The sequence below is a fragment of the Microbulbifer sp. ABF4_143 genome, from assembly GCF_056160225.1.
On sequence record NZ_JBSWWT010000001.1, the window covers coordinates 56,564 to 171,550 of the forward strand.

Consider the following 114,987-nt stretch of genomic DNA (forward strand, 5'->3'; position numbering starts at 1 on the left):
AAAGGAGCTAACGGCGAAGCTACAGCAAGCCGTATTTCGCCAAGGGACAGATATTAAAAATAAGTCCTTTAGAAAATAATTTTCTATCTTGCGGGGCCACAACGGCCCCTATATTAAATTTCCAAATTTTTTGACGAAATGAATATTAGATTCAGAATAATACTCTCTATATTGATCACAATTTCTGCCTGCACGCCTAAGAACGATCGAGTCGCAGGCCACGATAATAGAAATTTCGAACTATTTTGTGAACAATTCACAAATCTCGTAAAAACGGAAAGCTACCCCACAATGACTGCACAGGAGCGTGCAGAGAAACTGGACTCCCTGCTCATCGAAAGGATTCCAGTTTCAAGCGACGCCTATCAGGCGTGGGCCGCTATTCGCAATGCTGCACCGTCGCAGCGCTCCAGCCTTTATAAAAGTGCGGCCCGCAGTGCCGGCATCAAAGACTGGCACTGCCCGGCGGTAGGGGAGTTTGGCAGCCAAGTTGGCTCGAATTGAGCACCGCTCACTGGTTGCGCGCCTCGGCGATAAACCTCTCCATCTGCGCCTCCAGCATCTCCATCGGCAGAGCCCCATTCGCCAACACCGAATCGTGAAATTCCCGCAGATCAAACTGATCCCCAAGCGCCTTCTCGGCCCTCGCCCTGAGCTCGCGAATCTTGATCTCCCCCATCTTGTAAGACAGCGCCTGCCCCGGCCAGGAGATATAGCGGTCCACTTCGGCGCGCACGTTGGCCTGAGACAGGGAGGTGTTGTCGGCGAGGAAATCCAGCGCCTGCTGGCGGGTCCAGCCCTGGGAGTGGATGCCGGTGTCGATCACCAGGCGCGCGGCGCGCCACATTTCGTAGCTGAGGCGGCCGAAGTGTTCGTAGGGGGTGGTGTAGATATCGTCCATCTCTTTGCCCAGGCGCTCCGAATAGAGGGCCCAGCCCTCGCCGAAGGCGCTGAGGTAGAGGTTGCGGCGGAAGTCGGGGACGTTTTCCAGTTCCAGGCTCAGGGCGCCCTGCAAATGGTGACCGGGGACGGCTTCGTGCAGGGTCAGGGCCGGCAGTTCGTACAGCGGGCGCTGGTCCAGGGCGTGGGTGTTGAGCCAGTAGGCGCCGCCGCGGGTACCGCCGACGGCGGCCGGGTTGTAGGAAGCCGTCGTGTAGTTGGGGGCGATTTCATCCGGCACCGGCACCACGCCGTAGGGCAGGCGCGGCAGCAGGCCGAAGAATTCCGGCAGCTGGTAGTCGATTTTCTTGGCGATATAGGACGCTTCCTTGAGCAGCTCCTGCGGGGTCTTTGCGTAAAACTGGGGGTCGGTGCGCAGGAATTCGGTGAACGCCTCGAGGCTGCCGTCGAAGCCGGATTCCCGCACCAGCGATTCCATTTCCGCGCGAATGCGCTTCACTTCGGCCAGGCCTATCCGGTGGATTTCGGCCGGGTCCATATCCAGTGTGACGTAGGTTTTTATTCCGTGGCGGTAGTAGTCCTTGCCACCGGGCAGGTCTTCGGCGGCGATGGTGTCGGTGGCGGCCTGCATATAGTCGCCTTCTAGGAAGTCGGCCACGCGCGCGAAGGCGGGAATGGCGGCGTCCTCAATGGCCTGCTGACCTTCGGCACGCAACCGCTGCTGCTCCTTCTTCGAAATGGTCGCGGGCATATTTTCGAAGGGTTCGTAGAGGCTGCTCTGCTTCGGATCGTCTTTGACCTGGGCGCGCACGGTCGGCGCCACGCCCTCGACGACGATTTTCGACTGCACGAAGCCGTCCTTTATGCCCTGGCGCATATTGGCGATGTTTTCGTCGAAGTAGCGGCCGAAATCCCGGATGCGCGCTATATAGTCCTCGTAGTCCTCCACGCCGGGCATGGCCAGGCCGTTATTGGCCTCCAGGGCAGAGCTCCAGAAGCTGTAGAAGGTGTTGAACGGGATGCGGTCGAGGAAGAGCTGGTTGCCCTCGACGGAGTTCTGCAGCACCCAGGTGAGCAGTTCCAGGTTGACGCGGTCGGATTCGTTCAGCTGTTCCGCGTCTATCTTGTTCAGGCGGGCGAGGAATTCCTGTTCCGCCTTCAGGCGGCGGGCGCGGTCTGCGGGGGCGACGCCGGGGAGGCGGTCGTTGTAGTCGGGCACGCCCATGCGGCCGGCGGTGATGGGGTCTTCTTTGAGGCTGTATTGCCAGTGGTCGTCGATGATGGATTGCAGCTGTTCGGTGGCGGTGGTGGCCCAGGTGCTGGGGGCGACCAGCCAGGTGACCATATACACAATAAACAGGAACTTCGGGGGCCGCGATAGCATTATTCTGCTCTCCAGGTTGTTTGCGCGTCCGGGGCTTCGGGTGATGGGCACGTCGCTGCGCTCCTTTGCCCATCCTACCAGGCCTGGCACTCCGGATATTGGGTCACTTTACCGTTTGTGGTGGGTCTGTTCAGACGGGATCGGTGGGGGGGGAAGCTTTTGGCGGGGTGAGTTCCCGGATTCCGCTTCGCTGCATCCGGGCTACCGGTGTGGTTTTTCGGGTACAAAAAAGGCCACCGCAACGGATGGCCTTTTTCGTTGGGGGAATCGCCTGCAGGGCAGGCTCCCACAGTTGGGGCAGTTGCCCCTGGGCGTGTTTACGCCTGTTCGACCGTCTGCTCTATGCGCCCGAAGATGGACTGGCCGTTGTCGTCCAGCATCTCGATCGCGATCTTGTCGCCGAACTGCATAAACGGCGTGCTCGGCTGGCCCTGCTGGATCGTCTCGATCATGCGGATCTCGGCGATGCAGCTGTAGCCGACGCCGCCCTCGGCCACCGGCTTGCCGGGGCCGCCGTCCAGCTTGTTGGACACGGTACCGGAGCCGATGATGGTGCCGGCGCACAGCGGGCGGGTCCTGGCGGCGTGGGCGATCAGCTGGCCGAAGTGGAAGGTCATATCCACGCCGGCATTGGGCTCGCCGAACTTCTCGCCGTTGAGGAAGGACTGCAGCGGCAGGTGCAGCTTGCCGTCTTTCCACTTGTCGCCCAGCTGTTCCGGGGTCACGCAGACAGGAGAAAAGGCGCTGCTCGGTTTGGACTGGTAGAAGCCGAAGCCCTTGGCCAGTTCACCCGGGATCAGGCCGCGCAGGGAGACGTCGTTGACCAGCATCACCAGCTTGATGTGCCCGAGCGCCTGCTCCGGGGTCACCCCCATCGGCACGTCGTCGGTGATGACTGCTATCTCGGCCTCGAAGTCGATACCGAAACCCTCGGCCTGGGGCATCAGGATCGGCTCGCGCGGGGCCAGGAAGCTGTCGGAGCCGCCCTGGTACATCAGCGGATCTGTCCAGAAGCTCTCCGGCATCTCGGCGCCGCGCGCCTTGCGCACCAGCTCCACGTGGTTGACGTAGGCGCTGCCGTCGGCCCAGTGGTAGGCGCGCGGCAGCGGCGAGTGGCATTGGGTCTGATCGAAGGGCTCGCCCTCGACTTCGCCGCTTTCGAGCTGCGCGTGCAGCCGCTCCAGCCTGGGGGCGATCTCGGCCCAGTTGTCCAGCGCGCTCTGCAGGGTCGGCGCGATTTCGGCGGCCGGGGCCATGCGTGTCAGGTCGTCGCTGACGACAACCAGCTGGCCGTCGCGGCCGGATTTGAGACTGGCTAGCTTCACTGTGCCTCCGTTTCAACAGTCGGTTTGAACTCTTCCTCGCCGTGCATCCAGGCGGCGTGCCTGGGCGCCTTCTTGGTGCGCGACCACTCCTCGAGCATATCCTCGGCCACCCGCTTCAGCTCTTCGTGCATGCCGGGCTTGGCGGTATTCGCGGCCAGCTCGATGCGGTGGCCGTTGGGGTCGAAGAAGTAGATGGATTGGAAAATGGTGTGGTTCGTCGGACCCAGCACCTCGACGCCGGCGGCTTCCAGCCTGGCCTTGGCCGCCAGCAGTTCGTCCATGCTCTCCACTTCCAGCGCGATGTGCTGCACCCACTTGGGGGTATTCTCGTCGCGGCCCATATCCGGGGAGTTGGGCAGTTCGAAGAAGGCCAGCACATTGCCCATGCCCGCATCGAGGAAGACATGCATATAGGGGTCCGGCTCGCCGGTGGAGGGCACCTTGTCCTCGGCGATGGCCAGTTGGAACTCCATGCCGAGCAGGTCGCGGTAGAACGCCACCGTCTCCTTGGCATCGCGGCAGCGGTAGGCGACGTGGTGAATGCGTTTGATCGCCATATCAGGCCTCTTTCTTTTCGTCCTGCTTGATGACGCCGCGCTTGAGCTGATCGCGCTCGATGGACTCGAACAGGGCCTTGAAGTTGCCCTCGCCAAAGCCCTCGTCCTGCTTGCGCTGGATAAACTCGAAGAACACCGGGCCGAGCATATTGGCGGAGAAGATCTGCAGCAGCAGGCGCGGCTGGCCGCCCTCGGTGGTGCCGTCGAGCAGTATGCCGCGCTTCTTCAGCTCGTCGGTGGGCTCGCCGTGGCCGGGCAGGCGCTCTTCCAGCATCTCGTAGTAGGTGTCCGGCGGCGGGGTCATAAACTCCATGCCGCGCTCCTTGAGGCGGTCCCAGCAGGCGATCAGGTCGTCGCAGGCGAAGGCGATGTGCTGGATACCCTCGCCGTTGTACTTCATCAGGAATTCTTCGATCTGGCCGCCGCCACCGGCCGCCTCCTCGTTCAGCGGGATGCGGATCTTGCCATCCGGCGCGGTCATGGCCTTGGACAGCAGGCCGGTGTACTCGCCCTTGATATCGAAGTAGCGGATCTCGCGGAAGTTGAACAGGTCTTCGTAGTACTTGGCCCAGTACTCCATGCGGCCGCGATAGACGTTGTGGGTCAGGTGGTCCAGGGTGTGGAAACCGCAGCCTTTCGGGTGGCGGTCGACGCCCTCGAACCAGTTGAAGTCGATATCGTAGATGGAGGAACCGTCTTCATAGCGGTCGATCAGGTACAGGGTGGCGCCGCCGATACCCTTGATGGCCGGCAGGCGCAGCTCCATCGGGCCAGTCTGCACTTCCACCGGCTGGGCGCCCTTCTTCAGCGCCTCTTCGTAGGCGAACTTGGCGTCCTTGACGCGGAAGGCCAGGCCGCAGGCGGAGGGGCCGTGCTCGCGGGCGTAGTAGTCGGCGTGGCTGCCCGGCTCGTAGTTGGTGATGAAGTTGATATCGCCCTGGCGCCACAGCTCGACGTCTTTGGAGCGGTGGCGGGCCACCTTCTCGAAGCCCATGGCCGCGAAGACGTTCTCGAGGATGCCTTTCTCCGGCGCGGTGAATTCGACGAACTCAAAGCCATCGAGGCCCATCGGGTTTTCAAACAAATCGGCCATATGGTCCTCCGTTATCTGTGTCTTTGCGCCGCCGCGTGGAGGGCGGTGGCGACTTGTTAGTTTCAAGCGCAACGAAGTTAGTTGCAGGTGTAACTAATGTCAAGTGGGGGCCGCAGGCGGAAACCCGATAGCGGCACCCGGTCACACACGGCCGTGCGCATCGCCGGGCGACGGCAGGCACTCCCCGATCAGCAGCCTTCACTGTAGTCGGGCGCGGCGCCAAACCCCACCGGCCGGAGGGCTCGACGCGCGCCCGCCGGCGCCCTGTTCACCCCGCCCTTTCTGTCTGCGCCAGAGCCGGTACAATCGCCCCCCAACCTGCCGGGCTATTGCCCCAACCTGGATGCCAGATAAGGACCACCTATGCTTCTCGCCGCCCTCGCCATCATCGCCGGATTCGCCCTGCTGGTCTGGAGCGCCGACCGCTTCGTCGAGGGCGCCGCCGCCACCGCCAAGCACGCCGGTATGCCGTCGCTGCTGATCGGCATGGTGATCGTCGGCTTCGGCACCTCGGCGCCGGAGATGGTGGTGTCCGCCATGGCCGCGCTGGACGGCAGTCCGGGCCTGGCGCTCGGCAATGCCTACGGCTCCAACATCACCAACACCGGCCTGATTCTCGGTTTTACCGCGCTGCTGATCCCGCTGACGGTGCACTCGAAGATAGTGCGCAAGGAGCTGCCGCTGCTGCTCGCGATCAGTTGCCTGACCGGCGCCTTCCTGTGGAACGACCAGTTGGCGCGCTGGGAGGCGCTGGTGCTGCTGGCGGGCTTCTTCGGCCTGATCGGCTGGTCCGTGGTCTCGGCGCTGCGCGGCAAGGGCGACATTCTGGAGAGCAATATGGAGAGCGAGCTGGAGATTCATTCGATGTCGCTCGGGCGCGCGCTCTTCTGGGTCGCGGCCGGCCTGGCGCTGTTGATCGTCAGCTCGCGCATCCTGGTCTGGGGCGCGGTGACCATCGCCGAGTCCCTGGGGGTCAGCGACCTGGTGATCGGCCTGACGATAGTCGCGCTCGGCACCTCCCTGCCGGAACTGGCGGCCACGGTGATCGCCGCGCGCAAGGGCGAGCACGATATCGCGATCGGCAATGTGGTGGGTTCGAATATGTTCAACCTGCTGGCGGTGGTGGGTATCGCCGGCGCCATAGCGCCCATGTCCGACGTGCCGCCGGAGGTGATGACGCGCGACTGGCCGATGGTTGTCGGCCTGACGGTGGCGCTGTTCATCTTCGGCTACGGCTTTCGCGGCCAGGGCCGCATCAACCGCTGGGAAGGCGCGGCGCTGCTCGCAGCCTATATCGCCTACACCGCCTACCTGGTGGTGACCATTACCCGCGCGGCCACCGCCTGACGCTTTTTGGGGCGGCCAGCGGCCGCCCCTACCGCTCCTCGAAGCGCCGCAGCTGCGCCTGCAGGCGCTCTATCTCCTCAAGAAGCTCTATCGCCAGCGCGGCGCCGGCCCGGTTGACGCCCAGGTCCCGCTCGAGGGTGTAGACCCTGCGCACGCGGCGCACGCAGATGCCACTGAAACGCCACTGGGCGTGGGCGCCGCCGCGCGGCTCTATAACGCCCTCCTCCACCAGCGCGATGATCTCCTCCGCCGGCAGCCCGCAGGCGCGGCAGAGTTCGCTCAGGGTCAGCTCGACCTCTTCGTCCAGCAGAGCGGCGCTGATTTCTTTTTCCGTGTCGCTTGCCATGGCGCTACCTCAGAAGCCCTTGCGGGGGTTGTAGTGGAAGGCGCGGCTTAGCTGGCGATAGGCCTCCTTCTCCGCCTCGCTGTGCGCCGGCGGCGCGACCACCTTGAGCACCGCAAACAGATCCCCCGGCTCCCGCGCCGGGATGCCGCGCCCCTTGAGGCGCAGCTTGCGCCCGCTCTGGCTGTTCGGCGGTATCGTCAGCTTGACCGGCCCCTGCGGCGTCGGCACCTCGATGGCGGCGCCCAGGGCCGCCTCCCAGGGCGCCAGGGGCAGATCCAGGAACACATCCTTGCCCTCCGGGCGGAACAGCCGGTGCGGGTTGAAGTGGATTTCCAGGTAGAGATCGCCGGCCGCGCCGCAGCCCGTGCCCGGTTCGCCCTGCCCGGCCAGGCGTATCTGCTGACCCTCGGTCACGCCCTTCGGGATCTTCACGTTGAGCTTGCGCTCGCGGATCTGCGCGCGGCCGTCGGCGCCCGGCTCCCGGTGGCTGAGAGTGATCTGCCGCGTCGCGCCGCGGTAGCTGTCCTCCAGGTCGATATGGATTCTGGCGTAGGTGTTCTCCCCCTGGGCGCGGTACTGGCGCCAGCGCGTGTTGCCCCTGTCGCCGAAGTGGCCGCGGGCGAAGCCGCCGCCGAAGAGACTCTCGAAGAAGTCGCTGAACATGCCCGGATCCGCCTCGGTGAAGCCGCCGCCGCGAAACTCAAAACCCCGGTCCCAGTCCGGCGGCGGGCGGAACTCCTGGCCCGCCTGCCAGCCGCTGCCGAGCTGGTCGTAGGCGGCGCGCTTCTCCGGATCCTTGAGCACCTCATAGGCCTCGCTGATTTCCTTGAAGCGATCCTCGGCGCCGGCCTCCGCACTGACATCCGGGTGGTATTTGCGCGCCAGCTTGCGGTAGGCCCGCTTGATCTCCGCCTGATCTGCGTCGCGTTGCAGGCCGAGAATCTTGTAGTAGTCCTTGTATTCCATGGCTTTAATAAAAGCCGAAGATCGCCGGCTCCGCCATGGCCGCAGGGAGCGACAGCGGGATGGGCAGAGGGCGGCGGGGCCGTCACCTGCCATCGATGGGCACGCTGCGCTTTGCCCATCCTACAAAAAAGCCGCCCGGAGGGCGGCTTGGTGAAGGGTCAGCTCTCGGTTTCCGGCACCCGGCTCAGGTCGCCGACGCCCGCCTCCTTCAGCAGCGAGTCGACCAGCGGCGCCATGGCGCGGTGTTTCAGGGCGCTGCCGACCAGGGCTTCCGGCAGGCTCTGGCCCTTGGCATCGCCCTCGCTGTCGAGGATGCCGCCGCTGGCGCGGCCGTCGATACCGTTCAGGCCCTCGACGGAGATGATCTTCATGCCCTCGATGCTCTCCAGCGGCTTGACGCTCTCGCGGATGATATGCGGCAGGTTCTCGTGCAGGCTGAGGACCTTCTTCAGCGCTATCTGCGCGTCGTTGAGGCTGTTGAAGGCCTCGTTCATCAGGCGCTGGCCCTCGGCGTCCACCGCGTACTTCTCGCGGTCCGCCTCCACCTTGATGCGCACAGCCTCCGCCTCGGCGGCGGCCTGCAGGCGCAGGGCCTCGGCCTTGTCTTCCGCGGCGGCCTTCTCCGCTTCCGCGGCCACCTTGATCGCGGTGGCCTGGCGCTCGGCCTCTTTCTGCGCCTCGATGATTTCGATGCGCTTGTCCCGCTCGGCGACCTCCACATCCTTGGCGGTGCGCACCTGCTCCTCGGCTTTCACCGCATCGGCCAGGGCCACGTTGGCCTGCTGGTCGGCAACCGACTGCTCTTTGGATTTCTCCGCAACCGCGATGGCGCGCTCCTGCTCGGCGATCTCGACGGACTTCTGCTTGGAGATACGCTGCTCCTCTAGGATGCGCTCGCGCTCTATCTCCTGCTCCTGCAGGCGTTTCTCCTTTTCAATTTCCAGCAGTTTGGTGGCCTGTTCGGCGGCGATACGCGCCTGGTCCACCTCGCGCTGGGCCTCGATCTCCGCCTGGCGCGCGGCGCGCTCCTGGGCGGCCTGCTCGCGCGCGATATCGGCCTTCTGCGCCGCCTCGCGGTTTTCCAGTTCGCGCTGCTGTTCCAGATAGGCGTAGCGCTTCTCCTTTTCGATCTCCAGCTTCTGGCGCTCCGCCTCGAGATTTTTCTTCTCGATCTGCACCATGGTTTCCTGTTCGACGTCGTTCACTTCCTTGCGCCGCGCCTCGATGGAGCGGGTCATGCTGGCCAGACCCTCGGCGTCAAACACATTGTCCTGGTTGAAGAATTCCTTGTGGGTCTGGTCGAGGCCGGTCAGTGAAACCGACTCGAGTTCCAGGCCGTTTTTCAGCAGGTCCTCGGACACCACCTGCTGCACCTTCTGTACGAACTGGCTGCGCTGCTCGTGCAGCTCTGCCATCTCCATTTCCGCGGCCACAGAGCGCAGCGCGTCGACGAACTTGCCCTCGATCATTTCCTTCAGCGCGTCGGGGTCCAGCGTGCGCAGGCCCAGGGTCTGGGCCGCGTTGGCGATGGCGTCGGTATCCGGCTTGACGCGCAGATAGAACTCCGCGAGTACGTCCACACGCATGCGGTCCTTGGTGATCAGCGCCTGGTGCTCTTTGCGCGACACCGCCAGGCGCAGGGTATTCATGTTTACCGGGATGATTTCGTGCAGCACCGGCAGCACCAGTGCACCGCCGTTCATGATCACCTTCTGTCCGCCCATGCCGGTGCGCACAAAGGAGCGCTCCTTGGAGGCGCGGGTGTAGAGGCGCGCGAAGATGGTGCCTATCACGATCAGGCCGACCAGCACGGCACCGGCCATAAATAAAATCGTGGAAACGTTTTCGATCATATTCACTTGGTTTTCTCCTTATTAGTGATTTACCAGGTGCTGGCTGGTGGGGCGGATTGCGCGGAAATTGCTCCCGCGCTCTTCCACCAGCAGCACCTGCTCTCCCTGGGAAAAGGTCTCATCTCCGTCCGGCTCCACCATCACATAGTGGGTGGTGCCATACTCGTCGCTGAAGCGCGCCTCCGCCGGTGAGCCGGCCGCGGCCTCGCCGATGGTGATCACGGCCACGCGGCCGATAAAGGATTTGCGCGCGACCGCCTCCGTCTCGTCGCCGACCGCAAAGCGACGCAGCAGGTTGCCGACGAGGCGCACCTGCGGCAGCGCCAGCAGGAACACCGGCACCGCGAGCAGCCAGCCCGGCAGCAAAAAGCCAAGCAGGGATTCGGCGAACATCTGTAACATCAGGCCGCAGATACCGAAGCTGACCAGGAAGGCGACCAGCAGGATCAGCGCCGGCACCTCGCCGAAACGCAGCCAGCCGAGAAATTTTGTCAACACACCGCCGGGCTCGGTGTCCGGCGCGTCCAGGTCGAAATCCGGCAGCAGGTTGTCGAGCAGGTCGGAGATGCCGGCGCCGATCAGGGTCATAACCCCCTCGAGCACCGCGATCATCAGCATCAGCACCAGGGCGCCGGTGAACAGCAGGTTGCCGTCTTGAAGCAGGAAAGCCATCAAGCCTCCGATTTGATTTTTGCCAGCCGCTCCTTGATGCGGTTGTTGCGCGCCAGCTCCTCGAGCTCGGCCAGCTTGCTCGCGTCTGCGCTGCTTTTCGATGTGGGCACGCCGGCGCGCTCGAGCACGCGGTTGAAGGCGTCGGTGGCCTGATCGATCCTGTCCGCGGTGGCGCGGCTGCTGCCGCGCTGCTCAGCGCTGGCGCCGTTGCTGACATGCTCGCTGGCTTTGGCAAATTCGCGCAGCTGCTCGCGCATCTCGCGCTTCTTGCCCTGTAGCGCACCGATATAGGCGTTCAGCTCCTTGATCTCCGCATCGGCGTCACCGATGGCCTTTTCCAGTACCGGCAGCTGCGCCTCGATATCCATCTGCTTGGCGATGGCCGCCTCGGCCAGATCGTCGCGGCCCTCTTTCACCGCTATATCGATCTGCTCCGCCAGCGCGCTGTGGCGGCTGTTTTCGTCGTTCAGGGTCTTGCTGCTCAGGTACTTGGCCGCTTCGGCCTTGCCCAGTTGGTCGCGCACCTCGGCGATGGCGTCGTCAATCTCGCGGATCGCCTGTTCCATCACCAGTTGCGGAGTTGCGTTTTCCACCGAGTCCACCAGGGCGTTGGCGGAGGCGGATATCAGCCGGGAAATACGTTTTACCAGTCCCTCTTTCATTGTTATCTCCTTCCAGTCGATTGATTGAACTATTGGTTCAACAGGCCGTGAACCCGTTTTCTGATGCGCTCGGCACTGTGCGGATCGGCGGCGCGCGGCGCCTCCTGCAGCGCGAACAGCAAAAGCTTTTCCAGGAATGCCTCCACTGCCGGCAGCGCCCTGCGCTCCAGCGCCGGTGTGAGCGCCTCCTCGTCCGCGCAGGCCTGCACCGCTGCCGCGCCTTCGGCGAGCAGCTCCAGCAGTGCTTCCACCAGCAGGCTTCGGTGGCTTTCCTCGGCGTAGCGGGCCTTGATCGGGAGGATGGATTCGGTGGAGGCGATATAGGCGCGAGCGAAGCTCTGCAAGCCGACGGATTCCCGCGCCATTGCGATCAGCTCGCGCACCTTCTCGCTCTGGGTGACGGCGCCGTTGCGGTCGATGGACATCAGGTAGGCGTAGTCGTCCGCTGACAGGCGCGCCGATATGGATTGCGATTTATTCAGCATCGTCGTCCCTTCCGTATGCGTATACAAACGTACACATGCCGGCTCGAGCGGTCAACGCATAATTTGTGCATTTTCCACCGGGGACGATTTGGGCGCCGCGCGGACAGGCCGGTGCCACTGTGCTTTGCTTACTGGATGAACAGCATGTCCGCGCACAACCTAATTCTCAACGTCGACAGCTACAAGGCCAGCCACTACCTGCAGTACCCGCCGGGCGCCGAGTATGTGAGCAGTTACATCGAGTGCCGCGGCGGCGAGTTTCCCGAGGCGCTGTTCTTCGGTCTGCAGGCGTTTATCAAGCAGTATCTTCTGGCGCCTATCTCCTCCGCGGATATCGACGAGGCGGAGGCGATGCTGCACGCCCACGGCCTGCCCTGCCACCGCGCCGGCTGGGAGCACATTCTCGAGGCCCACGGCGGCCTGCTGCCACTGGAGATCTCCGCGGTGCCCGAGGGCACACTGGTGCCGCTGCACAATGTGATGCTGCAGCTGGTGAACACCTGTCCCGCCTGCTTCTGGCTGACCAGCTATATCGAGACGGCGCTGGTGCGCGCCATCTGGTATCCGGTCACCGTCGCGACCCAGAGCCGCGAGATCAAGAAGGTCATCGCCGGCTACCTGAAGGAAACCGCGGACACCCTCGACAACCTGCCGTTCAAGCTGCACGACTTCGGCGCCCGCGGCGCCAGCAGCCTGGAGACGGCGATGCTCGGCGGCATGGCGCACCTGGTGAACTTCCAGGGCACGGACACGGTGTCCGGGCTGGTGGCGGCGCGCGAATTCTACGCTGCGGACATGGCCGGCTACTCGATACCGGCCGCCGAGCACAGCACCATCACCGCCTGGGGCAAGGAGCGGGAGGCGGATGCCTACGCGAATATGCTCGACCGGTTCGCCGGGCCGGACAAAATGGTGGCGGTGGTCAGCGACAGCTACGACCTGTGGAACGCGATCGAAAATATCTGGGGCGGTGTGCTCAGGCAGCGGGTGATCGACAATGGCGGCACAGTAGTGATCCGGCCCGACTCCGGCGAGCCGGTGCCCATAGTCACCGAGACTATCGAGCGGCTGATGCGCATCTTCGGCTCCAGGGCAAACAGCAGGGGCTACCGGGTGCTGCCGGACTTTATCCGCGTGATTCAGGGGGACGGCGTGTCCCGGCGCTCGATCCCCAAAATCCTGCAGGCGATGAAGGCGCGCAAGCAGAGCGCGGACAATGTGACCTTCGGCATGGGTGGCGAGTTACTGCAGAAGCTGGACCGGGACCTGCTCAGCTTCGCGATGAAGGCCAGCGCGATACGCATCGACGGCCGCTGGCACGATGTATACAAGAACCCGGTCACAGGCCCGGCGAAGAAATCCAAACGCGGGCGCCTGGCGCTGGTGCGAGATTCGCACAATAAATTCCGCACGGTGGCGCTGGAAAAGCTGGGGAACAGGGACAACCTGCTGCGGCCTGTCTATCGCGACGGGCGGCTGCTGCTGGAAACGACTTTCGATGAGGTGCGCGCGCGGGCGGAGATCTGAACTGCGGCAAGGCACCTGTAGGAGCGGCCCATGGCCGCGATCGACCTATCCGATTTCTCTGGAATCCGATCGCGGCCATGGGCCGCTCCTACACGGAATAGTAAAGATCCGGAAGAATTTATTTCTCGACGAAGGCCCGCTCGATCACATACTCGTGCGGCACGCCGGCGCGGGTCTCGCGGAAGCCCCAGTCGTCGAGAATCGCGGTCAGATCCTTCAGCATCGCCGGGCTGCCGCAGAGCATAAAGCGGTCCTCCTCGACATTCGGCCTGGGCACACCCAAATCCTTGAAGATCTTGCCGGACAGCATCAGATCGGTCAGGCGGCCGTTGTTGCGGTACGGCTCGCGGGTCACGGTCGGGTAGTAGAGCAACTGTTCGCGCACCATCTCGCCGAAATACTCGTGGTTCGGCAGCTCCTGCTCGATATGCTGCTGATAGGCCAGTTCGGATACATAGCGCACACCGTGGGTCAGAATCACCTGGTCGAAGCGCTCGTAGACATCCGGATCCTTGATGATACTGAGGAAGGGCGCCAGGCCGGTGCCGGTGGACAGCAACCACAGGCGCTTGCCCGGCAGCAGGTGATCCGCCACCAGGGTGCCGGTGGGCTTGCGGCTGACGAAGATCTCATCGCCGGGTTTGATTTTCTGCAGCTGCGAGGTCAGCGGGCCGTTCGGCACCTTGATGCTGAAGAATTCCAGCTCGTCCTCGTAGTTGGCGCTGGCAATCGAATAGGCGCGCAGCAGCGGGCGGCCGTTCTCCTGCGGCAGGCCGATCATCGTGAAGTGGCCGTTCTCGAAGCGGAAACTCGGATCGCGGCTGGTCTTGAAGCTGAACAAAGTGTCGTTCCAGTGGTGGACTGCCAACACCTTCTCAATATTCAGATTGCTCATAACTTCCCATTCAACTCTATACAGTGGCGCATATTCAATTTTAATCTAAAATTAGAACCAGTTATTCCTGAATTCTCTTAATGGTTGAATTCTAGCCCTGGAATATCTATTGGCAAAATGGGATATTTCAATACTTGTTATCGGTTTTACAGATAAAGATCTGGGGGCCATTTTGCGCTACTCCCTGCGCCAGCTGGAAGTCTTCCTCGCCTGCGCCCACTACCAGAATGTGAGCCGCGCGGCGGAGAGCCTGAACATGTCCCAGTCCGCCGCCTCCACCGCGCTGAAGGAGTTCGAACAGCAGTTCGAACTGCGCCTGTTCGAGCGCACCGGCAAGCGGCTGCGCCTGAACGAGTTGGGGCGCCAGCTGTGGCCGCGGGCGGAGGCGCTGCTGGAGCGGGCGCGGGAACTGGAGCAGGCGCTGGCCGCACACCGCGACCTGGGGCGACTGAAGATAGGCGCGACCCTGACCATCGGCAACTATCTGGCCGCCGGGGTCATGGCCCGCTATATGGAGGAACAGCCGGGGGCGCGGGTGCAGCTGGAGGTGGACAATACCTCCGCCATCGCCGAGGGGGTGCTGAACTTCGAGCTGGATCTGGGCCTGATCGAGGGGGAGCTGAATCACCCGGATCTGGAGATGATCCCCTGGCGCGACGACGAACTGGTGGTCTTCTGCGCGCCGGAGCACCCGCTGGCCGGGCGCAGGCGCCTGTCGGACCGGGACCTGGTCGCCGCCACCTGGATCACCCGCGAACCCGGCTCCGGCACCCGCCAGACCTTCGAACGCGCGATGACCGGCCTGTTGCCGCAGCTGCATATACGCTTGGAGCTGCAGCACACGGAGGCAATCAAGCGCGCGGTGGAGGCGGGGCTCGGCATCAGCTGTCTGTCTCGCGTGTCGCTGACCGATGCACTGAAGCGCGGTTCTCTGGTGGAACTGCCGGTGCCGCAGCGGGACTTCTCGCGCGAGTTCTACTTCGCGCTGCACCGGCAGAAATACAGGAGTGCGGGTATCGAGCGCTGGCTGGAACTGTGTCGGCAGGTGGCCTAACGACCGGATCTGCCACCGCCTGCTATCAGACCAGTGGAGATTGCCTGTAAGACCAATCGTGTTAATATCTTAACCAGTATCGTCCGTGTCCCACCGATCAAGGCCGCGGATCCCAGCCGCCCGGCGCATCTAACAAGATAGCCACCCACCCCGGCGGCCTAACTTCACGGCAATTGCTGATGCTTCCGGAAAGAGACCATGAAAACTGAATCAATCGGTACCGGCCGCCGAATCTACCAGCAGGTGGTCGAGAAGATGCTCGCCCTGCTCGACAGTGGCGAATACCCGCCCGGCGTGCGCCTGCCCTCCGAGCGCGAACTTTCGGAAATGTTCAACGTCAGCCGCCCCAGCATTCGGGAGGCGATCATCGCCCTGGAAGTTATGGGGCGGGTGGCTGTGCGCACCGGGGCCGGGGTTTACGTGCTCGAGCCGGTCAGCACCTTCGACGACGCCAAGGATTTCAGCCCGTTTGAACTGACCGAGGCCCGGGTGCTCGTGGAGGGCGAGGCGGCGGCCCTGGCCGCGACCATGATCACCGAAGAGCAGCTCGAAGAGCTGCGCGAAGCCTACCGGGACATGGTGCGCGAAAACGAAGCGGGCAACCTCACTTCAGAACGCGCCGACCGCAAATTCCACGAGGCCATCTCCAAAGCCACTAACAACCGGGTGCTGATGAGCACCATCGACAAGCTGTGGGATATCCAGGAACACTCCCCGGATATACTCGCGGTACACAAGTCCGTTTGTAAAAAAGACGGGCAGAAACGCCTGGCGGAACACAGGGATATACTTCAGGCGCTGGAAAACCGCGACCCGCAAGCCGCCCGCCAGGCCATGCGCCGACACTTCTCCCGCACCATCGATGCACTGCACGACGCCACCGAAGCCCGGGCCGTCGAAGTGGTGCGCCGCGAGGTCTCCGAGCGCCGCAAACGCTTTTCCATCGCCCGCCTGGGCGAATAGTTCCTCCGCCGCACTTTTCCTTCCGGATATCCGCTGCGCTTTTCCCTCCGAGCACAAATAAAAAAGCCCGCGTTAAGCGGGCAAGCATTTATCCGGCGGAAGAGATAACGCCGGTGGAGAAGGGACAACAGAGCAACGACTCAGAATTTCGCCTTCAGTCCCAGGAATACCCGAGGTCCGTAGCTGTTGACCTCGCCCAGGTAGTCACGGGTGTAGAAGTACTGCTTCTTGGGCTCATCAAACAGGTTGATGGCCTCCAGGCTCAACTTCACATTGTCATTGATGCGGTAGGAAGCGCGCGCCTCCCAGACACCCACATCACCCACATAGCGCAGCCGTGTGCCGTTGCTGGTGTACGGCTGGAAATACTCGCTGCGGTACTTGTAGATCAGGCTCGTATCCAGATCACCGATCTGATAGTAGAGCTGACCGGAGAAGACACTTTCAGAGAAGCCCGGTACATTGCCCGGTGCGACTATACCCTGAGTCTGGGAATAGACGGAGCCATCGTCAGCCAGGATGGTGACACTGCCGTAGTTGCTGTCTTCGAACTCGAAGTCAGAGTCGGCGTAGTTGTAGCTGGCTTTGACCCCCAGACCGCTGAGATAGCCCGGCAGATAGGAGAAGCGGTGTGCCGCGGTAACCTCGAAGCCATTCAGATCATTGGTATCCTCGTTGGTCCGGGTGATGGTGAAGTCGGCCTCGACAGCCTGGCCGTCAATCATAAAGCTTTCTGTGATCCGCGCCTGCTCGAACCCGCCCTGGAACTTCTTGTGATATACGCCGAAGGCAAGCATGGTGTCTTCGTTCGGATACCACTCGATGGCGGCGTCGAAGTTCCAGGATGTCAGCGGCTTCATATTCGGGTTGCCGTCACCTTCGACATCTTCAATCAGATCGTTGACGTCGGTGACCTCCTCAGAGGAGTTGTTGGTGTTGAAGGTGCGCTTATAGCCCATATCGCTGGGATCCGGGCGCGACAGGCCGCGGTAGACGGCGCCGCGCAAGAGCACATCCTCGGTGATGTCGGCCACGATATTGAAGCTCGGCAGAACCTCTACATAGTCGCCACCCGAGGTTACACGCTCCAGATCGGCCCCCTCTACCGCCTGTATAGACAGGGCGCCGGTATCGCTGGTTTCAATCCGATAAGGGGTCCGGTAGCCGACAGACTCCACTTCGGTCTGCACGATGCGCACGCCAAAATTACCGTGGACCGGCTTGTTCATCAGCATGCTTTCGAAGTTCGCCATCGCGTAGGCCGCCGTTGTGGTTTCGGTCACATCAGTAACACCAGCGCTCCGGTCCTCCAGCTCCGGATAGGCGAAGTCCACACCTTCGGCGTCGAGAATCATATTCGTCACGCACATGGTGTCGAAGGTGGCCCAGCTGTTGCCGGTTCCGGAAGTCGCCGCGCCGGTAGAGGAATCGATATTGGTGACCAGATTGCCGTCGCGCTCGGCTTCCATGAAGTCACTTTCCGGGAAGTCGATCGCACAGGCCTCATTGATAGCGGCGATCGTCGCGGCGCCCTCTTCCGAACCCCGGCTTATGCTGTACTCGAGCCGGTCGCCACCGAGATCGAGATACTCCAGCTCGGAGAAACGCAGGCCACCTTGCAGGCTTGTGATGAAGCCGCCATCCAGCCTCCACTCCAGGTCGGTGCGGAAGGCGCTCACGGTATTGCGGCGGTCCACGTCGTTGTCGATGCGGGTGCGGTAGGCATCGGAGAAGAGCGTGTGATCGGTAACATCAAAGTCATTGACCACATACTGGCGGATGCCGGAATCCATATTCCAGGTCACCAATGGCCGATAACCTCCGGGTGTACTTTCACCGGCGATGTTCTGGCTGTCGGACTGGGTGCGCACGGAAACCTGCAGTTCCTCCCGGGTGGTTTCGGAGAAGGACAGGTCGGCAGACACCGTCAGATTATCAGTGAAATCATAGGAGACATTGAGGCCGTACCCCAGGTACTCCTCGGTGCGGGAGTAGACTTCGCTGTTGGACTCGATGGCCGTCTCGCCCGACCACTGCAATACCGCGCCATTCTCGCTGGTAACCAGGGCGGGCCCGGTTACTCCCGGAGTAACGCGCTTCATATTGGCGAAGTTCAGGTCGTGACGCTGCTCGGCCTGTACCCGCTCGGAATGCTGCAGATCAAAATTGATATCGGTCTTATCGTTCGGCTGGAATTGCAGGGCCACAAAAACCGCGTCGCGCTCATCCGAAGTATCGTTCTGGCGGTAGCCGTTGGAACTGGGTGCGAAGGCGAAATCCAGTCCGTCGCTATACGCCTTGCCCGTCTCCGGATTAACCTCGGTGTTGTAGCCCTGGTTGCTGCTGCCATCTACCTGGTCTTCACAGTCTCCTGCGCCACTGCGGTAGAAGCCCTCGTTGGTAACGCCGGGATCGTTGATACAGGCCCACAGGGAAGTGCCGGAAGGACTGGAAGAGCGCATTTCCGACTCGGGTTGGGAAATATCGCTCTTCTGATAGCCGAGCGAAACGCCAAAGGCCATCCCGTTGTCGAATTCGAATTGATCGACATAACTGGCGGTGCCGCGGAAACCGTAGTCACCGGCCATCGGGTCGTCAATGTTGGCCTGATTCGCGTTGTAGTTGGCCTTGGTATCGAACTGGATACGCCGCTCGCCATACTCAAGCGGTTTCAGTGTTTCCAGCGCAATCAACCCCGCTACACCACCTTCAATAAGGCTGGCATCCTGGGTTTTGTAAATGGCCACCTTGCTCATCAGCTCAGACGGAAACTGAGAGAAGTTCACAGAGCGATCGCCGCTACCATTGGTGGCTTCGCGGCCGTTGAAAGTGGAGGCACTGAGATAGGGTCCGAGGCCGCGGATGGAGATCTCCGTGGCACCACCATTTTCACGGTGCGATGCGGCACCGGTTACGGACTCCAGCGCCTCACCAATGGAAAGTGCGGGAAGTTCGCCGATTTCATTGGCCGACAGGCCATCGACGATGGTGGTGGAGTTACGTTTTATATCGATCGTAGTCTGGATAGTCGCCCGCGAACCGGTCACGACCACTTCTTCCAGGCTACTTTGTGCGGTGTCCTGCGCATAAGCCGCACTCATATAGGGCACGGCAGCCATTGCGCTCACGAGAACTGATTTCTTGAATCTTCTCTCTACCGCGATCGAATCTTTTACATCTTTATTATTATGACGCATTGAAACCCCCGGGGAAGTTTGCGTTTAAAGTTATTAATAGTACCAAGCGCAGCAATAAGGCGCCCTTTTCATCGCCGCAAGCGCGCACTTATTTGGCCAGCCGGTCGACCAGTTGGTACCGACCATCCACAAAGTACGCACTTCACAAGCGCAAAATCGCATCCACAAACCATGCAGTCAACCAATTCCTTGCAAAAATTCCATTATTGGACTTACCCCTGATTATATTTTCGACGATTTCGCCGAAAAGTGCGCCTTTTCCGAGCAAAATCGTGCAGAGGCTGCCCGATACTGGTTCGTAAAATTGGTTGACAATGTATTTTAGCCAATTTAGGCTGCCCCATGATTGGTGCAGCGGGCGGATTCTCGACAAATTCCGCACAGGCCCAGTGCACACCGCCCCTCCACGGCATTCAGAGAGAGAAAAAATAATAATCAGGTGATGAATGAAGATTCCCGGAACTAAGAAGCTTCTCGCCTCGGCAGTATTCATGTGCAGCCACACTCTGCTGTTCAGCCAGCTGGCGTCCGCAGATGAATTCCTGGTCAAATCCCAGCAGGAGTACGCCAGGGCCGCGCGAAACCTCGAGCCGGGCGACACAATCATTCTCGCCAACGGCGTCTGGCGCGACTTTGAAATTCTGTTCACCGGAAAAGGCACTAAGGAGGAACCAATCACCCTCAGGGCCGAGCAAAAGGGCAAGGTGGTCCTGTCTGGGCAGTCAAACTTGCGCCTAGCCGGAGAGTATCTGCTGGTTTCCGGCCTGGTGTTCAAGAATGGTTACTCACCCAGCAGCGAAGTCATTTCCTTCCGGCAAAACCGCCACAATCTGGCTAACCACTCCCGCGTCACCGAAGTAGTGATCGAGGAGTTCAACAAGCCGGACCGAATGGAGTCAGATTACTGGGTATCAATCTACGGCAAGAACAATCGTTTTGATCACAACAACCTGGTTGGAAAACGCAACAAGGGGGTCACCCTGGCAGTGCGCCTCGACAGCCCGGAGAGCCGCGAAAACCGTCACCGCATCGACCACAACTACTTCGGGCCGCGCCCGACTCTGGGTTCCAACGGCGGAGAAACGCTGCGCATCGGCACCAGCCACTACTCGCTTTCAGACTCGCTGACCCTCGTAGAGAACAATTTCTTTGACCGCTGCGACGGTGAGGTTGAAATCATTTCGGTCAAATCTGGCAAGAACCAGATTCTCAACAACACATTCTACGAATCGCGCGGCACCCTGACACTGCGCCACGGTCACGGCAATCTGGTGGAAGGCAATGTGTTCTTCGGCAACGGAGTTGATCACACCGGGGGAATCCGGGTTATCAACCGCGATCAGGTTGTGCGAAACAATTATCTCGAAGGTCTCACAGGCTATCGATTCGGGAGCGGGTTCACCATTATGAATGGTGTTCCCGACTCTCCCATTAACCGCTATCACCAGGTGGTGAACGCAGATATTGAAAACAACAGTTTTATCAATGTCGATCACATTCACCTGGCAGCCGGCAGTGATGCCGAGCGCAGTGCAGTTCCAGTGAACTCGCGTATTGCCGGCAATATATTCTACACGGAGGACCAGAGCTCTCCTTTCTCCGTATTTGACGATATTTCCGGCATTCGCTTTACCGCGAACATTTCCAACGGATTTACCAATGAAACTATTCGCGAGGGGATTCAACGTAAATCTATAGAGTTGCGTCGCGCCGACAACGGGCTTCTCTATCCCATCGAAAAATCACTGGCGGATAAGGGTGTAAGTCGCAATCTCCAGCCAGTAACCCGCGAGCAAACCGGCGTGGGCTGGTACCCGAAAACCGACCTGGAGGTGGCCTTTGGTAGTGGAAAGCGCATTCAGGTTCACCCAGGTGAGGATGCCCTTTTCGATGCCATTCAACATGCGCACGACGGCGATACGCTGGTACTGAAACCCGGCGTCTATACCGCGCGCAAGCAACTCACCATCACAAAGGTTCTGCGTATAGAAGGCCCCGGCGCCGATAAGGTGACTATACAGGGTGAGCGTCCGGTACTTTTTGAGATAGGTGACGGCGGCAGCCTGCAACTGGAGGGGCTTACGCTATCCGGAAATTCCAGCCCGGACTCGGCCGGCAATACGCTGATCCGCACTGCCCAGTGGGGCATGCTCAAGAACTACCGTTTTGCGCTCAAAAACAGCACGGTAGAGAATCTCGATGTAAATCACTCCTATAAATTTTTCGAATCAGGAATCCGAGCTTTCGCCAGCGAGTTTGTGGTGGAGGACAGCCTGTTTAGGAATATTAGCGGTGATCTGATCAAACTTGACAAGGAAACTGACGATCTGGGTGTTTACAACGCAGAGTATGTCCGTATTTTCGGAAATCGCTTCGAGAACGTGAACGGCGCGCTACTAAGCCTATATCGCGGCGGCACCGATGAGAGCACCTTTGGGCCACACCTTAATTTCACCAGCAATACCGTGGTTGATTCCGGAAACGGCAAACGTAACAAAGCCGGTGCGCTGCTTTATCTGCATGGGGTACAGGTTGCCAAGATAGAGAACAACCGCTTTGTCGATAGCGAAGGTATCCGCGTCGAGCACACTGTAGGCGAGCCGATTACCCGAATCGCCAGCAATCAGTTTGATCGCACTCCTATGCCGGTTGTCAAAGAAATGGTGGTCGAAGGGCCCCATACCGCCATTCTTGCCAACAACCAAGTTTCCCGATGATGCCCAGTTACAACCGCATATCCGCGTACAAGCCGATGAGTAGTTTTCCCACTGTAAAACGCCTGCTATCTGCGGGTATCTGTGCCGCGTGTATGGCTTTCTGGACGCCGGGCGTCACGGCTGCTTCACCAAACTTGGTAATAAATGCCGGCGATGTGGACGCTATGCGAGGTGCTGTCGACCAGCCGGGTCGCTTTCGTGACGCCTTTCTGGGGGTCAAAGCCGATGTGGATCAGGCTTTGGCGCAACCCTTCGACGTCCCAATCCCGGTCGATGCCGCCGGCGGCTATACCCACGAGCAGCACAAGAAAAACTACAAGTTGATGTATAACGCCGGGGTACTGTACCAGATCACGGAAGATGGGCGTTACGCAGAGTGGGTACGCGACATGCTGCTCGCCTACGCTGACATGTACCCCGGCCTGCCGCTCCACCCGCAGCGGCGCCCCGGCGCCAAAAATCCTGGCAAGCTATTCTGGCAAAGCCTGAATGAGGCAGTGTGGCTGGTTCACACTATTCAGGCTTACGATCTGGTCCGCCCGGCACTCGACGACGAAGCGGTACAAAAAATTGAACAGGGTATTCTTCGCCCCGTCGCCAGATTCCTGTCAGAGGAGTCTCCCGAAACCTTCAACAAGGTTCATAACCACGGCACCTGGCTGACCGCCGCAGTGGGTATGACCGGTTATGTCCTCAACGAGCAGGACTGGGTGGAGAAGGCACTTCTGGATCTGGAAAAATCCGGCAAGGGTGGATTCCTGCGCCAGTTGAACACCCTATTTTCACCGGACGGTTACTACACAGAGGGTCCCTATTACCAGCGCTACGCACTGATGCCTTTTGTGACCTTTGCCAAGGCCATCGACAACAACGAGCCCGATCGGGATATCTTCGGCTATCGCGATGGCATAGTGCTTAAGGCTGTGGATACCACCATTCAGCTCAGCTACAACAAGCTGTTTTTCCCGATCAACGATGCCATCAAAGATAAGGGAATAGATACGCCTGAACTTGTTCTCGGCGTGGCCATCACCTATGGAAAGACCGGAAACAGAGAGTTGCTGGATATCGCCCGGCAACAGGATCAGATCCTGCTGACTGGTGACGGCCTGAAAGTCGCTCGCGGGCTGGATGACCAAATACAGCAGCCCTATTCGTTCCGGTCCCGGGCCTTCCGCGACGGCAAGGACGGGGATCAGGGCGCATTGGTAGTGATGCGCCAGCAGCTCGATGGCGATCAGGCCCTGGTGTTTAAGCCCACCGCCCAGGGTATGGGGCATGGTCACTTCGACAAGCTCAGTTGGCAGTTTTACGACAGTGGCGCCGAGATAGTGACCGACTATGGTGCGGCACGCTTTCTCAATGTCGAAGCAAAGAACGGCGGCCGCTACCTTGCGGAAAACGAAAGCTATGCAAAGCAGACTATTGCCCACAATACCCTTGTGGTGGATCAGGCTTCGCACTTCAACGGCGACCTGAAAACCGGTAATGCAAACCATCCGGAACTGTTGTTTTTCCATGCCGACGACCGCGTCAATATCAGTTCCGCACAGATAGATACGGCCTATCCGGGTGTTTTCCTCAAACGCACCATGGCGCTGGTCAACACCGGCGGAGATCAGAAATCCTTCGCCATAGATCTATTCGAAATGCAATCCAGTAAAGCGCATCAGGTAGACCTGCCGCTACATTACAACGGCCAGCTGGTAGACACCAGCTTCGATCTGCATGCTTTCACCGACAGCATGTCCGCTTTGGGCCGGAATAACGGCTACCAGCATCTTTGGCTACAGGCGCGCGGCAAACCGGAAAGCGGAGTAGCGCAGGTAACCTGGCTCAATGACAACGGCCGCTTCTATACCTATTCCAGCCTGACCGACGGCGATACGGAGATACTGTTCACCCAGCTCGGCGCCAATGACCCGAACTTTAACCTGCGTCCAGAGCGGGCGTTTATCACAAGGCGTGAAAACACCAAGGCGCACGTCTTTGTCGGCGTGCTCGAGCCCCACGGTGAATACAACCCGGCCAAGGAATATACGCTACAAGCCGAAAGCCAGATTGCGGATATCGAACATCAGAAAGTTGGCGATATAGAGCTGGTTGCCATATCACTGCGCAACGGCACAGCGCACCTACTGGCATTCACTAATGGCGATGTGCAGTCAGTAAATACCAACAAAGAGTTTGAATTCCGCGGCAATCAATATGCGTTCCGCGGCCGCGCAACGCTTTTCACGATTGAAAATCAGAAAATATAGGCGGGGGTCATTATGCCTGCGACAGATGCTTTTGTTTTTTCCACAGATGTCGAGATCGAGGATCTTGGTGGCGGCATACGCCGCCAAATACTCGGCCATGACGACAACCTGATGGTGGTCCGGGTCTGGTTCGAGGAAGGCAGTATTGGCTATGTGCACAAGCATCCACACACCCAGGTTACCTATGTGGAAAGCGGTGAGTTTGAGGTACAGGTGGACGGTCGCAAGCAGATTCTTAAAGCGGGCGACAGCTTCTACATTGCGCCGAACCTTGAACACGGCGCCGTATGCAAAAAAGCCGGCGTGCTGATCGATACCTTTAGCCCCTACCGGGAAGATTTTCTGAAAGCCTAAACAGGAATAAAAATAATGAAGAATCTGCGTTGGACCATAGTGTCCCTGGTAGCCATTGCCACCATCATCAACTATATCGACCGCACGGCGCTTTCGGTGATGTGGCCCGGTATTGCCGACGATCTCGGCATGGACAGCCGCGATTACGCCAACATTATGAGCGTCTTCCTGGTCGCCTATGCCGTGGGCCAGGCGGTGTTCGGGCGCATATTCGATGCCATCGGCACCCGCATTGGCTTTATGCTCTCCATCGTCGTCTGGTCCATATCTATTGCCATGCACGCGCTGGCCACATCGGTGGCTTCTTTCAGCGTGTTCCGCGCGCTACTCGGTTTAGGGGAAGCCGGCAACTGGCCCGGCGCCACCAAGGCCAATGCCGAGTGGTTTCCGGCCAAGGAGCGCGCACTTGCCCAGGGCATCTTCGGCGCCGGCGCTTCCGCGGGCAGCATCATCGCCCCGCCGCTGGTGGCATTTCTGTACGCGTTCCTCGGCTGGCAGGCGACTTTCGTCGTGGTAGCCCTGCTGGGCTTCATTTGGCTGGTCCCCTGGCTGATTATCTACAAGAGTGGCCCCGATTCGCACCCGTGGATCACGCCGGAAGAAAGGGAGTTGATCCTGTCGGGCCAGATAGCGCCGAGGAAGGAGGATGGCGAAGAGGAGTATGTGCCCTCGCTGATGGAGTTGTTGTCTCATCGACAGAGCTGGAGCGTGATTTTTGCCCGCTTTTTCATCGAGCCCATCTGGTGGTTGTTCGTTGCCTGGCTGCCGTTGTACCTCAATGACAAATTCGGTTTTGACGTAAAGGCGATTGGCGCGTCCGCCTGGATACCCTATGTCGGTGCCGCGCTGGGTGCGCTCTTCGGCGGCTGGCTCTCCGGCCGCCTGATCAGCAGCGGTTGGAGCGTAAACAAATCGCGTAAATTCGCTGTGACCGTCGGTGGCGCCCTGATGCTCCCTGCTCTGCTGGCGACTACCGTTGCCGCCACGCCGGCTATCGCACTTGGTCTGATCACAATCATCCTGTTTGGATTTCAGGCTGCGATCAACAATATCCAGACACTGCCAAGTGATTATTTCTCCGGCAAAAGTGTCGCCACACTGGCAGGCATTAGTGGCGCCGTAGGCGTAGCCAGCGTGATTACGGCTATTCAATTGGTACCCATCATCACCAATGACGGCACCTACTACCCGCCATTCTTTGTGCTCGGCGCTTCGCTGGTACCGCTAATGCTTATTTCAGTGCTCTTTGTCGGCGGCCGTATTGCGCCGGTAAAAAGAAAACCTAGAAAGGACCTCTTTTTGAAACAGGCCGGCTAAGCCCAGCTGACAGCCCCTCTCTAAAACCTAAACGATTTTGCAGATATATCAGGAGTAGATATGAAACTTAAAAACAAGGTAGCTATCGTCAGCGGCGGCGCGCGGGACATCGGCAAGGCAGTATCCCTGAAGCTGGCGGCGGAAGGCGCAAAGGTTGTTGTTAATTATTTCAGCAATAGCCAGACCGCAGAGGAAACGCTGAATGAAATTCGCAGCAACGGCGGCGAGGCCATTATCGTGCAGGGAGACATGACCAAACAGGCCGACGTGACGCGCCTGGTCGAGACCGCGCGACAGCAGTACGGTCCGGCCATAGATATCCTCGTCAATGTCGCGGGCGGACTGGTGGCCCGAAAAACTCTTGAGGAGATGGATGAGGAATTCTTCCATCACGTTATGGATCTCAATCTGACCAGCACCTTCCTGCTGACCAAGGCGGTGGTCCCCCATATGGATGGCGGCAGCATCGTCAACCTCGCCTCCCAGGCCGGGCGTGACGGCGGCGGCCCCGGTGCTTCTATCTACGCTACGGCCAAAGGCGCCGTTATGACCTTTACGCGCGCCATGGCCAAGGAGCTGGGCCCGCGGAATATTCGCGTGAACGCGCTGTGCCCGGGCATGATCAGCACCACTTTCCACGATACCTTCACGAAGGACGAAGTCCGGGCCAATGTCGCCAATGCCACGCCATTGAAGCGGGAGGGCAAGGCCTCGGAAGTGGCGGATGCGGTGGCCTACCTGGCATCCTCGGAGGCCTCCTTCCTGACTGGTGTCAACCTGGATACCAATGGAGGCCTGCTGTTCTCCTGAACAGGCAGGACCATCGGAAGCAAGTCATGGCCGCTATTAATACATTAAATCGTATCGCCGTTATCGGTGAGTGTATGCTGGAACTCAATCTGCCATCCCATGCGGCGGGTGTTGAACGCCTGTCCGCACAGGTCGGCTATGGGGGCGATACGCTCAATACGGCCCTCTATCTGGCGCGCCTCGGCGTGCCGGTAGATTATGTTACCGCGCTGGGAGATGACTACCTGAGCCAGTGGCTGCTCAACCAGTGGCGCGCCGAAAATATCGGTTGTGATCTAGTTGCGCGCTTCTCCGGCTATCTGCCGGGGCTTTACGCCATAGAAACGGATGTCTATGGCGAGCGCAGATTCCACTATTGGCGCGAACAGTCAGCCGCTCGGCAACTGCTGAACGAACCTGCGAGTGCCGAGGCCCTGTTTGCAAGACTCAAGGCGTTTCCCCACATCTACCTTTCCGGTATCACACTCGCCATTTTTTCCGCTAGCTCCCGCGCGCGCCTGTTCGCTTTCCTGCGTGATTTCCGCAGTGGCGGTGGAAAGGTAATTTTCGATGGCAATTACCGGCCCAAACTCTGGGGATCGCCGGGGATCGCACTGGATGTATATCGAGCAGTATACCAATTAACGGATGTTGCATTGCCGACACTGGAGGACGAGCAGGCTCTGTTTGGTGACAGAGATGCTAATGGAGTTATCGAGCGTCTTACCGCGCTTGGTGTAGGGGAAGTAGTCCTGAAACAGGGGGCGAATGGATGCGAAGTTATCGTCGGAAACATTAGGGAGCGCGTTCAGGCAAAGAAAGTAGTTCCGGTAGACACCACCGCTGCCGGAGATTCATTCAATGCGGGCTATCTCTCTCACCGCCTGAACGGGGGATCCGCGACAGATGCTGCCAGGCGAGGTCACAGCCTCGCGTCACTGGTGATACAGCATCGGGGGGCAATTATCCCGAAAAACGCAATGCGTGATGCCATAGAGCCGAAAACTCACAACGATAGTAGCGGTTTGCATTCTCAAGCACCCAGTACTGCCTGACAGTTTTTTGGATAAAGGCCATTCGACCTTTTTTCATTCCGGATTTGCAGTATATGTCCGCAAACCCTCTGCGAAAAATCAAGCGTTTACGCGCTTGATTTGCGACCGGACCGGGAATTCCCGGCCCGGATTTCAGGCTGATTTTCAACAGCCTGCTAACACCTTTTTAAGGTCGCGTAGCATCAGCGGCCTGAATGCTTTTTCAAACTTCACAATGCTGTCGCCAGCATTTGGGTGGGTGGTTCAACTCCCATTGGTGGAAGCTAATAAGAATAACTTTTTACCAAGAGAGGAAGCGATCCAATGAGAAAACAAAAAAGAATATGCAAGCACAGCGCGATGCGGGATATCAGCATGTTGATGCTGTCTGCATCCAGCCTCGCATTTTCAACCGCGCTCATAGCCCAGGAACAGGGCGAAATGGAGGAAGTGGTAGCGGTGGGTATCCGCCACAGCCTCGAGGCCGCAGTTGACGCCAAGCGCAACGAAGACCGCATCGTTGACGCGGTGGTTGCAGAAGACATCGGAAAACTCCCCGACAACAATATTGCCGAAGCCTTGCAGCGCGTAACCGGTGTGTCTATCAACCGCGATTTTGGGGTGGGTTCCGAGGTCTCCATCCGCGGCCTGAAGCAGAACCGTGTCGAGATCAACGGACGCTCCGCACTCGGCGACGGTCGAAACGGCGTAAACTTCCAGGACTTCCCCGCCGACTTCCTTTCCAAAGTGGAGGTCATCAAGTCGCCGACACCCGAAATGATAGAGGGGGCCCTGGGCGGCACCATCAGCCTGGTAACCGCGCGGCCACTGGATCTGAATGCGCCCCTGGCCGCCGTCTCTTTCCAGGGGGAGTATGCCGACAAGGCTGAGCACTGGGCACCTATATTCAACACCTCGGTAGGCGACAGTTGGGATCTGGGCGATGCGGGTACTTTCGGTGTTATGGCCTCGATTTCCTATCAGGACCGCACCCTGCGCCGGGACGAATCGCTGCTTCAGCTGCAGGTTGGCCCGGTTGACTTCAACGGCGACGGTGAAATCACCGCAGCCGATGCCGCAAAGAACACGCCGAGCGGCAACTACATCTATGGCCGCGAGCACACATACAACCCGCGCACCGAGCGCCGCGAGCGCACTGCTTACAATGTGTCACTGCAGTGGGCACCGGCATCGGAACAGGGCATGGTGTATCTGGACCTGAACGCCACCGAGCGCACGGGTAACCAGGAGGCGTTTTCTATCCTCCATGTGGGCGGTACGCCGGTAGCCATTCCCGGGGAAACCTATGAAGACGGCAACGGCCAGTTGCAGAACTTCCGCTATGATGAGGTGCTGCCGATCCAGACATCGGCCGCCAACTTCCGCAACACGGAATCCTACAGTCACGCCCTGGGGGGGGAGTGGCATTTCACCGATCAGCTGAAGGTTTCCGCTGAGTACTCTACCGCGAAATCGGACAGCTACATACCGCTATCCGAGTTCCGTTTCCGCGGTATCAACCGCGCACTGGAGGGTGATGGCCACCCGGATGCGAACGAATGGTATGTCCCGGTTACCTTCGAAAACAGCCAGAATGGCGCACCGATGGTGAGCTTTGCGGAAGGCCATGTATTTGCCGACCAGCGGAATCAGGCCTTCCGTCGCTACGAGGATACGCGCACCTATATCGTCAACCAGGAAGATGCTTTCCGCCTGGACCTGTCGTATGCCGAGCCTTTCGGCCTGGATTGGGTGTCTGCGGTCAAGACCGGGGTACGTTTTACGGAACGGGATTTCGAGCAGAACCAGCGCCAGTTCCGCCTGGCCAATATCTACAAGAACCTGACAGACAGTGAAGGCAATCCCGACATTATCTGGATGGAGGATATCGCTGCGCAGTTTCCGTCGGCAATCACCACCTACGATTTCGACGACGCGTTCGAACATACCGGTACCAACGGCAGCTACGACCTGGCAACCATCGCCGCTTTCGACGTGGGCCTGCTACAGGATCAGGAGGCCACGTTCAACATCGTGAAGCAGCTTCTGGCCGGCACCAACTACCAGGTCGACGGCACCCTGGACGACAATCTCGCCTATTTGGAGAGCGGCTTCTCGGAAGTCAGCGAAGAGACATCGGCGTTTTACCTGCAGGCGAACCTGGACTTAGGCAACCTGCGGGCAGTCGTCGGTGGCCGTTATGTGGAGACCGAAATCGCCTCCAGCGCCTATCAAAGCACCGGCGGATTCTCCGAGATTGTCACCGATGGCACCAGCTACGACGACTTTCTGCCCAGCCTGAACGTAACCTGGGATATGACCGATGACACGCTGCTGCGTTTTGCTGCTGGCAAGGTCATGCGCCGCGCGGATTTCACTGAGTTGAGCCCCGCCTTTCAGTTCCGGGAAGCCTATATCGCCGCGGATCGCGGCAACCCAGCCCTCGAACCCTACCGCGCGACACAGTATGACATTTCCGCCGAGCACTATTGGGGCAGCGGCAATATGCTGTCCGCCGCCATCTTCTACAAAGATGTCGCCTCCTTCCTGAAGAGCACCTCGGAATGCATCAATATGCCGGAAGTCGTCCGCACGCTCAGCAATACGGATGATTACGAGAAGATCTGCCTTTGGAATGTCGACGGTCCCATTCAGTACGCGAACGCAAACACGCCGATTGAAGACATGGGTATTGAAACGGACTTTGTGACCAACGGTGAACAGGGCAAGGTACAGGGCTTCGAGCTGGGCTATCAACAGGCCTTCGATTTCCTGCCCGGCCTCTGGTCCGGCCTGGGCGTGAGCGCCAACTACACCTACTCCGACAGCGAAGACCCGAATGGTGTGCCGCTGGAAGATATTTCCAAGAATACTTTCAACACCCAGCTCTACTACGAGTACGGCGGTCTTGGTCTGCGGCTGGCCTACACCTTCCGCGATCGGTTTTTGGACAACCACGACACCAAGCGGGTGCGCCCCCTCGGTGAGACCGTCGGTGCCGATCCGGACGACCCGACCCTCGGCAACGACTACCGGGAAGATCTGCAGCAACTGGATCTGTCTGCCAGCTATGAGTTTAACGACCAGATCACACTGGTGGCGCACGTGAACAATCTCACTGCGGAGCCGACCGTCAACACCGGCGCCAACGGCACGGTATTCCAGCTGATGGAAACGGATCGCCGCTACGTACTGGGCCTGCGCGCCAGGTTCTAAAGCCAGCAACTGGGCTGGCCCGCCGGAACCTGGCATTCCCGGTGGGCCTGCTTTCCCCTTGTTTCAATATTGCAGTAACGGCTACGGGTCGAGCACCTGTCTTGCCCGGATGTCCTGTAGCCCCGTAGGCCCTGCCGCTATGCCGTATCCGCGGCAGATTCACTTCACCCTGGAAAACAACAAAAAGAGGGTTCCATGAAACGTCTAAAAGTAACGCCAGCGATGACGATCGGGTGCGCCGCCATACTGAGCATTTGTATGGCCGGCGCCAATGCTTCGATTCAAAACCCGGGTTTTGAAAACGACTGGGACGGCTGGCTGGATACAGACCCGTCCGCGATCTCCGGCGTCGCCCACACCGGCAGCAAGTCGGCAAAAATCAGCGGCAGCGGCGGCCGCTTCGAACAGCAGGTCGCGGTCCAGTCCGGCACCAATTACCGGCTCAGCGCCTACGTAAACGGTAGCGCGGCCATTGGTGTAGAAGTCAATGGCAGCACCTACGACGCACAAGCTTCCTCCTCCGACTGGCAGGCGCTGGATGTGGAGTTCAACAGTGGCAGCGCGCAGAGTGTCACCGTTTTCGGCGCATACAACGGCGGTGAGGGGCGCTTTGACACCTTTGCGCTCGAAGCGCTTGGCGGCTCCGGCAGTTCTTCCGGTGGCTCCTCCGGCGGGTCGTCCGGGACCTGTACGTCAGGCAGCAACCTGCCGGTGATCGCAGCTTACGATGACGGCTCACACGACGGCCACGGCCCGGAAAATGTACTGGACGGCAGTCTGGCCGACGAATCCCGCTGGTCATCCCAGGGCGTCAAGTGGATCACCCTGGACCTGGGCAGCGTAAAAACAGTAGAAAGTGTGAATATCGCCTGGTACAAGGGCGATCAGCGCACCAGCTTTTTCTCTATCGAGACCTCCTCTGACAACAGCAACTGGACAACCGTGCTCAGCGGTGGCCAGTCCAGCGGCACCAGTGCCGATATGGAGCCTTACGACCTCGCCGACACCGACGCCCGCTATGTGCGCCTCACCGGCAGCGGCAATTCCGTCAACAACTGGAACAGCATCCTCGAGTTCGACGTGACCGGTTGCGGCGACGGTTCAGGCGGCAGCTCCAGTTCCGGCGGCGGCTCCAGTTCCGGCGGCGGCTCCAGTTCCGGTGGCGGCTCCAGTTCCGGGGGCGGTTCCAGTTCCGGTGGCAGTTCCGGCGGCGGCCTCGATCCGTCCCTGCCGCCGTCGGGCAATTTCGAACTGGTCGACTGGTACCTGAGTATTCCCACCGACAACGACGGCGACGGCAAGGCCGACTCCATCAAGGAAGGCGAGCTGAGTAGCGGTTACGAAAACAGCAGCTTTTTCTATACCGCCAGTGATGGCGGCATGGTGTTCCGCTGCCCGATCGACGGCTACAAGACGTCCACCAACACCTCGTATACCCGCACCGAACTGCGGGAGATGCTGCGCAGGGGGGACACCAGCATCGGCACCCAGGGTGTGAACAAGAACAACTGGGTGTTCGGCAGCGCACCTTCGTCCGCGCGCAATGCCGCCGGCGGCGTCGACGGCGTACTGCGAGCCACACTGGCGGTGAATCATGTCACCACCACAGGCAGCAGCAGTCAGGTGGGTCGCGTCATTATCGGCCAGATCCACGCCAACGACGACGAGCCCCTGCGCCTCTACTACCGCAAGCTGCCCGGTAACAGCAAGGGATCCATCTATATCGCCCACGAGCCGAAGGGTGGCAGCGACATCTATTACGAGATGATCGGCAGCCGTTCCAGCAGTGCTTCAGATCCCGCCGACGGCATAGCGCTGAATGAGGTATTCAGCTACGAAATAGTGGTGGTTGGCAACACGCTCACCGTCACCATTTCCCGGCCCGGCAAGGCCGATGTGGTGCAGAGCGTCGACATGAGTGGCAGCGGCTACGATACCTCGGACCAGTACCACTACTTCAAGGCGGGTGTGTACAACCAGAACAATACGGGCGACGGCAGCGACTATGTACAGGCCACTTTCTACGCCCTGGAGAACAGCCATGATGGCTATGCCTACTGAGATAGTGGACGAAGCCGTTATTTAGGAGCTGGGCTCCTATTCGCCGTTGGCGGCAACGAATACCAAACCAATGTATAGACATGGACATTGGTATTCGTGGCGCCAGCGAATCCCGGGGCGAGCACAGGCTTCGCTCCTAGGGAACCTCTGAATAACTCCATAGCCCCGCAGAGAGGCTATGGAGTTATCAGGGGTTCCCTAGATGTCCTGCCCCGCGCGGCGCGCGTCCAGCCGCCGCGCAAATTCCTGCAGTATCAGCCGGTAGAGCTCCCGCCCCAGGTAATTGTCCTCGACGCCGCTGTCGATAGATGGGTTGTCGTTCACCTCGATCACATAGCCCTTTCCGGCCGACTCCTTGACATCCACGCCGTAGAAGCCGTTGCCGATCGGCCTGGTGGCCTTGAGTGCGGCCTGCAGCACGGCCCTCGGCACCTCGAAGGTGGGCAGGGTCGTGAAGCCGCCGCTGCTGTTCTTGCCGCTGCCGTGGTTGTAGATCTGCCAGTGATTCTTGGCCATATAGTAGCGGCAGGCGTAGAGCGGTTTGTTGTTCAGCACACCGATGCGCCAGTCAAACTCGGTGTACAAATATTCCTGTGCGAGCAGCAGGCTCGATTCGGCGAACAGCTCGCCTAGCTGGTCCCGCAGTTCCCCCTCGGTTTTCACCTTGACCACGCCGCGAGAAAAGGCGCCGTCGGGAATCTTGATCACCATCGGCAGGCCCAGATCCTCCAGTGCCTTCAGCAGGCCGGCCTCGTCGCCGCGGCGCAGGATGCAGGTCCTGGGCGCCGGCACCTTGTGGGTCGCGAATAGGTCGGCCAGGTAGATCTTGTTGGTGCAGCGCAGAATACTGGCCGGATCATCCAGCACGACCAGCCCCTCGGCCTCAGCCTTTTTCGCGAAACGATAGGTGTGGTGATCGATGGCGGTGGTCTCGCGGATAAACAGCGCATCGAACTCCGGCAGGCGCATATAGTCCGAGGGGCCGATCAGCTCCACCGAAAAACCCAACTCGCGTCCGGCGCTGACAAACTTTTTCAGGGCCGCCCCATCCGAGGGCGGCAATGCCTCCTCCGGGTTGACCAGTATCGCCAGGTCATAGCGGGTACTGGCACTCTTCCTGCGCGGCCGCCACACCTGCTTGCTGAAGCTGTCCAGCGCCTCGGCGAACTGGGTTTCCTCCTCGTCATTCAGCTCGCGGTGGGAACAGACACGCAGGTCGGCGATCTCCCAGCTCTGGCCGCAAGCCAGGTGTATCTCCAGTGCCGGGCAGGCAAAGCGGTCGAACAGCAGCCTGGCCAGTGGCTGCAATGCCGGCTCGGCGCACTGACCGAAGAAGGATTTCACCACCAGATGACCGCCTGGCTGCTCCGGCGCTCGCAGCCTGGTCAGCGCCGGCAGTACCTGGCCCAGTTGCAGCTTATACAGCTGCGGCAGCGACAGGTCGTTCAGCGTGCGCACGCTGGGCAGCACATGGTGGCTGCGCGCCTCGGCCAGCAGCGAACAGTAGTAGCCCTCGGCGCGGTAGTCGTAGTCGGCGCAAAGGTTGATGACCCGCACGCGCTGCTGGCGGGGCGGGAGCTGCAGATAGTCGGCAAAGGTGATCACGCGCTCGCTGGGGTAGTAGGGGGCCCAGTCGTCGAGCTGGTCTATCACGATTAGCACCTGGGACATGGAGATAGGCGCCTCGATAAGGGAAGGTTAACAGCGCGAAAGATAGAAGATTATTTGCCTAGCGCCTAACTTTTTTTGATGCTTTTTGTACGCCTTTTGCTAATGTAGCCAGGCCGCAACTTCGCGGTATTCCGAGCCGCCGCCAGGCGGGTTTGCCGATGCCCTCTTCCGATCACTCCACCTTCCAGATACGCCCCGCCGTGCCCGCCGATGTACCCGCACTGCACGCGCTGGAGCAGGCCAGCTTCGACGGCGACCACCTCAGCCGCCGGCGCCTGCGCCACTGGGTGGGCGCGGAGAACCGCGTATTCCTGGTGGCCGAACGGGGCGGGCAGCTGCTCGGCTATGTGCTGGTTCTGCTGCGCCGCGGCACTCGCCTGGCGAGGCTCTACTCCCTGGCCGTGGGCCCGGCGGGGCGCGGCCAGGGCATAGGCCAGGCGCTGCTGTCGGCGGCCGAGGAGGCCAGCAGCCAAAGCGGGCGCCTGTTTATGCGTCTGGAGGTGGCGGAGGGGAACCACGCCGCCATCGCCCTCTACCAGCGCGCAGGCTACCGCACCTTTGGCAGCTATCCGAATTACTACGAGGACGACGGCGATGCGCTTAGGATGCAGAAGCGCATCCGCTACCGCCCGGAGAACCTGCACCGCCTGGAGGTGCCCTGGTACGGCCAGACCACCGAATTCACCTGCGGGCCCGCCGCGGCGATGATGGCGATGGCGGCACTCAACCCGAATTATCGGCCCTCGATCAGCGAGGAGCTGGCCCTGTGGCGCGAGGCCACCACCATCTTTATGACCTCCGGCCACGGCGGCTGCCACCCGATCGGCCTGGCGCTGGCGATGCGCGCGCGCGGCTTCGATACGGCCGTGTACCTGAACCTGAGCACGCCGCTGTTCGCCGGCGGCGTGCGCGCGGAAAGCAAGAAGGCGGTGATCCGGCGGGTGGATGCGGATTTCCGCCGCGCGGCGCAGGCACAGAAGATTCCGCTGGAGGAACAGGAGTTCACCCAGGAACAGCTGCAGCAGTGGCTGGAGGAAGGGGCGCTGGCGCTGCTGCTGATCAGCACCTACCGCCTGGACGGCAAGAAGGTGCCCCACTGGGTCACGCTGACCGGCATCGACGAGGAGTGCCTCTATGTGCACGACCCGGACTGCGACGACGAGGACAATCCGCTCGACAGCCAGTACCTACCGATAGCGCGGGAGGACTTTGCGAGGATGTCGCTGTTCGGCAGGGAGAAGTTGCGCACCGCGGTGGTGGTGCGTAGAAAGTAAAGAGCCACCTGACAGGGAACTGCAACAGGAATTTAAGGCAAAGTACCGGGGGGGGGGGGGGGGGGGGGGGTGGGGTGGGAGGGGTGAAAGGGAGTCTCTCAACCCGCCCCAAACCCCCCCCCCCCCGGTACTTTGACGCCACAGCGCCCGCTTAGGACCTCTCCCCGACCAAGCCCGTAGGCTGCGCAGTACGCACCCTACTTCGACAGCAATCAATAAATTTACTTCTTGCTGAACAGCTCGCCGAAGAAATTCCCTTCGTACCAGCGCGGCTTCCTGTCCGCATCGGCCACCTCGCGCGCGATCGCGTAATTCACCTCGGTAAACTGCTTCGCAGCCGGGTAGCTGATCTGCGCGTCGGCCTCGTCTGCGGGGCGGTGGTAGCGCTCCTGGAAGAACTTGCCCTGCACCGCGGTGCCGTCGATCTTCGGGTCCAGCGCCTCGCGCCCAGTGATCAGGTAGATGGCCGGTACCCCCTGACGCACGAAGTTGTAGTGGTCGCTGCGCACGAAGATCACCTGCTCCGGCATCGGATCCGGACTCAGCTTGAGGCCGGTGCGCCCGGCGGCGCGCTCGGCGGTCTTGCCCAGGGTGGAGTGCTCGGCGCCGAAGGCGATGATGTCCCTGAACGGATACAGCAGCATCGGCATATCCAGGTTGATGTTGGCCACGATCGAGCGCGGCGGCACCGGCGGATGCTGGGCGAAGTAATCGGAGCCGAGCAGCCCCTTCTCCTCCGCGGTCACGGCCACGAACAGCAGCGAACGGCGCGGCGCCTGGCCGGACTCGATAAACAGGCGCGCCGTCTCCAGCATCACCGCGACGCCGGCGGCATTGTCCTGGGCGCCGTTGTTGACCTGGCCGTCCTCTTCGACGCCGATATGGTCCAGGTGTGCGGAGAAGACCACATATTCGTCTTTCAGTTTCGGGTCGCTACCGGGCAGCATCGCAACCACGTTGGGGCTGGTGATCTTCTCGTGCGCGGCGCCGCTGGTCAGCTCGGCCCGGTAGGGCAGCGGGAAGCCGCGCGGCGCTAGGCCGTTTTCCATCTCGGTGAAGATGGTTTCGAGGCTGCGCTCGGCGCCCATAAACAGCTGGCGCGCGGCGGGCATATCCAGCATCACACCCGGGTGCAGGCCGGGTATCGCATTGCCGGGCACGTCGTCCGCGTCTATCCAGTCGAAGTTGTCGTCGTGCAGGTGTTCGAGCGCGCGCTTGAAGGACCAGCGTTTCTCCCGCTGCGGCGTGTTCAGGGTGATGTAACCGACGGCGCCGTGGCGCGCGGCCGTCTCGCGCTTGGTGCGGCCGGAGGCGTAGTGGGCACCCACTTCGCTGGGCATATTTTTCGGGCGCCCGGACAGTATCACCGCTATCTTGCCGCGCACGTCCAGCCCCTTGTAGTCGTCCACGCCGTATTCCGGCGCCTCTATGCCGAAACCGACGAACACCAGGTCGGCGGTGGTGGCGGTGTCCTCGCTGACTGTGGGCGGCGAGGCGACGAAGTCCTCGCCGAACTCGAAGGTGATATCGCCGTCGCGCCCCTGCAGCACCAGGGTCGGCTCGCGCCCACCCCAGCTTGCGCGCACGAAGGGCACCTGCTGCAGATAGCCGTGGCTGCCGGCGGGCTGCAGGCCCAGCTGCTCGAACTGCCTGGCCACATAGTCGGCGGCCTGGCGGTAGCCGGCGCTGCCGGTCTCGCGCCCGGCCAGTTCGTCCGCGGCCAGGTACTCCACATGCCTGCGGATATTGTCGCTGTCGGCGCTGGGGATCGGCGTCGGGGAGTTGGTGGCGCAGGCCACGAGGGCGCCCGCAAGCAGGGCGCCGAGCAGGATTCTTGTTCTCATCGGGACTATCTGTTCGTGCTGTTCGTGTTATCGCTTGTGCGGTAGCCGCGCGCGCTGCGCCCGGCGGGCAAGCTTATCACGATCGGGGGGCGGCGGCCGCCGCTTCAGGCGGCGCGGCCCAGATCCGGGAAGGCCCTGGCCACCGCGGCGGCGACCTGTTCGTGGGCATTGTCCGGGAGAAACTCTCCGTGCGCCGCCATAAAGTGCAAAAACGGCAGCTGCAGCAGGCGCTGGAAATCCTCCTGCAGCCAGTGGTGCGGGTCGCAGCCGGGCGGTGTTGCGCGCGCGCGCCACAGGGGCGCCACCTGCATGCCGCGGCGAAAGCCGGCCAGGCGCAGCAGGTTGCGCCCGAGCCAGTTGCAACCGCGCCACGAGCGCCAGTACTGCAGCGCGTCGCAGCAGAGCAGCAGGCCGCCGTTGTGGGGCAGCCACAGCGCCGCTTCCGGGTAGCGGCTCCTGGAAAATTCGATAAAGCGGCCACCGCGCACCGGGCAGTCGCCGCCCTCGCGCAGCGGCCGGTCCGCCGCCGGCGGGTAGTAGTCCGATTGCGCCTGACACCAGAAGGTGAGATTGAATTTGTCGCGGTAGTAGAGGTCGTCGCAGCCGTGGTAGTAGCCCAGGCGCACCGCGTGGCACACCCTGCCCAGATCCTGCAGCTTCTCCTCCTGTTGCGGGCGCAGGCGCAGCGGGTTCACCAGCGTCAGTTCGTCGCCGCTGCGCACTATGCCCATATTGCGGTTGATGACGGTGGCGGCGGCGGGCCTGTAGGTGCCCGGCACATAGAAGAAATCCGGTAGCAGCCGGCGAATCTCTCCGTGGGGTTGGGGCGGGGGGTAGTCAATCCGCACGGCGGTTTCGGCTTCAGCTGTACTGCGCGCGGTTGCTGATCCCTCGCAGCAGTTGCAGCGCCTGTTGCGCTTTTTCCTGTGGCACGAATACATGGTCGTGGCGCAGCGCGGCCACCACATTGGCGCTGATGCCGCTGTCGGCGAGTTCGCTTGCGACCGCGGCGGTGAGGCCCACCGCGTCGAGACTGGAATGCACCTGCAGCGTGATCTGGCGGAAGCCGCCGCTGGTCTCGATGCCGTACCGCTCGGCCAGCGGCTGCGGCAGTATCGCGCTGAGCCCCTCACCTTCGCGAAACAGACACAGGCAACCGTCGAGCAGATTGTGCAGTTGTGACTCCTGGATCGGGCAGAAGACGAACACTTCGTCCTGCAGCTTCGGTTCCAGATTCTGCAGTAGCTTCTCCAGACATATTTCCGCTTTCATAGGGGTTTGTCGCCGCCGGATTGATTTTTCAATTGCCGTTGTTGCGCGCTGTATCGCGGCCCGCACCACCGGTGAAGTTTCCACCGAACTCCTCGCCTTCGAATTCCGGCTCACCCTCCACCGGTGTCGTGTCCACCTCCATTTCCGGCTGCGCCTCCCGCTCCCAGCGGTCGAGAGCCAGGTCGATATCTTTTTCCAGATCCAGGCTGGGGAAATCCGGGCAGGGGGCGTCTTTTTCCGGGTCGTGCCAGGCGGACAGCGGCGCCACGAATACTACCAGGGATTTGTGCAGCAGGTTCTGGCCGATACTGGCCTCGGTCCAGGTGGTCTGCCAGGCGAATTTTCCCTTTACCGCGTAGTCGCTCTCGTAGGATTTGAGGGTCAGAAAATAGGGATAGACCCTGCCCCCGCGGCAGACGATGCGCCGCTCGGTTTTTATATTCGCCATCTGCGTGAAGGGATCGAAATACCAGTGGATATCGTAGCCGTAGGCGAAGCGCATCTCCCCGTTTCGCTCCAAAAAGGCGTAGGAGCGGCCGGTGCCATCCGCCCTCAGGCTCCATACATGACGCGCTTCGCCGTCGCGGGAAATCAACCAGGATCCGACCCACTGATCGGCTTCGAGTCGCGACTCCGTCTGCCAGCCCACAGTCTCTTCTCGTTGCCGCCCGGATTCGGCGGCCACTGCTGCGCAGCACAGGCAGGCAAGTGCCAGCGTGAGAATAAAGCGTCGCTGTATCACAGCTTTACTCCAGTTCCGCTTTACTCTTCCGTGAAATTTTTTCCGTTTGTCTTCGCCTGTTCTTTCAGTCGGGACATTCGCGCTAGCTCGCCAGATCCGGGCAGGCGCTGCCGGCCCTGGGCGTATCCCAACGGCTCAGTCGGCGCTGGAAACTGAGCAGACCGCCGCCGTCCTGAAGCCAGTGACGGCCGTCCACTATGGAAAAGTTTAAGGTGACCGGACTCCAACCGGTAAAGGCCACCGCCACCACGCCGCCGCTGCAACGCACCGAGGCGCCGGTGCGTACGCGCACCCGGTCGCCAACCAGTTTCCAGTTGATGGCAAAACCGTGGGACAGGCGGCCGCCGGGATGGAAGCCGTAGGCGAAGCCGGTACCATCCGCGTGCAGCTGCCACACCAGCTGTTCGTCGCGCTCGCCGACAACCAGCCAGTTGCCGGCCCACTGGCGCTGGGGCGACTCGGCCGCGGCGGCCAGCGGCAGCAGCAAAAACAGCAGCAGTATCAAAACCTGGGTCTGCAGGAAGGAGACAACGAGGCCGAGGAACGAGGGGTGACGCAAATACTTCATGCGCGGCTCACTGATTCTGAGTTACTGCGGCAGGCGGCCCACAAGTGCCGCCGATTTTCCTGTCCGGCGCGCTGGAATCTGTTTCGCACTCCGGCATGAAAAATCGCCTAGGCGCTCTTTTTCACGTCCCTTGTTTCTTAAGGCTAGACGCAAAATCCCACAGTGGCAGCAGAAGCATCAAAAATCTTTATTGACGCGCCAACAGGGCATAGGTGATGGGGGGAGATGTGCCGCGCGGCTATTCCGCGCGGGCATCGGAGAGGGTTTTGTCCGCCCGCCAGACGCGGTATTTCAGCTGCAGGCCGTCCGGCAGATAAACCACCAGCGGCAGGCGGCTGTTGTAGGGCAGCAGCAGGCCCTCGCCGCGCACGCGCACGAAGCGCCGGCTCTCGGAACCCGGCGGGCACGCCTTGCGTGTGGTCGGGCCGGGTTTCGGTTCGGACAGCACATAGTAGGGGTAGCCCCAACCGTCCAGCTGCTCGCGCCGAATCGACGCGCGGTAGCTGCGCTGGTTGCAGTCGACCAGCTCGCTCTTGCCGGGCACCAGCTCCACCATAAAGCGGCTCTCGTCCGCGGCCTTGGGCAGGTGGATCACCTGGCGTTTTTTGCCGTCCACCAGCCGCGGGAAGACAGACAGGTCGGCCGCTTGCGCGGCGGCGCAGGTCAGGGCGGCAAGCACTAACCCGGCCACAGCCAATTGCCGGTGCAACAATGCGCGGCGCGGTGCCATGCGACCTCCTTACCTCTCGACCGCCCTGCTGGCGATCGTCTTGCTGGCGCACGAATTCCTTTACAGTCTAGACAGGTTTCTGCGCCGCAGGCCGAACCAGAGCAGCAGACCCAGCGCCACCGCGGCGGCGAACAGCAGTGCCGCCCAGAAGTGGTAGTGCCCGCCCTCGGCGGGCTCGAGGCGCGTCCGCGCCTGGCCGAGGGACGTGCGCAGCCGCTGGAAGGCGGCGATCACCTCGGCATTGGGGGCGCCGCCGAGTATCGCGCTGCGCAGTGCCTGCCAGTGCGCCGACAGCTGGGTTGCCAGGGGCGGATCGCGCTCCTGCAGCCGCTCCCGCAGCGGTGCATAGCCCTGGCGGAAGGCGAGCATCAGCTTGTGATAGGCGCCGGCGTTGTCGCCGGCGCGGTAGGCGGTCTCCGCCAGCCGCAGCAGCCCGTCGGCGCGGGCCAGCGGGTGTTCCAGCGCGCGCACCCGCTCCGGGTGGCCGCGCCACCACATCAGCGCGCCGGCGGCCTCGGCGGGCAACTCCACCGGGCGCGCGGTGGCCATGCCGGGCAGGCCGATCAGCGCCGGGTAGCGCTGTGCCAGCTCCGCCGCCGGTGGCGCCCTGCCGGCTACGGCGAAATTGGCCACGGTCACCGCCAGCGCCCAGCGCTCGCGGCTACTCAGGTCGCCGTCGATGCGCTCACCGTGCACCGAATCCACGGTCGGGTCCAGGGTGTTGTAGAAGTCGTAGAGGCTGAAGCTGGCTGCGCGCTCGGGATCGCGAAGATCCGGCACGCCCGCCCTGCCCCGCCCTTCGGCGCCGTGACAGCTGGCGCAGCGCTCGTTGTAGAGCGCCCGGGCGAAGGACGCCGAAGGCAGCATCTCCGCCGGCGAGCGCTGCAGCTGGTACAGGGCCGCGAGGCGATCCGCGGCGGCGTTGGCGCGCCGGCGCACCTGTTCGCCGGCGCGCTTTTCGGCGATGGCCTTGTCCAGCTCCAGCACGCTGTTCTCCAGCGCGGCGCGGCCCGGCTTGTCCGGCAGCTGGCGCACCAGCTGCAGCGCCCGCGCCAACTGGCGGCGCTGCTGCTGGTAGAGGGATTCGTCCTGAATTTCGCCCTCCCGCACCGATTCGCCGTAATCCACCGCGATATACGAAAGCAGATTGCTGGCCTGAGCCGCCAGCGGTTCCGCCTCCGGGGCCTCCTGCGCCAACGGGCCGGTGGAGCACAGGAGTAGCAGTAGAGAGAGGGCGGACCAGTAGCGTCGCATCGGGAATTCTTTTTCCGGTTTTGGCACAAGATTAGCATTCGCGGCGGTCGGGGCAGCCCGTGCTCACCTGGGGGGCGGCACGCTAAGAGCGGTGCGCGCTTCTTTGGCAACGGGCCCTTCATCCCGTCCTCCCCCTGGCCTCTGGCGCGAGCAGACTCCGGCGCCGGATACGAAAAACCCCGCGCGCGGCGGGGTTTCGTGAAGCGGAGCCGGACTCAACCGCGCTCGGCGCGCTCCTTGGCGATCAGATAGTCGGCCACCTGCAGCATCATTTCCTGGCCGTTGCTCTTGCCTTTCAGGCCCGGCAGGGCGGTGCTGATGCGGTACTTGCCGGCCACGATCACTTCCGGGGTGCCGGCCATCTGGTAAGCGCGCTGGTTGGCCATGCCCTGCTTGACCTTGCTGTTGATGGCGAAGGAGTTCATCAGCTTGACGGCCTTGGCGCCGTCGGCGCCGTGCTGGTTGAACAGCTCCTCGATGGCCTTCAGGTCCGGTTTCCAGTTGCGATCGTCACGGGTGGCGAACATCTTGCGCTGGTTGTTGATCGCGTTAAAGATGGGTCCGTGCAGCTTGTCCAGTACGCCCATGGTATCGGCCACATAGAACATGCGCGCGTGCACTTCCATCACCGGCTGCCAGATCGCCGGGATCTTCAGCAGCGCCACGTCTTCCGGCATTTCCTGCTTCCAGCGGTTCAGGGCCGGCTCGAAGTGGTAGCAGTGGCCGCAGCCGTACCAGAAGAGTTCGGTCACCTCGATCTTGCTATCGTCTTTCTGCGGCACCGCCTGCGGCAGCACCTGGTAGTGCTGGCCGGCTTTGAACTGGCCGCTGTCCTGGGCACAGGCAACCAGGCTGAACAGCATAGCCAAAACCATGGCGATTACCTTGGACAGGGGGGCGACGACGGCTCTCATAGGGTTTCTCCAACGTTATTCTTGCGGCGCAGGCGCCGTGGGTACTCAATAGACAGCGCAGATTATTTAAGTTCCCGCCCGCGTTCGCAAGGAAAACGGACAAAAATCGCGCAATTTGGCAGGAGTGTGCAGCCGCAGCGCATTTGAGAGAACGCCGCGCACAAAAAGGCCGGTCGGAGACCGGCCTTCTCGTGTCACTTGTCGCGCAGTATCAGTCGGTCAGGCCGGCGACATAGTTGGCCAGCGCCTTAATCTCGGCGTCGGACAGCTGCTTGGCCACGCTCCGCATCACGCGGGTGTCACCGTCATTGGCACGGGAGCCCTCGCGGAAGGCCTTCAGCTGCGCCTCCACATACTGCGCGTACTGGCCGGACAGGCGCGGGTAGCCGGCGGGGGCGTTGCCCTTACCGGTCGGGGAGTGGCAGCCCATGCAGGCCGGCACGCCGGTTTCCGGGTTGCCGGCGCGGTACAGGTCGCGGCCGAAGATCAGGCCGTCGACGCTCTCGCCGCTGTTCAGCGTCACCGAGATGGCCTCGGACCCGGCCAGCTGCATCGGCTGGGAGGCGAAGTAGGCGGCGATATCCTGCAGGTCCTGCTCGTTGAAGTTGTCCAGCTGGCCGATCATCTGCGGCACATTGCGCGCACCGCTCTTGATATCCATCAGCTGCTTGGCCAGGTACTTCTCGCCCAGACCGGCGATCTTCGGGAAGGTGGGTGCCGGGCTGTTGCCATCGACGCCGTGGCAGGCGGCACAGGCGGCGGCCTTGGCCTTGCCGGCGGCGGCGTCCCCGGCCGCCATGGCTAAGGGCGCGGCCAGGCCAAGGGTCAGGCCGAGAGCCAGAGCGGTGTTCTTTATAATGCTGTTCATACGTCGTCCCATTGCGCGCTGAATTTTGCAACTCGCGTCGCCCCCAATAGTCCTGCGACGCAAAAACCGCGGCATTATATACTTGCGCGCCAATCGAGTGTACCGAATCAGCAGAAGCAGCCATGTCCGACCCCCATCCCGAAAAACTCAACTACCGCGCGGTGCAATTCCTCACCAGCGCGCCGACCCTGGCGGAGTGCCCAGAAGACAGCGGCGCCGAGGTGGCCTTCGCCGGGCGCTCCAACGCCGGCAAGTCCAGCGCCATCAACGCCCTGACCGGCAACAACAAGCTGGCGCGCACCTCCAAGACCCCCGGGCGCACCCAGTTGATCAACTTCTTCCGCGTCGGCGAAGAGCAGCGCCTGGTGGACCTGCCCGGTTACGGCTACGCCAAGGTGGCGCGCTCGATGAAGGACGAGTGGCAGCGCCACCTGGCCTTCTACCTGGAACAGCGCAAGTGCCTGCGGGGGCTGGTGCTGCTGATGGATATCCGCCAGCCACTGAAGGAGTTCGACCTGCATATGCTGACCTGGGCGGTGCAGTCGGGACTGCCGGCGCACATCCTGCTGACCAAGGCGGACAAGCTGAAAAACGGCCCGGCCAACAATACCCGCTTCGCGGTGGAGAAGGCGCTGAAGGAACAGGGGCTGGACACCGGGGTGAGCGTGCAGATCTTCTCCTCGACCAAGAAAACCGGGCTGGACAAGCTGGAACGCAAGCTGAACGAGTGGCTGGCGCTGGATTAAGAGTAGGGTTCACCGCTACGGCTCGCGATCCACTCCCCCGCACAGCAGCGACTGCAACAGTGCGCGCCGCAACTGCCGCCGCGCCCGCGGCGTCAGGCAGCGCAGGTCCTCCGCGCGCAGCCGCCCCTGGGCCAGCAGGGCGAGCAGCGCCTCCTCGCGTATTTTGATCTCCAGGAACCGCGGCGACTGTGCGCTGCCCATGGCCACTGCGCTCAGTGCAGGCTGTCGCCGGCGAGGCCGCACCTGTGGAGCCCGGGCGCCGCGGCGCGCCCCTGGTAGAGAGCGCGCAGGCAGTCGGCGGTGATCCTATAGTGGCGGCGCTCGCGCAGCTCCCGCGCCAGCCGCGAGCTGGCGCCCACCAGTATGTAATGGCTGTGGCGCCGCTGGCCGCGGCTGCGGTAGGCCTCCATCAGCGCCAGTGCGCTGTCGCCGAAACGGGCGGCCGCGACGGCATAGCCGGGCCAGCGCGCCCCGAGCAGGAAGTCGGCCAGCTCGAAGGCGCACCCCAGGTACGGAATGGCCCCATCGTAGTCGCCGTCTTCACTGAGGCCGAGGCCCCGCTCCATCCAGTCCCGCCACGCCTGTTCGGCGCGGGCGGTGTCGGCGGTCAGCCACTGGCGGTGGTTGGCACAGAGATAGCGGTGATACACGGTCTGCTCCTCGATTGAATCGCCTTCATGCTAATGCGAATCATTATCGTTTGCAATGTGTATATAGTGAACGCGGCGCCAGTTTGCGTGCGCGGCATTGGGAGCTAACCGGGCGCTAAAAGGGGGAGATAAAAAAAGCCGGCAGATGGGGACTGCCGGCCAGGGGTCAGTGCCCTTGGGGATGGGCACTTGACAGACGCACCCAGGGGGACGGGTACGCCTGTGGGTTCACACCCAATACTTTCTACTTCCAGCCAATTGAAGCTTAGGCTCGCCGGGCGACAGCCCCCAACCGCTTCCCGACCGGATTGATTGGGTTGATGCAAATTCTATTGCGCTTTCGGACAAATTTCCGGGAACGGGTTCCAATTGTGGCGCAGTTGCAAAAAAAAGCCCCGACGTTGGGGAGGTATCGGGGCGGGGTCAAGCGGTCTGTGTTGGGGTTTAAGGAGCAACAATGATTTGTCTTTTTAGAGGGGGCCGCTGTGGCTTGGTTCCGCCCGCTCGGTAAAGAAGCGTTAAGGAACCTCTGTTCTGTATAGCTCCGCAATCACTCGCCCTCGCGCTCTATATCGCAGCAGTGGCCCGCGGGCGGCTCGCCGGCGCCGGTCAGCACCGAGTCGGTGACCGGGTTGGGGCGGAAGGTGGTGCAGCCCTTCAGTCCCAGTTCGAAGGCCTCGCGGTAGAGGGATTCGAATTGGTCGAACGGGTAGTCCGCCGGCACATTGACCGTCTTCGAGATGGCGTTGTCCACATAGGGCTGCAGCGCCGCCTCCATCGACAGGTGGGCGCGCGGCGACAGGCGGCGCGCGGACACGAACACCTCCGGCAGCGCGTCCGGGTTGCCGCCGCGCGCGCACCAGAGGCGGTAGGCGGGATCCCGGATCTCGAACTGGCGGTAGTCGCCGGCGGCGGTCAGCACGCGGCGGCGGTGGCGGAAGTCGAATACCGGCTCCACGCCGCTGGACACGCAGTTGGCCAGCAGGCTGATGGTGCCGGTCGGCGCTATCGCGATCAGGTGGCTGTTGCGGATCCCCTGCGCCTCGATGCCGCGGCGCAGCGCTTCCGGCAGCGCGCGGATATCGGCACCGGCCAGGTATTCGGCGCGGCGGAAAAACGGGAAGCTGCCCTTCTCCGTCGCCAGCGCGATCGACGTCTTATAGGCGCTGTCGCGCAGTGCGCCCATGACCCGCGCCGCCAGCTCGCGCGCCGCATCGCTGTCGTAGTGCAGCCCCAGTGCAATCAGCGCGTCGGCGAGGCCGGTGATACCGATACCGACGCGGCGGCTGCCGCGCGCCTGCTGCGCCTGGGCCGGCAGCGGGTATTGGGAGAGATCAATCACATTGTCGAGCATGCGCACCCCCAGGGCGGCGCAGTCGCGGATACCGTCCCAGTCCAGGCGCGCGCGCTCGCCAAAGGGTTCCAGCACGAAGCGGGTCAGGTTCACAGAACCCAGGTTGCAGGCGCCGTAGGGCGGCAGGGGTATCTCGCCGCAGGGATTGGTGGCGCTGATCTGCTCGCGGTAGTGGAGATTGTTGTGGCGGTTGATCCGGTCGGCGAACAGCACGCCGGGTTCGGCGCAGTCGTAGGTGGCGCGCATGATCTTGCGCCACAGGTCCCGCGCCGGGATCCGCCGCAGCACCCGGCAGGGCTCGGCCCCGGCGGCGCCGCTCCAGCGGCGCCGCACCCGTTCGCGGCCCTGCCCCTCGAGCTGCCGCTCCGGGAACACCAGCGGCCAGTCGTCCCCCTTTTCCACCGCCTGCATAAAGTCGTCGCCGACCAGCACCGACAGGTTGAAGTGGCGCAGTTCGCGCGGATCCCGTTTGGCCTCGACGAAGTGCTCTATATCCGGGTGATCGCAGCGCAGTGTGGCCATCATGGCGCCGCGGCGGCTGCCGGTGGACAGCAGGGTCGCGCACATGGCGTCCCAGATACGCATAAACGACACTGGCCCGGAGGCGATGGTGCCGGCGTGCCGCGCGCGGCTGCCCGCCGGGCGCAGGGTGGAGAAATCGACGCCGATACCGCCGCCGCGCTGCATCGTCAGCGCCCCCTCCTTCAAGTGCTCGAAGATGGCCTCGATCGAGTCGTCGATAACGCCCATCACGAAGCAGTTGAACAGGGTCACCCGGTGGGCGGTGCCGGCGCCGGCGAGAATGCGCCCGCCGGGCAGGAAGCGGAAATCCGCCAGGTTGTGGTAGAAGCGCTGCGCCCACAGCTCGCGCTGCAGCGGCTCCACCGACGCCAGCGCGTTGGCGACGCGGCGCCAGCTGTCCTCGATGGTGGCGTCGTAGATACGCCCGCCTTCGCGGTGACGGTACTTGGTATCCCAGATGAATTCGGAGATCTCTGCCTCGAAGCGCCGCATATCAGGAGAGACTCAGCTGTGCCGCCGGACCGCAGTCGTGCAGGCGGCGTATCGCCTCGGCGAACAGCGGCGCGCAGTCGATCACCTCGAGTCCCGCGCCTGTGGCCTGCGGCAGCGAGTTGGTGACCGCTATCGCCTGCAGCGGCAGTTGCGCCAGATCCGCCAGCGCGCTGCCGCAGAACTGGCCGTGGCTGGCCAGCGCGACAATGCGCGCGGCGCCACCGCCGCGGATCGCCGCCACCGCGCGGGACAGGGTGCCGCCGCCGGCGATCAGGTCGTCGACGATCAGCACGCTGGCGCCCTGCACCTCCCCGACCAGGGTGCCGCCGCTGAGGCGCTCGCCGCTGCGGTATTTCTCCACGAAGGCGCGGCCGATATCGCGCCCGAGTCGCTGCGCCAGCGCCTGGCGGAAAGCCTCGGCGCGCTTGACGCCGCCGACATCCGGCGAGGCCACGACCAGCGGCCCGCCGTCGCCGCGCAGCTGCGCCTCGGCGAAATCCACGAACAGCGGCTGCGCCGGCAGGTGCAGGGTGCGGCAGCGGAAGGCGTTCTCGAACGCGGACTGGTTGTGGGCGTCCAGGGTGACCACCGCGTCGGTGCCGAGGCTCTCGAACAGGCTCGCCAGATAGCGGCTCGACAGCGGGTCGTGCAGCTTGGTGCGGCGGTCCTTGCGCCCGTAGCAGAGGTAGGGCATGGCGACGGTCACGCGCGCGGCGCCGGCGTCTTTCAACGCGCCGACGAAGAACAGCAGCCGCACCAGCTTGTCGTCGACGCCGCCGTGTTCGTCGCCGTAAAGGGACTGCACCAGGTAGACGTCGGCGCCCTCGACGTCATCCAGCGGGCGCAGCTTGTGTTCGCCGTCGACGAAATCCCGCTCCTCGTGGGCCGCCAGCGGCTCGCCGAGGGCGGCGGCCACGCGGCCGGCGAAGTCGGCGCCAGCATCGAGACTGAACAGTTTCAGGCGGCCCATCACAGGTGCAGCCTGAACCAGTCGATGGCGAGGCGCACCACCGCGTCCAGCGTGCCCGGCTCCTCGAACAGGTGGGTGGCGCCGGGGACTATCTCCACCTGCGGCTCGCAGACCATGCGCGCCGCGGCTTCCTCATTCAGTTCGAGCACCTGGTGATCCTCGCCGCCAACCACCAGCAGCGTCGGCGCCTGCACCAGCGGCAGATCCGCGCCGGCCAGGTCCGGGCGGCCGCCGCGGGACACCACCGCCCTGACCTGCAACGGGCGCTCGGCGGCGGCGATCAGGGCCGCGGCGGCGCCGGTACTGGAACCGAACAGGCCCAGATTCAGTTTTTTGGTGTCCGCCGCGCCGGCGGCCCAATCCACCGCGGCCACCAGGCGCTGCGCCAGCAGGTCGATATCGAAGCGGTATTCGCGCGTGATCTCGTCGACCCTGTGCTCCTCTGCGGTCAGCAGGTCGAACAGCAGCGTGCCTATGCCGGCGTCGTTCAGCCGTCCGGCCACCATGGTGTTGCGCGGACTGAAGCGGCTGCTGCCACTGCCGTGGGCGAAGAGCACCAGCGACCCGGTCGCCGCCGGCAGCGCCAGGAAACCCTCGAGGCGCGCGCCGCCGGCGTCCAGCGCCAGCTCGCGCCGCTTCACTCCGCACCTCCGCACAGATCTTCCGCCTCGCGCATCATCGCGATCACCTGTTCGTCGCTCAGCTGGGAAAAGTCCCGGTACCAGGCACCTATGGCCCAGAAGGCCTCCGGGGTCATCAGGCATTCGATGCGGTCCACCAGGGAAGAGAAGCGCGCCAGAGAGGAAGGCGGTGCCACCGGCACCGCCAGTATGATCGAGGCCGGTTCCTGCGCGCGCACCGCCCGCGCCGCCACCTCCATGGTGGCGCCGGTGGCGATGCCGTCATCCACCAGTATCGCGCAGCGGCCTTTCAGATCCGGCCAGGGCCTGTCGCCGCGGTAGCGCTTTGCGCGCCGCTCCAGCTCCGCCTGTTCGCTGCGTGCCACTGCCTCCAGCGCCTCCGCGCTGATGCCGCAGCCGGCCACCACCTCGTCGTTCAGCACCCGCACGCCGCTGGCGATAGCGCCCATGGCCAGCTCCTCGTGGCCCGGCACCCCCAGCTTGCGCACCAGCATCAGATCCAGCGGCGCCCGCAGCGCCCGCGCCACCTCCAGCCCCAGCGGCACGCCGCCGCGGGGCAGCGCCAGCACGATCACGTCCTTGCGCGCGACCAGATCCGGGGCCGAGTCGCGCAGGGCCTCGGCCAGCAGGCGGCCCGCCTGCACGCGGTCTTCGAAGGGCGTCATCACAAACTGGCCCTCGCGGAATTCAACGGATGGGTAATAAAACTAGACTAGCAAACAGAACCCCCGACAAACCGTCTATGACCGACCCCTGCGCCAAAATACCGGGCCTGGACGAGAAGACCCGCTTCCTGCTCTCGCCGGCGAGCTACCCCGAGGGCGCCGAGTCCGTGCACCTGGTCGAGACCCATATGGCGCGGGTTTTCCTGACCGACCGTTTCGCCTACAAGATGAAGAAGCCGGTGCGCTCCAACTATCTGGACTTCACCAGCCTGGACAAGCGCTGCGCCACCTGCCGCGAGGAGCTGCGCCTGAACCGGCGCCTGACCGACAAAGTCTACCTCGCGCTGGTGGCACTGCGCGTGGACGCCCGCGGGGCGCTGACGCTCGGAGACAATGGCGTGCCGGTGGAGTGGCTGGTGAAGATGCGCCGCCTGCCGCAGGCCGCCAGCCTGCCGCAGCTGATCGAGGGCGCGACCGCGCAGACACTGGCCCCGCTGCTGGCGCGGCTGTGCGACTTCTACCGCGGCGCCGAGGTGATACCACTGACCGCGCAGCAGTACCTGGCGCGGCTGCGGCGCCAGTGTATCGACTGGCGCGACCGGCTGCTGGCGCCCGGGCTGGCGCCGGATGCCGCGGAGGTCGGGCGGATCGCGGAGGCGCTGCTCGGATTTATCCACAGCGGCGCGGCGCTGCTGGGGGGGCGCGCGGCGGGAGGGCGGATCGTCGAGGGCCACGGCGACCTGCGCCCGGAGCACTGTTTCCTGACCCGGCCGCCACAGGTGATCGACTGCCTGGAATTCAACCGCGCGCTGCGCTGCGTGGACCCGGTGGACGAACTGAGCTATCTGGCGCTGGAATGCGAACTGCTGGGGCGCCCGGATCTGGGCGAGGCGGCGCTGGCCTACTACTATCGAGTCAGCGGCGAGCGGCCGCCGGCGGCGCTGGCGCGCTTCTACCGCGCGCACCGCGCCCTGCTGCGCGCGCAGCTGGCGGCGGCACACCTGCAGGACGGCAACCTGGCGGAACCCGCCAAGTGGCGGCGCCGCACCCGTCTCTACCTGGCCGCGGCGCTGCGCTACGCCCTATCCCTGAAAATGTAGCGAGCGGGTGGCTGGTGGTGGCCGCCGGAGCGTATCAATAGTAGGTGAGCAGCAGGCGCAGTAGTGTTCAGGGAGCGCCCCAAAAAAAATGCCCCGGACTTGGGGGAGTACCGGGGCAAACTTCTGACTTCCTTGGGGGATGATGACGCATTCCAACGATCTTGCCTGTTTAGAGGGCCCGCCGCCGGACTGGTTCCACAAATTCGGTAAAAAACTGTAAATAATTTGTCCGGCGGCAAAAGCCTCCCGCATCGGCGCCGCTATTCGCGGCCTGCCTCCGCGTACAGGCGCTCGTCGTAGGGCACTATCGTCAGACCATCCCTTTCGACATGGGCCGGCCAGTCCAGCGGCGGGCAGTCGGCGGAAACCGCCATATCCGGGCACTGCTCGCTGACCTGGTCCAGCTCCCGCTGCAACTCCGGCGACAGGCTCAGGCGCAGGCTGCCGATAATCTTCTCCACCAGGTCCAACATCGGCTGCGGGCTGATGCGCGCATCCAGTTCCTCCTGGGTGCCGGTGCCGCGCTGATAGCAGGTGAAGCTGAGACTGATCAGCCTGTCCCGCGCCACCGGGAAGAAAACGTAGCGGTGACGAGAGCCCGCAAGCATGTTCTGCACCATATCGAAACGCAGTGCCGGCACCGGCAAATGCCGCAGCGGCGTCCAGTTCAGCGGCCCTCGATAGTGGGGTCTGTCGACGGTGTAGATCTCGTGGCCCCAGTAGGCGGTCATATAACCGAGCGCGCCGGCCTCCAGCGCCTTTGGGTGCAGGAAGTTGATCCGGGCATTGGGCTCAGACAGGCTCAGCCCTTGAGCATAAAAGTTAATATAGGCCCTGCAACCGGTAAACCAGGGACCGTAGAAGGCCCACTCGCGAGCACCTATCTGCTCGTATTTCCAGCTCTGGCTGGGCATTACCTTTTCGTCGTGGTCACGCTCATCCAGGCCGTAGACTCTAGAGGAAATCCGCCACTCGCCACTGTCGATACCCGGCTGCGGGGCGTGCCGCGGCAGGCGCAGCGTCAGGCTGCATTGCGGAAAGCGAATTGCGACCTCCTTGGCGCTGCGGAAAGAAGGCCCCTGGGGAATGCACTGACCCTTGGATTTCCGCCATTCCAGCGGCGAGTATTTGATAAAGTTGCGCATCAGAATTTGCTCTTCAGCCTGTCGTGGTGATTCGGCAGCCAGGCCCTGACCATGGCGTTGCCCATCTTGCCGAGCGCCACGGCGGCGCCCAGTGCCGTCAGAAAAGCGGCCGCCGCCGCGGGCGCCGGGGCACTGGCGGCCAGCCCCGCGGTCGCGGCCAGAGATCCCATAAAGGCGCCGGCGCCCTGCAGACTCTTGCCGTGCTCGACCATATCCGCCACCGCCTTGGGTAACTTGTAATCATCTTCGTTTTTCAGGCGATTGAATATCAACTCGAGCTGATCGCGGTTGCCGATATAGTCGAGCATATCCGTCTTGGAAAACTTGCGGTCCAGCTTCAGACCCACCGCGTGCGCGGCCTTGACCGCCTCGTTCGGCGAAGTGGTGGGGCGTACCAGAAAGGCGTGATGTTCACCTAGCTGCACACCGCGAGCGGCGAGAATTTGCAGCGCCTGCGTCAGCACGCCGGAGCCGCCGAATTCCGATACCCAGCACACGCCCTTCACCTTACGCGAATCGTACATGGCCTTGGCCAGCAACAGCGCCGATTCGTGCAAATCGGCATTTTGCAGCGGGCGTACCGCATCCCGGTAGTTGATCAGACCGCCGATACGCTTCTCGCCCGGCGTGTAGTGCATATCGAAGCCGTTACTGTCGACCCTGAGGCTGCCGCCGGAAAAGGGCGCCTCAGCAAGTCGCCGCGCCGACTTCCTGGCCGCATCCCTCGGACCTTCATGCCCTCTGTCGCTGATCGCAACCAAGCGATCTTTTTCCTCGGTAATATTACCCTTTCGTCTTAGACGAACATCCCAACCGTCGTTCTTCTTTATCGCCTCATAGAGACCTGGCCGCTGACCACCTTCGATCAGTTCCGAATAATTCAAATCCGCCTGAAAATGCAAAATCCGGTAGCTGTCGTCGGGCCGTTTCTCCGCGGTGACCCGGCAGCCGGGCAGTATCACGACAAACTCCTCGGTGCCGCCCCTGTGCACCGCGCCCGGCTTTACGAAAATATCGTGTCTGTGCAAACGGCCCGCGGCCAGCTGGTGGATGCCGTTGACGGTCAGTTGCGCCCAGTGATTGCCGCGGCGGGCGAGTTTGACCAGTTCGTGGTAGATGGGTTCGGCCTGGGGGGTAATGGTGACGGGCTTGCCGGCGCCGTGTCCGGCGATGCGCAGTTCCCGGCGGACGCGTTTATCCGAAAATATTCTGTTAAGGAACCTCTGAATAACTCCATAGCCTCTCTGCGGGCCCTGAAGCGTGCAGATGCAAGGCGCAGCTCGCAGCGAATGGCCCGGCCCTTTGCAAGAGCTGCAACGCCGAAGATGCATGCTTCAGGGCCCGCCCTGCGGGGCTTTCAGAGCGATTCACACTCTGCGTTGCGACTTTTTGAAAGGTCTAGACATTCCTGCAAAGTCGCGCCTTGATTGTGAACCGCTCTGAAAGCCAGAGAGGCCATGGAGTTATTCAGAGGTTCCTTAACTCCCTGTAATTCTCTCCTGCCGCTTTCGCGGCGCCGGGGGATTTTAATGGCGGCGCAATGCGCCGATCAACCGACAGTCCTTTTATTTATCGTTATTCACCCGACAATGGAAATTGCCGGGTGAATACAAAAACCAAGCGACAGTGTTTTACAAGCCGGCCTGTTTAAAATTTCTCGAACAAGTCGAAAAAATCAGTGTGCCTGATCCCAGTTGGCGCCCTTGCCCAGATCCACGATCAGCGGCACCTGCAATTCCGCCGCGCCCTGCATCAGTTCGACGATACCGGCGCTGACCTGGTCGATTTCCCTCTCCGGCACCTCCAACACCAGTTCGTCGTGTACCTGCATGATCAACCTGGTCTGCAGCCCCTGCTCTTCCAGCCAGGCGTCCACCGCGATCATCGCGCGTTTGATAATGTCCGCGGCCGTGCCCTGCATCGGCGCGTTGATCGCGGTGCGCTCGGCGGCCTGGCGCTGCATGGCGTTTCTCGAATTGATTTCCGGCAGGTACAGGCGGCGGCCGAACAGGGTTTCCACATAGCCCTTCTCCGACGCCTGTTTGCGGGTGTTGTCCATGTAGGCGCGCACGCCGGGGTAGCGCTCGAAATAGAGATCCACATATTTCTGCGCATCGGCGCGGGGTATATCCAGCTGCTTGGCGAGGCCGAACGCGGACATGCCGTAGATCAGGCCGAAGTTGATCGCCTTGGCGCGGCGGCGCTGCTCGTCGGTCACGGCATCCGGCGCCACGTCGAACACCTCGGCGGCGGTGGCGCGGTGGATATCCTGGCCGCGGGCGAAGGCGTCCACCAGCCCCCTGTCGCCGGACAAATGTGCCATGATGCGCAGCTCTATCTGCGAGTAGTCCGCGGCGATGATGGCGCTGCCGCCGTCGATGCGCGGGTCGGCGACGAAGGCCTGGCGGATGCGGCGCCCCTCCTCGGTGCGGATCGGGATATTCTGCAGGTTCGGATCGCTGGACGACAGGCGCCCGGTGGCGGCCACCGCCTGGTGGTAAGAGGTGTGTACGCGGCCGGTGGCCGGATCAATCATCTGTGGCAGCTTGTCGGTGTAGGTGTTCTTCAGCTTGGCCAGGCCGCGGTACTGCATGATCAGCGCCGGCAGCTCGTGGCTGTGGGCCAGCTCCTGCAGCACCGGCTCGGCGGTGGACGGCGCGCCCTTCGGAGTCTTCTTGATCACCGGGATCTGCAGCTTGTCGAACAGAATCGCGCCCAGCTGCTTGGTGGAGCCGAGATTGAACTCCTCGCCGGCCACGGCGAAGGCCCGCTGCTCCACTTCGCGCATCTTCTGCTCCAGCTCGGCACTCTGCGCGGCCAACATCGCGGCGTCGATATAGGCGCCGTTGCGCTCGATACGCGCGAGCACCGGCAGCAGCGGCATCTCTATCTCGTCCAGCACCTTCTCCAGCGACGGCTCCTTCGCCAGGCGGCCAGACAGTTCATTGTGCAGGCGCAGCGTAATATCGGCGTCCTCGGCGGCGTAGGGGCCGGCCTTGTCCAGTTCTATCTGGTTGAAGGTCAGCTGCTTGGCGCCCTTGCCGGCGATATCCTCGAAGTGCACCGTGTGTTCGCCCAGGTATTTGAGCGCCAGACTGTCCATATCGTGGCGGCTGGCGGTGCTGTCGAGCACATAGGATTCCAGCATGGTGTCGCGGGCGATGCCGCGCAGCGCGATACCGTAGTTGGCGAGGATATGGCTGTCGTACTTCAGGTTCTGGCCGACTTTTTTCTGATTCTCGTCCTCCAGCAGCGGTTTCAGCTTCGCCAGCACCTCGTCGAACGGCAGCTGTTCCGGCGCGCCCATATAGTCGTGGGCCAGGGGCACATAGGCGGCCTGATAGGGTTCCACCGCGAAGGACAGGCCCACCAGTTTGGCCTGCATGTAGTTGAGGCTGGTGGTCTCGGTATCGAAGGCGAAGATGTCCGCCGCGCGCAGCTTCTGCAGCCAGGCGTCGAACTCAGCCATATCGGTGACGATGACGTAGTCGCGCTCGACCGCCTCGGCCATCGCCTGCTCCGCCTCGCCGCCGGTGAGCTCCTCCAGCCAGCCGCGGAATTCCATTTCGCCGAACAGCTCGATCAGCCTGTCCGTGTCCGGCTCGGCATTGCGCAGATCCTGCGGGTGGTAGGGCAGCTGCACGTCCGTCTTGATGGTGGCGAGCTTGTAGGACAGCTCCGCCGCCTCGCGGTGCTCGGCCATCTTCTTGGCCAGGGTCTTGGCGCCGCGGAAGCCGAGCGGCGCTATCGCGTCCAGGTCGGCGTAGATGTCCTTCAGCCCGCCGAGATTCTGCAGCAGTGCCAGCGCGGTCTTCTCGCCGACGCCGGGCACGCCGGGGATGTTGTCGGACTTGTCCCCCATCAGGGCGAGGAAGTCGATGATCAGCTCCGGGCCCACGCCGAACTTCTCCTTTACGCCCTCGCTGTCCATTTGCGTGTTGGACATGGTGTTGACCAGCGTGATACCGGGGCGCACCAGCTGCGCCATGTCCTTGTCGCCGGTGGAGATGATGACTTCCTGCCCCTGCCGCTGGGCCTCCAGGGCCAGGGTGCCTATCACATCGTCCGCCTCGACGCCGTCCACCACCAGGCGCGGCAGTCCCATGGCGTCGATAATGTCGTGGATCGGCTGTATCTGCGCGCGCAGGTCATCCGGCATCGGCGGGCGGTGGGACTTGTAATCGGCGAACAGCTCGTCGCGGAAGGTCTTGCCCTTGGCGTCGAACACCACCGCGACGGTGCTGTCCGGGTGCTCCTTCAGATGGCGGCGCAGCATGCTGATGACGCCGCGCACCGCACCGGTGGGTTTGCCACTGCTGGTGGTCAACGGCGGCAAGGCGTGGAAGGCGCGGTACAGGTAGGAGGAGCCGTCCACCAGGATCAGCGGAGCGGCGGTGTTCTGTTTACTCATAGTGCGTCGGAATCGGTTGTCGGTTTGCTTGTCTTGGGGGGTGTCGAACAGGCCGATAGCATACCGCCCTTCGACGCCTTTTTCCCGCCGGCGTTCTGTCACTCCGCGACATCCCCTTCCGTTTGACGCACAGGTACCGGTAGTCACCGCAGCGCCAACCCGAGGCGCCCGCGGTTGTCTAGGCTTTCTATTGACCGGGCCGGGGCCCGGCAACGGCGGCCGCGGTTCACGAAATCATCGGCAAACCGTTGTCTGCCGGCAACAAACACATAGTGTGATGGGACTGCGGCCGCAGGCAGTGGCCGTTTACCACGTCAAGTTCGAGGCAGTGGAGCATGAAACGGAACATGAAAGGACTCACCTGCGCGGCCCTGGTGGCCGCGGCAGTGATCGCCGCTCCGGTTGCGGCGGTATCTCTGGAGCAGCGGGAAATACCGGCGCCGGCCTGGCAGCTGGGCGAATTGAAAATACCGGAATCCGGCCTTGCGCAACCCCAGCGGGACGAACACACCGACTCGCTGCTGCAGCGACAGATGCGGCAACTGGAAAAACTGCGCCGCCAGGCGGAACGGGAAGCGGCGCGGGCGGAAAAACTGAAGCAATTCAGAAATACCCCCTGAACAGAGCGCGAGCGCCGGCACGGCAAAAATATCTGCCGTGCCGACGGTCGCCGCCCCGCAGATATTTTCCGCAACAGCGCCGCCGCGCGCACGCTCCTCTATTTATTCCACGCCCTCCACATTTCAGATACCGCGCCGCGGTATTCGCAATAGTCTGTTTTTTCCCGTTGACAAAGGCGTTTATCGAAACCGGCGCCGTTATTTTTTCGCACTCATCCCGGCGCTGCCTCCATGTCAGTCACCGCAGTTTGCCGGCGGTCCAACGCGCAACTTCTAGGCTGTTATTAACCCGACCGGATTTATTGGCGGGTGAATGCGGCGCAAAGATTTTTCGCCGCAGACTGGAAGTATCTGGAGGGCTGTGACCATGGGTAGTACGAATTTTTTCCGTTTGCTGATTGCGTCCGCCGTCGTCGCCGCGCCGGCGTGGGCGGCGGCGGACTCGATAGCGCGCGACGACAGCGACACCACGCGCGCGGGCGAAATGGAGCATGTCGAGGTCACCGGAAAAAACTACAGCGCCGACGGGGCGGGAGGCGAATCGCTCCGCCCCCAGGGCCTGGCGCAGCGGCTGCTGCAGCAACAAAAAACGGAGCAGCTGCGTCTGTTGAAGTCGCTGCAGCGGCAACAATTGGAGCGCCTCCGCGCGCGCGGCGACAAAGAGGCGCTGGCGTCGGAGCGGGAGCAACAGCGCGAGGCGGCGCAGGAAGAGGCCAGCGCCGAGGCTTTGCGCCTGGAGCGGCAGCGGGCCGAGGAGGAATTGCGCCGGCGGGAGGAGGAGCGCTCACGCACCGAGGCACAGGCCGGGCAGGAACCCTCCTAGGGAGCCTCTGAATGGTTTTTAACAGCCCGCTGGTTATTGGCTGTCGGCGCTATCCGGAATCTGCGCCAGGCAGGTGCGCGCCTGCGCCAGCAGCCGCTCGATCAGATCGCGATATTCGGCACTGGCCGGCAGCTGCTCGGCGAGCGGGTCCAGGGCCGCGTAGCGCAGGCCGAGATTTTGCGCCATCTGCCGGTCGCGGTCGTTTTCCGGTACCTCGCCGAACAGACAGCCGTCGCCGGCGCCCTGTAGCTGCAGCAGTGCCCTGGCGCCGTGGCCGCCCCTGCCGGTGTCGCTCAGCGCCCGGGTGGCCACACCGGCGGAGCCGAAGAAATGCCCGTAGGCGTCGTGGGTCACCACGATCGGCACGTCGCGATAGGCCCACAGCGCCCTGTCCAGCACCTTCTGCAGATTGGCCATGGCGCGGGAGAAGTCCCGCGCGCGGCTGCGGTACAGCGGCGCCTGCTGGGGCTGCAGCTCGGCCAGGCGCTCGGCGATCTGCGCCGCGATCGCGGCCGCATTGCGCGGGCGCAGCCACAGGTGCGGGTCCGACGGCGACGCGCCACCGTACTCGTAATCGCCCGCGGCCAGCAGTTGCAGCTGTTTTTCCTCGGGTAGCAGCGCCATCTGCTTGGCCAATACCCCTTCCAGCGACGGCCCCATCCACACCACCAGCTGCGCCCGCTCCAGCGCGGCGCGGTCCGACACGCCGGGAGCATAGTGGTGGGGATCGCCGCTCTGAATCAGTACCCGCAGCGGTATCTCGTCACCGGCGATTTCCCGCGCGATCAGCGCCAGCGGGCGCAGGGTCACCACCAGCCCCGGCTCTTCGGTGGGCTCAGATTTGCCGCAGGCGGCGAGCAGAAGCAGGATCGATATCAGGCAGATGCGGATCGGTGAACACATGGCGGACTTCGGACGGAAAAAACTGCGATATAATCACACCCGGCTATTTCCCGCCACTCGTTCACCGCCCACGCCTTTCGCGGAGATTGCACCCTGAGCCATTCCGAGCCGCTTATCACCGCCGACAATCTCGGGCTGCAGGTCGCCGGCCGCCAGCTGCTACAGAAGATCACCCTCGAGTTGCAGCAGGGAGAAATCGTCACCGTTATCGGCCCCAACGGCGCCGGCAAGACCACGCTGCTGCGCCTGCTGCTCGGCCTGACCAAGCCCAGCACCGGCTCCCTGTGGCGCCGGCCCGGCCTGCGCATCGGCTATATGCCGCAGCGGCTGCAGATAGATCCATCGATGCCGATGACGGTGCAGCGCTTCCTGCAGCTGGGACAGACGCACCTGGACTCGGAGCAGGCACAGGCGGCGCTGGCGCGCGTAGGCGCCGGTCCGCTGGCCGGCGCCAACCTGGCGGATCTCTCCGGGGGTGAGATGCAGCGGGTCCTGCTGGCCCGCGCCGCGTCGCGCAGGCCGCAGCTGCTGGTTCTGGATGAACCCACCCAGGGGGTGGATGTCGGCGGTCAGGGTGAGGTCTACCAGCTGATCGCCGCGCTGCGCGACGAGCTCGGCTGCGGCGTGCTGCTGGTATCCCACGACCTGCACCTGGTGATGGCGGCGACGGACAAGGTGCTGTGTATCAACCAGCACATCTGCTGCGAGGGCCATCCGGAACAGGTCAGCCGCGACCCCGCCTACCTGGAACTCTTCGGCGACAAGGTGGCGCCCTACACCCATCAGCACAATCACCAGCACGACCTGAGCGGCGACATCCTCGGCGACCGCGTCTGCGATCACGGCGGGCCGCACAGCCAGCGGAAAAACAAAGGGCGCAAATAAGTGGTGCAGTTCGGCGAATTGTTACAAAGCCAGTTTCTCTGGTACGCACTGGCCGCCGGCCTGCTGGTCGCGCTGGTCAGCGGTCCGCTGGGATGCTTCGCAGTCTGGCGGCGCATGGCCTACTTCGGCGACACCCTGGCCCACTCGGCACTGCTCGGCGTGACCCTCGGTTTCGTGCTGCAGATAGCGCCCGCCCTCGCGGTCGGCGCCACCTGCTGCGCCCTGGCGCTACTGCTGGTTTATCTGCAACGCCGGCAGAAGCTCTCGGTGGACACGCTGCTCGGCATTCTTTCCCATTCGATGCTGGCGCTGGGTATCGTCACCGTGAGCCTGTTCAAGATCAAGGTGGATCTGCTGTCGCTGTTGCTCGGCGATCTGCTCGCGGTCGGCGGCCGCGATCTTGTTCTGATGCTGGCGGCGGCGGCGGTGATCGCCGCACTGCTCTATTTGCTGTGGGAAAAACTGCTCGCCTTCACGCTGCACGAGGAGCTGGCCGCGGTGGAGGGCGTGCCGGTGGAGCGGGTGCGCCTGGCACTGATGCTGATGCTGGCGCTGCTGATCGCGATCGCGATGAAGGTGGTGGGCGTGCTGCTGATCACCGCACTGCTGATTATTCCCGCGGCCAGCGCGCGCAAGCTCGCCAATACCCCCGAGCGCATGGCCGCGCTGGCCTCGCTGATCGGCTGCTGTGCCGTGGTGCTGGGGCTGCTGGCCTCCATTCTGTGGGATACACCCGCCGGCCCTTCGATCGTGCTGTCCGCGGCCATTGTTTTTCTGCTGTGCCAGCTGCACAGGCGGTGAACCGCAGCGCGCGCTGCGGTTGCTTCCCCGGCGCCTCTCGGTCTCGGGTTGAAAACCCGAGCAATCAGGCACGCACGTCCTGCTTTCTTGCCGTTCTGCAAATTAATTCCGTTTCTGTCGCGAAACCCTTCACCAATCCACTCAATAATTGCTCGCCCGGTCGCCGAGCGATTGTTTCGTTTTTTTGCCGCTGCTAGTGTTGCCGGACGATCAGTTGGATTAGATCGGTCATCAATAATGAAAATAATTGGATGAGCAAAGAACATGGAAAAAATAAGTTTTCGCCGTAATGCACTGGCTACCGCCATTCTGACCGCAGCCGCCGCGGCTGCCCCCCAATCACTGTTCGCCGCCAGCGAGGAGGCCATAGAGGAGGTCGCCGTCGTCGGCTCGCGCATTCAGCGCAACGCCGAGTTCGAAACAGCCACACCGATCCAGGTCATGGACCGGGAGGCGATAGAAAAGTCCGGCTATACCAGCCTGCAGCAGATGTTCGAAAAGAACCCCGCCGCCGGTAACGGCACCTTCTCCACCCGCGGCAACAACCAGGACTCCACCGCCAACGGCGCCGCCGCGGTGAGTCTGCGCGGCATGGGCGCCGACGCGACCCTGGTGCTGGTCAACGGCCGGCGCGTCGCCATCAGCGCCTTCGCCGAGGGCATCACCACCAACTTCGTCGATATCAATACGGTGCCCCTGGCCGCGGTGGAGCGGGTGGAAGTGCTGAAAGACGGCGCGTCCGCCATCTACGGTTCCGACGCAGTGGCCGGGGTGGTCAACCTGGTACTGCGCGACGACTTCGAGGGCGCGGAAATTTCGGTCGACTACGGCGGTGCCGACGGCTACGACGAGCAGTCCACCTCCGCCATCTGGGGGATCAACGGCGATAATTCCAACCTGACCCTGATCTTCGACCACCACAAGAACAGCACCCTGGCGAGCGTGGAGCGCAAGGGCCTCGACACCGCCAACCAGTCCGCCCGCGGCGGTATGGATTTCCGCTCCTCCCGCGGCTATCCGGGCAGTTTCAATGTCGACGGCACCATAATGCCCGACCCCGACTGCCCGCCGGAGCGCAACGCCGGCGAGGTCTGTGTCTACGACTACGGTCCCTGGACACTGCTGACCCCGGAGGCCGAGCGCACCGGTGTGCTGCTGCTGGGCCACACCCAGCTGACCGACAGCGTCGAGTTCTTTACCGAGGTCGCCTTCCAGCACAACACCTCCATCGCCCAGGGCGCGCCGACGCCGCTGGACGGCGACGCCGGACTGACGGTGCCGGCGGACCATCCGAACAATCCGTTCAATACCGACCTGGACGTCTACCGCTACCGCACCGTGGATGCCGGCGCGCGCCAGTGGGATATAGAGACCGACAACCTGCGCGGCGTCTTCGGCCTGCGCGGCAGCGTCGCCGACTGGGACTGGGAGGCCTCGGTGCAGCGCTCGCGCAGCGAGTCGACCCAGACCGGCAACCGCTCCCAGGGCTGGGTGCGCACCGACCTGCTGCAGCAGGAGATAGACGCGGGCCGCTACAACCCCTTCGGCGCCACCCGGAATCCGGACTCGGTGATCGACGCCATCACCACCCGCCTGGTGCGCCAGGGCGAATCCCAGCTGACCAGCCTGGACTTCACCATCAGCGGCGAGTTGTTCGATACCGCCAACGGCGCCGTCGCGATGGCCGCCGGCCTGGAACGCCGCGAGGAGCAGGCCTCGGATATTCCCGACGACCAGTTCCAGCGCGGCCTGATCTTCGGCACCGAGTCGGTATCCGCCTCCGCCAACCGCGATATCACCTCGGCCTTCGTGGAGTTCGCGATACCGCTGCCGGCCAACCTGGACCTGACCCTGGCCGGCCGCTACGACGACTACAGCGACTTCGGCACCACCACCAATCCGATGGCCAACCTGTTGTGGACCGCCAGCGATAGGCTTTCCCTGCGCGCCTCCTGGGGTACCGGCTTCCGCGCGCCGTCGCTGGCGCAGATAGGCCTGGGCCCGTCGCAGGAATCGCTGTTCTTCGCCGACACCTACGGCTGCGCGGTGAACAACACCTACTGCGCCAGTACCGACTACACCATCATCTACTCCGGCAACCCGGATCTGGAGGCGGAGGAGTCCGAGTCCTTCAACCTGGGCGCGGTGATCGAGCCGATAGACGGCATGCAGCTGTCCCTCGATTACTGGAGCATCACCCAGGAGGGCAAGATCGACGAGGCGCCCTTCGGCTTTATCTACAAGAAATACTGCAACGACCAGAACAGCACCGTGTGCCGGCGCGACGCGCCCCTGCCCGGCGAGTCCCTCGGCGCGCTGCAGTCGATCAACAGCGGCTTCCAGAACATCGGCGAGCAGACGGTCTCCGGCGTCGACCTGAGCCTGGTCTACTCCGGTATGGAACTGGCCGGCGGAGACCTGGGCCTGCGCCTGGATTACTCCTACCTGGCCGAGTTCGAGCGTGTGGAGCTGAATGCGGACGAGGTGTTCCAGACCCGCGACCTGGCCGGCGAGTACGAGTATCCTCAACACCGCTGGTCCGCGTCCGGTGACTGGAGCTTCGATAACTTCGCGTTTACCGCCGGCCTCAGCTATATCGGCGAGTTCGAGGACACACCGGATATCGACTTCGACGGCACCCTCGACTACGAGGCCAACGAGTCGCGCACGGTGGATTCCTTCCTGACCCTGAACCTGCAGGCGCGCTACACCGGTTTCGAGAATATGGTATTGAGTCTCGGCGCCGACAACGCCCTGGACGAGGAGCCGCCCTTCGCCATCGGCGACGGCGATTCCGACCTCTACGGCTATGTGCAGAGCCAGCACGATCCGCGCGGCCGCTTTATCTACGGCAAGATGGTTTACAGCTTCTGATAGAGCGGTTTTATAGGGGAGGGTTTAGCCCTCCCCTTTTTATTTATCTGCCCAGCGGCGCGGCGTAGCCTGCTATTTCCGCCACCCCCTTTGCCAGCAGCGCCTCTGCACTGCCGGTAAAGGTCCAGCCCACTATGCCGCAATTGACCAGCACCGTGATCCAGAAGACGATTCTGAAAGGGCGCTTTCTCGTCTTGTGATTGAAGACTCGTTGTGCAATCAGCGCGCCGGGCCAGCCGCCGGCAAGTGAGAGGATATGCAGTCTGTTTTCGCTGATGCGGCGACGCCCCTTGACCGCCGCCAGCTTGTCCAGTGCATAGGCCAGCAGGCAGGCGGCGAGGATGAAATAGAAGGTGCCGCGGGGATAGTTATCCAGATAAGTCGCGGCGCCGATAGAGATAACGAAGGATACCGCGAACAGCCATTGCACCGACGCCAAAGGTCCACTTCCCGTCAGCGGAACTTGACCGCAGTGCCGCTGACACTGACCATCATCATGCCGCCCTGCTGACCGACGACCTCGTAGTCTATATCGATACCGACAATACCGTCAGCGCCGAGTTTTCTCGCCTCTTCCTCCATCTCCTCGAAAGCCACCTTGCGCGCCCTGGCCATCTCCCGCTCGTAGGCGCCGGCGCGGCCGCCGACGATATCCCGCACCGCGCCGAAGATATCCTTGAAGATGTTTGCGCCCAGTATCGCCTCACCGACCACCACATCCAGATAATCCCGGATTTCCTTACCGTCCACTACGGACGTCGTTGTCTTTAACATGGCTGCTCCTCAAAAAACTGCGCCTGGATCAGGGGCCAAAAGCCGCCCACAGGGTTTTCCCACTCGAGTCTTCCTATTTCCCCACATTCCGGAACCCCTGTTTGTCACAAACACCGGTGCATAGCGGCTATCGGCGGAGGGCTCACGACGGTGGATAAGGCAGTAAAAACAGATGCAGGCTGTTCACACCCCAGTGCGCCAGCACACAGGCCCAGAAGTTGCGGCGCAGGTACCAGAGCAGCGAGTAACTGAACCCGGCTACGGCGACCAGACCCAGCGCAACCGGCGAGGCGGCCCAGCCGGTATGCAGAACAGTAAAGACCGCGGTTACCAGCGGTATCGCTATCCAGCGCCAACGCCCGAGCAGCTCCTCAGTACCCCGCTGCAGTATCCAGCGGAAGAAGCCCTCCTCGCTGATACAGACCACCAGCAGATTGATGACTGCGGCTGCGACTATAGCGGCACCAAACTTCGCCGACAGGCCCACCGCGATCAGCGCGCACAGAAAAGGCACTGCCACCGCGGCGGCGATAGCGGGCAGATCTGCGCGCTTGAGCCAGCAGTTCTGCCGCAACATAAATGCGACCAGGGCGATCGCGATCACCGCCTTGCCGGGATTGAAGCTGGCGTAGATGGTATTGCCGGCGGTATCGCTATAGGGCGGCAGAAACTCTATACGCACGCCGCCCGGCAATATCCCCATGGCCGCGACCAGCATCAGCACTGCGGCGAGGGTATAGGCCGCGCCGCGGCGCCAACCGCGACTCAGTTCAATTGCATTGAGAGACAGCCAGATCAGTGGCGCTGCGAGACCGACCCATCCGAACGGGATACTGCACAACATCAACAGTGCGGCCGGTAACAGATAGCGGTGGCCGAGATGCTTCAGGCCGCGCTCCCCTGCCCTGCGCTCAATCCCTTGATTGCCGGGCATTGCGTCCTGTCTGTTCATCGAATTTTCAACCGTTAAAGGTGGCGCGCATAGAGCGGTAGGTGAGTTTCATTTTAGCGGGATCCAGCGGCGCCTTGAAGAAGGCGTGGTAGTGGCCGCGCGGATTGATCAACACCACCTGGGAGCCGTGGTCGACGGTGTAGTTACCGTCTTCCAGCGGCACCTTGTTGAAGGGCACGTTGAGTTGGTTGGCGAAGCGTTTCAGGTTTAGGAATTCGCCGGTGACGCCGCGGAAATCAGCATGGAAGTAGCGCACATAGTCGCGCAACTGTTCCGGCCCGTCGCGCTTGGGATCCACTGAGACCAGCAGTATATCGGTATCCGCGCGCGTCTCCGCATCCAGGGCCTGGTAGAAGCTGTTCAGTGTGGCCAGGGTGGTCGGGCACACATCGGGGCAGTGGGTGAAGCCGAAGAACACCAGCGTCCAGCGGCCCTCGAGGTTTTTCGTGCGGAACACCTCGCCGCTGTCGGCGAGCAGTTCGAAGTCGTCCAGGATGCGCGGCCGCTCCAGCTTTACCGCGCCGTTGGCGCGCAGTTCGGAATCGCTGATCACCCGCGGCTGCCCCATCTTGTGCAGGAAACCCGCCAGCACCGCGAGCATAAACAACACCAGTGCCGCAACCGTCAGCCAGATACCGCGTTTCTGCTCGGGGCTTTGCTGTGACTGGTTTTCAGAATTGACAGGGTTCACCATGATTTATACCGCGATCAGATAATGGTCCAGCAACATAATGCAGAAGAGCGCCATCAGATAGATGATGGAATATTTGAACGTCTCCATACCCGCGTTCGGATTTCTGTCCCGCAACATCTCCACCGCCCAGTAGATAAATCCGAGCCCCAGCACCACCGCGCCGAGCAGATAGAGCCAACCGAGCATCGCGGTGGCGAAGGGCAGCAGGCTGACGGCGAGCAGTATGAAGGTATAGAGCAGGATATGCAGCTTGGTGTAGGCGACGCCGTGGGTCACCGGCAGCATCGGTATATCCGCCCTGGCATAGTCCTCGCGCCTGTGCACCGCCAGGGCCCAGAAGTGCGGCGGCGTCCAGGCGAAGATAATCAGCACCAGCAGCAGACCGTGGCCGTGCAGCTCGCCGGTCACCGCAGTCCAGCCCAGCAGCGGCGGCGCGGCGCCGGCGATACCGCCGATGACAATATTCTGCGGCGTGGCGCGCTTTAAAAACATCGTGTAGACGACCGCGTAGCCGAGCAGCGAAAACAGGGTCAGCCAGGCGGTCAGCGCGTTGACGAAGACCAGCAGGATCGCCATACCGGCACAGCCGAGCAGCAGTGCGAACAGCAGCGCCCGCTGCGGCTCGACGCGGCCGCGCGCCACGGGGCGCTGGCTGGTGCGCGCCATCCTGATATCGATATGACGATCCACCAGGTGGTTGACCGCGGCGGCGCTGCCGGCGCAGAGGGCGATGCCAAGGTTCCCGAGTATCAATATATCCACAGGCGGCGTGCCCGGCACCGCCAGCAGCATACCGATCACCGAGGTGAGAATCATCAGCATCACCACCCGCGGTTTGGTGAGCTCGTAGTAGTCGCGCCAGCTGGCGCGGCTCAGGGCAGTGGTCTGTATGCTCATGGTTTCACCTCGTTATTGTTATCTGGTGTATGCGCCGGACTGCTACAACTCTCCAGCCAGCACTCCGTCGTGTATATCCGCTGCCTGCCGCCCAGTTTCCCGGTTTGCGCCCGCCGGCTGCGCCGTCTGTATCCGGTAGCAGAAGGTCAGCAGGCCCAGCAGCAGCAGCGCCGCGCCGGCGTTGTGGGCCACGGCGATCGACAGCGGCAGGAACATGACCACATTCGCGATACCCAGGCACACTTGCAGGCCGAGGGCGCCGGCGAGACCTATGGCCCAGCGGCGCGAGCCGGCGCGCCAGGCCAGCAGTGACAGGGCGAGCACCAGCAGACTGACCACCAGCGCGCCGATCCTGTGAGTGACATGGATCGCAGTGCGCGCATCGCTCTCCAGCGTGCCGCCCAGATAGTTGGGGCCTATCTGCTGGGCGATATTGAAACCTTGGCTGAAATCCGCCTCGGGCCACCACTGGCCGTGGCAGGTGGGGAAATCGGCGCAGGCCAGCGCCGCGTAGTTGGAACTGGTCCAGCCGCCCAGGGCTATCTGCAGCACTACCGCCACCACCGCGGCGAAGGCCAGCGGGCGTATCTTCTGCAATGCGCGGAATTCGTGCGCAGGAATAATGCGCCCCTTGTTTCTCAGCCGCTCGACAATCAACCACAGCATCGACAGGGTCGCCATACCGCCGAGCAGGTGGGCGGTCACCACCTGGGGCCAGAGTTTCAAAGTCACGGTCCACATGCCGAAGGCGGCCTGCAGCAGGATCAGCGCGAGCAGGAAATGGGTCTGCTTGAAGGCGCGCTGGCCACGGCGGCGCCAGGCCAGCACCGTCAGGCCGCCGACCAGCAGCAGCAGGGCGCCGGCGAAGTAGCGATGCACCATTTCCGGCCAGGTCTTGTCGGTTTCCACCGGCGCGTGGGGGAAGGCCGCGTTGGCTTTCTCTATTTCGTGCTGCTCGTCGGGCCAGGTCAGGTGGCCGTAGCAGCCTGGCCAGTCCGGGCAGCCGAGACCGGCGTCCACCAGGCGGGTGAAGGCGCCGAGCACCACCACCACAACGGCCAGGACGCAACCGGCCAGGGCCAGACGCAGGCGCCAGTCGGTGTGGGGTCTGCCGTCGGTGGGATCTGTTTCGATTTTTTCCATCTCTCCCCTTTACCTCTCGTAGGAGTACTTCAGTAAACGCTTGATATCCTTCAGCAGCTGATTGCCGCTGTGGTGATTGTCATAGGCCATCATCGCGAAGCCCTGCTGATCCACCAACAGAAGCCTGGGTTCGGCGATATTCCGCTGTTGCGTCTGCTGTCGCAGCCGTTGCAGTGCGCCCTCTTCCAGCTGCAGCAGGCGCAGCCGCGGATGCGCCTGCTGCACTCTCTGGCGCTGCGCCTCGTCCAGCGGCGCGGCGGTCACCAGCAAGCGCTCGACCCGATCCGCCTTTTCGCCCAGGCGGATATGCACCTGGCGACTGGTGTAGAGCAGTTTTTCACAGTCGGCAGCACAGTCGCCGTCGGGCAGTATCAGGTAGCGCCACTTCGCTTTTTCCGCATCCAGCCGCAGCGGCGCGCCGCTCCGTTCGGTGAACGGAAGCGGGCCGATATTGACCGGCGGCTGCAGCAGCTCGCCCTGATTGACCCTGCCCTCGGGCATACCCAGGCCGGTATAGAAGACGATATAGGCGGCTGCGATCGGCAGCAGCACCGAGGCGATCAAGGACAAGCCCTGGAGGCGCCCGAGTCCCGATGGTCTGCTGCCGGCGGTGTCTGTGCTCGTAGTGGTCTGGCTACTCTGGTTCACGGCGGAGTTACCTCTGCAGTATTTCTAGTTATTGTTTTCGCAGCATCTGCGGCAGACGGGTCGCGGCGATCAGCCACAGTATCAGCAGCGCCGCGGCCATCGCAAACCACTGCGCCGCATAGGCGCGGTGGCGCTCGGGCGGGCTGTTGAGCAGCTGCCAGTCGGTCACCAGTGCCGTATCCGAGTCGGCGCTGAGGCGGATGGACCACTCGGGCGCCGCCAAATCCAGACTACCAGTAAATGCGCTGTCCAGCTGCTGAATTCTTCTGCCACTCGCGACCGGCAGTTCTCCGCCGGTCTCCTCCACCGGATAGAGGAAGCCGGTGATCACCTTGGCCGCCAGCGGCCAGGCGATTTTCGGTAGCCGTTCGCGCTGGGCCGGCGCCGCAACCCAGCCGCGGTTGACCAGCCAGCGCCGCTCGCCGGACACGAACACCTGCAGCACCTCGTAACCCACGCGGCCGCCCCGGGTGCGGTTGTCGAGTAGGTGATATTCATCGGTGTAATAACCGAGCAGGCGCACCGGCGTGTAGGCCTGCAGATTATCCAGAGCGGCGGCACCGTCGGTTAGGGAGCGCGGCTGCGATGAAAGGCGGGTATCCATGGCGGCATTGAGCTCGGCCTTCTCAGCGGCGCGCTGTAGCTGCCAGATGCCGAGGGACAGCAACAGCGGCAAGAACAGGCCGCTCAGCAGCGTGAGTGGCCAGTTGCGGATCAGTGCTACACTGGGCGCTTTCACTGGCACTGGTGAAGTTTGTACAGTCATGCCCTACTACAACAAAAATGGCGAATAAAATATGTGGCTGAAAATCGTTATTGTGTTTCTGTTTCTCGCGGTGCTGGCCAGCCTGTCCAGCGCGCTGTTTTTCCTCCTGCGGGATATGGGCGCGCCGGAATCCAAGCGCACCCTCTATGCCCTGGGTATCCGCATCTCACTCGCCGCGCTGCTGCTGTTCGCCATCTGGTATGGCTTCGACAGCGGCACCCTCTCCAATACAGCGCCCTGGGCGGACAAATACTGAGTTCCATATGGAGCCCGCCCCGCCGGGCTCCCGGGTTCCAGTCGTTATGCGCCCAACACGTACACGAAGATAAACAGGCCCACCCAGACCACGTCCACGAAGTGCCAGTACCAGCTGGCCGCCTCAAAACCGAAGTGATCGTCCGGCTTGAAATGATGCGCGATGACCGAGCGCAGCAGCATGATCAGCAGCATGATGGTGCCCAGGGTCACATGGGCGCCGTGGAAGCCGGTCAGCATGAAAAAGGTAGTGCCGTAGATACCGGACTCCAGCGTCAGACCCAAGTGCTTGTAGGCCTCGTAGTATTCCTCCGCCTGGAAGAACAGGAAGAGCGCGCCCAGGATCACGGTGACTCCCAGCCAGATATTGAAGGCCTGGCGCCTGTCCTTTTTCAGGAACACGTGGGCGAAGTGGACCGTCACACTGGAAGACAGCAGTATGACCGTGTTCAGCAGCGGCAGATGCCACGGATCTATGATGTCCTTGGGTCCGACGAATTTGGCTGCGTCACCGTGGGCGGCGGCATCCGGGGTCACATACAGCGGCCAGTTGTGCTCGAAGCCCTGCCACAGCATATTCGACACACCGCGCTCCCCCTCGCCGCCGAGCCAGGGCAGTGCGAAGTTGCGGATATAGTAGAGGGCGCCAAAGAAGGCGGCGAAGAACATCACCTCGGAAAAGATGAACCAGCCCATGCCCCAGACATAAGAGCGCTTTAACTGCTCGCTGTTCAGGCCCGCCATATTTTCTTTGATGACCGCGGCGAACCAGAACCACAGCACCGTCGCCATGGCCAGAGCACCGGCGAAGAAAATATAAGAGCTGCCGCCGTTGATCCAGTTGGCGGCGCCGAAGGCGGTCAGGAAGAGACCGATGGTGGCAAATATCGGCAGCCGGGACTGCTCGGGCACATAGTAGCTGCTTTCGGTGGCCATAGTTTTTATCCCTCTCGCTGGGGCTCGGTATTGTTGTTATTGCTGGTGACTCTTTCCGTGACGTCGAACAGCGTATAGGACAGGGTGATGGTGTTGACGCCGGCCGGCAGATCCGGGTCGACGATAAAGCGCAGCGGCAGCTCCGCGCTCTCCCCCGCTGCCAGGCTCTGCTGGTTGAAGCAGAAGCACTCGGTCTTGTGAAAATATTCCGCCGCTTTGAAGGGCACCAGGCTGGGTATCGCCTGGCCGACCATATCCCTGTCCGTCGGATTCGAGGCCAGGAAGACGGTGTCCATCACCTCGCCGGGGTGCACCTTCACCGACACGACGCTGGGCCTGAACTGCCAGGGCATATTCTCGTTGTTGCTGGCGACGAACTGCACTGTCACCAGACGGTCACTGTCCACCGCCGCCGGTACCGCCTCGTACTTGCCGCCGGTCTTGCCATTCAGGCCGGTGATTTCGCAAAAGGCGTCGTACAGCGGCGGCATCACGAAAATCGCAAACACCAGCATGCCGGCGGCGAGCGCCAGCAGCTTGGTGACTATTTTTGCATTTTCGCTCAAGCGCATTGCCGCCTACCTCACTCGCGCTACCGTCAGCGCACCGCAGGTGGCGTGCTGAAGGTGTGGTAGGGCGCCGGCGACGGCACCGTCCATTCCAGGCCTTCCGGGTTGTCCCAGACTTCGGCCGTGGCCTTCTTACCACCCTGTACCGTGCGGATCACATTGAACAGGAAGACGATCTGCGCGGCACCGAACAGGAAGGCGCCCACACTGGCGATCTGGTTGAAGTCGGCAAACTGCAGCGCGTAGTCGGGAATGCGGCGCGGCATACCGGCCAGACCGACGAAGTGCATCGGGAAGAAGGTCACGTTCAGGCCGATAAATGCCAACCAGAAGTGCACCTTGCCCATGGTCTCGTTGTACATGTTGCCGGTCCATTTCGGCAGCCAGTAGTAGACGCCGGCGGTGATCGAGAAGATAGCGCCGGGCACCAGCACATAGTGGAAGTGGGCCACGACGAAGTAGGTATCGTGGTACTGGAAGTCCGCCGGCGCTATCGCCAGCATCAGCCCGGAGAAGCCGCCGATGGTGAACAGGATCACGAAGGCCACCGCAAACAGCATCGGTGTTTCGAAGGTCATCGAGCCGCGGAACATGGTGGTGACCCAGTTGAACACCTTCACCCCGGTCGGCACCGCGATCAGCATGGTCGCGTACATGAAGAAGAGCTCACCGGCAATCGGCATACCCACAGTGAACATATGGTGCGCCCATACGATAAAGCTCAGGAAGGCAATGGAGGCCGTCGCGTACACCATCGAGCTGTAGCCGAACAGCGGCTTGCGCGCGAAAGTGGGGATGATCGCCGACACTATGCCGAAGGCCGGCAGGATCATGATGTACACCTCCGGGTGGCCGAAGAACCAGAACACATGCTGGAACAGCACCGGGTCGCCGCCGCCGGCGGCGCTGAAGAAGCTGGTACCAAAGTGGATATCCATCAGCATCATGGTCACCACGCCCGCCAGCACCGGCATCACCGCGATCAGCAGGTAGGCGGTGATCAGCCAGGTCCACACGAACAGCGGCATCTTCATCAGGGTCATGCCCGGCGCGCGCATATTCAGGATGGTGGCAATAATATTGATCGCACCCATGATCGAGGACGCGCCCATGATGTGGATGGCGAAGATGAAGAAGGTGGTGCTCGGCGGCGCATATTCGGTGGACAGAGGAGCGTAGAAGGTCCAGCCGAAGTTGGGCGCACCACCCTCCATAAACAGGGTGGAGAGGAGCATCGCGAAGGCGAAGGGCAGTATCCAGAAGCTCCAGTTGTTCATACGCGGCAGCGCCATATCCGGGGCGCCGATCATCATCGGGATCATCCAGTTGGCGAGGCCGACGAAGGCCGGCATCACCGCGCCGAACACCATGATCAGGCCGTGCATGGTGGTCATCTGGTTGAAGAACTCCGGCTGCACTATCTGCAGGCCGGGTTCGAACAGCTCGGCGCGTATCACCAGCGCCATACAGCCGCCGAGCAGGAACATCGCGAAACTGAACCACAGATACATGGAGCCTATGTCTTTGTGGTTGGTGGTGTAGAGCCACCGCTTGAATCCGGGTTGCGGACCGTGTGCCATGACCAGTTCCTCTACTGCTTATTCTTGAAATTGAGAATGTCGATGGGCTGCACGGTGTCGCCCATGTCGTTGCCGAAGGCATTGCGCTGGTAGGTGATCACCGCGGCCAGATCCACCTCGGACAGCTGCGGGCCGAAGGCCTGCATCGCAGGGTTTTTCTGCGAGCCGTGGATCACGATATCCAGGTGGCCATCCAACGGGCCGGTGGCAATCTTGGAGCCGGCAATAGCCGGGAACACACCGGGAACCCCCTGGCCGTTTGGCTGATGGCAGGCGGCGCAGGCGCGGTTGTAGACTGTCTCGCCCTGGGCGAAGAGCTCATCGAAGGTAAAGGTCTTCTCGGTCAGCGCCTTCATCTTGGCCGCATCCTCGGCGCGCTCGCCCAGCCAGGCGGCGTACTCGGCCTCCGGCACCGCCTTGACCACGATCGGCATAAAGCCGTGATCCTTGCCGCACAGCTCGGCGCACTGGCCGCGGTAGACGCCCGGCTCGTCGATACGGGTCCAGGCCTCGTTGATAAAGCCGGGAATGGCGTCTTTTTTCACCGCCAGTTCCGGCACCCACCAGGCGTGGATAACGTCGTTGGCGGTGAGCAGGAAGCGGATCTTTTTGCCCACCGGCACCACCAGTGGCTCATCCACCTCCAACAGGTAGTTGACACTCTTGGGCTGCTGGTTGTTGATCTGTGTGCGGGGGGTGGAGAGGTTGGAGAAGAAGGAGACATCGGAACCCAGGTAGTCGTATTTCCACTTCCACTGGTAGCCGGTGATCATGATATCCACGTCGGCCTCTTTGGTGTCGTAGATATCGTAGAGGGTCCGGGTGGCGGGAATGGCCATCAGGATCAGGATCACGGTCGGGATAATGGTCCACACCAGTTCCACCGCCGTGCTTTCGTGGAATTGCGCCGCCTCGTAGCCCTTGCTCTTGCGGTGGCGCCACATGCTGTAGAACATCACCCCGAACACCACCACGCCGATGGCCACGCAGATCCAGAAGATCAGCATATGCAGTTCGTAGGTGGTTTGGGCAACTTCCGTCACCCCCTGGGTCATATTGACCCCCCAGCGCTCGACCTCCGATTCCTCCGCCAGTGCGGAGTGGGTGAGCAGACCGGTGGCCAGCAAGGCGAACAGCCGATTGAAGCCTCTCAACATCGCCTACAGATCTCCGTGGTTGCGAGTTTCGGCAACGAAACCCGTAATTATTATTCTCGGCCGCTGGCCGTCACGGATAACTGGAGTCCCCCCGCGGCCGAAAACCGGCGCCGGGACAATTCCACACAAAATTCGTGGACATGCTGTAGTAACACAAGACTACATACACTGGGCGGAGAGAAGTTCCCCGCGATACTGCTGTCAGTGCAACTTGTTATTCTTAGTAAAAGATTTTTACTTCAGATGTCGTCGTCCGGAAGGTACAACCAACAACCTGTGTTTCTTTAAATCGTCGCAACTACTGCACGGCTAACAGGAACATATCGCCGGGGAAAAGTCAATCGGGCCGCCAGCCAAAAACCGCCCGGAGATAGGCGGTCTCCGTCCTTTCTGCTAGTGTCCACAGCCCACTCGGTGCCACAGAATTTTCATGATCGACGATTACAGCAATCTCAGCTTCTGGTTTTCCGAGCGGGAAGCCCGGGTGCGGCCGCCCCTGGAGCGCGACCTGCAGGTGGATGTCGCCATCGCCGGTGCCGGTTTTACCGGACTCTGGACGGCCTACTATCTGAAGTGCCTGGCCCCGGAACTGTCCATCGCGATCGTCGAGGCGGAGACCGCCGGCTTCGGCGCCTCGGGGCGCAACGGCGGCTGGCTGATGGGCGCCATCGAGGGGGCGGCGCGGCTGCTGCGCGGACTGCCGCCGGCGCGGGCGGCAGCGCTGCGCGATGCCCTGCGCGGCATAGTGCCCGAGGTGCGCAGGGTGCTGGAAAGCGAACGGATCGATTGCGATTTCAATCCGGGCGGCGGCCTCTTCGCCGCGGCGCGCTTCCCCGAACAACTGCCCCGCGCGCGGGCACTGCTCGCCGACCTGCGCGCGCAGGGATTCGGCGAAGAGGACTACCGCTGGCTCGAGGCGGCCGATGCGGCGGCGCTGGTGAATGTGCGCAACTGCTACGGCGGTATCTATACCCCCCATGTGGCGACCATCAACCCCCTGGAGCTGGTGCGCGGCCTGGTCCGCTGCCTGGAGGCGCGCGGAGTCGCGATTTTCGAGCGGAGCCCGGTACTCGCTATCGGCCCGCGGCAGCTGCGGACGGCCAAGGGCCGCGTCGGCGCGGAGACCGTCGTCAGCGCGCTCGAGGCCTGGTCGGCGACCCCTCGCTCGCCTTTCGCCCGACACACGATTCCGGTGACCAGCAAAATCCTGGTGACCGAACCGCTGCCGCAGTCGCTGTGGCGGCAGATCGGCTTCGCCCGGCGCCCGGCCTTCTGCGACCAGAGCCGGCTGATCTCCTACGCCCAGCGCACCGCCGACGGCCGCCTGCTGTTCGGCGCCCGCGGCAGCTACGCGTTCGGCGCCAAGACGCGCGACCGCGCGGCCCTGAACGGGGAGGAGATAGCCCGACAGCGGCGCTATATGCTGGACTTCTTCCCCTCGCTGGAAAAGGCCGCCATCACCCACGCCTGGGCCGGCTCCCTCGGCGTAGCGCGCGGATTCCACCCCCACGCACTGCTGGACCGCGAGAAGGGGCTGGCGCTCGGCGGCGGCTATACCGGCGAGGGGCTCGGCGCCTCGAACCTGATCGCGCGCACCCTGGCGGACCTGATCCTGAAACGCGAATCGGCGCTGACCGAGATGCCCTGGGCGCACCTCGCGCCCGCGCGCCGGGCCCTGCGGCGCTGGGAGCCGGAGCCGCTGCGCTGGCTCGGCTACCGGGCCGTACAATCGGCTTTCGCGTGGGAGGAACGCTTGTGCCTCGATGGCGGCGCGCCGCGCTGGAAAAAAGCCGTCGCCGGCTATCTCGCCGACCGCGCGGAAAGACTGATGCACTGATCCCGATACGAGACCCTATACCCCGATGCAGCAAGCCCGAGTGTCACCCCACGCCCGCGTCTGGAGCCTCGCCTGGCCGATGATTCTGAGCAATATCTCGGTGCCACTGCTCGGCGCCGTGGATACCGCGATTCTCGGCCACCTGCCCTCCCCCGAATACCTGTCCGGCGTCGCCATAGGTGCGAGCGTGATATCGATGTTGCTGTGGGCCTTCGGCTTCCTGCGCATGGGTACCACCGGCCTGGTGGCGCGCAGTGGCGATGGGAGCGGCGCAGGCGAATGCGGCGAGGCCTGGCTGCTGCGCGCACTGCTGCTGGCGCTGGTACTGGGGCTCGCGCTGTTGCTGCTCGCCTCGCCGCTGCTGGGCGTGATCGTGCAGTGGATGAACGCGAGCCCGCAGGCCGCGCCCCACGCCGAGACCTATTTGCAGATCCGCCTGCTGAGCGCGCCGCTGGCACTGGCCAATTTCGCCCTGCTGGGATTTTTTATCGGCCGCCAGGACAGCCGCGCGCCGCTGCTTATCCTGCTCGCCGCCAACGGGCTGAATATCGCGCTGGACTTTGTGTTTATCCTGGGCCTGGGGCTCGGCGCGAAGGGGGCGGCCATGGCCAGCGTCTGCGCCGATGTCTGCGCCTTCGCCCTCGGCCTGCGACTGCTGACGCGCGTGCACGCAGAAATCTGGAACACCATTCGGCAGCAGTGGCGCCGCGCCGACTTTCTCCCCCACCGCGCCGTCGCCCCCTGGCTGGAACTGCTGCGCATCAACGGCGATCTGTTTGTGCGCACCTGCCTGCTGTTGCTGACCCTGACCTTCTTCACCGCCCAGGGCGCCGCGCAGGGGGACGCGGTGCTCGCGGCCAACGCGATACTGCTGCAGCTGCTGATGATGACCTCCTACGCGCTGGACGGCTTCGCCCACGCGACCGAGGCCCTGGTGGGCGAGTCGGTGGCAAAAAAGTCCCCGCACCTGTTCCACTCTACGGTGCGCAGCGCCGGCGTATGGGCGCTGGCCAGCGCCGGGGCCATCACCCTGCTGCTGGTTAGCGGCCGCTCGCTGATACTGCCACTGTTCACCGATATCGATACCGTTTTGCAGCAGGCGCAGCGAGTCTACTGGTGGCTGTGCGCACTGCCGCTGCTGGCAGTGTGGAGCTATCAGCTGGACGGTGTGTTTATCGGCGCGGGAAAAAGCCGACAAATGCGCGACACCATGTTTGTAGCTACGGTGCTGGTTTTCTTTCCGGCCTGGTGGCTGACCCGTGACTGGGGCAACCATGGCGTCTGGTTTAGCCTTTTTTTGTGGATCGGCGCACGTTCTGCGGGATTGTCGATTTATTTTCGCTACTACACTTTAAGCAGATCTTGGATGTAAGCGGGGCGAGGGTACCAATTTTTTATAGCTAAGCAGTTTTTGCCACACATCAGATCAACGGAAACAGGGGGTACCCCCGTTGAATAACAGAAAGTGGTAGTGATGTCCGACTATTATCGGCTTATACAGCGGTGCATCGACCGCGCCGTGACCCTCGAGCGCCACAAGGGGGGCTTCCGCCGTGCCGTCAGGCACGCCCTTCCCGCACTGCACCGGAGTATCCAGCTGCCGCAGCGCGACGGCCCCCAGCACCTCACCTGTTTTGTGATCCGCTATATTCAGTCGGTGCCCGAATGGCTGCGGCAACTCGATCAACTGTGCGAGGCGGCGGGCCTGGATTTCACGCCGGTGCGCCAGCTGATCGGACAGAGCTTCGCCAGCCCCCCGGAAAGGCACCCGGAGCAGGTAGGGCTGGCGGCCCTGCTGGACGATGCCTATCTGGCCCACCGCGCGCTGGAAGAAATCAACGAGCGGCTGCAGCCCGCCTGCGGCACACCGCTGTTGCCGATGGACTCTATGGCGGCGAACCTGGTGGTGCGGGAGCTGCTCGGCGACGCTTTCGCCAGCGAGCTGGATGAGATCTGTATCGCACTCGGGCACCACTTCCATATTCACGCCCTGCCCCCGGACAGCCTGGTGGCGATGGTACTGTGCAAACAGAAATTCAATGAGACACCCGGCGCCTGGCCGGATTTCGCCCGCGAACTGGGCATTTGTCTACGCCCGCCGGTGGCCGAGTGCGATACCGATTTACTGCATTGACCGCCGGCGCATTTCCGCGTTCTCAGCGGGGAAGATTCGCACAATATTAACCCCGCAACCGAATAGGTTAACGGGTTAATGCGGCACAGGGATGTGCCGCCGCCGGCCATCGGCCGGCGCGAGCCCGCGAAATACCAGCAGATTCGTGTATCTGCGCCAGTATTTCGCGGGCGACAATAAAATATATGAGGATTCATATATTTTATTGCCAGGTTAATAAAAAGCAGGATGGGTAGGATTGAGTGGTCACCGTTATTGCGCTGTCGGCAATAGCAGTGGCCGCTCGCTATTTTTTCTTATTGAAGCTGCTGTCGCTGCACTATCTGGGTCCAGTTTGCGTAGAACTCGCCCTCGCCGTGCAATATCGCGCTGTTCAGATTGTCGATTTCCCGCCGCAGTTTCACCTCGTGGAAATACAGCGCGCCGCCGCGCAGGCTGTAGCCGCGCGGATTGTCCGCCAGCAGGCGGTAGTATTTCTCCAGCCGCTGCAAGTGGGCATCCACCTGGCTTCCGGAAAAATTGCCTTCGCGGTAGTAGTCGAGCACCTGGGTGGAGATTTCCCGCAGCGCCAGCGCGCGGCTCTGTGGCGACAGGCCGCTGTCGTTCAGCTGGTTCTCTATATCCGAGCGCAGGTCCTGCAAATAGCGGTCCGCTGCCTGCGCGGCGACCTTGACCCGGTCGATTGCGCGCAGGCGCCGCCGCAATGCACCGCGCTGCTCCAACGCGCGGCTCTCCGACATCTGCGGCGCGGCAAATTTCGACAGTGCCGCGAAAATGGTTTCATGTTGCAGGTTGCTGTGCCGGGTCAGCTTTTCGCAGATAGCGACGCCCTCCCGCCATTCGGCAAAAGGTTCGTCTTCGAGCAGCTTTTGCGGCAATTCGGCCACTGCGGCGTCCAGCTTGCGCGCCTGTTCCCGGTAGTACTCCGGCCGCACACGCCAGTCGTTGGCCTGTAGTCTGAACAGTGTCAGCAGGCCCTGATTGACGCAGCTGGCGAGCAGGTGCGCAACCTGTTCCCGCTGGCGCTCGCGCAGGTCGCGGTAATAATCCAGACCGTAGAGCCCAGCAACGGCGGCGACGAAAACGAGGGCCAGTAGCGGATAGCGTTTTTTCACTGTGTTACTTATTTTTTTGTTGGCTGAATGATCTTCACCGGCGCCTCGATGTCCTCGCCCTTGTCCGGCCTGTTGACCCGCGTTACCGGTTCCCGCGGCGAGGACTGCAGGCGGATTTCGTCTTTGAACCCACAGGCAACGCATTCGCGGAAATTCTTGCCGCCCTCGCGGTAGTTGACGATCCGATCCATCTCGCCGCAGCGCGGGCACACGGCCCCGGCGATAAACCTTTTTTTCAGCGGCTTGTTGCCGTCGTCTCTTGTCATGGTTACTACTGCCCGATCGTTTAGCAGACTGCTGAAAAAGTATTTTTCAGCAGTCGGATAGCCCGGCCATGGGTGGCCGGGTCGCAAATCAAGCACTTAAGTGCTTGATTTTTCGTGGAGGGTTTGCGGACATGCGCCGCAAACCCGGGCTGAAAAAAACAAGGATGTTTTTTCAGCAACCTCTTAGCCCGGATTGGTATTCAGTTCGAGTTGCTCTATGCCGGAGTGGCGCAGCAGCGCGTCCATTTTAGGCGCGCGGCCGCGAAATTCCGTGAACAGGTCCAGCGCATCGCGGCTGCCGCCCCGCTCGAGAATCGTGTGCAGGAATCTGTCTCCGGTGGCTCTGTCAAAGATGCCGTTTTCCTCGAACAGGGAAAAAGCGTCTGCGGACAGCACCTCGGCCCACTTGTAGCTGTAGTAGCCGGCCGCGTAACCGCCGGCGAAAATATGGCTGAAACCGTGCTGAAAGCGGTTCTCCTCCGCCACCGGCACCACCGCCACCTGCGCGCGCACCTGATCCAGCAGCTGCTGGATCTCCGCGGCGCTGGCGCCGCGCTCCAGGCAGTGCAGGCGGAAATCGAACAGCGCGAACTCCAACTGGCGCACCGTGAACATCGCCGACTGGAAGTTCTTCGCCGCCAGCATCTTGTCCAGCAGCGCCCGTGGCAGCGGCTCGCCACTCTGGTAGTGGCCGGAGATCATCGCGATGGCCTCCGGCTGCCAGCACCAGTTCTCCAGGAACTGGCTCGGCAGCTCGACCGCGTCCCAGGCCACACCGTTGATGCCGGACACGGCCGCCACGTCCACCTTCGTCAGCATATGGTGCAAGCCGTGGCCGAACTCGTGGAACAGGGTGGTGACCTCGTAGTGGGTCAGCAGCGACGGGGTGTCGCCGGAGGGCGGGGAGAAGTTGCACACCAGGTAGGCCAGCGGCAGCTGCAGGCCGTCCGGTGTCTGCCGGCGCACACAGGCGCTGTCCATCCAGGCGCCGCCGCGTTTGCGCTCGCGGGCGAAGGCGTCGAGGTAGAAGCCGGCGATGCGCTCGCCATTGCGCAGCAGCCAGAAGAACTGCACGTCCGCATGCCAGCCGGGCACCGACTCGTCCTCCTCGACCGTCACGCCAAACAGCTTTTCCACCACCGCAAACAGGCCGGCGAGCACTCTCTGGTAGGGGAAGTAGGGGCGCAGCTCCTCCTGGCTGACCGCGTAGCGCTGCTGCTTGAGCTTCTCCGCCGCCCAGGCGATATCCCACGGCTGCAGTTCCGACAGAGCGAGTTTTTCCGCGGCGAAGGCCTGCAATTCGGCAAACTCCGCCTCCGCGGCGGGCCTGGCCCGCGCGGCCAGATCTTCGAGGAATTCCAGCACTTCGCCGGTGTCCCGCGCCATCTTGCTGGCCAGGGACAGCTCGGCGTAGTTGGCCATGCCGAGCAGCTGCGCCTGTTCGGCGCGAAGCGCGAGAATTTCCTCCATCACCACCGAGTTGTCGAACTCACCGCCGTTGGGGCCCACCTCCGACGCGCGGCTGACAAAGGCCTTATGCACCCTTTCGCGCAGCGCGCGGTTGTCGGCGTGGGTCATCACCGCCAGATAGCTGGGGCCCTCGAGGGTGATCAGCCAGCCGTCCAGTTCCCTGGCCTCCGCCGCCGCCCTGGCCGCGGCCAGCGCCGTCTGCGGCAGGCCAGCCAGTTCGGCCGCATTTTCCGTGTGGTAGGTCCAGGCGTTGGTCGCGTCGAGGACGTTGTTCGCGAATCGGCTCGACAGCTCCGCCAGGCGGCGGCTGTTGGCGGCGAAGCGCTCGCGCGCCTGCCCGTCGAGGCCGACGCCGCTCAATACGAAATCCCTCAGCCCCAACGTCACCGCCTGCTTGCGCGGCTGCGGCCACTCGGCAAAATCGGGCGAATCCGCCAGCTGCTGGTAGACCCGGTACAGATCGCGGTTCTGCCCCAGCTCGGTCCAGTAGGCGGTCACCTGCGCCAGCGCCTGTTCGTAGGGCTCCCGCCAGGGGCCGCTCAGCACGCTGTTCAGATGGCTGACCGGGGAGAAGGCGCGGTTGAGCCTGTCCTGGACCTCCTCCAGCGGCGCCAGAGTGCCGTCCCAGCCCGGATCCTTCAGCCCCTGCTCCAGCTGTACCCGGCAGCGCTCGATCAGTTCGGCGATTGCCGGCGCCACATGCTGCGGCTGCAGGCGGTCGAACGGGGGCAAATGGGGGAGGTTCAACAGCGGATTGGACATAGGACACCCTGTGCTCGGAATCGGATAAGGCTATGATAGGAGACCGATTGTACAGGAGGTTGACCATGTCCCCACTGCGCGCCCACGGCGATGGCGAAAGCGAGAAATGCCCCCAGCTCGGCAACGGCGTCTATATAGATCCGCAAGCGGCGGTGATCGGCGATGTGCACCTGGGCGACGACAGCTCCGTGTGGCCGATGGCGGTGGTGCGCGGCGATATGCACCGCATCCGCATAGGCGCGCGCACCAGCGTGCAGGACGGCGCCGTGCTGCATATCACCCACGCCGGCCCCTTCAACCCGGACGGCTGGCCGCTGGTGATCGGCGATGACGTGACCATAGGCCACAAGGCCTGCCTGCACGGCTGCACCGTGGGCAGTCGGGTGCTGATCGGCATCGGCGCCATAGTGCTGGACGGCGCCGTGATCGAGGACGAGGTGGTGCTGGCCGCCGGCGCGCTGGTGCCGCCGGGCAAAACACTCGAGAGCGGCTACCTCTATGTGGGCGCCCCGGCCAGGCGGGCGCGGCCGCTGTCGGACAAGGAAAAGCAGTTCTTCCGCTACTCCGCCGACAACTATGTGAAGCTGAAGAACCAGTACCTGACAGAACACGAGCAGCCCTGATTTTCCCCATTTCCCGCCCTTAGGGAACCTCTGAAAGCCAGAGACATTACGGACTTAATCAGAGGTTTCTTAGGAGCGGCCCAGTACCGGCAGATAGTCACCGCCTCGGTGTCGACCTGCTGTGGTCCGCCAGCCGAACCCGAGCCCGGCCCGCGTCAACAGCCTGCTCACCCACGGGGTATTCGGGCTGGGGCTCTATCTGTTGTCCACGCTGCTGATTCAGAAATTGATATGACCGTTAACCGAGGAACTATCCAATGACCCGAGAAGAGCGTCTGCGGGAGATGGAGGCATTCTCCCGGCGCTACCGCTACGACATGGGCTACCTGATCGAATTTCTGCACACCTCGCCACAGGGTTTCGAGAAGTTCGTCAACTTCCGCCCGGCGGCAGCCAGATAGGCCGCGCGGCCGGCGCCTCAGGCGATATCCCCCTCGCCGGCGGCGAATTCCCGCTGCAGCTGCCGAGCCCCCGGCTCCAGCGGCGCACCGCGGCTGCGCAGCCATTCCAGTATCAGCCCTATCACCAGCCGGCTGCGCGCGTTCAGGCCCGGCCCGCGGCCGCAGGCTAGGTAGAGCGACTGGCCGATGGTGAAAGGTCGCTCAATCACAGTTGCGAGCCGCCCGTCCTTCAGGTCCTCGCTCACTTCCAGCCGGTCCGCCAGCGCCAGGCCCATACCCAGCCGCGCCGCCTCTATGGCCTGGTAGGCGTAGTCGAAGAACAACTCCCCGGCGGCCGGGGCGAATTCCACTCCCTGGCTGGTAAACCAGGCGGGCCACTGCTGTTGCCGGTCGTGCAGCAGCGGCAACTGCAGCAGGTCCCGCGGCCGCGAAACCCTGAGATGCTGTAACAGCAGCGGGCTGCACACCGGCAGATAGTGCTCCTGATACAGTGCCGTGACCCGCCGCTCCGGCGCCTCCGGCTCGCCGAGGCAGATGGCGATATCGATCTCGCTGTGCAGCTGCCGCGCCCTGGGCTCAATCGTGGTCAGACGCAGGCGTATCTCCGGATACCTGGCCCGCAGCTCCCCCAGCAGGCGCAGCATCCAGCTCATCGAAATGGTCGCGGTGGCGGCGATCACTACCTCGCCCTCGAGGCTCTGTGGATCCAGATACAACAGCCCCTTCTCCAGCCGCTCGAAGGCGTCGCTGACGACCCGGTGCAGGCGCCTGCCGGCGGCGGTCAGTGCCAGGCGGTTGCCGCTGCGCTCGAACAGCGGCGTGCCCAGGCGCGCCTCCAGTTCGCGGATCTGGCGCGACAGCGCCGGGTGTGACACATGCAACTCCTCCGCCGCGCGGCGCATATGGCAGTGGCGCCCCACCGCGTGGAAGGTGCGCAGCGAAGTCAGAGACAGATTGCGGAGTTGTGTGGCCACAGGCTTTCTCCCGGCAGGTATTCGGTAACCAAAAAGCACCAAAATGGCAATTAAAAGTTAATTGCCTGCACAAAATCAAACCATAGACTGATCTGAATCCCGAATAACCCCGAACAATGGGAGCCAGGCAGATGACCGACAGCAACCCCCGCGACTCTCTCCGCGTAAACGGCCAGCGACTCTGGGACTCGCTGATGGACATGGCCGCGATAGGCGCCACCGACAAGGGCGGCTGCAACCGCCAGGCCCTGACCGACCTCGACCGCCAGGGCCGCGACCTCTTCGTGCACTGGTGCCGGGAGGCCGGCTGCAGCGTCGATATCGACGAGATGGGCAATATCTTCGCCCGCCGCCCGGGCAAAAACCCGGACCTGCCGCCGGTACTGACCGGCTCGCACCTGGACACCCAGCCCACCGGCGGCAAGTTCGACGGCGTCTACGGCGTACTCGCCGGCCTGGAAGTGGTGCGCGCACTGAACGACGCCGGCGTCGAAACCGAGGCGCCGCTGGAAGTGGCGGTGTGGACCAACGAGGAGGGCGCGCGCTTCTCCCCGGCCATGATCGGCTCCGGCGTCTGGGCCGGTGAGTTCGACCTGGATTACGCCTACAGCCGCGCGGACAAGGACGGCGCAACCATCGGCGACGAACTCGCGCGCATCGGCTACCGCGGCCAGACCCCGGCCAAAGCGCGCCCGCTGACCGCCGCCTTCGAGGTGCATATCGAACAGGGCCCGATCCTCGAGCGGGAGGGCAGGCAGATAGGCGTGCTGTCCGGCGTGCAGGGCATGCACTGGTACGACCTGACCCTGACCGGCCAGTCCTGCCACGCCGGCCCCAGCCCGATGGAGGGCCGCCGCGACCCCTTTATGGGCCTGCACCCAATCCTCGATCAGCTGTACAAACTGGCACAGAGCCACGGCCCCTGGGCGCGGGTCACCTTCGGCGATATCCGCGTCGAGCCCGGCAGCCGCAACACAGTGCCCGAATCGCTGACCCTGGCCGTGGACCTGCGCCACCCCCAGCAGGAGGTACTGGACGCCATGGATCGCCGCTTCCGCGAAATCGCCGCCGCAGCCGCCGACGCGGCCGGTCTCGAGTGCAGTATCCGCGACGAGTGGCGCTCGCCGGCGGTGGCCTTCGCGCCCCAGTGCGTCGAAGCCGTGCGCGCCGCCGTCGCCGAGCTAGGCTACAGCAACAAGGAGATGTTCTCCGGCGCCGGTCACGACTCCGTCTACATCTCCCGCGTCGCCCCCACCAGCATGATCTTCGTGCCCTGCGAGAAGGGGCTGTCCCACAACGAGGCGGAGAATGCGGATCCCGCGGATCTGGAGGCCGGTGCGAATGTGCTGCTGCACGCGATGTTGAAGATGGCGAAGCCAGGCTGACGGAGCAGATAACCCGGAATCGACGTCCCGGCAGCAGGGGCGCCCGAAAATTGGAAAAAAACCTAAATTTCGAGAATGACCATGACTGAATTCACCTACAAACACCGCAACGACAACGGCAATACGGCCCCGCTGCAGCGCTGGGGCATAGACTCCGAATACGGCGTACTGACCGACCTGCTGGTGGGCCCGATCGACCACTATACCTGGCAGACCGGCAATGCCGCCGCGCGCCGCTCGCTGCGCCTGGGGCGCAAGTTCGACGCCGAAGTGGCCAAGCGCCAGTACCGGGAAATGCTCGACGCCTACCGCGAGGCCGGCGTCACCACCCACCTGCTGCCGGCGGACCCGAACCTGCCCTACCAGCTGTACGCGCGCGACTCCAGCGTGATGACCCCCTGGGGCCCGATAGTGACCCAGATGTACAGCCCCTGGCGGCGCGGCGAGTGGGTCGACGTGGTCAAGACCTATCAGAAACTCGACATCCCCATCTACGACATCATCACCGCCGGCAGCCTCGAGGGCGGCGACTTTATGGTGCTGGAACCGGGTGTGATCCTGTGCGGCTATTCCGGCGAGCGCACCTCCCCCGAGGGCTTTAACCAGATGAAACAGTGGATAGAGGCCGAGGGCTGGGAGGTGAAGGGCTACGAATTCGACCCCTACTTCCTGCACCTGGACGTGCTGGTCGCCGCGCTGGCGGAAAAGCTGGTCGCCGTCTGTGTGGACGCGGTGGAACCGGAACTGGTGCAGTGGTTCAAGGCGCGCAACTTCGAGATTATCGATATCTCCTACCCGCAGGTGATGGAGCTGGGCGTCAACGTGGTCGCGCTCGGCGACGAGCGCGTGATGCTGCCGGCGGACAACACCGAACTGAAGCAGAAGTGCCTGGCCCACGGCCTCAAGGTCATCGATCCGGATATCTCCATGATCACCGCCGGCGGCGGCGGCGTGCACTGCATGTGTCAGCCGCTGGCGCGCAAGCCGGCGTAATGGCACGCGGCAGCGCCCGGGCCTTGACCTGAAGCGCTGTCGAGGTTTTATTCTCCCCGCCTCGGGCTGTCGATCGGCAGCCCGTTTAGACGACCAGTTCATACCCGTTCGGGAATCCGCCCGGAGGCCCGCCAGTTTTACCCGGATAACGCAGTGGATACCCGACAGTGACTGAACTCAATACCGATACCCTCCCCTCCAGTTCGCCCCGCGCCGCCGCGCGCTCTCTGTGGCGCGAGCTCGGCGACGCCATCCGCGGCACCGATGCGGACTACACCCGCATCGGCCTGCGCCGCGCGGTGTTCCTGCTGGCGGTGCCCATGGTGCTGGAGCTGGTCATGGAGGCCAGCTTCGCGGTGGTGGATATCTACTTCGTGGGCAAGCTCGGGGCCTCGGCGGTGGCCACCGTGGGCCTGACCGAGACCTACCTGTTCCTGCTCTACGCCATCGGTATCGGCCTCGCCACGGCGGTCACCGCCATAGTCGCGCGGCGCGTCGGCGAGAAGAGGCGCGCCGATGCGGGCCTGACGGCGGTGCAGGCGATTTTTATCGCACTGCTGATTTCACTGCCATTTACTTTCGCGGGCATTTTCTACGCGCGGGAACTGCTGGCGCTGATGGGCGCCGACGCCTGGGCGCTCGAGGAGGGCTACCGATACACCCAGTGGATGCTGGGCGGCAACGCGGTGATCATGCTGCTGTTCGTGATCAACGCCGTGTATCGCGGCGCGGGGGACGCGGCCATCGCGATGCGCGTGCTGTGGATCGCCAACGGCATCAATATGCTGCTCGACCCTATCCTGATATTCGGCCTGGGGCCGATTCCGGCCATGGGGATCGAGGGCGCCGCCATAGCCACCAATATCGGCCGCAGTGTGGGCGTGGCCATGCAGCTGTGGATCCTGTTCCGCGGCGGTGTGCATATCCGCGCTTTCGCTTCGCAGCTGGTGTGGGATGCGAAGCTGGCGCTCGAAATCCTGCGCACTGCACTCGGCGGAATCGGCCAGATGATCGTGGCCATGACCTCGTGGATATTCCTGATGCGCATCCTCGCCGAAGTGGGCAACGATGCCGTGGCCGGCGCCACTATCGCCGTGCGTATCATGATGTTCACGCTGATGCCGGCCTGGGGCCTGTCGAATGCCGCCGCCACGCTGGTGGGCCAGAACCTGGGCGCCGGCCAGCCGGGCCGCGCCGAGTCCTCTGTGTGGATGATCGGCCTGTACAACATGGTGTTCCTGCTCGGTGTCTCGGTGGCCTACTTTCTCTACTACGAGCAGCTGATGGGCATTTTCACCGCGGACGCGGCGGTGATCGCGATCGGCGGCGAGTGGCTGCGGATTCTCTCCTACTCCTATTTCGTGTACGGCTGGTGGATGGTTTCGGTGCAGGCTTTCAATGGCGCCGGCGATACCGCCACCCCCACCAAGATCAACCTGGTGTTCTTCTGGCTGATCCAGATACCGCTGTGCTGGTACCTGGCGGTACCGCTGGACTGGCAGCACTCCGGCGTCTTCTGGGGCGTCTTTATCACCGAGACTTGTGTGGGGCTGTTTACGCTGTGGCTCTTCTCCCGCGGCAGTTGGAAAACCCGCGAGATCTAGGATGAATGGCAATAAGTGTGAAGGACCGGGGCGGGTCTGCTGCCGGGGGTTCTTTGCGGGACACGCCGTGAATACATCCCTGTAGGCTTGTCTGCGAGGTCCCTCTCGCAGACAGTCCCGCACCGGCAGCAGGCCCTTCGTATCAAGCCTTGCCGCTTAAGTTAGAGCCGTTGATGTCTAAGACTATTTTCCCTGGGCGCGCAACAGGCCCGAAGCGGCTATGCCGCCGATCGCGCAGGCGAGGATGATCACCAGCGGTGTCAGCATGCCCAGCGCCACCGCGCCGGGGCCATAGCCGCGCATCGGCAGTAGCAACAGCAGCAGAATGCCGGCCGGAATCAACGACAGGAAAAAGCCGCGCGCGAGCCAGGACTTGCGCCACGGCAGCAGGAAGATCAGACCGCAGACGCCCCCCCAGACAATGCGCTGGTACAGGTAGGCGTTGGACAGATAGGGCGCAATATCGACCCCGAGCCAGCGGGTAAAACCGTAGTGCCCCATAGCCCAGAGGCCGAGCGCATAGGCCAGTCCGGCAAAACTGCCGGCGGCGAAACAGATGGAAAGATTTTTTATAAATTCTCGCACCGATACCTCCATTTACTGATCCCCGCCGGGCAATAACCCGGCGGGGCAAATGGGCATCAGTATGCCAGATGCGGCGCCAAAGGCCGCGAACGGGTTTCAAACTCAGGCGGGTCTTTTCGACGGGCCGTAGAGTTCTTCCAACATGCCGTCGATGCGCGCGGCCAGCGCCTCCTGGGAGTCGTCCAGCAGAATCACATGCCCCATCTTGCGCCCCGGGCGCAGTTCCTTGCCGTAGGACCAGACCCCCTCGTTGGGCAGTGCCGGCTTTTTGTCGACGCCGAGCATATTGATCATCACCGCGGGGCGCTCGCTGTGGGTTTCCCCCAGCGGAAGGCCGAGAATCGCGCGCACATGGTTGGCAAACTGGCTGGTTCTGGCACCGGCGAGGGTCCAGTGGCCGCTGTTGTGCACCCGCGGTGCCAGTTCGTTGATCAGCAGACCGTCGTCGGTGACGAAACACTCCATCGCCAACACGCCCACATAGTCCCAGGCGTTCATCAGTTTCGACAGGTATTCCTCGGCGGTCTGTTGCAGCGCCTCGCTGACATGCGGCGCCGGCGCGGTGGAGACCAGCAGTGTGCCTCGGTAGTGATCGTTTTCCGCCAGCGGGTAGGTCACCACTTTTCCGTCCGCGGTGCGGGCGCCGATCAGGGAGACTTCGCGGGAGAAGTTCACCCCCTGCTCCACCACGTATTCCATCTCGGGCGCATCGCTGAGGGCCGCCAGGTCCTCGTCGCTGTCGACCCGCCACTGGTTCTTGCCGTCGTAGCCGTGTTCACAGCTCTTGATAAACGACGGGTAGCCGAGCTGTTTCACGGCCGCGCAGATCTCGGCGTAATTATTGGCCGGCATAAATGGGGCCACCGGCAGCCCGACAGCGGTGATGGCGGTCTTTTCCCGCACGCGGTGCTGGGTTGTCTCGAAGGCATCCGGGCGCGGGTAGACCGGGCAGAATTTTTCCAGCGCCCGCAGCAGGGCCACCGATACCTGCTCGCGCTCGGCGGTGATGACCTCGGGGCTGCCCATGGCGCGGTAGAGCGCCTCGGCATCGTCGCCCTCCCGCGCGTGCACTATGGTGCCCAGCCCCTCCACGCAGGCGGTGTTCTCGTCACCCTCGGCGAGGAAACTGAATTCGATTCCCAGCGGGCGCGCCTCCTGAGCCATCATCTGCGCCAACTGGCCGCAACCCACAATGCCAACTCGCCTGACTGTCATCTCTGCTACACCTCAATACTTGCCGACTGCGTCTGACGGGCAGACGTTACTCAACTTCGAACGGAACACTCGCGCTCTGCTTCTCGCGCCACGCGATCAGGCGCTGCTGCAGTTCCGCGTCGGACAGAGACAGCATCTGCGCCGCCATCAGTCCCGCGTTATAGGCCCCGGAGGCGCCCACCGCCTGGGTCGCGACGGCCACGCCCTTGGGCATCTGCACGATGGACAACAGGCTGTCCATACCGGTCATAAACTTGCTCGCCACCGGTACGCCGATCACCGGCAGCGGGGTCAGCGCCGCGATCATGCCCGGCAGGTGGGCGGAGCCGCCGGCCCCGGCAATAATGACCTTGGTGCCGCGCTCGTGGGCTGTGCTGGCGAACTCCACCATCCGCTGCGGGGTGCGGTGGGCCGAGACGACCGCGGTGGCAAAGGGGACCCCCAGCTCGGTCAGGGGCTTGGTCGCCATTTCCATGGTCGGCCAGTCGGACTGGGACCCCATCACGATGGTGACTTTTTCAAACGGAAGCTGATTCACTTGCGGTTAACTCCAGTGTTTCGCGCGCGCCGGCGGGGCCCTGTTCGCCGCCGGCAGCGGGGAGGAAAACGGGTCTCGCCACAGGAAATGCCCGACCCGGCCCAAATTAAGGGGCGAGAGGATACCAAAACTCCGCCAGAAAGCACGCCGCGCGGTTTCCACCTGCGGTTTCGCGCCCCCGATCGGGTCTCTGAACGATAGTCTGGCGGGACGGTCGCGGCACCTATCCGTGACCGATTGGTGATGAGGCGTTATCTTCCATCGCACTGATTGCGCAGCTCCGCCCTCAACAGGCTCAGCACAGGCGCCACGGCCGGGCGCAGACCCCGCCACAGATAGAAGGACTCCGCCGCCTGCCCGACCAGCATACCCAGCCCATCGGCGGTCTCGGCCCCCAGCTGCGCCGCCCAGCGCATAAAGGGTGTCGGCTCGGCACCGTAGACCATATCGTAGGCGCGGGCCCCCTTCGCCAGTGCGCGCGGCGACAGCGGCGGCAGTTCGCCGGAGAGGCTGGCGGCGCTGGCATTGATCACCAGGTCAAAAGCCGCCGGCACCGCGTCCAGGCCGCTGGCGGTCACGGGGCCATAGCCGGAAAAATCCTGTGCCAGCTGCCGCGCTTTGTGCGCGGTGCGGTTGGCGATGTGAATCACCTGGGGGCCTTCTTCGAGCAGTGTCAGCAATACGCCGCGGGCCGCGCCACCGGCGCCGAGCAGCAGTATTTTCTTGCCGCGGATGGCCCAGCCCAGGTTGTCTTTGATGTCCGCCACCAAGCCTGCGCCGTCGGTATTGTCGCCGAGCATGCTGCCGTCGTCCCGCACCGCGAGGGTGTTGACCGCGCCGGCGGCGCGGGCGCGCTCGGTCAGCCGGTCGGCGAAGGCGCAGGCGTCCAGCTTGAACGGCGATGTAACATTCAGGCCGCGGCCGCCGCCGCCAAAGAACGCCCGCGCGAAGTCCGCGAAGCGGCCTCTTTCCACCAGGTGTTTTTCGTAGCGGATATCCTCTCCGGTCTGCGCGGCGAAGGCGCCGTGGATCCGCGGCGACAGCGAGTGGGCTATCGGGTTGCCGACCACGGCATAGCGGTCCGTCACTTGCCCGCCCTCCCACGCGCACGCACGGCGCCGCGGATCTTCGCGCTCTCGTCCACCAGAATCAGGCCGTCGATTTTCAGGCCGCCTTCGAAATCGCACAGCAGGTAGCGGGTGGTGGAGCCGTACAGCTCCGCGCTCTTGTCGCCCTGGGGGGTCAGCAGCATCCAGTGCAGTGTCACCAGGCTGCTGTTGTCGTTCAGCGCGACCACATCGGTGACTGTGCCGACTATCTGATTGACCTGCAGGCGCCGGTAGGCGCGCAGCAGCTTCTCCACCTGCGGCACGAACTCGTCCCGCGCCACCGCCTGCTTGCTGCCATCCTCCCGATAGTAGTGCAGCGGAAAGCGGTAAAACGCCGCTATCCGCTGCGCATCGCCGGTTTCGAACTGGCGGCGGTAGTCCAGAAACAGTTTGTTGATCTCGTCCAGTCGCGCCTTATGCACAAGTTTCTCCCCGATTACTTGAGCCAATCTTTGTGCGGCAGGAAATCCGTGTAGAGTTTTTCCTCGGCGGAGCCGGGCTCCGGGTGCCAGTCGTACTGCCAGCGCACCAGTGACGGCAGCGACATCAGTATCGACTCGGTGCGCCCGCCGCTCTGCAGCCCGAACAGGGTGCCGCGGTCATAGACCAGGTTGAACTCCACATAGCGGCCGCGGCGGTACAGCTGGAAGTTGCGCTCGCGCTCGCCGTAGGCGGTGTCCTTGCGCTTCTGCACAATCGGCAGATAGGCGTCCAGGTAGCTGTCGCCCACCGCGCGCATCAGCGCGAAGGCGTTGTCAAAACCACCCTCATTGAAATCATCGAAAAAGAGGCCGCCGACACCGCGGGCCTCGCCGCGGTGTTTCAGGTAGAAGTAGTCGTCGCACCACTGCTTGAAGCGCGGGTAGATCTCGTCGCCGAAGGGCTCACAGGCCTGTTTCGCGGTGCTGTGCCAGTGCACCACATCTTCCTCGAAGCCGTAGTAGGGGGTCAGATCGTAGCCGCCGCCGAACCACCAGACGGGCTCGGCGCCCGGCTTCTCGGCCACGAACAGGCGCACGTTGGCGTGACTGGTGGGCACATAGGGGTTGCGCGGGTGGATGACCAGGGACACCCCCATGGCCTCGAAGGAGCGCCCGGCCAGTTCCGGGCGGCTGGCGGTGGCGGACGGCGGCAGGCCGTCGCCGTAGACGTGGGAGAAGTTGACTCCGCCCTTTTCGATCAGCGCGCCCTCCTCCAGCACCCGCGTGCGGCCTCCGCCACCGCCGGGCCTCTGCCAGGCGTCCTCGCGGAAGTCGCTGCCGTCCTCGGCGCCGAGTGCATTGCAGATGCGGTCCTGCAGGTCCAGCAGGTAACTCTTTACCGCCTCGATATCGATTGTGCTCATGGTAGGAAACAACGCCTCGTTGAGGGGGGGGGGAATCAGCCGCCGGCGCGCAACACCTTGCCGCTGATCAGGTCGCGGATCTCGCTCGGCGCTTTGCGGCCGCCGGTGGCGCCGCCGCCGACGAAATCCAGCTTGTCGCCGAAGTAGCGCAGCACCTGAAACTTGTGCCGCGCGGGTTGGCATCCGGCCGGATTGGCGGAAGTGGATACGATAGCACCGCCAAAGGCGCGCGTTAACGCCGCGGTGAAGCGGTGGTCGGTGTGGCGCAGGGCGACACTGTGGTGAATACCGGAAATCCAGGGCGGCACCTGGTCGAAGTGCGGAACCAGCCAGGTCACGGGGCCGGGCCAGGTCTCGTCGATACGCGCGCGCTGGTCGCCGCTGAGCTTGTGTAGCAGCGCATCGAAGTGGTGCTGGTCGCCGGATACCAGGATCAGCCCCTTTTCCAGAGGCCGGCCTTTCAGCTGGCACAGGCGGGCGACCGCCTCGGGGTTGTTGGGATCGCAGGCCAGCCCCCACACGGATTCCGTCGGGTGGGCGATGACGCCCCCGGCAGCGAGCGCGCGCACGGCGCTGGCCAGGGAGAAAGCCGCGCTAAACAGGCTGTGACGGTTACTTTCTGCCAAGAATCGGGACTCTTCGGATCTCGCGCCGCTGCGGTTTTCGCTGCGCTTGCGCCTCTCAGGGAGCGCCGCAATTTAGCGGATAGTAGCAGCCTAGACAAGGACGGGCGGGCACGCGCGGCGGATTCCGGTCATTCGGCGACCTGCAGTTGCGCGGCGCCGGCGGGGGTCAGCTGATAGCCGCCGGGGACCTGCTCCAGCAGCCCTTTCAGCTCCAGCTGCAACAGCAGCGCGATCAGCTCGCCCGCGCTCTCGCCGGTATCCCGCGCCAGCTGTTCGATACTGCGCGGATCCCCACCGAGGGCCTCGATCAGGCGCTGCTGGCGCGGCTCCAGATCTGCGCGCCGCTCCGCTTGTAGCAGCTGCGGCTCCGCCAGCAGGCCGCCCAGTTGTTCGGCGATATCGGCACTGGTCTCAACCAGCGCGGCGCCGTCCTTGATCATTCTGTGACAGCCGCGCGCCAGCGGGTTGTGGATGGAGCCCGGTATCGCGAACACCTCGCGGTTCTGCTCCAGGGCCAGGCGCGCGGTGATCAGGGAGCCGGAGCGCAGCGCCGCCTCCACCAGCAGCACCCCCAGAGACAGGCCGCTGATAATGCGGTTGCGGCGCGGGAAGTTGGCGGCCTCGGCGGCACTGCCGAGGGGCAGCTCGCTCAGAATCGCACCACCATTGTCGATTATCTCCTGCGCCAGGGGCGCATTGCGCCGCGGGTAGAGGTGGTCCACGCCGGTGCCGAGCACCGCCAGGGTCACGCCGCCCGCCTTCAGCGCGCCGCGGTGGGCGGCCGCGTCCACGCCGAGCGCCAGACCGGAGGTGATCGCGAAGCCGGCGCCGGCCAGATCGGCGGAAAAAGCGAGGGCATTGTCGAGCCCGGAGCGGCTGGCGCGGCGCGCGCCCACCACGGCGATCTGTGGCAGACCCAATGCCTCGACGGCGCCGCGCACATAGAGCAGCGGTGGCGGACGGGCGATTTCGGCCAACAATCGCGGGTAGTCGTCGCCGCCGTAGCTGAGCAGATGGACGCCGGCCTCGGCGCAGCGCTCGCGCTCCGCCTGCGCCCAGGTGACCAGTTCGCTGTGCTCGCCGCGCCGGGCAAAATCGCGCCACTGGGCCTGCGCGCGTTCGGGCAGCTTGTGCAACAGGGTTTCGGGAAGTGATTGCAGCGCCCTGAGCGGGTCGCCGAAGTGTTCGATCAGCTGCCAGTAGCGGCCGGGGCCCATGCCCTCGAGCCGCAGCAGCGCCAGTGTGGCGGTCAGCGCATCCATGCGGTTCGGACTCTGTTTTGTGTTGTTCGCAAAAGGCGGGCCAAACAGAAAAGCCCGCCTGTAGACATGAGGCGCTCTTTACCTAGCTAGGGGTTGCGCACCAGATCCATCACCGCCAGCGGGCGATCCGCCTCGAGCACCAGGGCCAGACTCATCTTCTCGAAGGTGCGGAACACCATCAGCAGGCCGGCGCGCTCGTCCGGCAGCTTGACGCTGTCGCGCTCTATGCGGTCGCGCACCACCGCGCCGCGCTTGTAGATCGCCAGCACGTGGCCCGGCTGCAGGCCCTCGCGGTCGCCGCGGTTCACAACGACCACATCGTATTTGCCGATCTGGGTCACGCCCTCGTCCACACCGAGGATGATGCCCTCCACCGGCACCGACGGCGCGCCGGGCTGGAACAGGGCCGCGATGGAGCGCTCCTCCACCGGCAGCAGCCGGTCTTCGAGGCGGATTTCGCGGGCGGTGCGGGTGACGCCCAGAGTGGCCACGGAGAGATCCTCGCGGCTGTCCGGGTCCAGCTGCAGCAGGTCGGCGGAGCCCACGTCCAGCGCCTGGCGGCCGAGCACTTCGCCGCTGACCGGGTCCACGTACACCGGACCCGGGCGGTAGATGCCGTAGGAGGCCAGCGGCACGCGGAAGTCGCCGCGGGCGTAGACCTTCTCACCGGCGCCCATCAGGATGCGCTGGTCGGCACCGGAAACGATATAGGGGGTGCCCTTGAAAGCGTCGGGCGCGACTATGCGGGTGCGTGACAGGAAGGCGTTGATCGCATCCAACGGAATCGCCGGAATCGCCTCGCCCACCGCCTCGCGGCGCACCTGCGGGTGCAGACGGCTGCTGCCGGCGGCCGGGCTCAGCTTGTAGGCGCGCGGGCCGCGCTCCAGGTGCAGCTGCGGCTGGCCCTCGACATAGACCAGGCGCAGGCGGTCGCCGGGGTAGATCAGGTGCGGGTTTTCGATCTGCGGGTTGACCTGCCAGATCTCCGGCCAGTACCACGGCTGGGCGAGGAAGCGCCCGGAGATATCCCATAGGGTGTCGCCCTTTTGCACCTCATAGATATCCGGGTGGTCCGGATTGAGACGCACCTGGTCCTGCGCCTGAATGCCAAAGGTCACCGCCAACAGCGCGGCAGCGGCCAGGATAATTTTTTTCATGGAAGCATTCCTATGCTCTTTATCGCTATAATTCACAGCGCCGGGCCGCTGCGCCACCGGGAGAATTCCGGGAGAGTGGCTGGAGCCTGACGCCGGGCGTCAGCAAAAATAAGACTCCAATCGGCAAATATCGAGCGCGATCATTATGTTATCAGCGCAAGTTCCACGATTACTAGAAGTTTGTCACAGGTGTTATGGCCAAACTCGAGATCCTTGAATTCCCCGATCCGCGCCTGCGCGAAGTCGCGAAACCCGTCACAAAGGTGACCGACGAGCTGCGCCAGCTGGTGGACGACATGTTTGAAACCATGTACGCCGCCCCGGGCGTCGGCCTGGCCGCGACCCAGGTGAACGTGCACAAGCGCGTCGTCGTGATCGATGTTTCCGAGGACCAGAGCGAGCCGCTGGTGTTTATCAACCCGCAGATTGAGGTGCTGGACGAGGAGATCCACCAGTACGACGAGGGCTGCCTGTCCGTGCCCGGCTTCTACGAGACGGTGGAGCGGCCGCGCAAGGTGCGCGTCAAGGCGCTGGACCGCGACGGCGAGACCTTCGCGATAGAGGCCGAGGGGCTGCTGGCGGTGTGCATCCAGCACGAGGTGGACCACCTGGACGGCAAGCTGTTCGTGGATTACCTCTCGCCGCTGAAGCGCAACCGCATTCGCTCGAAACTGGAAAAAGCCCAGCGCAAGCGCGCCTGACGCGCCCTGACACCCAATAGCCGCCGCCGGCCTCCGCGGCGGCGCTTTCGTATCGGATCTATGACCCAGCCACTGAATATCATCTTCGCCGGCACGCCGGACTTTGCCGCCGTGCACCTGCAGGCGCTGCTCGACAGCGCACACAATGTCATCGCCGTCTACACCCAGCCGGACAGGCCCGCCGGGCGCGGCAAGAAACTGCTCGCCAGCCCGGTCAAGCAGTTGGCCGAGCGACACAATATTCCCGTCTACCAGCCACACAGCCTGCGCGACCAGGGCGCCCAGGCGGAACTGGCCGCACTGAACGCCGACATCATGGTGGTGGTCGCCTACGGCCTGATACTGCCGCAGGCGGTGCTGGATACGCCGCGCCTCGGCTGCGTCAATGTGCACGCGTCGCTGCTGCCGCGCTGGCGCGGCGCGGCGCCGATTCAACGCGCAATAGAAGCCGGCGACGCCGAAAGCGGCGTGGCCATCATGCAGATGGAGGCCGGCCTGGATACGGGCCCGGTACTGGTGGAGCGCCGCTGCGCCATCTCCGCGCGGGACACCGGCGGCAGCCTGCACGACAAGCTGGCGGAGCTGGGCGGTCCGGCGCTGCTCGAGGCACTGGCACAGCTGGCGGACGGCAGCGCCGAGCCCAGGGCACAGGACGACACCCGCGCCAACTACGCCGCCAAGATCAGCAAGGACGAGGCCAGGCTCAACTGGCTGCGCCCGGCGGACGAGCTGGAGCGCCAGATCCGCGCCTTCAACCCCTTCCCGGTGTGCTGGACCACCTGCGCGGACGACAGGGGCGAGCAGCGGCTGCGCATCTACCGCGCACAACTGGAGCGCGGCTGCCACAGCGACCCGCCCGGCACCATACTGGCCGCGGATGAAGAGGGCATACTGGTGGCCTGCGGCCGCGAGGCCCTGCGCCTGCTCGAGCTGCAGCTGCCCGGCAAGAAGGCACTGCCGGCGGCGGAAATCCTGAAGGGCTACCCCGCGCTGTTTGCGCCGGGCGCGCGGCTGGGGCAATAAATGACCAATGACGTCCGCGCCGAAGCGGCTGGCGTAGTCGCCGCCCTGCTCGAGGGCCGGGGCTCCCTGGCCCGGCTGCTGCCGCGCGCCGAGGAGAGGGTCGGCGAGCGCGACCGCGCGCTGCTGCGCGAACTCTGCTACGGCGGCGCGCGCACCGCCCCGCGGCTGCAGTTGCTGGCGGACAAGCTGCTGCGCAGGAGGCCGGCGGATATCGAGGTCGAGGCGCTGATTCTGCTCGGCCTCTACCAGCTCGAGTACACCCGCATCCCGGATCACGCCGCGATTTCCGCCACCGTCAACGCGGCCCGCACGCTGGGCCTGGAGCGCGCCACCGGCCTGATCAACGGCGTGCTGCGCAACGCGCAGCGCAGCCGCGAGCAGCTGCAGCGCAAGCTGTCCGGCAATCCGCAATTCAGCTCCATGCACCCGGCCTGGCTGCAGCGGCAGATCAAGGCCGCCTGGCCGGACAGAGCCGCCGATATCTTCCGCGCCAACAACGCCAACCCGCCGATGACCCTGCGGATCAACGGCACCAGGATCTCCCGCGACGACTATCTGCAGCAGCTCGAAGAGGCCGGCATCACCGCGAGCCCCTGCGCCATCTCCCCGGTCGGTGTCGCGCTGACCGAGGCCTGCGCGGTAACCCGGCTGCCCGGTTTCGCCGAGGGGCTGGTCAGCGTGCAGGACGAATCGGCGCAGCTGGCGGCCCTGCTGCTGGCACCGGAACCGGGCGAGCGAATACTGGACGCCTGCGCCGCGCCCGGCGGCAAGAGCTGCCACCTGCTGGAGCTGCAGCCGTCAATCGCACTCTGCGCGCTGGATATCGACGAGGAGCGCCTCGGGCGGGTGGAGGAGAATCTCGACCGCGCCGGTTTCGAAGCCGAACTGATCTGCGCCGACGCCGCCGAGCCGGAAGCGTGGTGGGACGGCGAACCCTTCGACCGCATACTGCTGGACGCGCCCTGCTCCGCCACCGGCGTGATCCGCCGCAACCCGGACATCAAGCTGCTGCGGCGCGAAACGGATATTGCCGAGCTGGCCGAACTGCAGGCGCGGATACTGCGCGCCAACTGGCGGCTGCTGAAAGCGGGCGGCAGCCTGCTGTACGCCACCTGCTCGATCCTGCCGGCGGAGAACGCCGAGGTGGTGGCGCGATTCGTTGCGGAGACAGAGGATGCGAGCGACAATACCCCACAACTGCTGGGCGGACGGCCCTGGGGCGCGCCGCAGGCAGCGGGCATGCAACTCTTCCCGCAACCTGAGGGTGGCGACGGTTTCTACTACGCTTTGCTCAGCAAAGCCGCCCCGTCTCTATAAAGGCCAAATCAATAAGGCCCATTGAACCGCTATGAAAATTGTGATTCTCGGCGCCGGACAGGTGGGCGGCTCACTGGCGGAAAGCCTGGCCTCTGAGCGCAACGATATTGTGCTGGTGGACAGCGACGAGAAAACCCTGCGCGAGCTGCGCGACCGCATCGACATAGGCGTGGTCACCGGCCACGCCGCACACCCGGATATTCTGCTGGAGGCCGGCATCGAGGATGCCGACATACTGGTGGCCGTCACCAACAACGACGAAACCAATATGGCCGCCTGCCAGATCGCCCACTCGCTGTTTCGCGTGCCCACCAAGATCGCCCGCGTGCGCGCCGCCTCCTACCTGCAGTACCCGCAGCTGTTTGACCCCCAGGCCATTCCGATCGATGTACTGATCAGCCCCGAGCAGCTGGTGTCGGAATATATCGCGCGCCTGATGGAACACCCGGGCGCGCTGCAGGTGCTGGATTTCGCCGACGGCCGCGTGCAGCTGGTGGCGGTGCGCGCGGTGCAGGGCGGGCCGCTGGTGGGTCACCAGCTCAGATACCTGCGCGAGCATATGCCCAAGGTGGACACCCGCGTGGCGGCCATCTACCGCCGCAACAGCCCGATCATTCCGCAGGGGGACACGGTCATCGAGGCCGGCGACGAGGTGTTCTTTATCGCCGCGCGCGCCGATATCCGCGCGGTCATGAGCGAGCTGCGCCGTCTGGAACACGGTTACAAACGCGTCGTCATCGCCGGCGGCGGCAATATCGGCCTGCGTCTGGCGCACAAACTCGAAAACCGCTACTCGGTGAAGATCATCGAGCAGAGTCACGAGCGCTGCGTCTTCCTGTCCGAAGAGCTGTCCCACAGCATAGTGCTGCACGGCAGCGCCTCGGACCAGGACCTGCTGCTGGAGGAAAACATCGAGGACACCGATGTGTTCCTGTCGCTGACCAACGACGACGAGGCCAATATCATGTCGTCACTGCTGGCCAAGCGCCTCGGCGCGCGCAAGGTGATGACGCTGATCAACAACCGCGCCTATGTGGATCTGGTGCAGGGGGGCGACATAGACATCGCTATATCGCCGCAGCAGAACACCATCGGCAGCCTGCTGACCCACGTGCGCCGCGGCGACATGGTCAATGTGCACTCGCTGCGCCGCGGCGCCGCCGAGGCGATCGAGGTCATCGCCCACGGCGACAGCCGCACGTCCAAGGTGGTGGGCAAAAAGATCGAGGATATCGATCTGCCCGAGGGCGCCTCCATCGGCGCCATAGTGCGCGAGACGGACGGCGGCAGTGAGGTGCTGATGGCCCACGACGACGTGGTTGTACAGACGGACGACCACGTGATCGTCTTCCTGGTGGACCGCCGCCAGACGCGCCATGTGGAGCAGCTGTTCCAGGTGGGTTTCAGTTTCTTCTAGCGAATCGAACTCGACCCGTAGGAGCGGCCCATGGCCGCGATTGATCCATCCGGGTTTTCTGGAATTCGATCGCGGCCATGGGCCGCTCCTACAGAGTCTTTTTGGCAGTCAATTGATAACAGGCTGAATATCGCCGATGCGAATAGCCGTAATAACGCGAGTCTTCGGAATACTCCTGACGGTGTTCAGCCTGACGTTGCTGCCGCCGATCGGCGTGTCCCTGTTCTACGACGACGGCACCCATACGGCCTTCAGCGCCGCCTTCGCGATCACGCTGATCACCGGCCTGTTCATGTGGCTGCCGGTGCACGACCTGCGCCAGGAGCTGCGCACCCGCGACGGCTTTGTGGTGACCTCGCTGTTCTGGCTGGTACTGGGCAGCTTCGGTTCCCTGCCGCTGATCATCAGCCCGCAGCCGGATCTCGGCATTACCGACTCCATCTTCGAATCCATTTCCGGCCTGACCACCACCGGCGCCACGGTGATCACCGGTCTCGACAGCCTGCCGCCGGCGATCCTCTACTACCGCCAGCAGCTGCAGTGGTTCGGCGGTATCGGCGTGATCGTGATCGCGCTGGCCATTCTGCCGATGCTGGGCATCGGCGGCATGCAGCTGTACAAGGCGGAGATCCCGGGGCCGGTCAAGGACACAAAACTGACGCCGCGCATCGCCGAGACGGCGCGCGCGCTGATCGTGATCTATGTGATTCTGACGGTACTCTGCGGCCTGGGTTACTGGTGGGCGGGCATGACGCCCTTCGACGCGGTGGGGCACGCCTTTTCCACCGTGGCTAACGGCGGCTTCTCGACCCACGACCAGAGCATGGGCTTCTACGCCAACAACCACGTGATCATGGCGATCTGCATCCTGTTCATGTTCACCGCCGCGATCAACTTCGGCCTGCACTTCTTCGCGTTCCGCAACCGCAGCCTGCGCCACTACTGGCGCGATTCCGAATTCCGTTTCTGGTGCACCCTGACTCTGGGCGCGGCGGTACTGGTCAGCCTGTACCTCTGGTACCTGGGCATTTTCACCCCCAGCGGCAGCTTCCTGCACGGCTTCTTCCAGGTGGTCTCCATCGGCACCACCGCCGGTTTCGCATCGGAAAACTTCTCCGCCTGGCCCGCCTTCCTGCCCTATGTACTGCTGCTGCTCGGCATTCTCGGCGCCTGCGCCGGCTCCACGTCCGGCGGTATCAAGGCGGTGCGCGGCATGCTGATCATGAAGTCCGGCCTGCGCGAACTGAACCGCCTGGTGCATGCCAACGCGGTGATCCCGATCAAGGTGAACCGCAAGATAGTGCCGGAGCGCGTCACCGATGCGGTGTGGGGGTTTTTCGCCGTCTATATCCTGTCCTTCTTTGTGCTCACGATTATCGTGATGGCCACCGGGGAGAACTTCGTCACCGCCTTCTCCACCGTGGCCTCCTGCCTGAGCAACATAGGCCCGGCCCTCGGCGACGCCGCCGCCCACTACGGCTCCGTCAACGTGGTGGCCAAGTGGTTCCTGATACTGGCGATGCTGATGGGGCGCCTGGAAATCTTCACGCTGCTGGTGCTGCTGACACCCGCCTTCTGGCGTCACTGAGCCACCGGGCCGCGAGAGGCGGCGGCCTGATCATTTCCGCTTTTTATTGTAGATACGGCTCTTGCCCTCCGGCTGCTTCCGGAAGCGCTTGTACTCCCACTGGTACTGTTCCGGCGCCTCGGCGATGCAGGCCTCGACGCCGCGGTTCATCGCCGCCAGGGACACCTTCTGCTCTTCGCTGTAGATGGCCTGCTCGGCGGGCAGGAACACCAGCTCGAAGCCGCCCTCGACCCGCTTGCCGAAACCGAACACGCAGCGGCAGCCGGTGCGCTGCAGCAGGTTGTGAGCCAGGGTCATGGTCAGTGCCGGCCGGCCGAAGAAGGGCGCGAAGTCGCCGCCCATATCCGGCTCCTGGTCCGGCAGCACCATAACGATATCGCCGGCCTTCAGGGCCTTCAGCAGCGCGCGCACGCCGTGCATATTGGTCGGTACCATAGTCACGCCGGTGGCCTCGCGGCCGGCGCGGATGATCGGGTCCAGCGCGGCGATTTTCGGCGGCGCATAGAGGGCGGTGGCCGGCCCCAGCGTGGCCAGGTACATACCGAAGATCTCCCAGTTGCCGGTGTGCGGCATCAGCACCAGCACGCCGCGCCCCTCCTCGACACCGTCGCACAGCAGCTGCTGGTTGCGCACCCGCACTATCTCGTCCTCGCTGCGACTCCAGGGCTGGCGCCAGATGCTGGCCACCTCGAAGCCGGTCATGGCCGTGTGCACGACACTTTCCCGCGCCAGCCTCTCCCTCTCCCGTGGGTCCATGGCCGGGTAACAGAGCTCCAGGTTGATGCGGCTGATGCGCAGGCTGTCGCCGCGGGCGAGCACCGCGATACGGCCGAACAGCCGGCCCAGGCGGCGGGACCAGCGCAGTGACAGTCTGCCCACGAGTTTCAGTGCGGCGGCCGCGAGGCGCCCTTTGATATCCAATGCGACGACTTCCCCATACAGATTTGAATACGGCAGGCCCAAGTATGGCCATTCAATCGCCCCTGTGCGGCCGTGGCGCCTTTAGTGCGCAACCCGCTGCCGCTATAATTGCGTCCCTTTGCCCCCAGTCAGCAAAAAACACAAGCACATACTGATCCGGAGATAGCGGTGTCCAAGCAATACGACCTCAGCACCTTCCAGGGCCTGATCTTTGCCCTGCAGGATTACTGGGCGCGCCAGGGGTGCGTCATTCTACAGCCTCTGGATATGGAAGTGGGTGCCGGCACCTTCCACCCGGCCACCTTCCTGCGCGCGGTGGGTCCCGAGACCTGGAACGCCGCCTATGTGCAGCCCTGCCGCCGACCGACCGACGGCCGCTACGGCGAAAACCCCAACCGCCTGCAGCACTACTACCAGTACCAGGTGGTGATGAAGCCGTCCCCGGACAATATCCAGGAGCTCTACCTGGACAGCCTGCGCGCGATGGGCGTGGATCCGGCCGTGCACGACATCCGCTTCGTCGAGGACAACTGGGAGTCCCCGACCCTGGGCGCCTGGGGTCTCGGCTGGGAAGTGTGGCTGAACGGCATGGAGGTGACCCAGTTCACCTACTTCCAGCAGGTGGGCGGCCTGGAGTGCTTCCCGGTCACAGGCGAGATCACCTACGGTCTGGAGCGCATCGCGATGTACCTGCAGGGAGTGGAATCCATCTACGACCTGGTGTGGACCCGCAACCCGGACGGCAGCCCGGTCACCTACGGCGACGTCTTCCACCAGAACGAGGTGGAGATGTCCCACTACAACTTCGAGCATGCGGACGTGGAGTTCCTGTTCGCGACCTTCGATCACTGCGAGCGCGAGAGCGGCCGCCTGATCGAGCTGGGCCTGCCACTGCCCGCCTACGAGCAGGTCATGAAGGCCTCCCACGCGTTCAACCTGTTGGACGCGCGCCACGCGATATCCGTAACCGAGCGCCAGCGCTATATCCTGCGCGTGCGCACCCTGGCCCGTTCCGTTGCCCAGGCCTACTACGATGCGCGCCGCGCCCTCGGCTTCCCGCTGGCGGCGGAGGCCATTCGCAAAGAGATACTGGCGGAAGAAGTCGCACAAGAGGAGAAGCAGTAATGGCGCAGGATTTTCTGGTAGAGCTGGGCACCGAGGAGCTGCCGCCGAAAGCGCTGCACAAGCTGATGGACGCCTTCGCCGACGGCATAGCCCAGGGCCTGAAGGCCGCCGAGCTGGAATTCGGCGAAGTGAAGGCCTACGCCGCGCCGCGGCGCCTGGCGGTGGCCGTGTCCGGCCTGGCAGAGAAACAGCAGGACAAGCAGATCGAGAAACTCGGCCCGGCCGTGGCCGCCGCCTTCGACAAGGACGGCAAACCGAGCAAGGCCGCCGAGGGCTTCGCGCGCAGTAACGGCGTGACCGTCGAAGAGCTGGCCCGCAAGCAGACCGACAAGGGCGAGCGCCTGGCCTTCGTCAGCGAACAGAAGGGCGCCGCCACCGAGACGCTGCTGCCGGGAATCGTCGAGAAGTCCCTGGCGCAGCTGCCGATCCCGAAACGCATGCGCTGGGGGGCGCGCCGCGAGGAGTTCGTGCGCCCGGTGCACTGGCTGCTGATGCTGTTCGGCAACAGGGTCGTCGACGGCGAGGTGCTGGGCCTCCCGGCCGGCAACACCAGCCGCGGCCACCGCTTCCACTGCAACCGCGAACTGGAAATCCACTCCGCCAATGACTATGTGCAGCAGCTGCGCGAGCCGGGCTATGTGATCGCCGACTGGGACGCCCGCCGCGAGATGATCCGCGAGCAGGTGATGGCCGAGGCCAACAACGTCAACGGCGAGGCGGTGATAGACGAGGATCTGCTCGATGAAGTCACCGCGCTGGTGGAGTGGCCGGTGGCGCTGACCGGCCGCTTCGAGGAGCGCTTCCTGGAGGTACCGGCGGAGGCACTGATCTCGTCGATGAAGGAACACCAGAAGTACTTTCACGTGGTGGACCAGGACGGCCAGCTGCTGCCCTACTTCATCACCGTATCCAATATCGAGAGCCGGGACCCGGCCCAGGTGATCCACGGCAACGAGCGGGTGATACGCCCGCGCCTCGCCGACGCCGCCTTCTTCTTCGAAACCGACAAGAAGACCAGCCTCGAATCCCGGCGCGAGAAACTGAAGCAGATCGTCTTCCAGCAGCACCTGGGCTCCGTCTACGACAAGACCGAGCGGGTGGCCGCGCTCGCCCGCGCCATCGCCGAGAAAACCGGCGCCAACACCGGCTGGGCCGAGCGCGCCGGCCTGCTGTGCAAGTCGGACCTGGTCACCGAGATGGTGTTCGAGTTCCCGGACCTGCAGGGTATCGCCGGCTACTACTACGCCGAGAACGACGGCGAGCCGCTGGACGTGGCCAAGGCCATGTACGAACAGTACATGCCCAAGTTCGCCGGCGACGAACTGCCGAAGAGCGAAACCGGCACGGCGGTGGCGCTGGCGGACCGCCTCGATACCCTGGTCGGCATCTTCGGCATAGGCCAGCCGCCCTCCGGCTCCCGCGATCCCTTCGCGCTGCGCCGCGCCAGCCTCGGCGTTATCCGCATACTGGTGGAAAAGAGAATCGACCTGGACCTGCGCGAACTGCTGGAACTGGCCCGCGACCACTACCCGCGCACCGCGCTGGGCGAGTACAACACCGTGGTCGAACAGACGCTCACCTATATTCTGGAGCGCTTCCGCGCCCGCTACGAGGATCAGGGTATCGCCGCCGAGGTGTTTATGGCCGTGGCCGCGCGCAAGCTGTCGCGCCCGCTGGATATCGACAACCGCGTACACGCGGTGCACGCCTTCAGCCAGCTGCCGGAGGCAGAGGCACTGGCCGCGGCCAACAAGCGCGTATCCAATATCCTGGCCAAACTCGAGGGCGCCGTGCCGCACACAGTCGACGAGAGCCTGCTGCGGGAGGATGCGGAGAAGGCCCTCTACGCGGCGGTGCAGGTGGCGCGCACCGAGGTGGAGCCACTGTATCAGGAGGCGATGTTCGCCGAGGGCCTGGCCGGCCTCGCCGGCCTGCGCGAGACGGTGGACAGCTTCTTCGATCATGTCATGGTCATGGCCGACGACGAGAAGCTGCGCGACAACCGCCTGGCGCTGCTGGCGCAGCTGCGCGCGCTCTTCCTCGAGGTGGCGGATATCTCACTGCTGGTACCGGCAAAATAAGAATTGTTGGGCGGATAAGCGCAGCGCATCCGCCCGACTGAAACCCCAATCGGTGGATGCGCTGTGCTTATCCACCCTACTTTTTCCAGTTGGCTCAAATGGCAATTATCGTGCTGGACCGGGACGGGGTCATCAACGCCGACTCCGACGGCTACGTAAAATCCGCCGACGAGTGGATCCCCCTGCCCGGCTCCATCGAGGCCATGGCCGAACTGAGCCGTGCCGGCCACCAACTGGTGATCGCCACCAACCAGAGCGGCCTGGCGCTCGGTCTGTTCGACCTCGACGACCTGGAAGCCATGCACGCGAAGATGCGCGCACTGGTCGAGGACGCGGGCGGCGAAATCGCGGCCATCTTCTACTGCCCCCACAGCGACACCGACAATTGCCGCTGCCGCAAACCCAAGCCCGGGCTGCTGGATGCGATAGAGGCGGAGTTCGATACCAGCCTGCACGGCAGCTATATGGTCGGCGACAAACTCAAGGACCTGCAAGCGGCACTGGCAAAAGGCTGCAAACCGGTGCTGGTAAAGACCGGCGCCGGTGCGCAGACGCTGCAGCAGCTGATCAGCGAGCCGGACGAGCGCCTGGCCGACACGGCGGTGTTCGACGACCTGGCGCAGTTCGCGGATTTCCTTCTACAGTCCTCCTGACCCGCTCGCCTTTCGTCCACTGGATCCCACAAACCTGCCAACAAAACCATTACCGCGCCATTCGATTGAATTGCGCGTCCCGGTGCTTTAAAAGCGAGTTTCAGGAAATGAAGTTCCGCCACCTGCTATTAATTTGTACCAGATAGCCGGCGGAGGAAGGGTTGAAGGATCAGACCCGCAGTACCCCGGCGCGCCATCCATCTCCAGGCAGGCCCCGCGGATAGTCCCGTCTTTTGATCGCTTCCACTCCTGCAAAAACAATCGAATAAAGATGGGACATCCAACATGAGAATAACGGTAGTTTCGACATTGATTGCCGGCCTGCTGCTGTCGTTTGCCAGCGCCGCGGATCCCGGCAGGGGGACACTGAAACCCGACCTCAATAGAGACAGAAAGGTCTATATCGTCCGGCTGGCGGAGCAACCGCTGGCCGCCTACGGCGGCCATATCCCCGGCCTTGCGGCGACCAAGCCGCGCGCCAGTCGCAAGCTGGATCCGCAGAGCAGCCAGTACCGCAACTACGCGGATTTTCTCAAGTCGCGGCGCGATCAGGTGCTCTCCTCTGTGCCCGGCGCGCGCAAGATTCACGAGTACAAGGTCGCCTTTAACGGCTTCGCCGCGCTGATGAGCAGCAAGGAAGCCGAGATACTGCGCGCGCGCAAGGATGTGCTCGGTGTCTGGGAAGACGAGCTGCTGAAACCGCAGACGGACTCCACCCGCGACTTCCTCGGTCTGACCGGTATCCTCGGCCCGTGGATGTGGGGCATCACCGGCGAGGATGTGGTGATCGGCGTGATCGACAGCGGCATTCACCCGGAGCACCCGAGCCTGGCGGATGTGCCGACGCCGAAGCGCGGCGACCGCGGGCGCGAGGTGCCGTTCGGGCCTGTACCCGAGCACTTCGTCGGCGAGGGCTGCGACTTCGGCAACGCCGACTTCAACCCGGCGGACGCGCCTTTTACCTGCAACAACAAGCTGATCAAGGCGCAGTCCTTCTCCGAATCCTTCCTGACGGTGAACACCCTGGCCGACTACGAATTCCTGTCCGCGCGGGATGCGGACGGCCACGGCACCCACACCGCCACCACCGCCGGCGGCAACTACGGCGTCGAGGGCCCGAACGGCGGCATCTTGAGCGGCATGGCACCGCGCGCGCGGGTGGCCGTGTACAAGGTGTGTTGGGACGCGCCGGACCCGGATGACAGCGGCTGCTTTTCCTCCGACTCCATGGCCGCCATCGACCAGGCGGTGGCCGACGGCGTCGACGTGATCAACTTCTCCGTCGGCGGCAGCAGCACCAGCTTCAACGGCCCGGACGATATCGCCTTCCTGTTCGCCGCCGACGCCGGCGTCTTCGTCTCTGTGTCCGCCGGCAACAGCGGCCCGGGTTCCGAGACCATCGGCACCCCGTCCGGCGTGCCCTGGGTCACCTCGGTGGCTGCCGCCGAGGACGACCAGAACTTCGGCACCGGCCTGCAGCTGGACGCGCCGGCGGATATCGCCGCCACCTACGAGGGGCTGGAGGGCAGCGGTCCCGTGCAGCTGGCCGACGTCGGCGCCATTTCCGGCGCCGTCGTGGCGGCGGAGCCGCTCAACGCCTGCGGGCCGCTGAGCAACGGAGAGGCAATGGACGGACAAATAGCCCTGGTGGTGCGCGGCGCCTGTGCCTTCAGCGACAAGTACAACAACGCCGCCGCGGCCGGTGCCCGCGCGATAGTGGTCTACAACGACGGCACGGCACCCGACCGCATGGATCCGATCGTGATGTCGGCGCCGGATACGACTATTCCCGGCATTATGATCCGCCACCCGGACGGCGAGCTGATCGCGGCCAGCGGCGACAGCGCCGGCACCCTGAGCCCGGAGATCCAGGTGGCGCGGGTAGACCGCATCACCGGCTTCTCGTCCCGCGGCGCCAACGCCGGCGCGCCGGACATTATCAAGCCGGATCTGGCCGCACCCGGCGTCGGCATCATCGCCGGCACCTCGCCGGTCTCCAGCGGCGGCAGCCTCTTCGCGTCCCTGAGCGGCACCTCGATGGCCAGCCCCCATGTGGCCGGGGTTATGGCGCTGTTGAAACAGGTGCACCCGGACTGGACTCCGGCGATGGCCAAGTCGGCGCTGATGACCACCGCGCGCACCGGCCTGCGCAAGTCCTTCGGACCACAGGCGGCCGATCCCTTCGATATGGGCGCCGGCGCCGTGAACCCGGGCGCAGCCTTTTTGCCCGGCCTGGTCTACGACGCGGGTCTGGAGGATTATTTCGCCTTCCTCTGTGGCGCGGAAAAGCAGCCGCAGCTGATCGACCCGGCCACCTGCAGCCAGCTGGAAGCAAGCGGTTTCTCCACCGATTCCAGCGACCTGAACCTGGCCTCGATCGGTATCGCCGAGCTGGCCGGCAGCCAGACGGTCACGCGCAGGGTCACCAGCGTCGCGCGCGGCACCAAGTGGTACTGGGTGTCGGTGGAGGCGCCGCGGGGTGTGCGGGTGGATGTGCACCCCAGGGTGCTGCGCCTGAAACGGGGCGAGAGCGCCAGCTATCGGGTCACCTTTACCGCGACCGACAGCGCGGCACTGGGTGACTGGGCCTTCGGCGCCCTGACCTGGCACTCGCTGGGCAGTCGCTACCAGGTGCGCAGCCCGATCGCCGTGCGCCCGGTGCCCATCGCCGCGCCGGCGGAACTGAGCGGGAGCGGCAGCGACGGTTCGCTCAGCTTCGAGGTTCAGTTCGGCTACAGCGGCGACTATCAGTTGCAGGTGAACGGTCTCGCCGAGGGCACCCCCTATGCGGGAACCGTGGAGGACGGTGACAACACGCTGATCTTCTTCGATGTACCCGAGGGCACCAGCCTCGCGCGGGTGGCGCTGTTCGACGCGGACGTGGGCGCCGGCGACGGTTCCGACGACCTGGACCTGCAGGTGTACGGCCCGGCGCCGGACTTCCCGCTGGTGGGCAGCAGCGGCTCGCCCACGTCGGCGGAGGCGGTGACCATGCGCAACCCACAGCCCGGCCAGTATGCGGTCTTCGTGATCGACTACGCCTCGGCGGCCGGCCCGACGCCCTACACCCTGTTCAACTTCAACCTGACCGGCGACCGCGGCAACACCATCCTGAGCGCGCCACCGGCGGCACTGGTGGGTGAGAGCGGCAGCGTCTCCCTCGAGTGGATGGGACTGGCGCCCGGCGTCCGCGCCCTGGGCCTGCTCGGCCACGGCGACGGTGAGCAGATCTTTGCCGAAACCGAGGTGATGGTGAATACGCGGTAGTTATTCACCGACAGACGGATCGATAGCGGCACAGGGATGTGCCGTCGACAGAAATACCTGGGGAACCTCCACTGCCATCTTGCGGTGTCTGCGGGGGTTTAGAGCGCCTCCGCCCACAGGTCGTACTCGTCGGCGTGGGTCACGCGCGCGCGTATCCTGTCGCCGGGCGCGAGCGACGTCTCGCCGTTCAGGTAGACGGCGCCGTCGATTTCCGGCGCATCGGCCCAGGAGCGGCCGATCGCGCCCTCCTCGTCCACCTCGTCGATCAGCACTTCGATTTCCGTGCCTATTTTGCGCTGCAGGCGCGCGGCGCTGATCTTCTGCTGGTGGGCCATAAAGCGCTCCCAGCGCTCCTGCTTCACCTCCTCCGGCACAGCGCCCTCCAGTTCGTTGGCCGGCGCGCCGTCCACCGGCGAGTACTTGAAGCAGCCAACGCGGTCCAGCTGCGCCTCGCTCAACCAGTCGAGCAGGTACTGGAAATCCTCCTCGGTCTCGCCGGGGAAACCGACGATAAAGGTGGAGCGGATCGTCAGCTCCGGACATATCTCGCGCCACTTCCCGATCCGCGCCAGGGTCCTGTCCTCGAAGGCCGGGCGCTTCATCGCCTTCAGTATCTTGGGGCTGGCGTGCTGGAACGGGATATCCAGATACGGCAGCAGCTTGCCCGCGGCCATCAGCGGAATCACGTCGTCCACATTCGGATAGGGGTACACATAGTGGAGCCGCACCCAGACCCCCATGGACGACAGCGCCTCGCAGAGCTCCAGCATGCGCGTCTTGACCGGGCGGCCGTCCCAGAAGTCCAGCTTGTACTTCAGATCCACACCGTAGGCGCTGGTATCCTGGGAGATCACCAGCAGTTCCCGCACCCCGGACTTGACCAGCCGCTCCGCCTCGCCCAGCACCTCGCCCACCGGGCGGCTGACCAGCTTGCCGCGCATACTCGGGATAATGCAGAAGCTGCAGCTGTGGTTGCAGCCCTCGGAGATCTTCAGATAGGCGTAGTGGCGCGGCGTCAGCTTGATACCCTGGGGCGGCACCAGGTCGACGAAGGGATCGTGTTCCACTTTGGGCGGCACCACTTCATGTACCGCGTTGACCACCTGCTCGTACTGCTGCGGGCCTGTGACCGCCAGCACGCTCGGGTGCACCTCGCGGATACGCTCCTCCTCCACGCCCATGCAGCCGGTGACTATGACCCGGCCGTTCTCGGCGATGGCCTCGCCGATCGCGTCCAGGGACTCCGCCTTGGCGCTGTCGATAAAGCCGCAGGTGTTGACCACAACCACATCGGCGTCTTCATAGGTCGGCACCAGCTGGTAGCCCTCGGTGCGCAGCTGGGTCAGGATGCGCTCCGAATCCACGGTGGCCTTGGGGCAGCCTAGGGAAACGAAACCGACTTTTGGCGTGTTGCTGGACATGCAGGGCTCCCGGGTGTTGCGCTCAGTTTTGATTAAAAAGCGGGCAATTCTAACGGCGCCGCCGGCGCTTGGAAAGGCGTGCAGCGCAGCGCGACCGCGCGCCAGCGATCGGCTATAACTTGACCTGCGGCCCTCGAGGCGCACAATTGCCGCCCCAGCCATGAGGTCCATTGGAGAAAGCCATTTGTCGGAACTGATACTGAACCGCGGCGCCGAGCGCCGCCTGAAACGCGGCCACCTGTGGATCTACAGCAACGAGGTGGACACCGGGCGCTCGCCGCTGAAGGGTATAGAACCCGGCAGCCAGTGCCGGATACTGGACAGCCAGGGCAAGCCGCTGGGCACCGCCTTCGTGAATCCGGGCCAGCTGATCTGCGGCCGCCTGGTATCCCGCGGCCCCGAACTCGACGCGGCGCTGCTGAGTGAGCGCTTGCAGACCGCTCTGGCGATGCGCGAGCGCTATTTCACGCATCCCAGTTACCGGCTGGTATACGGCGACTCCGACTGGCTGCCGGGACTGGTCGTGGACCGCTTCGGCGATTACCTGGTGGTGCAGGTCAGCAACTGGGGTATGGAGAGGCTGCTGCCGCAACTGGTGGATGCACTGGTGGCACAGGTGAAGCCGAAGGGCATACTGCTGCGCAACGACCACCAGGGCCGCGGCCTCGAGGAGATGCCGCTGGTCAACGAGGTGGTCCACGGCGAGGTGCCGGAAATGGCGCCCTTCGAGGAGAACGGCGTGCCGCTGCTGGCGCCGGTGCACGCCGGGCAGAAGACCGGCTGGTTCTACGATCACCGCGACAACCGCGCGCGGCTGAACGGCTGGGTCAAAGGCCGCAAGGTGCTGGACCTGTTTTCCTACGCCGGCGGCTGGGGTGTGCAGGCCCTGGCCCATGGCGCCGACAGCGTCACCTGCGTGGACGCGTCGCAGCAGGCGCTGGACTGGTGTCGCGCCAACGCCGCACACAACCGCGTCGCCGACAGGCTGCAGACGCGGCGCGGCAAGGCGCTGGATGTGATGAAGGCGCTGCTGGCCGACGGTGAGAAGTTCGACATAGTGGTGCTGGACCCGCCGGCCTTTATCAAGCGGCGCAAGGACCACAAAGCCGGGCTTGCCGCCTACCGTCACATCAACGAACTGGCAATGCGCCTGCTGGCGGCGGACGGCCTGTTGGTCAGCGCCTCCTGCTCTATGCACCTGCCCGCGGACGAACTGCTCGACTGCGTGCGCGGCGCCGCGCACCGTCTGGGCCGCCCGGCGGCGCTGCTGACCAGCGGCGGCCAGGGGGCGGATCACCCGGTGCACCCGGCGATCCCGGAGACGCGCTACCTGAAGGCGCACTTTGTGCATTTGGGCAAGGGTGGATAAATGGGCCGCTCCCACCGGGCACAAAAAAGGCCGCGGGTTTTGCCCGCGGCCTTTTTCGTTTGCCGATAGCGACCGGGATCAGAAGACGAATTTCATCCCCAGTGTCGCGGTGCGCGGGCGGTTGGCGCGGGCACCGTCCGAGTCGCGGGTGACTATGGCCTGCTCGTCGAACAGGTTGTCCACCTTCAGGTAGCCGCTCAGCTCCTCGCTGAAGTCGTAGTGGGCGGCCACATCCCAGACCCACAGGGACTCGGTGTAGTCGAACTGGTCGGTGCCGCCGCGGTTGCAGTCGGTGTTGACGCACATCTCGTCCTGGTAGGCCGCAGTCAGATTGACGCGCCAGGCGGCGCCGCTGTCCAGACCGGCGGTCAGCGCGAACACATTCTCCGGCAGGTAGGCGAAGTTGTCCCCGGCCCTGAGGCCGGAACCATCGATGGCGACTGTGTCGCTGTCCTCGGTGATCTCCGCGTCTGTATAGGTGTAGCTGGCGCGCAGCGGCAGGGACCAGCCGTTGGCGAGTGCCCACTCACTGCCGAAGGAGGCCTCGAAGCCCTTGATCTCCGCCTCGCCCAACTGGAAGGTGCCGCTGTCGGCGCCGTTCGGGCAGCGGACCGCGACGGAGCAGTTCTGCACCGCATTCTCATAGTCGCTCAGGAAGGCGATCAGCTCGCCGTACAGGCTGCCGTTATTGAAGCGCGCGCCCCACTCGTAGTTGGTGGACAGTTCGGCACCCTCGCCCTCTTTGGCGCCCGCGTCTCTGGGCGCGAAGCCGCGGTGTACGCCGGCCAGCAGGCTCCACTGTTCATTGACGTCGTAGACCAGACCCAGGCCCGGCAGCCATTCGTCCACCTGGTTGGAGCGGAAGCTGCCGTCGACGGTGCGCTCCGGATCGTCGTAGCGCTGCTGCTCCGTCTCCACGTCCTCGTAGCGCAGCGCCGCGGTCAGCGTCAGCTTCTCGGTCATCTGGATATTGTCGTAAATAAACAGGGAAGTGGCGTCCGCCTCTTCGACGCGGTTGTTGCTGCCGGTGGGCAGGGACTTGTCGACGAAGACCAGCTGGCCGTCGATCTGCCGGAAGTTCTCCACCGGCTGGTAGCGGTCCACCTCGTCCCAGTGACGGCGCAGGCCGACGGTCAGGTCGTGATTGATGCCGCCGGTGGCCAGCTGCCAGTCGGCGCTGATCTGCAGGCCGCGGGCCTCGTAGGTGCGGTTGTTGTGCTTGATACCGAAATCGTAGTCCTGCTCGCCGTCCAGCACCGCCTGGGCGTCGGCGTCGCCAGCGTTGGCCGCGTCGATCAGGCTGCCCAGGCTCACCTTGAACCAGTCGCGCTGGAACTTGTTGTAGTAGGCCTGGGTGTTCAGCGCGAAGCTGTCGCTCAGCTGGATGCGGTGGTTCAGCTGCACCGCACTGTGGCGGTTCTGCATCTCGTCCAGCGCGCTGATGCCGTAGCGGCGGTTCGGATCCCTGTCGAAATCGGCATCGGTCAGGCCCAGGTAGCTCATGCCGGACTCCTCTTCGGAGTACTGCAGCTTGATATCCAGCTGCTGGCGGTAGGTCGCATCGGCGCCGGAGTTAATGCGCCCCTTCAGCAGGTAGTCCTCCTTGGCGATATCGGCGCTGTCGGCGCGGTCGATATCGCGGAAGCCGTCCGCCTGCTGCTGGTGGGTCTCCAGCAGCCAGCCGGTGGTATCGGTGCTGGCGCCGTAGTAGCTGTGCAGACGGGTCTCACCGAACTGGCCGGCTTCCAGCTGCACCACGCCCGCAGCCGCCTGTGGAATCGGCGTACTCAGCATATTGACCGCACCGCCGACGGTGAAGGGGCCGTATTTCAGCGTGCCCGGGCCCTTCAGCACCTCGATGCTGTCCAGGCGGCCGGCGGTCGGGAAGTAGTAGGCCTCGGGCGCGGCGTAGGGTGCCGGGGCGATCAGCACGCCGTCTTCCATCAGCGAGATCTTGCCGGAACGGTGGCCGTCGGCACCGCGGATACCGATATTCGGGCGCAGGCCGTAGCCGTCCTCCTCGGTGATATAGACACCGGGTACCGAGCGCAGCATGCGGTTGATATCGACGAACTCGAACTTGGCCAGATCCTCGGCATCGACCAGGTGCGCCGAGCCGGGCAGATCGGAGATGGCCTCGGCGTCGCCGATCACGGAAATGGTCTCCAGGCGCGCGTCGCGCTCTTCGGCCAGGGCCGGAGCGGCCATTGCCGCGGTCAGGGCGAGGGCCAGTGGGGACAGGGAAAGACGCTTCATGAATCCTCCGTGGATGAATAATTAGCGCTTATTTGATTGCAGTTTTTAATGAGAATGATTGTATTTTACCGGCAAATAGATTTTTTGCATTACAAATCTTTACGATTTTTCGCTCCGACTCCCGGCCCGCGCTGCTGTGACCGCCGTTGGGATCCCCGTTTTCATCGCACTAGCATTGTGTGCAAGTATTCACTCAGGGTGCAGCGATGATCCGAACCGCGAGCCGGCACGAGATAGAAAGACTGCAACAACTTTGGCTGCACAGCGCGGCCAGTGCCCACCCCTCCCTGCCCCGGGCTTACTGGCAGAAGCGCAGCGCCGACTTCCGCCGCGCCTGCGCCGGCGCGGATCTGTGCCTGGTG

General features: G+C 63.5%; 102 protein-coding genes (2 of these 102 only partly in view). 42 read left to right on the forward strand and 60 right to left on the reverse strand.

What is annotated here, in order from left to right:
- Positions 1–79, forward strand: partial view of a hypothetical protein gene (locus ACXAF3_RS00280; RefSeq protein ID WP_475110299.1) — the final stretch only. The gene continues 86 nt to the left of window position 1, outside the view; 79 of the gene's 165 nt are visible here — the last part of the coding sequence; its start codon lies off the left edge, out of view; its stop codon occupies positions 77–79.
- A gap of 212 nt (positions 80–291) precedes the next feature.
- Positions 292–504: a hypothetical protein gene (locus ACXAF3_RS00285; RefSeq protein WP_475110300.1), complete on the forward strand. Its 213-nt coding sequence runs from the start codon at positions 292–294 to the stop codon at positions 502–504.
- Positions 505–511: 7 nt separating this feature from the next.
- Here ACXAF3_RS00285 and ACXAF3_RS00290 read toward each other — a convergent pair whose 3' ends face one another.
- From ACXAF3_RS00290 to hppD, 4 genes are all read right to left on the reverse strand, one after another.
- Positions 512–2,284, reverse strand: a complete 1,773-nt coding sequence (locus ACXAF3_RS00290; protein ID WP_475110301.1) for a DUF885 domain-containing protein — start codon at positions 2,282–2,284, stop codon at positions 512–514.
- A 317-nt stretch (positions 2,285–2,601) separates the two neighbouring features.
- Positions 2,602–3,609 (reverse strand): fumarylacetoacetate hydrolase family protein, encoded by a 1,008-nt coding sequence (locus ACXAF3_RS00295; protein WP_475110302.1) that lies wholly within the window; start codon positions 3,607–3,609, stop codon positions 2,602–2,604.
- Positions 3,606–4,166 carry a VOC family protein gene (locus tag ACXAF3_RS00300; RefSeq protein WP_475110303.1) on the reverse strand — a complete coding sequence of 187 codons (561 nt, stop codon included), beginning with the start codon at positions 4,164–4,166 and terminating at the stop codon, positions 3,606–3,608. The genes ACXAF3_RS00295 and ACXAF3_RS00300 overlap by 4 nt, the downstream gene beginning before the upstream one ends.
- A 1-nt stretch (position 4,167) precedes the next feature.
- Positions 4,168–5,259 carry a 4-hydroxyphenylpyruvate dioxygenase gene (gene hppD / locus ACXAF3_RS00305; RefSeq protein WP_475110304.1) on the reverse strand — a complete coding sequence of 364 codons (1,092 nt, stop codon included), beginning with the start codon at positions 5,257–5,259 and terminating at the stop codon, positions 4,168–4,170.
- Positions 5,260–5,622: 363 nt separating this feature from the next.
- On the opposite strand from hppD, the gene ACXAF3_RS00310 reads away from it, so the two are divergent.
- Complete coding sequence (locus ACXAF3_RS00310; RefSeq protein ID WP_475110305.1) at positions 5,623–6,606, forward strand: calcium/sodium antiporter; 984 nt, start codon at positions 5,623–5,625, stop codon at positions 6,604–6,606.
- Between the two features lie 28 nt (positions 6,607–6,634).
- On the opposite strand, the gene ACXAF3_RS00315 is transcribed toward ACXAF3_RS00310, so the two are convergent.
- The 6 genes from ACXAF3_RS00315 to ACXAF3_RS00340 form a co-directional block, all read right to left on the reverse strand.
- Positions 6,635–6,952 (reverse strand): chaperone modulator CbpM, encoded by a 318-nt coding sequence (locus ACXAF3_RS00315; protein WP_475110306.1) that lies wholly within the window; start codon positions 6,950–6,952, stop codon positions 6,635–6,637.
- A gap of 9 nt (positions 6,953–6,961) precedes the next feature.
- Entirely contained in the window at positions 6,962–7,918 is a 957-nt protein-coding gene (locus ACXAF3_RS00320) for a DnaJ C-terminal domain-containing protein (RefSeq protein ID WP_475110307.1), read from the reverse strand.
- A 158-nt stretch (positions 7,919–8,076) separates the two neighbouring features.
- Positions 8,077–9,771 (reverse strand): flotillin family protein, encoded by a 1,695-nt coding sequence (locus ACXAF3_RS00325; protein WP_475110570.1) that lies wholly within the window; start codon positions 9,769–9,771, stop codon positions 8,077–8,079.
- Positions 9,772–9,792: 21 nt separating this feature from the next.
- Entirely contained in the window at positions 9,793–10,443 is a 651-nt protein-coding gene (locus tag ACXAF3_RS00330; protein WP_475110308.1) for a YqiJ family protein, read from the reverse strand.
- A complete protein-coding gene (locus ACXAF3_RS00335) occupies positions 10,443–11,105 on the reverse strand; it encodes a PspA/IM30 family protein (protein WP_475110309.1) in 663 nt (220 codons plus the stop codon). The genes ACXAF3_RS00330 and ACXAF3_RS00335 overlap by 1 nt, the downstream gene beginning before the upstream one ends.
- 29 nt (positions 11,106–11,134) lie before the next feature.
- Complete coding sequence (locus tag ACXAF3_RS00340) at positions 11,135–11,590, reverse strand: hypothetical protein (protein WP_475110310.1); 456 nt, start codon at positions 11,588–11,590, stop codon at positions 11,135–11,137.
- Between the two features lie 144 nt (positions 11,591–11,734).
- On the opposite strand from ACXAF3_RS00340, the gene ACXAF3_RS00345 reads away from it, so the two are divergent.
- Positions 11,735–13,117 (forward strand): nicotinate phosphoribosyltransferase, encoded by a 1,383-nt coding sequence (locus ACXAF3_RS00345; protein ID WP_475110311.1) that lies wholly within the window; start codon positions 11,735–11,737, stop codon positions 13,115–13,117.
- Between the two features lie 118 nt (positions 13,118–13,235).
- On the opposite strand, the gene ACXAF3_RS00350 is transcribed toward ACXAF3_RS00345, so the two are convergent.
- Positions 13,236–14,012 (reverse strand): ferredoxin--NADP reductase, encoded by a 777-nt coding sequence (locus tag ACXAF3_RS00350; RefSeq protein WP_475110312.1) that lies wholly within the window; start codon positions 14,010–14,012, stop codon positions 13,236–13,238.
- Positions 14,013–14,184: 172 nt separating this feature from the next.
- Here ACXAF3_RS00350 and ACXAF3_RS00355 point away from each other — a divergent pair, with 172 nt between their 5' ends.
- Together ACXAF3_RS00355 and ACXAF3_RS00360 are read left to right on the forward strand one after the other, a co-directional pair.
- On the forward strand, positions 14,185–15,066 hold the full coding sequence (locus ACXAF3_RS00355) for a LysR family transcriptional regulator (protein WP_475110313.1): 882 nt from the start codon (positions 14,185–14,187) through the stop codon (positions 15,064–15,066).
- Between the two features lie 198 nt (positions 15,067–15,264).
- Positions 15,265–16,029: a FadR/GntR family transcriptional regulator gene (locus ACXAF3_RS00360; protein WP_475110314.1), complete on the forward strand. Its 765-nt coding sequence runs from the start codon at positions 15,265–15,267 to the stop codon at positions 16,027–16,029.
- A 140-nt stretch (positions 16,030–16,169) separates the two neighbouring features.
- Here ACXAF3_RS00360 and ACXAF3_RS00365 read toward each other — a convergent pair whose 3' ends face one another.
- Positions 16,170–19,148, reverse strand: coding sequence for a TonB-dependent receptor (locus ACXAF3_RS00365; RefSeq protein WP_475110571.1), 2,979 nt, complete (start codon positions 19,146–19,148; stop codon positions 16,170–16,172).
- 524 nt (positions 19,149–19,672) lie between these two features.
- Between ACXAF3_RS00365 and ACXAF3_RS00370 the strand changes: the two genes are divergently transcribed.
- The 8 genes from ACXAF3_RS00370 (at position 19,673) to ACXAF3_RS00405 (ending at position 32,975) form a co-directional block, all read left to right on the forward strand.
- The gene (locus ACXAF3_RS00370) at positions 19,673–21,943 is read left to right on the forward strand and encodes a chondroitinase-B domain-containing protein (protein WP_475110315.1); all 2,271 of its coding nucleotides are present in this window, start codon (positions 19,673–19,675) and stop codon (positions 21,941–21,943) included.
- A 92-nt stretch (positions 21,944–22,035) separates the two neighbouring features.
- Positions 22,036–24,204, forward strand: a complete 2,169-nt coding sequence (locus ACXAF3_RS00375; protein ID WP_475110316.1) for a heparinase II/III domain-containing protein — start codon at positions 22,036–22,038, stop codon at positions 24,202–24,204.
- A gap of 12 nt (positions 24,205–24,216) precedes the next feature.
- Positions 24,217–24,558 carry a cupin domain-containing protein gene (locus ACXAF3_RS00380; RefSeq protein ID WP_475110317.1) on the forward strand — a complete coding sequence of 114 codons (342 nt, stop codon included), beginning with the start codon at positions 24,217–24,219 and terminating at the stop codon, positions 24,556–24,558.
- A gap of 15 nt (positions 24,559–24,573) precedes the next feature.
- Complete coding sequence (locus ACXAF3_RS00385; RefSeq protein ID WP_475110318.1) at positions 24,574–25,875, forward strand: MFS transporter; 1,302 nt, start codon at positions 24,574–24,576, stop codon at positions 25,873–25,875.
- Between the two features lie 60 nt (positions 25,876–25,935).
- Positions 25,936–26,685, forward strand: coding sequence for an SDR family NAD(P)-dependent oxidoreductase (locus ACXAF3_RS00390; protein ID WP_475110319.1), 750 nt, complete (start codon positions 25,936–25,938; stop codon positions 26,683–26,685).
- Positions 26,686–26,711: 26 nt separating this feature from the next.
- Positions 26,712–27,719 (forward strand): sugar kinase, encoded by a 1,008-nt coding sequence (locus ACXAF3_RS00395; protein WP_475110320.1) that lies wholly within the window; start codon positions 26,712–26,714, stop codon positions 27,717–27,719.
- 303 nt (positions 27,720–28,022) lie between these two features.
- Positions 28,023–30,914, forward strand: coding sequence for a TonB-dependent receptor (locus tag ACXAF3_RS00400; protein WP_475110321.1), 2,892 nt, complete (start codon positions 28,023–28,025; stop codon positions 30,912–30,914).
- A gap of 195 nt (positions 30,915–31,109) precedes the next feature.
- A complete protein-coding gene (locus tag ACXAF3_RS00405) occupies positions 31,110–32,975 on the forward strand; it encodes a polysaccharide lyase family 7 protein (RefSeq protein ID WP_475110322.1) in 1,866 nt (621 codons plus the stop codon).
- A 198-nt stretch (positions 32,976–33,173) separates the two neighbouring features.
- Here the strand turns inward: ACXAF3_RS00405 and ACXAF3_RS00410 are convergent, their stop codons facing one another.
- The gene (locus ACXAF3_RS00410) at positions 33,174–34,646 is read right to left on the reverse strand and encodes a RimK family protein (RefSeq protein ID WP_475110323.1); all 1,473 of its coding nucleotides are present in this window, start codon (positions 34,644–34,646) and stop codon (positions 33,174–33,176) included.
- A 158-nt stretch (positions 34,647–34,804) separates the two neighbouring features.
- Between ACXAF3_RS00410 and ACXAF3_RS00415 the strand changes: the two genes are divergently transcribed.
- Positions 34,805–35,920: a peptidase C39 family protein gene (locus ACXAF3_RS00415; RefSeq protein ID WP_475110324.1), complete on the forward strand. Its 1,116-nt coding sequence runs from the start codon at positions 34,805–34,807 to the stop codon at positions 35,918–35,920.
- A 221-nt stretch (positions 35,921–36,141) separates the two neighbouring features.
- Here the strand turns inward: ACXAF3_RS00415 and ACXAF3_RS00420 are convergent, their stop codons facing one another.
- From ACXAF3_RS00420 to ACXAF3_RS00460, 9 genes are all read right to left on the reverse strand, one after another.
- Entirely contained in the window at positions 36,142–37,764 is a 1,623-nt protein-coding gene (locus tag ACXAF3_RS00420) for a M28 family metallopeptidase (RefSeq protein ID WP_475110325.1), read from the reverse strand.
- A gap of 104 nt (positions 37,765–37,868) precedes the next feature.
- Complete coding sequence (locus tag ACXAF3_RS00425) at positions 37,869–38,612, reverse strand: hypothetical protein (protein ID WP_475110326.1); 744 nt, start codon at positions 38,610–38,612, stop codon at positions 37,869–37,871.
- Between the two features lie 13 nt (positions 38,613–38,625).
- Positions 38,626–39,036: an ACT domain-containing protein gene (locus tag ACXAF3_RS00430; RefSeq protein ID WP_475110327.1), complete on the reverse strand. Its 411-nt coding sequence runs from the start codon at positions 39,034–39,036 to the stop codon at positions 38,626–38,628.
- A gap of 28 nt (positions 39,037–39,064) precedes the next feature.
- Positions 39,065–39,778, reverse strand: a complete 714-nt coding sequence (locus tag ACXAF3_RS00435; RefSeq protein ID WP_475110328.1) for a hypothetical protein — start codon at positions 39,776–39,778, stop codon at positions 39,065–39,067.
- An 82-nt stretch (positions 39,779–39,860) separates the two neighbouring features.
- Positions 39,861–40,346 carry a hypothetical protein gene (locus ACXAF3_RS00440; RefSeq protein WP_475110329.1) on the reverse strand — a complete coding sequence of 162 codons (486 nt, stop codon included), beginning with the start codon at positions 40,344–40,346 and terminating at the stop codon, positions 39,861–39,863.
- 238 nt (positions 40,347–40,584) lie between these two features.
- Positions 40,585–41,076 carry an ecotin family protein gene (locus tag ACXAF3_RS00445; RefSeq protein ID WP_475110330.1) on the reverse strand — a complete coding sequence of 164 codons (492 nt, stop codon included), beginning with the start codon at positions 41,074–41,076 and terminating at the stop codon, positions 40,585–40,587.
- Between the two features lie 60 nt (positions 41,077–41,136).
- On the reverse strand, positions 41,137–42,330 hold the full coding sequence (locus tag ACXAF3_RS00450; protein WP_475110331.1) for a c-type cytochrome: 1,194 nt from the start codon (positions 42,328–42,330) through the stop codon (positions 41,137–41,139).
- Positions 42,331–42,545: 215 nt separating this feature from the next.
- Positions 42,546–43,244, reverse strand: a complete 699-nt coding sequence (locus ACXAF3_RS00455) for a thiol:disulfide interchange protein DsbA/DsbL (protein ID WP_475110332.1) — start codon at positions 43,242–43,244, stop codon at positions 42,546–42,548.
- A gap of 211 nt (positions 43,245–43,455) precedes the next feature.
- Positions 43,456–44,112: a c-type cytochrome gene (locus ACXAF3_RS00460; protein WP_475110333.1), complete on the reverse strand. Its 657-nt coding sequence runs from the start codon at positions 44,110–44,112 to the stop codon at positions 43,456–43,458.
- Between the two features lie 122 nt (positions 44,113–44,234).
- Here ACXAF3_RS00460 and yihA point away from each other — a divergent pair, with 122 nt between their 5' ends.
- A complete protein-coding gene (yihA, locus tag ACXAF3_RS00465; protein WP_475110334.1) occupies positions 44,235–44,858 on the forward strand; it encodes a ribosome biogenesis GTP-binding protein YihA/YsxC in 624 nt (207 codons plus the stop codon).
- Between the two features lie 15 nt (positions 44,859–44,873).
- Here yihA and ACXAF3_RS00470 read toward each other — a convergent pair whose 3' ends face one another.
- The 6 genes from ACXAF3_RS00470 to ACXAF3_RS00495 form a co-directional block, all read right to left on the reverse strand.
- Positions 44,874–45,059 (reverse strand): hypothetical protein, encoded by a 186-nt coding sequence (locus ACXAF3_RS00470; RefSeq protein ID WP_475110335.1) that lies wholly within the window; start codon positions 45,057–45,059, stop codon positions 44,874–44,876.
- 11 nt (positions 45,060–45,070) lie between these two features.
- On the reverse strand, positions 45,071–45,508 hold the full coding sequence (locus tag ACXAF3_RS00475) for a hypothetical protein (RefSeq protein WP_475110336.1): 438 nt from the start codon (positions 45,506–45,508) through the stop codon (positions 45,071–45,073).
- Positions 45,509–46,058: 550 nt separating this feature from the next.
- Positions 46,059–47,876 carry an adenosylcobalamin-dependent ribonucleoside-diphosphate reductase gene (locus ACXAF3_RS00480; protein WP_475110337.1) on the reverse strand — a complete coding sequence of 606 codons (1,818 nt, stop codon included), beginning with the start codon at positions 47,874–47,876 and terminating at the stop codon, positions 46,059–46,061.
- A gap of 1 nt (position 47,877) precedes the next feature.
- Positions 47,878–48,846: a ribose-phosphate diphosphokinase gene (locus ACXAF3_RS00485; protein ID WP_475110338.1), complete on the reverse strand. Its 969-nt coding sequence runs from the start codon at positions 48,844–48,846 to the stop codon at positions 47,878–47,880.
- The gene (locus tag ACXAF3_RS00490) at positions 48,846–49,487 is read right to left on the reverse strand and encodes a dienelactone hydrolase family protein (protein ID WP_475110339.1); all 642 of its coding nucleotides are present in this window, start codon (positions 49,485–49,487) and stop codon (positions 48,846–48,848) included. The genes ACXAF3_RS00485 and ACXAF3_RS00490 overlap by 1 nt, the downstream gene beginning before the upstream one ends.
- A complete protein-coding gene (locus ACXAF3_RS00495; RefSeq protein ID WP_475110340.1) occupies positions 49,484–50,152 on the reverse strand; it encodes a phosphoribosyltransferase in 669 nt (222 codons plus the stop codon). The genes ACXAF3_RS00490 and ACXAF3_RS00495 overlap by 4 nt, the downstream gene beginning before the upstream one ends.
- A 77-nt stretch (positions 50,153–50,229) precedes the next feature.
- On the opposite strand from ACXAF3_RS00495, the gene ACXAF3_RS00500 reads away from it, so the two are divergent.
- Complete coding sequence (locus ACXAF3_RS00500) at positions 50,230–51,252, forward strand: hypothetical protein (protein ID WP_475110341.1); 1,023 nt, start codon at positions 50,230–50,232, stop codon at positions 51,250–51,252.
- 260 nt (positions 51,253–51,512) lie between these two features.
- Here the strand turns inward: ACXAF3_RS00500 and ACXAF3_RS00505 are convergent, their stop codons facing one another.
- The 3 genes from ACXAF3_RS00505 to polA form a co-directional block, all read right to left on the reverse strand.
- A complete protein-coding gene (locus tag ACXAF3_RS00505) occupies positions 51,513–52,397 on the reverse strand; it encodes a hypothetical protein (RefSeq protein ID WP_475110342.1) in 885 nt (294 codons plus the stop codon).
- Positions 52,397–53,425: a hypothetical protein gene (locus ACXAF3_RS00510; protein ID WP_475110343.1), complete on the reverse strand. Its 1,029-nt coding sequence runs from the start codon at positions 53,423–53,425 to the stop codon at positions 52,397–52,399. Before ACXAF3_RS00510 ends, ACXAF3_RS00505 begins: the two co-directional genes overlap by 1 nt.
- Positions 53,426–54,072: 647 nt before the next feature.
- Complete coding sequence (gene polA, locus ACXAF3_RS00515) at positions 54,073–56,808, reverse strand: DNA polymerase I (RefSeq protein WP_475110344.1); 2,736 nt, start codon at positions 56,806–56,808, stop codon at positions 54,073–54,075.
- Positions 56,809–57,155: 347 nt separating this feature from the next.
- Between polA and ACXAF3_RS00520 the strand changes: the two genes are divergently transcribed.
- Both ACXAF3_RS00520 and ACXAF3_RS00525 read left to right on the forward strand, forming a co-directional pair.
- Positions 57,156–57,428, forward strand: a complete 273-nt coding sequence (locus ACXAF3_RS00520) for a hypothetical protein (RefSeq protein WP_475110345.1) — start codon at positions 57,156–57,158, stop codon at positions 57,426–57,428.
- Positions 57,429–57,795: 367 nt separating this feature from the next.
- Entirely contained in the window at positions 57,796–58,251 is a 456-nt protein-coding gene (locus ACXAF3_RS00525) for a hypothetical protein (RefSeq protein ID WP_475110346.1), read from the forward strand.
- Positions 58,252–58,284: 33 nt separating this feature from the next.
- Here the strand turns inward: ACXAF3_RS00525 and ACXAF3_RS00530 are convergent, their stop codons facing one another.
- The gene (locus ACXAF3_RS00530; protein ID WP_475110347.1) at positions 58,285–59,154 is read right to left on the reverse strand and encodes a metal ABC transporter solute-binding protein, Zn/Mn family; all 870 of its coding nucleotides are present in this window, start codon (positions 59,152–59,154) and stop codon (positions 58,285–58,287) included.
- A 93-nt stretch (positions 59,155–59,247) separates the two neighbouring features.
- Here ACXAF3_RS00530 and ACXAF3_RS00535 point away from each other — a divergent pair, with 93 nt between their 5' ends.
- The 3 genes from ACXAF3_RS00535 (at position 59,248) to ACXAF3_RS00545 (ending at position 63,714) form a co-directional block, all read left to right on the forward strand.
- The gene (locus tag ACXAF3_RS00535; protein ID WP_475110572.1) at positions 59,248–60,039 is read left to right on the forward strand and encodes an ATP-binding cassette domain-containing protein; all 792 of its coding nucleotides are present in this window, start codon (positions 59,248–59,250) and stop codon (positions 60,037–60,039) included.
- Positions 60,040–60,840: an iron chelate uptake ABC transporter family permease subunit gene (locus ACXAF3_RS00540; RefSeq protein ID WP_475110348.1), complete on the forward strand. Its 801-nt coding sequence runs from the start codon at positions 60,040–60,042 to the stop codon at positions 60,838–60,840. It begins immediately after the preceding gene.
- Between the two features lie 264 nt (positions 60,841–61,104).
- The gene (locus ACXAF3_RS00545) at positions 61,105–63,714 is read left to right on the forward strand and encodes a TonB-dependent receptor (RefSeq protein ID WP_475110349.1); all 2,610 of its coding nucleotides are present in this window, start codon (positions 61,105–61,107) and stop codon (positions 63,712–63,714) included.
- Positions 63,715–63,757: 43 nt separating this feature from the next.
- On the opposite strand, the gene ACXAF3_RS00550 is transcribed toward ACXAF3_RS00545, so the two are convergent.
- The 8 genes from ACXAF3_RS00550 to ACXAF3_RS00585 all read right to left on the reverse strand — a co-directional run bounded on the left by ACXAF3_RS00550 (position 63,758) and on the right by ACXAF3_RS00585 (position 69,561).
- Positions 63,758–64,144, reverse strand: coding sequence for a DUF1294 domain-containing protein (locus ACXAF3_RS00550; protein ID WP_475110573.1), 387 nt, complete (start codon positions 64,142–64,144; stop codon positions 63,758–63,760).
- Between the two features lie 23 nt (positions 64,145–64,167).
- Positions 64,168–64,488 carry a heavy metal-binding domain-containing protein gene (locus ACXAF3_RS00555; RefSeq protein WP_475110350.1) on the reverse strand — a complete coding sequence of 107 codons (321 nt, stop codon included), beginning with the start codon at positions 64,486–64,488 and terminating at the stop codon, positions 64,168–64,170.
- Between the two features lie 142 nt (positions 64,489–64,630).
- Complete coding sequence (locus ACXAF3_RS00560; RefSeq protein ID WP_475110351.1) at positions 64,631–65,422, reverse strand: lysostaphin resistance A-like protein; 792 nt, start codon at positions 65,420–65,422, stop codon at positions 64,631–64,633.
- A gap of 25 nt (positions 65,423–65,447) precedes the next feature.
- Positions 65,448–66,134, reverse strand: coding sequence for an SCO family protein (locus tag ACXAF3_RS00565; RefSeq protein ID WP_475110352.1), 687 nt, complete (start codon positions 66,132–66,134; stop codon positions 65,448–65,450).
- 3 nt (positions 66,135–66,137) lie between these two features.
- Entirely contained in the window at positions 66,138–67,031 is an 894-nt protein-coding gene (cyoE, locus tag ACXAF3_RS00570; RefSeq protein ID WP_475110353.1) for a heme o synthase, read from the reverse strand.
- Between the two features lie 42 nt (positions 67,032–67,073).
- Positions 67,074–68,174 carry a COX15/CtaA family protein gene (locus ACXAF3_RS00575; RefSeq protein WP_475110354.1) on the reverse strand — a complete coding sequence of 367 codons (1,101 nt, stop codon included), beginning with the start codon at positions 68,172–68,174 and terminating at the stop codon, positions 67,074–67,076.
- A 9-nt stretch (positions 68,175–68,183) separates the two neighbouring features.
- A complete protein-coding gene (locus tag ACXAF3_RS00580; RefSeq protein WP_475110355.1) occupies positions 68,184–68,822 on the reverse strand; it encodes a hypothetical protein in 639 nt (212 codons plus the stop codon).
- Between the two features lie 28 nt (positions 68,823–68,850).
- Positions 68,851–69,561 carry an SURF1 family protein gene (locus tag ACXAF3_RS00585; protein WP_475110356.1) on the reverse strand — a complete coding sequence of 237 codons (711 nt, stop codon included), beginning with the start codon at positions 69,559–69,561 and terminating at the stop codon, positions 68,851–68,853.
- Between the two features lie 58 nt (positions 69,562–69,619).
- Between ACXAF3_RS00585 and ACXAF3_RS00590 the strand changes: the two genes are divergently transcribed.
- Positions 69,620–69,844, forward strand: a complete 225-nt coding sequence (locus ACXAF3_RS00590; RefSeq protein WP_475110357.1) for a DUF2909 domain-containing protein — start codon at positions 69,620–69,622, stop codon at positions 69,842–69,844.
- A gap of 44 nt (positions 69,845–69,888) precedes the next feature.
- Here ACXAF3_RS00590 and ACXAF3_RS00595 read toward each other — a convergent pair whose 3' ends face one another.
- From ACXAF3_RS00595 to coxB, 4 genes are read right to left on the reverse strand one after another with little or no spacing between them, the layout of a single operon-like run.
- On the reverse strand, positions 69,889–70,779 hold the full coding sequence (locus ACXAF3_RS00595; protein ID WP_475110358.1) for a cytochrome c oxidase subunit 3: 891 nt from the start codon (positions 70,777–70,779) through the stop codon (positions 69,889–69,891).
- 5 nt (positions 70,780–70,784) lie between these two features.
- Positions 70,785–71,351, reverse strand: coding sequence for a cytochrome c oxidase assembly protein (locus ACXAF3_RS00600; protein ID WP_475110359.1), 567 nt, complete (start codon positions 71,349–71,351; stop codon positions 70,785–70,787).
- A 26-nt stretch (positions 71,352–71,377) separates the two neighbouring features.
- Positions 71,378–72,928, reverse strand: coding sequence for a cytochrome c oxidase subunit I (gene ctaD / locus ACXAF3_RS00605; RefSeq protein ID WP_475110360.1), 1,551 nt, complete (start codon positions 72,926–72,928; stop codon positions 71,378–71,380).
- An 11-nt stretch (positions 72,929–72,939) separates the two neighbouring features.
- The gene (coxB, locus tag ACXAF3_RS00610; RefSeq protein ID WP_475110361.1) at positions 72,940–74,085 is read right to left on the reverse strand and encodes a cytochrome c oxidase subunit II; all 1,146 of its coding nucleotides are present in this window, start codon (positions 74,083–74,085) and stop codon (positions 72,940–72,942) included.
- A gap of 430 nt (positions 74,086–74,515) precedes the next feature.
- Here coxB and ACXAF3_RS00615 point away from each other — a divergent pair, with 430 nt between their 5' ends.
- From ACXAF3_RS00615 to ACXAF3_RS00625, 3 genes are all read left to right on the forward strand, one after another.
- Complete coding sequence (locus tag ACXAF3_RS00615) at positions 74,516–75,922, forward strand: NAD(P)/FAD-dependent oxidoreductase (protein WP_475110362.1); 1,407 nt, start codon at positions 74,516–74,518, stop codon at positions 75,920–75,922.
- A gap of 40 nt (positions 75,923–75,962) precedes the next feature.
- The gene (locus ACXAF3_RS00620) at positions 75,963–77,294 is read left to right on the forward strand and encodes an MATE family efflux transporter (RefSeq protein ID WP_475110363.1); all 1,332 of its coding nucleotides are present in this window, start codon (positions 75,963–75,965) and stop codon (positions 77,292–77,294) included.
- Positions 77,295–77,396: 102 nt separating this feature from the next.
- The gene (locus tag ACXAF3_RS00625; RefSeq protein ID WP_475110364.1) at positions 77,397–78,056 is read left to right on the forward strand and encodes a hypothetical protein; all 660 of its coding nucleotides are present in this window, start codon (positions 77,397–77,399) and stop codon (positions 78,054–78,056) included.
- A 296-nt stretch (positions 78,057–78,352) separates the two neighbouring features.
- Here ACXAF3_RS00625 and ACXAF3_RS00630 read toward each other — a convergent pair whose 3' ends face one another.
- From ACXAF3_RS00630 to ACXAF3_RS00640, 3 genes are all read right to left on the reverse strand, one after another.
- Complete coding sequence (locus ACXAF3_RS00630) at positions 78,353–79,171, reverse strand: hypothetical protein (RefSeq protein WP_475110365.1); 819 nt, start codon at positions 79,169–79,171, stop codon at positions 78,353–78,355.
- A gap of 8 nt (positions 79,172–79,179) precedes the next feature.
- Entirely contained in the window at positions 79,180–79,437 is a 258-nt protein-coding gene (locus ACXAF3_RS00635) for a YheV family putative zinc ribbon protein (protein ID WP_475110366.1), read from the reverse strand.
- A gap of 183 nt (positions 79,438–79,620) precedes the next feature.
- Complete coding sequence (locus tag ACXAF3_RS00640; protein WP_475110367.1) at positions 79,621–81,669, reverse strand: M3 family metallopeptidase; 2,049 nt, start codon at positions 81,667–81,669, stop codon at positions 79,621–79,623.
- A 65-nt stretch (positions 81,670–81,734) separates the two neighbouring features.
- Between ACXAF3_RS00640 and ACXAF3_RS00645 the strand changes: the two genes are divergently transcribed.
- Together ACXAF3_RS00645 and ACXAF3_RS00650 are read left to right on the forward strand one after the other, a co-directional pair.
- A complete protein-coding gene (locus tag ACXAF3_RS00645; RefSeq protein ID WP_475110368.1) occupies positions 81,735–82,292 on the forward strand; it encodes a gamma carbonic anhydrase family protein in 558 nt (185 codons plus the stop codon).
- 257 nt (positions 82,293–82,549) lie between these two features.
- Positions 82,550–82,693 carry a hypothetical protein gene (locus ACXAF3_RS00650; protein ID WP_475110369.1) on the forward strand — a complete coding sequence of 48 codons (144 nt, stop codon included), beginning with the start codon at positions 82,550–82,552 and terminating at the stop codon, positions 82,691–82,693.
- A gap of 17 nt (positions 82,694–82,710) precedes the next feature.
- Here the strand turns inward: ACXAF3_RS00650 and ACXAF3_RS00655 are convergent, their stop codons facing one another.
- Positions 82,711–83,667, reverse strand: coding sequence for a LysR substrate-binding domain-containing protein (locus ACXAF3_RS00655; RefSeq protein WP_475110370.1), 957 nt, complete (start codon positions 83,665–83,667; stop codon positions 82,711–82,713).
- Between the two features lie 131 nt (positions 83,668–83,798).
- Here ACXAF3_RS00655 and ACXAF3_RS00660 point away from each other — a divergent pair, with 131 nt between their 5' ends.
- From ACXAF3_RS00660 to ACXAF3_RS00670, 3 genes are all read left to right on the forward strand, one after another.
- The gene (locus ACXAF3_RS00660; RefSeq protein ID WP_475110371.1) at positions 83,799–85,052 is read left to right on the forward strand and encodes a Zn-dependent hydrolase; all 1,254 of its coding nucleotides are present in this window, start codon (positions 83,799–83,801) and stop codon (positions 85,050–85,052) included.
- 81 nt (positions 85,053–85,133) lie between these two features.
- Positions 85,134–86,045: a dimethylarginine dimethylaminohydrolase family protein gene (locus ACXAF3_RS00665; RefSeq protein WP_475110372.1), complete on the forward strand. Its 912-nt coding sequence runs from the start codon at positions 85,134–85,136 to the stop codon at positions 86,043–86,045.
- 167 nt (positions 86,046–86,212) lie between these two features.
- Entirely contained in the window at positions 86,213–87,649 is a 1,437-nt protein-coding gene (locus ACXAF3_RS00670) for an MATE family efflux transporter (protein WP_475110373.1), read from the forward strand.
- A gap of 183 nt (positions 87,650–87,832) precedes the next feature.
- Here ACXAF3_RS00670 and ACXAF3_RS00675 read toward each other — a convergent pair whose 3' ends face one another.
- From ACXAF3_RS00675 to ACXAF3_RS00715, 9 genes are all read right to left on the reverse strand, one after another.
- Positions 87,833–88,234, reverse strand: coding sequence for a hypothetical protein (locus tag ACXAF3_RS00675; protein ID WP_475110374.1), 402 nt, complete (start codon positions 88,232–88,234; stop codon positions 87,833–87,835).
- A gap of 102 nt (positions 88,235–88,336) precedes the next feature.
- Positions 88,337–89,449 carry a 5-(carboxyamino)imidazole ribonucleotide synthase gene (locus ACXAF3_RS00680; protein ID WP_475110375.1) on the reverse strand — a complete coding sequence of 371 codons (1,113 nt, stop codon included), beginning with the start codon at positions 89,447–89,449 and terminating at the stop codon, positions 88,337–88,339.
- Between the two features lie 46 nt (positions 89,450–89,495).
- Complete coding sequence (gene purE, locus ACXAF3_RS00685; protein WP_475110376.1) at positions 89,496–89,987, reverse strand: 5-(carboxyamino)imidazole ribonucleotide mutase; 492 nt, start codon at positions 89,985–89,987, stop codon at positions 89,496–89,498.
- A 251-nt stretch (positions 89,988–90,238) separates the two neighbouring features.
- Positions 90,239–91,075 (reverse strand): shikimate dehydrogenase, encoded by an 837-nt coding sequence (gene aroE, locus ACXAF3_RS00690; RefSeq protein ID WP_475110377.1) that lies wholly within the window; start codon positions 91,073–91,075, stop codon positions 90,239–90,241.
- Positions 91,072–91,518: a hypothetical protein gene (locus tag ACXAF3_RS00695; RefSeq protein ID WP_475110378.1), complete on the reverse strand. Its 447-nt coding sequence runs from the start codon at positions 91,516–91,518 to the stop codon at positions 91,072–91,074. The genes aroE and ACXAF3_RS00695 overlap by 4 nt, the downstream gene beginning before the upstream one ends.
- Positions 91,519–91,532: 14 nt before the next feature.
- Positions 91,533–92,441 (reverse strand): oxygen-dependent coproporphyrinogen oxidase, encoded by a 909-nt coding sequence (hemF, locus tag ACXAF3_RS00700; RefSeq protein WP_475110379.1) that lies wholly within the window; start codon positions 92,439–92,441, stop codon positions 91,533–91,535.
- A 35-nt stretch (positions 92,442–92,476) separates the two neighbouring features.
- Complete coding sequence (locus ACXAF3_RS00705; RefSeq protein WP_475110380.1) at positions 92,477–93,067, reverse strand: L-threonylcarbamoyladenylate synthase; 591 nt, start codon at positions 93,065–93,067, stop codon at positions 92,477–92,479.
- A gap of 128 nt (positions 93,068–93,195) precedes the next feature.
- Positions 93,196–94,329, reverse strand: a complete 1,134-nt coding sequence (gene dprA / locus ACXAF3_RS00710; RefSeq protein WP_475110381.1) for a DNA-processing protein DprA — start codon at positions 94,327–94,329, stop codon at positions 93,196–93,198.
- Positions 94,330–94,415: 86 nt separating this feature from the next.
- Positions 94,416–95,486: a LysM peptidoglycan-binding domain-containing protein gene (locus tag ACXAF3_RS00715; RefSeq protein WP_475110382.1), complete on the reverse strand. Its 1,071-nt coding sequence runs from the start codon at positions 95,484–95,486 to the stop codon at positions 94,416–94,418.
- Between the two features lie 194 nt (positions 95,487–95,680).
- On the opposite strand from ACXAF3_RS00715, the gene def reads away from it, so the two are divergent.
- From def to ACXAF3_RS00740, 5 genes are all read left to right on the forward strand, one after another.
- Complete coding sequence (def, locus tag ACXAF3_RS00720; RefSeq protein ID WP_475110383.1) at positions 95,681–96,187, forward strand: peptide deformylase; 507 nt, start codon at positions 95,681–95,683, stop codon at positions 96,185–96,187.
- Between the two features lie 60 nt (positions 96,188–96,247).
- Positions 96,248–97,210, forward strand: a complete 963-nt coding sequence (fmt, locus tag ACXAF3_RS00725) for a methionyl-tRNA formyltransferase (protein ID WP_475110384.1) — start codon at positions 96,248–96,250, stop codon at positions 97,208–97,210.
- Positions 97,211–98,527: a 16S rRNA (cytosine(967)-C(5))-methyltransferase RsmB gene (gene rsmB, locus ACXAF3_RS00730; protein ID WP_475110385.1), complete on the forward strand. Its 1,317-nt coding sequence runs from the start codon at positions 97,211–97,213 to the stop codon at positions 98,525–98,527.
- 31 nt (positions 98,528–98,558) lie between these two features.
- Positions 98,559–99,944, forward strand: coding sequence for a Trk system potassium transporter TrkA (trkA, locus tag ACXAF3_RS00735; RefSeq protein WP_475110386.1), 1,386 nt, complete (start codon positions 98,559–98,561; stop codon positions 99,942–99,944).
- A gap of 136 nt (positions 99,945–100,080) precedes the next feature.
- Positions 100,081–101,532 carry a TrkH family potassium uptake protein gene (locus ACXAF3_RS00740; protein WP_475110387.1) on the forward strand — a complete coding sequence of 484 codons (1,452 nt, stop codon included), beginning with the start codon at positions 100,081–100,083 and terminating at the stop codon, positions 101,530–101,532.
- A 30-nt stretch (positions 101,533–101,562) separates the two neighbouring features.
- Here the strand turns inward: ACXAF3_RS00740 and ACXAF3_RS00745 are convergent, their stop codons facing one another.
- A complete protein-coding gene (locus ACXAF3_RS00745) occupies positions 101,563–102,453 on the reverse strand; it encodes a lysophospholipid acyltransferase family protein (protein WP_475110388.1) in 891 nt (296 codons plus the stop codon).
- A gap of 168 nt (positions 102,454–102,621) precedes the next feature.
- Here ACXAF3_RS00745 and glyQ point away from each other — a divergent pair, with 168 nt between their 5' ends.
- The 4 genes from glyQ (at position 102,622) to ACXAF3_RS00765 (ending at position 109,579) form a co-directional block, all read left to right on the forward strand.
- On the forward strand, positions 102,622–103,578 hold the full coding sequence (gene glyQ / locus ACXAF3_RS00750) for a glycine--tRNA ligase subunit alpha (RefSeq protein ID WP_475110389.1): 957 nt from the start codon (positions 102,622–102,624) through the stop codon (positions 103,576–103,578).
- Positions 103,578–105,659, forward strand: coding sequence for a glycine--tRNA ligase subunit beta (glyS, locus tag ACXAF3_RS00755; RefSeq protein WP_475110390.1), 2,082 nt, complete (start codon positions 103,578–103,580; stop codon positions 105,657–105,659). Before glyQ ends, glyS begins: the two co-directional genes overlap by 1 nt.
- Positions 105,660–105,757: 98 nt before the next feature.
- Positions 105,758–106,312 (forward strand): D-glycero-beta-D-manno-heptose 1,7-bisphosphate 7-phosphatase, encoded by a 555-nt coding sequence (gene gmhB / locus ACXAF3_RS00760; protein ID WP_475110391.1) that lies wholly within the window; start codon positions 105,758–105,760, stop codon positions 106,310–106,312.
- A gap of 285 nt (positions 106,313–106,597) precedes the next feature.
- Positions 106,598–109,579, forward strand: coding sequence for a S8 family serine peptidase (locus ACXAF3_RS00765; RefSeq protein ID WP_475110392.1), 2,982 nt, complete (start codon positions 106,598–106,600; stop codon positions 109,577–109,579).
- Between the two features lie 98 nt (positions 109,580–109,677).
- Here ACXAF3_RS00765 and rimO read toward each other — a convergent pair whose 3' ends face one another.
- A complete protein-coding gene (gene rimO, locus ACXAF3_RS00770; RefSeq protein ID WP_475110393.1) occupies positions 109,678–111,000 on the reverse strand; it encodes a 30S ribosomal protein S12 methylthiotransferase RimO in 1,323 nt (440 codons plus the stop codon).
- A gap of 184 nt (positions 111,001–111,184) precedes the next feature.
- On the opposite strand from rimO, the gene ACXAF3_RS00775 reads away from it, so the two are divergent.
- Positions 111,185–112,369, forward strand: coding sequence for a class I SAM-dependent rRNA methyltransferase (locus tag ACXAF3_RS00775; RefSeq protein WP_475110394.1), 1,185 nt, complete (start codon positions 111,185–111,187; stop codon positions 112,367–112,369).
- Between the two features lie 78 nt (positions 112,370–112,447).
- On the opposite strand, the gene ACXAF3_RS00780 is transcribed toward ACXAF3_RS00775, so the two are convergent.
- Positions 112,448–114,625, reverse strand: a complete 2,178-nt coding sequence (locus ACXAF3_RS00780; protein WP_475110395.1) for a TonB-dependent receptor family protein — start codon at positions 114,623–114,625, stop codon at positions 112,448–112,450.
- 206 nt (positions 114,626–114,831) lie between these two features.
- Here ACXAF3_RS00780 and ACXAF3_RS00785 point away from each other — a divergent pair, with 206 nt between their 5' ends.
- On the forward strand, positions 114,832–114,987 hold the beginning of the coding sequence (locus ACXAF3_RS00785) for a GNAT family N-acetyltransferase (RefSeq protein WP_475110396.1). It continues 303 nt past the right edge of the window; 156 of the gene's 459 nt are visible here — the first part of the coding sequence; it begins with the start codon at positions 114,832–114,834; the stop codon falls past the right edge of the window.

Bases quoted from the DNA above. Each gene is read 5' to 3' on its own strand.
- ACXAF3_RS00380 (WP_475110317.1), top strand. From the start codon at position 24,217: ATGCCTGCGACAGATGCTTTTGTTTTTTCCACAGATGTCGAGATCGAG.
- dprA (WP_475110381.1), bottom strand. From the start codon at position 94,329: ATGGATGCGCTGACCGCCACACTGGCGCTGCTGCGGCTCGAGGGCATG.
- ACXAF3_RS00525 (WP_475110346.1), top strand. From the start codon at position 57,796: ATGGGTAGTACGAATTTTTTCCGTTTGCTGATTGCGTCCGCCGTCGTC.
- ACXAF3_RS00480 (WP_475110337.1), bottom strand. From the start codon at position 47,876: ATGCGGCGCTTCGAGGCAGAGATCTCCGAATTCATCTGGGATACCAAG.
- ACXAF3_RS00460 (WP_475110333.1), bottom strand. From the start codon at position 44,112: ATGAACAGCATTATAAAGAACACCGCTCTGGCTCTCGGCCTGACCCTT.
- ACXAF3_RS00765 (WP_475110392.1), top strand. From the start codon at position 106,598: ATGAGAATAACGGTAGTTTCGACATTGATTGCCGGCCTGCTGCTGTCG.
- yihA (WP_475110334.1), top strand. From the start codon at position 44,235: ATGTCCGACCCCCATCCCGAAAAACTCAACTACCGCGCGGTGCAATTC.
- ACXAF3_RS00365 (WP_475110571.1), bottom strand. From the start codon at position 19,148: ATGGCTGCCGTGCCCTATATGAGTGCGGCTTATGCGCAGGACACCGCA.
- fmt (WP_475110384.1), top strand. From the start codon at position 96,248: ATGACCCAGCCACTGAATATCATCTTCGCCGGCACGCCGGACTTTGCC.
- ACXAF3_RS00590 (WP_475110357.1), top strand. From the start codon at position 69,620: ATGTGGCTGAAAATCGTTATTGTGTTTCTGTTTCTCGCGGTGCTGGCC.
- ACXAF3_RS00310 (WP_475110305.1), top strand. From the start codon at position 5,623: ATGCTTCTCGCCGCCCTCGCCATCATCGCCGGATTCGCCCTGCTGGTC.
- ACXAF3_RS00315 (WP_475110306.1), bottom strand. From the start codon at position 6,952: ATGGCAAGCGACACGGAAAAAGAAATCAGCGCCGCTCTGCTGGACGAA.
- ACXAF3_RS00385 (WP_475110318.1), top strand. From the start codon at position 24,574: ATGAAGAATCTGCGTTGGACCATAGTGTCCCTGGTAGCCATTGCCACC.
- ACXAF3_RS00645 (WP_475110368.1), top strand. From the start codon at position 81,735: ATGTCCCCACTGCGCGCCCACGGCGATGGCGAAAGCGAGAAATGCCCC.
- ACXAF3_RS00780 (WP_475110395.1), bottom strand. From the start codon at position 114,625: ATGAAGCGTCTTTCCCTGTCCCCACTGGCCCTCGCCCTGACCGCGGCA.
- ACXAF3_RS00395 (WP_475110320.1), top strand. From the start codon at position 26,712: ATGGCCGCTATTAATACATTAAATCGTATCGCCGTTATCGGTGAGTGT.
- ACXAF3_RS00665 (WP_475110372.1), top strand. From the start codon at position 85,134: ATGACTGAATTCACCTACAAACACCGCAACGACAACGGCAATACGGCC.
- ACXAF3_RS00375 (WP_475110316.1), top strand. From the start codon at position 22,036: ATGGCTTTCTGGACGCCGGGCGTCACGGCTGCTTCACCAAACTTGGTA.
- ACXAF3_RS00650 (WP_475110369.1), top strand. From the start codon at position 82,550: ATGACCCGAGAAGAGCGTCTGCGGGAGATGGAGGCATTCTCCCGGCGC.
- hemF (WP_475110379.1), bottom strand. From the start codon at position 92,441: ATGAGCACAATCGATATCGAGGCGGTAAAGAGTTACCTGCTGGACCTG.
- ACXAF3_RS00600 (WP_475110359.1), bottom strand. From the start codon at position 71,351: ATGCGCTTGAGCGAAAATGCAAAAATAGTCACCAAGCTGCTGGCGCTC.
- ACXAF3_RS00560 (WP_475110351.1), bottom strand. From the start codon at position 65,422: ATGCCCGGCAATCAAGGGATTGAGCGCAGGGCAGGGGAGCGCGGCCTG.
- ACXAF3_RS00370 (WP_475110315.1), top strand. From the start codon at position 19,673: ATGAAGATTCCCGGAACTAAGAAGCTTCTCGCCTCGGCAGTATTCATG.
- ACXAF3_RS00530 (WP_475110347.1), bottom strand. From the start codon at position 59,154: ATGTGTTCACCGATCCGCATCTGCCTGATATCGATCCTGCTTCTGCTC.
- ACXAF3_RS00300 (WP_475110303.1), bottom strand. From the start codon at position 4,166: ATGGCGATCAAACGCATTCACCACGTCGCCTACCGCTGCCGCGATGCC.
- ACXAF3_RS00500 (WP_475110341.1), top strand. From the start codon at position 50,230: ATGACCGACCCCTGCGCCAAAATACCGGGCCTGGACGAGAAGACCCGC.
- ACXAF3_RS00615 (WP_475110362.1), top strand. From the start codon at position 74,516: ATGATCGACGATTACAGCAATCTCAGCTTCTGGTTTTCCGAGCGGGAA.
- ACXAF3_RS00470 (WP_475110335.1), bottom strand. From the start codon at position 45,059: ATGGGCAGCGCACAGTCGCCGCGGTTCCTGGAGATCAAAATACGCGAG.
- cyoE (WP_475110353.1), bottom strand. From the start codon at position 67,031: ATGAGCATACAGACCACTGCCCTGAGCCGCGCCAGCTGGCGCGACTAC.
- ACXAF3_RS00680 (WP_475110375.1), bottom strand. From the start codon at position 89,449: ATGACAGTCAGGCGAGTTGGCATTGTGGGTTGCGGCCAGTTGGCGCAG.
- ACXAF3_RS00505 (WP_475110342.1), bottom strand. From the start codon at position 52,397: ATGCGCAACTTTATCAAATACTCGCCGCTGGAATGGCGGAAATCCAAG.
- ACXAF3_RS00445 (WP_475110330.1), bottom strand. From the start codon at position 41,076: ATGGCACCGCGCCGCGCATTGTTGCACCGGCAATTGGCTGTGGCCGGG.
- gmhB (WP_475110391.1), top strand. From the start codon at position 105,758: ATGGCAATTATCGTGCTGGACCGGGACGGGGTCATCAACGCCGACTCC.
- coxB (WP_475110361.1), bottom strand. From the start codon at position 74,085: ATGTTGAGAGGCTTCAATCGGCTGTTCGCCTTGCTGGCCACCGGTCTG.
- ACXAF3_RS00330 (WP_475110308.1), bottom strand. From the start codon at position 10,443: ATGGCTTTCCTGCTTCAAGACGGCAACCTGCTGTTCACCGGCGCCCTG.
- ctaD (WP_475110360.1), bottom strand. From the start codon at position 72,928: ATGGCACACGGTCCGCAACCCGGATTCAAGCGGTGGCTCTACACCACC.
- ACXAF3_RS00360 (WP_475110314.1), top strand. From the start codon at position 15,265: ATGAAAACTGAATCAATCGGTACCGGCCGCCGAATCTACCAGCAGGTG.
- rimO (WP_475110393.1), bottom strand. From the start codon at position 111,000: ATGTCCAGCAACACGCCAAAAGTCGGTTTCGTTTCCCTAGGCTGCCCC.
- ACXAF3_RS00485 (WP_475110338.1), bottom strand. From the start codon at position 48,846: ATGGGCCGCCTGAAACTGTTCAGTCTCGATGCTGGCGCCGACTTCGCC.
- ACXAF3_RS00290 (WP_475110301.1), bottom strand. From the start codon at position 2,284: ATGCTATCGCGGCCCCCGAAGTTCCTGTTTATTGTGTATATGGTCACC.
- ACXAF3_RS00495 (WP_475110340.1), bottom strand. From the start codon at position 50,152: ATGACGCCCTTCGAAGACCGCGTGCAGGCGGGCCGCCTGCTGGCCGAG.
- ACXAF3_RS00455 (WP_475110332.1), bottom strand. From the start codon at position 43,244: ATGAGAGCCGTCGTCGCCCCCCTGTCCAAGGTAATCGCCATGGTTTTG.
- ACXAF3_RS00740 (WP_475110387.1), top strand. From the start codon at position 100,081: ATGCGAATAGCCGTAATAACGCGAGTCTTCGGAATACTCCTGACGGTG.
- ACXAF3_RS00715 (WP_475110382.1), bottom strand. From the start codon at position 95,486: ATGAAAAAAATTATCCTGGCCGCTGCCGCGCTGTTGGCGGTGACCTTT.
- def (WP_475110383.1), top strand. From the start codon at position 95,681: ATGGCCAAACTCGAGATCCTTGAATTCCCCGATCCGCGCCTGCGCGAA.
- ACXAF3_RS00340 (WP_475110310.1), bottom strand. From the start codon at position 11,590: ATGCTGAATAAATCGCAATCCATATCGGCGCGCCTGTCAGCGGACGAC.
- ACXAF3_RS00520 (WP_475110345.1), top strand. From the start codon at position 57,156: ATGAAAGGACTCACCTGCGCGGCCCTGGTGGCCGCGGCAGTGATCGCC.
- ACXAF3_RS00545 (WP_475110349.1), top strand. From the start codon at position 61,105: ATGGAAAAAATAAGTTTTCGCCGTAATGCACTGGCTACCGCCATTCTG.
- ACXAF3_RS00575 (WP_475110354.1), bottom strand. From the start codon at position 68,174: ATGGAAAAAATCGAAACAGATCCCACCGACGGCAGACCCCACACCGAC.
- glyS (WP_475110390.1), top strand. From the start codon at position 103,578: ATGGCGCAGGATTTTCTGGTAGAGCTGGGCACCGAGGAGCTGCCGCCG.
- hppD (WP_475110304.1), bottom strand. From the start codon at position 5,259: ATGGCCGATTTGTTTGAAAACCCGATGGGCCTCGATGGCTTTGAGTTC.
- ACXAF3_RS00660 (WP_475110371.1), top strand. From the start codon at position 83,799: ATGACCGACAGCAACCCCCGCGACTCTCTCCGCGTAAACGGCCAGCGA.
- ACXAF3_RS00430 (WP_475110327.1), bottom strand. From the start codon at position 39,036: ATGAAAGCGGAAATATGTCTGGAGAAGCTACTGCAGAATCTGGAACCG.
- ACXAF3_RS00410 (WP_475110323.1), bottom strand. From the start codon at position 34,646: ATGTCCCAGGTGCTAATCGTGATAGACCAGCTCGACGACTGGGCCCCC.
- trkA (WP_475110386.1), top strand. From the start codon at position 98,559: ATGAAAATTGTGATTCTCGGCGCCGGACAGGTGGGCGGCTCACTGGCG.
- ACXAF3_RS00400 (WP_475110321.1), top strand. From the start codon at position 28,023: ATGAGAAAACAAAAAAGAATATGCAAGCACAGCGCGATGCGGGATATC.
- ACXAF3_RS00405 (WP_475110322.1), top strand. From the start codon at position 31,110: ATGAAACGTCTAAAAGTAACGCCAGCGATGACGATCGGGTGCGCCGCC.
- ACXAF3_RS00595 (WP_475110358.1), bottom strand. From the start codon at position 70,779: ATGGCCACCGAAAGCAGCTACTATGTGCCCGAGCAGTCCCGGCTGCCG.
- ACXAF3_RS00450 (WP_475110331.1), bottom strand. From the start codon at position 42,330: ATGCGACGCTACTGGTCCGCCCTCTCTCTACTGCTACTCCTGTGCTCC.
- polA (WP_475110344.1), bottom strand. From the start codon at position 56,808: ATGAGTAAACAGAACACCGCCGCTCCGCTGATCCTGGTGGACGGCTCC.
- ACXAF3_RS00285 (WP_475110300.1), top strand. From the start codon at position 292: ATGACTGCACAGGAGCGTGCAGAGAAACTGGACTCCCTGCTCATCGAA.
- ACXAF3_RS00390 (WP_475110319.1), top strand. From the start codon at position 25,936: ATGAAACTTAAAAACAAGGTAGCTATCGTCAGCGGCGGCGCGCGGGAC.
- ACXAF3_RS00335 (WP_475110309.1), bottom strand. From the start codon at position 11,105: ATGAAAGAGGGACTGGTAAAACGTATTTCCCGGCTGATATCCGCCTCC.
- ACXAF3_RS00440 (WP_475110329.1), bottom strand. From the start codon at position 40,346: ATGAAGTATTTGCGTCACCCCTCGTTCCTCGGCCTCGTTGTCTCCTTC.
- ACXAF3_RS00565 (WP_475110352.1), bottom strand. From the start codon at position 66,134: ATGGTGAACCCTGTCAATTCTGAAAACCAGTCACAGCAAAGCCCCGAG.
- rsmB (WP_475110385.1), top strand. From the start codon at position 97,211: ATGACCAATGACGTCCGCGCCGAAGCGGCTGGCGTAGTCGCCGCCCTG.
- ACXAF3_RS00320 (WP_475110307.1), bottom strand. From the start codon at position 7,918: ATGGAATACAAGGACTACTACAAGATTCTCGGCCTGCAACGCGACGCA.
- ACXAF3_RS00325 (WP_475110570.1), bottom strand. From the start codon at position 9,771: ATGATCGAAAACGTTTCCACGATTTTATTTATGGCCGGTGCCGTGCTG.
- ACXAF3_RS00635 (WP_475110366.1), bottom strand. From the start codon at position 79,437: ATGACAAGAGACGACGGCAACAAGCCGCTGAAAAAAAGGTTTATCGCC.
- ACXAF3_RS00625 (WP_475110364.1), top strand. From the start codon at position 77,397: ATGTCCGACTATTATCGGCTTATACAGCGGTGCATCGACCGCGCCGTG.
- ACXAF3_RS00350 (WP_475110312.1), bottom strand. From the start codon at position 14,012: ATGAGCAATCTGAATATTGAGAAGGTGTTGGCAGTCCACCACTGGAAC.
- ACXAF3_RS00420 (WP_475110325.1), bottom strand. From the start codon at position 37,764: ATGAGAACAAGAATCCTGCTCGGCGCCCTGCTTGCGGGCGCCCTCGTG.
- ACXAF3_RS00555 (WP_475110350.1), bottom strand. From the start codon at position 64,488: ATGTTAAAGACAACGACGTCCGTAGTGGACGGTAAGGAAATCCGGGAT.
- ACXAF3_RS00345 (WP_475110311.1), top strand. From the start codon at position 11,735: ATGTCCGCGCACAACCTAATTCTCAACGTCGACAGCTACAAGGCCAGC.
- ACXAF3_RS00415 (WP_475110324.1), top strand. From the start codon at position 34,805: ATGCCCTCTTCCGATCACTCCACCTTCCAGATACGCCCCGCCGTGCCC.
- ACXAF3_RS00640 (WP_475110367.1), bottom strand. From the start codon at position 81,669: ATGTCCAATCCGCTGTTGAACCTCCCCCATTTGCCCCCGTTCGACCGC.